Source organism: Kitasatospora sp. DSM 101779 (assembly GCF_025655475.1).
Taxonomy (GTDB): domain Bacteria; phylum Actinomycetota; class Actinomycetes; order Streptomycetales; family Streptomycetaceae; genus Kitasatospora.
In genome coordinates this window covers 6,754,180-6,855,468 of the sequence record NZ_JAHTIK010000001.1, presented here as the reverse complement: position 1 = coordinate 6,855,468, position 101,289 = coordinate 6,754,180, and the positions used below count along the sequence as shown (strand labels likewise).

The following is a 101,289-nucleotide window of genomic DNA, read 5'->3' as shown; positions in this document are numbered from 1 at the left end:
CGCGCTGCCCGCCGGGACCGGCCCGGGCTCGGCGGTCGTACGGCCGGAACCCGCCGGGCCCGCGCACCGCTCCGAGCTGCGGGAGCTGGGGGCGCACCTGGTGATCGCCCCGGTCGCGGCCACCTACGACGACCTGTGGGCGGCGGTCGGGGTCCTGCGGCCGATCCCGGACAGCCTGGTGGTGGTGGCCGCCGCCGCCGACGCCGCGCCCGTGCTGCGCGACCGGATGGGCGAGCTCGGCGACCTCGCCAGGGCCCGCGGCGCGAACGCCCTGGTGCTGGCAGCGTCCGGCCTGGCCGCGCTCGCCCCCAACGGCCGCCGCCCCGCCGAGGTGGTCGCCGCCCGGGCCGGGCTCCCGGTGATCGCCCCCGACGGCCTGGTCGAGATCACCCCCGACGGCGACCTCGACGTGCTCGCCCCGGACGACGCGTCCGGACCCGCCTCCTGGTGGTACTGCGCCCCCGACGCCGCCCCCCGCCGTGCCCGCCGGGCTGCCCTCGTGCCCACCGCGGTCCCCGCGCTCCGGTCCTCCGTCCCACCGACCGTCCGGGTGCGCAGGCTGCCCGCCGGGTACTGGCTCGCACACGTCGCGGCCCCCGCCCCCGACCCGCTGCCCGGACTCGCGATGGCCGCCGGTCCGCTCGGAAGCACCGTCCTGGTGGTCGGTACACCCGCCGCGCCCGTCCTGCTGCCCGAGGACTTCGTCGCCGCCGTCACCGCGCTGCCCGTCGCCCCCGACCGGCTGGTGGTCAGCGCCCCGTGGGCGGCCCCCGACGAACTCACCGCGCTCACCGCCGCGCTCACCACCCGGCTGGACCGGCCCGTGCGCGCCTCGATCGGGGTGCCCATGGCCGGGGCCACCGGTCCCACCTCGCGCATCCTGGACGCCCAGGGGCACCCCCGCTGGGAGCCGTTCCTGCTGCAGCTCGCCGCCGTTCCCGGCGACGCCGTCGCCCCCGTCGCCTGGCACAACGGCGGCGCCGACTGGCGCACCGAACGGCCCGCCGTCTTCGCCGCTTTCCCGCACTGGGCGCTGGAGGCAGTCCCGGCGGGCCTCTGGCTGCGCCCCGAACCGCCGCACGTGCTGACCCCGCGGTTCCGCCGGCCCGAGGCGACCCGTCCGCTGCTGATCGTCGGCGAACGCGACCGTCCGGTCGCCCCGGACGTGTTCGAGGAACTCGGCTGCCTCCTCGACCGGCTCCCCGCCGTCGGGGTGCACGGCTTCGGCCTGCTCGTCCACGGCCTGCTCGAACCGGCCGCCGTCCCCGTCGCCCGCTTCGTCGCCCGCACCCACAAGCTCGACTGGCTCGGACCCGAACAGCCCGTCGGCTCCCCGCCCCACTCCGCGCCCGTCCGCTACGGCGCCGTCGCCCCGCCGCCACCGCCCGTCCGGCACCACCGGCCCGTGCCCCCGCCGGCCACGGTCCCGCCCGCCCTGACCTCCGCGTCCGCAGCGACCGGACCCGAGGCCGTCGCACCGATCGGGCCGCCCGCCCGCACCGAGGCCTCCGGCGGCTCCCGCTTCCCCGCCCTCGGCGCCACGTCCGCGCCGGAGACCGGGAAGCTCACCGCGACCGCCTCCGCCGGCTCCCCGTCACGGCCGGCCGCCGGACCGGCCCGACCGGCCAACCCCCCGGCGGAGTCCTCGTGGACCGGAGCGCCACCGGCAGCCGCGCCCCCGCGGGCCGACGCGACGTCAATCCCTCCGCCCGACACCACCCCCGCTACTCCGCCCGACGAGCAGCCCGAGCCCGGCGCGCGGCCCGAGCCCGGCCCGGTGTCCGCGCCACCGCTCGGGGGCACCCTGGGCGCTTCCGCGGCGGGCAAGTCCGTGCCGCGCCTGCTCCGGTCCGAGGACCTCTCCGCACCCGCACCCACCGGGGTCAGCACCGTCGAGGACCGGGACGCCGTCCGGGCGCTGCTCGGCGAGCACTACCGCCGGTGCTCGGGGAGGGTGGAACAGCTTTCGACCCGGCTCCCCGGCCTGCGGTTCACCACCGGGGACGACATCACACCGGACCTGGCGGCCGTCCTGATGCACCACACCGACGCGGGCATTCCGGCCGACCGGGACGAACTGGTCGCGGCGGCCCGCTCCGGCGACCCCCGCCTCGCGCCGTTCCTGCGCTGCCTGGGCTCCGGGCTGCGTCGGCTGCCGAGCCACCACGGCGCGGTCCTGCTCACGGCTCCGCCCGGGCCGGATCGGGACGACCTGCTGGCGCAGTACCGGGTGGGGCAGCAGCTGACCGAGCCGGGCCCGGTCACCGGCCTGACCACAGCTGCCGCCGAACTGCCGGTTTCCTCAGTGGAGTTCGTGATCTGGTCGGTCACCGGCCGACGCACCTCCGCGTTCGCGGTCGGCCCGGAGGAGACCCGGGTCACCTTCCCCCCGGCCACCGCGTTCACCGTCCTCGAGGTCCTGCCGACCGCCGACCCGGCGGACGGGCCCGCACGGGTGCTGCTTCGCGAGTACGGCGGCACGGACGCCGATCCGGCCGGGCGCGACCGCGACACCCTGGCCCGTCTGCACTCCTGGCTGGACCGCCGCGACCGGCTGAGTACGGCCGAACGCCGGACGATCGAGCACCCCGGCCGCTTCCACCTCACGCCGGGAGTGGAGCTCCGCCCCGCACCGGCTCCCGAGTAACCCCGCTCCGGCTGTCGACGGCGGCCCCGGACAGCACCCGGCGACCGCCCCGGTCCGATCGGACGGACAGGCTCGGCGCCACCACGTCCGGGCCGACATCTCCGGCGATCGGCCCTGCTGACACATGCGGCGGCGGGGACGTCCAGGACCGACCCGGCCGGGCAGGATCCAGGTGCCGCGAGGGGTGCGGGCGACCGCGCGCCGTTCCTGCCCGGTGTCGGTGCCGAGCACCGTGATCCGCCACGCTCCGCTCATCCGCGGCAAGGCTGCCTCCCCGAGTCCGCGCGGGGCGGACGGTCCGGCCCCGCCACCTGCTCGACGGACCGCCGGACATCCGGGGTTCAGCCCGGCCCGGGGCGCGGGCCGGGCCGCGCGGCAGGCGCCGGCTCAGCGTGACAGCTCGGCCACCAACTCCTGGACGCCGTCCTCGCCGAAGCGGTAAACCAGCAGCGCCACCCACCGCACCGCCTCGGCCCGTTCCGGGGCTGTCCAGTGCGCGGCGGACGGGTGCTCGTCGACCACCAGTGCCTCGGCCAGCGCGTTCAGCGCGGGGGGCGCCGCCGACGGCGACCCGTCGAATCCGCGCAGGGCCAGCCGGCGGGCCGCCTCGGCGACCTCGGCACCGGTGGCGGGCGGCACCGGCAGCGCGCCCCCGCCGTCCTCGTCCGCGCAGGGTCCGGCCCCGGACGGCTCCGGGACCTCTTCCGCCGCCAGCCAGGACCCGATCAGTGCGCGCATCGTCTGCTCCCCCTCATTCCCCCAGGATGCCAGCACCACCGCCGGCCATCACCATTCCCGTCGACGAGAACGGCCGTGCCCCGTCGGGCGGTCATCCGGTGGCGAACCACCCGGGCGTTCGGCCGGCCCGCCGCCGAGGGGGACGGCCGCTCCGCCGGTGGCGAATCCGCCCCCAACAGGTCGGGTGGCCCGTCGGGCCGTCCGGGGCCAGGGGGAGGGCCTTCGCGGCCGACCGCCGCCGTCCGACAGGGAGTTCCCGATGAGTCCACCCGCCCCCACCGTCCGCGCAGCGGGGACGACGCCGCCGAGCCGGATCGACGACCACCTGCCGGCGCAGCTGCTCGCGGACGGGGCCGGAGAGCCGGTGGAACCGGTTCGCCGCCGCCACCGCGGAGTCCGGCCAAATCCCGGACCGGGGGTCCTCCGACGGCCACCATGGGGCGTATGCGTTCTCCGGCCGCTGCTGAGGTGCCCACATGACGGGCGTGACGAGGCTGGTCCCCGTGTCGCTGCGCGGGTACCGGCGGGCTTGGCTGGGCCGGGACGTGCTCGCCGGGGTGGCGCTGTCGGCGGTCGCGATCCCCGAGGTCATGGGGTACACGTCGATCGCCGGCATGCCCATCGTCACCGGCCTGTACACACTGATCCTGCCGGCGATCGCGTTCGCCCTGCTGGGCTCGTCCAAGCTGCTCGTCGTCGGCGCGGACTCCGCCACCGCGGCGATCCTCTCCGCCGGGCTGCTCGGGCTGGGCGTGGAAGGTCTCGTCCCCGGCTCTCCCCAGTGGGTCGGGCTGGCCGGGCTGACCGCCCTGCTGTCGGGCGTCATCCTGGCCGCGGCGCGCCTGCTCCGGCTCGGTTTCCTCGCCGACTTCCTGTCGGCCGCCGTCCTGATCGGCTTCCTGACGGGTGTCGGTGTCCAGGTGTCGACGGCTCAGATTCCCGAGCTGCTCGGCATCCCCAAGGGCCGCGGCAACTGGTTCCAGCAGCAGTGGTCCTGGATGTCCCGTCTCGACGAGGTCTCCTGGCACACCTTCGCCTTCGGCGCCGCCACCGTCGTGATCATCCTGGTCTTCAAACGGTTCCTGCCCAGGTTCCCCGGGTCCGTCGTGGCGGTGGTCGTGCTGATCGCCGTGTCCGCGGCGACGGACGCCTCCGACCACGGGGTCGCGGTCGTCGGCGCCGTCGAGGGGGGCTTCCCGCCGCTGGGCCTGCCGTCCGGGCTGACCCCCGGCGACGTGCCCGAGGTCTTCTCCATCGCCCTCTCCTGCTTCGTCCTGATCCTGGCCCAGAGCGCGGCCACGGCCCACAGTTTCGCGACCCGTCACGGTGACCGCGTCGACGTCGACCGCGATCTGGTCGGCCTCTCGGTCGCCAACCTCGCCGCCGGACTCAGCGGGACCTTCGTGGTCAACGGCTCCCCGACCAAGACGGAGATCCTCGACCAGCAGCGCGGCCGGACCCAGGTCGCCAACCTCACGATGGCGCTCCTCTCGCTCCTGGTCGCGCTGGTCTTCACCGATCTGCTGGCCGACATGCCGCTCGCGACGCTGGCCGCAATCGTGCTCCTGGTGGGTCTCGACCTCATCGACGTGCGCGGTCTGAGACAGATCCGCACCCGGCGCCGCAACGAGTTCGTCGTGGCCGTCGCCACCGCCCTCGCGGTGTTCGGCATCGGTGTCGAGCAGGGCGTCCTGCTGGCCCTCGCGCTGTCCCTGTTCGAGGTGATCCGGCGGGAGTACCGGCCCAAGGACTTCGTCGTCGGCGTCACCGACGAGGGCGCGCCCACGTACACCGTCGCCGAGCCCGGGATCGAGAGTGCGCCCGGCCTGATCGTCTTCCGTTTCAACGCGGAGCTCTTCTACGCGAACGCGAGCCGCTTCGCCGACCAGGTCAAGGCCCTCGTCGACAAGGCACCCCATCCGGTGCGCTGGCTGGTGCTCGACGCCGCGGGCATCGCCGACGTCGACTACTCCGCCGGGGTCCGCCTGCACAGCCTGCTCGACTTCCTCGCCACGCGCGGCGTCACGTTCGTCCTCGCGCGTCCCGACGCGGCCCTGGTGGACACCCTGAAGGTCTACGAGTTGTGGCAGCGGATCCCGCCCGAGAACGTCTTCGGCAACCTGATCGACGCCATCCGGGCGTACCTGGACGGCCGGTCCCCCGACGCGCCGCCCGAGGAGCCGCCGGCCGGATGAGACCCGGCCCGCGGGGCTGCCGTCCGGGGCGAACTCGCCCCGGCGGCCCTACGTGAGCACGTCAGGAGGCCGGCCTCCGGTTGACAGGACTCTCGACGGCGCGGCTACTTTGGGTACGGAGGAATTCACGTGTTGTGATCACCTCTGCCCGTCACCCACCGCGAGGACCCGAGCGTGACCACGGCCCCCGCCCGTCCCCCCGGATCGCCCGCCTCCGCCGCACCCACCCGCGCGCCTTCGCCGGCATCGTCGACGACGAGCCGAGGAGCCGACCTCCGATGCGCCGGGGCATCCCGTACGGCCGGAGTTCGAGCGTGAAGGGGACGACGGCCTGGGCCGCGGGCTGAGGTTCGCCCGCGAGGTCGACTTTCCGGAGCAGCAGTTCGAGCTGGTCCGGGAGCACCGGTCCGACGCCCCGAGTTCACCCCCGGAGACCCGGAGCCCCCCGCACACGCCCCCAACGGCTTCGACGAGGCCCTCGGTCACGCCTGCAAGGGCCGACGTCGGCTCGCGGACGGCACACCTCCGGCACCGCCGGCCCACAGCGCCCCGTCCGCAGGGCGGGCGCGCTCCACACCCCGACCCCCTCGATCACCACGCCGCGCCCCCTCGCCGAGGGCGAGGACCGCCCCGACAAGCCGGTCGGTTCCTGACCGCCGACCGCCCCGAGGAGACACCATGGAGAACCCCGTCATCGAAGGCACAGCCGGTGAGCGCGCCCGCTGGCAGACCTGCCGCCAGCTGGCGCGCGAGCTGCTGCTGGTCGGTCCGGACGACGAGGACCTGAAGCTCCGCTACCTCGACGTCCTGATCAAGGACGGCATCCCCGAGACGGACGAGCCCAAGGACGTGCTGATCGTCGGCGCGGGTATCGCGGGACTGGTCGCCGGAAAGCTGCTCAAGGACGCCGGACACAACGTCACCATCCTGGAGGCCAACGCCAGCCGGGTGGGCGGGCGGATCAAGACCTTCCGCTCCACCGACGACACGGCCGACGGACCGTTCCGCGACCCGGAGCAGTACGCGGAGGCCGGGGCCATGCGGCTGCCCGGCTTCCACCCGCTCACCCTCGCGCTGGTCGACAGCCTCGGCCTGCGCCGGCAGCTGTTCTTCAACGTCGACGTCGATCCGGACACCGGCAACCAGCACGCGCCCGCCCCACCGGTGGTCTACGAGTCGTTCGAGCCCGGCAAGGTCTGGAAGTACGGCGCGGACAGCCCGGACTTCCGCGAACCGGTCAAGCGCTTCAACTCCTGGATCCGCACCAACCGGGTCCAGGCCCGCCGCAAGGAGTACGCCGCCGATCCGAGCTGCGTCAACGAGGGCTTCCACCTCACCGGCGACGAGGTGCGGATCACCGCCGCCGACATGGTCAACCAGGCCCTGGAGCCGGTGCGCGACTACTACTCGGTCATCAGGGACGGCAAGCGGGTGAACAAGCCGTTCGCCGAGTGGCTGGACGGCTGGGCCCGGGTGATCCGCGACTTCGACGGGTACTCGATGGGCCGCTTCCTGCGCGAGTACGCGGGCTTCAGCGACGAGGCGATCGAGGCGATCGGCACGATCGAGAACATGACCTCGCGGCTGCACCTGGCCTTCTTCCACACCTTCCTGGGCCGCAGCGACATCAACCCGAACGCCACGTACTGGGAGATCGCCGGCGGCAGCTGGAGGCTGCCCGACGCGCTCGCCGAGGAGCTCCGGGAGGAGCTGCGGATGGGCCGGCGCATGGTCCGGATGGAGTACTGGGACCCGCGCCGGGACGGCGGGGGAGCCCGGAGCGTCGGCCCGGTCGGGCCTCAGGTCGCCGTCGAGACCGTCCCCGAGGACGACCCGGAGGCCGAACCAACCGTCTGGAAGGGCGACTTCGCGATCGTCACGGTCCCCTTCTCCGCCCTGCGGTTCGTCCAGGTGACACCGCCGTTCTCCTACAAGAAGCGCCGGGCGATCATCGAGACCCACTACGACCAGGCCACCAAGGTGCTGCTGGAGTTCTCCCGCCGGTGGTGGGAGTTCACCGAGGCGGACTGGAAGGTCGAACTCGACTCCATCGCGCCCGGCCTGTACGAGTACTACCAGCGGGCGGGCGAGGACGACGCGGAGGCGGCCGTGGCCGCCGCCCAGAACGGCCACCGCCCCCCGCGGAACCTGCCCGAGGTGCTGCTCGGCGCACACGCGAGCGTGGACGAGCGCCGGATCAGCCCGGCCCAGCGGGAGGTGTACCGGCACACCCCGCTGCTCCGGGCGACCGTGCGCCCCGCCACCAACTGCTTCGGCGGAGGCTCGACCACCGACAACCCGAACCGCTTCATGTACTACCCCTCGCACCCGGTGCCCGACGGCGACGGCGGCGGGGTGGTGTTGGCCAGCTACAGCTGGTCGGACGACGCGGTGCGCTGGGACTCCATGGAGGACCACGAGCGGTACGTCTACGCGCTGCGCAACCTCCAGTCGGTGCACGGCCGGCGGATCGAGGTGTTCTACACCGGCTACGGGAAGACCCAGAGCTGGCTGCGCGACCCGTACGCCTTCGGCGAGGCGGCGGTGTACACCCCGCACCAGATGACCAGCTTCCACCTCGACGTGGTCAAACCGGAGGGCCCGGTGCACTTCGCCGGCGAGCACGCCTCGCTGAAGCACGCCTGGATCGAGGGCGCGGTGGAGACCGCCGTCCGCGCGGCCATCGCCGTGCACGAGGCTCCGCCGCCGGCCCCGGCGGAACCGGAGACCCGGCCCGAGGTCCAGCTCCGAGGGGACAGCCGACAGGAGGCGGTGCGCGGATGAGCGGCGACGACTGGACGGTGGCCCGCTACCTGGCCACCAGACTCGAGCAGTTGGGCATCCGGTACCTGTTCGGGGTGCCCGGGGACTTCCTCGGCCCGTTCCTGACGATCATGCAGGCCACCACCGGTGTGCGGTGGATCGGCACCCCGACCGAGATGGGCGCCGGCTACGCCGCGGACGCCTACGCCCGGGTGCGGGCCGCCGACGCCGACCCGGAGGATCGCGACCAGGGGGTCGGAGCCGTCGCGGTCACCTACGGGGTGGGCGCGTTCAGCCTCCTCAACACCGTCGGCGGCGCGTACGTCGAGGACGTACCACTGATCGCGATCAACGCCGCACCGTCCTACGAGCAGTGGCTCAACCACCAGGCGGTCGGTCTGCTCACCTCGCACATGAGCCCGCGCCGGGAGAGCAACCTGGACGTCTACCGGCAGGTCACGGTGGACGCACAGGTGCTCTCCAACCCCGGGCTCGCCCCCTCGCAGATCGACGGCGCGATCACCGCGTGCCTGACCGAGCGCAAGCCGGTCTACCTGGAGGTCATGGAGGACCTCTGGCACGCACCGTGCGAGCCCCCGCAGGGCGCCCTCCGTGCCCACGAGCGGCCGTTCACCCGGCGGAACCAGGAGATGCTGGAGAAGGCCGTCTCGGCAGCGGCGGAGCTGATCGGGAAGTTCGGCACACCGATCGTCTGGGCCGGCGAGGAACTGGTCCGCCAGCGGCTGGAGGCCGAGCTGCTGGAGTTCGTGCAGACCACCCGGATGCAGTTCTGCACCACGGTCGGCGCGAAGTCCGTGGTGTCCGAACGGCACCCGCTGTTCGCCGGCGTCTACAACGGCAGGGCGAGCCTGCCGGAGATCCGGACGACCTTCAGGAACGCCGGCTGCCGGATCGGCCTGGGGACGTGGTCCACCTCCAAGAACCTTGCCGGCGAGCAGTCGATCGGCGACGACTGGATCGTGGCGGCACGCGACGGCGTCAGCGTCGGCGCCGGCTACTTCCCCGACGTCCAACTCGGCCGGTTCATGCCGGCGTTGCGCGACGCGCTGGCAGGGCAGACCTTCCCGGCCGACCACTTCGCGCTGGCGCACGCGGCCGGCCTGGACGTCCCGGCCAGCACGGCCGACTTCCTGGACTCGCTGAGCAGCGACCGGTACCCGCCCGAGCTGACCTACGACAGCTTCTTCCAGCACATCAACCACTTCCTGGAGCACCGGGCCACCGGAGGGGACCCCCAGGCCCCCTCGCCGTTCACCGTGGTCTCGGACGCGGCGTTCGCGCTGCTGGGCTCGATGAACCTGCGGATCACCGAGCGGGCCGGCTTCCTGGCGCAGAACAGCTGGCTGTCCATCGGCTACTCCGTCGGCGCGACCACGGGCGTGGCGCTGGGACGACAGCAACCGATGAAGCGCCCGCTCGTGTTCGTCGGCGACGGCTCGTTCCAGGAGATCTGCCAGGAGCTGTCCACCCACGTGCGTCACCATCTGAGGCCGGTGGTCTTCGTCCTGGACAACGAGGGCTTCTACGGCATCGAGCAGATGCTGGTCAGCCCCTGCTACTACAAGGAGAAGCCGTCCAACGGGGCCGACTTCTACAACGTGCTGCACCCGTGGCGCTACGAGAAGCTGGCCGAGGTCTTCGGCACGGACAAGGACCGGATGCACGGGTACGAGCTCACCACCCACGCCGAGCTCGAGTCGCTCCTGACGGACGTCGCCGATCCCGGCAACGACCTCAACCACGCGCCGATCCTGGCCCGCGTCCGGCTCAGCCGGCACGACTACCCGAAGGCGCTGCAGTACAAGATCGACGAGAAGTGCACCTAGGAGTCTTCAAGGGCACTGGGGTGGTCGATTCAGGGGCGCTGGAGGCTTTATGTGGCATCCGTACGCCTTTCAAGACACCTCTTAGGCCCTCGCCCACCGGCCCCCGGCCACGACGGGGGCCGGTGCGTGCTGAACGGCGCGGCCGGCGCGTCGTCCCGCCCGCCGCGCCCCTGTCCGTGTCACCCGAGCCAGTGCTGCAGCTCCAGGGCGATGCCGACCTGAAGCCCGCGTCCGGGGCGCGGTCGGGGCAGTAGGGCGTCGGCGCGGGCGATGCGGTTGAGGACCGTGTTGCGGTGGGTGTACAGCCGGCGGGCGGCGCGGCTGGCGTTGCAGTCCTCCTGCAGGTAGACCCGCAGTGTCCGGGCGAGTTCGGGGGGCGCGTCGGCCAGCGCGCCGAGCGTGGAGGCGACGAACTCGCGCGCCCGGTCCTCGTCGTGTGCCGCCATGGCGACGACCTGGACGTCCTCGTAGGCGGTGAGACGGGGCGGCTGGCGCATCCGGAACATCAGCCGCTGGGCGGTCAGCGCCTGCTGGTGGCTGAGCCGGAAACCGGTGGGACCGTCACCCGGCATCCCGGCGGCCGCATGGGCGTTGCTGCCCGTGGCGGCAAGGGCCTCGGCGAGGACCTCGGTGTCCACCCGCCCCGGAACCGCGATCCAGGCCCACAGGACCGAGATTCCCGCGGCGACGGTGAGTGGCCGCCGTGCTCCCGCCGCCTCGGCGATCGCATCGGCTGCGGACTCCAGCTCGCCCTGCTCCATCATGCCGGGTGCGTGCCACAGCACCAGGGCCAGGTGACGCCGGCTCAGGTCGTAGCCGAGCCGGGCACTTGCCCGTTCCTCGGCAATCGGCGCACCCTGGAGCAGGAGGTTGACGGTCTCCAGCCGCCGGGCGGGCATGCCGCCGACGAGCTGGTCGCGTTCGTGCTCCACGTGCTTCTGGACGCCGGCCAGGGTGCGGTCCACGAACCGGGACATGGAGCGGGCCGCCAGGTCGAGGGAGGCTGCCAGCACCTCCGGTGGGGCCGGTTCGGCGAGCGCGGCGCGCATCCAGTACCGCCACAGCAGGTTGTGCCCGCGCCAGTAGCCCTGGACCAGATAGCGCTCGTCGACGCCGCGTCGGACCATGTCGCGGGCCACGTCCAGGATCTGCGCCGTCAGGTCCGCGGGGACCGGGCGGCCGGGGTGAAGCCGGTTGGCACGTACCCAGCGGCCGACGGTGTCCCGGTTGCTCGCGGCGATCTCCTCGGCCATGACCGGGTCGGCCGGCGCCTCCGGTGTGTCGGGGGCCAGCTGCTGACCGATCTCGGCGAGGAGCCCGTCCAAGGTGCCCTGCATACGCTCCGCGGTCGCCCGGATGTGTGCCGCCACCTCGGGCGCGGGCGCCGCCCAGCCGTGCTTCATGGCCCCAGACTAGCCCGAACGGTGCTGGGCAGAATGCACATGCAGGAGCCGGAATTCTGTGCAGATGCACCTGGCCCTGCGCGGGAGCACGCTCTAGGTTGAGCGCGTCGTAGGACAAAACCGCAGCTCAGGGCCACCGAAAACCGCCATCGACCGCCTCGCGCGGCGAGGACCACCGGTGGTCCTCAGCCGGACACCCGGACACAGAGGAGAGACCGTCAGTGCAGCGCTCCGTCTACACCGAGGACCACGAGAACTTCCGGGAGATGATCCGGGACTTCATCGCCCACGAGGTCGTGCCCCACTACGACGCCTGGGAGGCCGCCGGTCACGCGCCGCGCGAGTTCTACCACAAGCTCGGCGACCTGGGGATCTTCGGCATCGAGGTCCCGGAGGAGTACGGCGGCTCGGGTGTCGGCGGCTTCAAGTACCAGGCGGTGGTCGTCGAGGAGCTGATGCGCGCCGGCGTGTCGTTCGGCGGTTCCGGCGTGCACACCGGTCTGGTGCTGCCGTACCTGCTCGAGTTCGCCGACGACGAGCAGAAGAAGCGCTGGCTGCCCGACTTCGTCTCCGGGCGGATGATGACCGCGATCGCGATGACGGAGCCCGGCACCGGCTCCGACCTGGCCGGCATCCGCACCACCGCGGTCCTGTCCGAGGACGGCACCCACTACGTCCTCAACGGCGCCAAGACCTTCATCACCGGCGGCGTCCTCGCCGATCTGATGCTGGTCGTCTGCCGCACGTCCCCCGCCCCGGCGGACAACCGCCGCGGCGGCCTGTCCATCCTGTGCGTGGACACGAAGTCCGAGGGCTATGCGGTCGGCCGCAAGCTGGAGAAGATCGGCCTGCGCAGCTCCGACACCGCCGAGCTCTCGTTCACCGACGTCAAGGTCCCGGTCGAGAACCTGCTCGGCGAGGAGGGCAACGCGTTCGCCTACCTCGCCCACAACCTGATTCCCGAGCGTCTCGGCATCGCCGTGTCCGCGGTGGCCGCCGCTGCGGCCGCGATCGACTTCGCGCTCGCCTACACCCGTGACCGCAAGGTCTTCGGGCAGCCGGTCTCGGGTTTCCAGAACACCAAGTTCGTCCTCGCCGAGTGCGCCGCCGAGGTGGCCGCCGCACAGGCCCTGTGCGACCGTGCCCTGGACCTCATCGAGCAGGGCGGACTCACCTCCGCCGACGCCGCCGCCACCAAGCTCTTCTGCACCGAGGCGGCGTCGCGGGTCATCGACAAGTGCCTGCAACTGCACGGCGGCTACGGTTACATGCTCGAGTACCCCATCGCCCGCCTCTACACGGACAACCGCGTCTTCCGTATCTACGGCGGCACCAGCGAGGTCATGAAGACGGTCATCGCCAAGTCCATGGGGCTGTGATCGCACCGGGCTTCCCGCGTCGGCACCGGGAACGGCCGCGGCGGCCCGCTCACCGTCGATCGGCAGCGCGGCGCCGACGGCCGGTGCCACGCCGGGTCGGGGCCGGGCACGCGGAGCACGAGGTCGGCGTACTGCTGTCCCAGGGCCCGGGGCGAGGGGCGCATGCGGTCCGTGTACCGGCGTGCGACGTCGGTGCCGAGTGACAGCACCGCGCGGCCGGCTGCCGGCACGTTGCGGCCCCCGAGGACACCGGCCTCGATCCCCTCGCGCACGAGCCCTGCGTGAGCTGCTCGATCCTGTGGTCGCCTGCCGGGCGAAACAACTGACATTACCAGGCAGTAATACTTACTAAGCGCTTGCTTAGTGCCTGTGGGGGCCATAGCCTCCGTCACACCGGCCGGCCGAGGCGGCCCCTCGGCCGGCCCGGCCACCACCCTCTCCGCGCCCGCCCCGCGCGCCCGAGAAGGGATCACCCATGAGTACGAACACGCTCGCGCCGCAGGCGACCACCCCCGCCCCCCTCCACCGCCGCCTCAGGGACCGCCGGCTGCCTCCTCCTTCCCGCCCGAGCCGCCCAGCGCTCATCCCACCGGGAGTGCCCTCATGAGCTTCAACCTCGCGACCATGCTCCGGGAGTCGCGCCATGCCCATCCGGACAAGCCGATGTGCCACTTCGCGGACACGTCCTTCAGCTACGCGCAGGTCGACGAGATCTCCGGCCGCGTCGCGAGCGCCCTTCGCGCCCGCGGGCTGGTGCGCGGTGACAAGGTCGCCGTCCAACTGCCCAACGTGCCACAGTTCCTGTTCACGTACTTCGGGATTCTCAAGGCGGGCCTGACGATCGTCCCGCTCAACCCGCTGCTCCGCGCCCCTGAGATCGCCTACCACCTCGAGGACTCCGACGCGAAGCTGCTCGTGACCTTCGGTTCGTTCGCCGACGAGGCGCTCAGAGGCGCACAGCGGGTGGCGGGGGTGACGACGTGCGTCGTCACTTCGCCGGCCGGCGAGGGGCTGCCGGCGGGCGCGATCCACTACGACGAGCTCTGCTCCGGTGGGGACACCGGCGAGATCGAGCCGACCGATGCGGACGACACCGCCGCGCTGCTCTACACCTCGGGCACCACCGGCCGGCCGAAGGGCGCCGAACTCACCCACTTCCAGCTCTACATGAACTGCACCGTCGCGGGGGAACTGTTCGGCTTCCGCGAGGACGACATCGCCGTGGCGGTGCTGCCGCTGTTCCACGTCTTCGGGCTGTCGAGCGTGCTGAACGCCTGCGTGCGGTTCGGCGGCACGATGGTCCTCGTACCCCGGTTCGAGCAGGAGTCGGTGCTCGACGCCGTCGAGCGGCACGGCTGCACGATCTTCTCCGGCGTCCCCACCATGTACGTCGCCCTCCTGTCGGCCGACACCTCCGGCCGGGAGCTCGGCTCGCTGCGGGTCGGTGTCTCGGGAGGAGCCGCGATCCCCGGTGAGGTGATCCGCGCCTTCGAGGAGAAGTTCCCGGGTGTCGTGATCCTGGAGGGCTACGGGCTGTCGGAGACCGCGAGCACCACGACGTTCAACATCAGCGCCGAGGCCCGGAAGGTGCTCTCGATCGGCAGGCCCATCTGGGGCGTTCAGGTACGTGTGGTCGACGAGAACGACGAACCGCTGCCACCGGGGCCCGACCACGTCGGCGAGATCGTCATCCGCGGCCACAACGTCATGAAGGGCTACTACAAGCGACCCGAAGCCACCGCCGAGGCGTTCAGGAACGGGTGGTTCCACACCGGCGATCTCGCCTACGCCGACGAGGACGGCTACCTGTTCGTCGTCGACCGCAAGAAGGACCTGATCATCCGCGGCGGCTACAACGTGTACCCGCGCGAGGTGGAGGAGGTCCTGTTCACGCATCCGGCGGTGGCCGAGGCGGCCGTCGTCGGCAGGCCCGACGAGAGGCTCGGCGAGGACGTCCTGGCCTACGTCGCGCTCAAGCCCGGCGCGTCGGCCACACCCGAGGAGATCGCCGCCCACTGCAAGGACAGGGTCGCCGCCTACAAGTACCCGCGCGAGGTGCGACTGGTCGACGCCCTGCCCAAGGGGCCGACCGGGAAGATCCTCAAGAAGGAACTCCGCGCCCGGTCCTGAACCGCCCTGCACTCCGCCGCAGTCGAGCCCGACCGCGGCGGAGCTGCGGCATGTCCTCGTGCCGCGAGAACGCTCCTCCGCGATCGCCGCCGCCGCCGGGCCGGGCGGTCCGGGCGTGTGACGTGGTCCACACCGAACCGCCGGATCGGACCTGTTGACGCCCGTGTCGCGACTACTGCAGCCTGTGGAGCTAAGCAAGCGCTTAGTCAGTGCCGAAGGGAAAGCCATGCCCGAAGCCGTCATCGTCTCCACCGCCCGCTCGCCGATTGGCCGAGCCTTCAAGGGCTCGCTGAAGGACCTCCGCCCCGACGAGCTCACCATCCGGATGGTCCGGGCCGCCCTCGCCAAGGTGCCCCAGCTCGACCCGAGGACGATCGACGACCTGGTGCTCGGCTGCGGCCAGCCGGCCGGCGAGTCCGGCTTCAACATGGCGCGCATCGTTGCCGTCCTCGCCGGACTGGACGAAGTCCCCGGCACGACGGTGAACCGCTACTGCTCGTCCAGCCTGCAGAGCACCCGGATGGCACTGCACGCCATCAAGGCCGGCGAGGGCGAGGTGTTCGTCTCCGCCGGCGTGGAGACCGTCAGCCGCTACACCAAGGGCAACGCGGACGGCCTGCCCGACACCGGGAACCCGGTCTTCGCCGAGGCGGAGGCCCGCACCGAGCGGTTCGCCGCCGGCGGCCGGACATGGGTCGACCCGCGCACGCAGGGCCTCCTGCCGGACGCGTACATCGCGATGGGCCACACGGCCGAGAACGTCGCCCAGTTCAAGGGCATCAGCCGCGCGGAACAGGACGCCTTCGGCGTGCGCAGCCAGAACCTGGCCGAAAAGGCGATCATCGACGGCTTCTGGGAGCGCGACATCACCCCGGTGACCCTGCCCGACGGCAGCCGGGTGACCAAGGACGACGGCCCGCGGCCCGGGGTCACCCTCGAGGCCGTCTCCCAGCTGCAGCCCGTCTTCCGCCCCGACGGCACCGTCACCGCCGCCAACTGCTGCCCCCTGAACGACGGCGCCGCCGCGCTCGTCATCATGTCCGACACACGGGCCAGGGAGCTCGGCATCACCCCGCTGGCCCGGATCGTGAGCACGGGCGTCTCGGCACTGTCCCCGGAGATCATGGGCCTGGGACCGGTCGAGGCCTCGAAGCAGGCGCTGGCACGTGCCGGCCTGACCATCGACGACATCGACCTGGTCGAGATCAACGAGGCGTTCGCCGCCCAGGTCATCCCGTCGGCGCGCGAGCTCGGCGTGCCGGACGAGAAGCTCAACGTCAACGGTGGCGCCATCGCCGTCGGCCACCCGTTCGGCATGACCGGCGCCCGGATCACCAGCACCCTCATCAACTCGCTGCAGTGGCATGACAAGCAGTTCGGCCTGGAGACCATGTGCGTCGGTGGCGGCCAGGGCATGGCGATGGTGCTGGAACGGCTCTCGTGACCGCGGTGGAGGCGGTGGTCTTCGACTACGGCGGCGTCCTCACCGGCCCGGTCCGGGACTCGATCGCGGCATGGCTCGAGTCCGACGGCATCCGGCCGGAGTCCTTCTCCCGGACGCTCAAGGCCTGGCTGTCCCGCGACGCCGCGGACGGCACCCCCGTCCACCGGCTGGAGACCGGCGAACTGACGATCGAGGGGTTCGACGCACTGCTCGCCGCCGAACTGAGCACGGTCGACGGCACGCCGGTCGAGCCGGTCGGCGTCCTCGCCCGGCTGTTCGCCGGGATGCGGCCCGACCCGGCGATGTTCGAGTTGGCCGGTGAGCTGCGCGCCCTCGGGATCCGGGTGGCCCTGCTGTCCAACAGCTGGGGCAACACCTACCCGCGCGAGCGGATCGACCCGCTCTTCGATCCCGTCGTGATCTCCGGCGAGGTCGGCCTGCGCAAGCCGCTGGCCCCGATCTACCGGTTCACCCTGGGCCTGCTCGAAGTGCCGCCCGAGCGGGCGCTGTTCATCGACGATGCCGAGCCCAATGTGCTCGGCGCCCGCGCGGTCGGCATGCAGGCGTTGCTCCACACCGACGCCGACACCACCCGGGCCGCGCTCGCCGACCTGATCCCCGGCCTGTCCCGACGGCCGCTCTCGGCACGCACCATCAACACCCGTGAATCCAAGAGGAGTTGACCCAATGATCAGCACCCGCACCGCCGTCGTCACCGGAGCCGCCCGTGGCATCGGCGCAGGTGTCGCGAAGCGACTGGCGGCAGACGGCCTGTCCGTCGCGGTCATCGACCTGGACGAGGCGGCCTGCAAGCCGGTCGTCGAGGAGATCGAGGCCGCCGGGGGCCGGGCACTGGCCGTCGGAGTGGACGTGGCGGACGAGCCGGGCGTGCAGGGCGCCGTGGACCGGATCGCCCAGGAGCTCGGCGAACCCACCGTCCTGGTCAACAACGCCGGCATCACCCGCGACAACCTGCTCTTCAAGATGACCGCCGCCGACTGGGACGCGGTCATGAACGTGCACCTGCGCGGCTCGTTCCTGATGAGCCGCGCCGTCCAGGGCCACATGACCAAGGCCGGCTGGGGCCGGATCATCAACCTTTCGAGCACCTCCGCACTGGGCAACCGCGGCCAGGCCAACTACTCCGCGGCCAAGGCCGGGATCCAGGGATTCACCAAGACTCTCGCCATCGAGCTCGGGAGGTTCGGCATTACAGCCAACGCGATCGCCCCCGGGTTCATCGAGACCGAGATGACGGCCGAGACCGCGCGCCGGATCGGCATGACGTTCGACGACTTCAAGGCGGCCGCGGCGACCCAGATCCCGGTCGCCCGCACCGGCAGGCCCGAGGACATCGCGCACGCGGTGTCGTTCTTCGCCGGCGAGGGCGCCGGGTTCGTCTCGGGCCAGGTTCTGTACGTCGCCGGCGGACCGCAGGACTGAGCGGAGACGGAGGAGAGAGCGCATGAAGATCTTTCAGGGCATCGAGCAGCTCGCGCAGGCCGCCGGCACCCACCTCGGGTACTCCGACTGGCACACCGTCACCCAGCGGCAGATCGACACCTTCGCGGAGGCGACCGGTGACCACCAGTGGATCCACGTCGACCCCGCGAAGGCGGCGCAGGGCCCGTTCGGCTCCACCATCGCGCACGGCTATCTGACGCTGTCGCTGGTGCCGATGCTGGTCTGGCAGGTGTACCGGGTCGAGGGGGTGCGCATGGGCGTCAACTACGGTGCCAACAAGCTCCGCTTCCCGTCCCCCGTCCCGGTGGACTCCCGAGTGCGCGCCGGGGTGGAGCTGTTGTCGGTGGTTCCCGGCGGCGGTGGCCACCAGGCGACGGTGAGGGTGACCGTCGAGTTGGAGGGCGGGGCCAAGCCGGCCTGCGTCGTCGAAACCGTCAGCATCCTGGTGCCCTGATCGCCCCGGCCGCAGCCGATCCCCGTTCCGCCGGCCGGTCGCCACGGGGGTCGTGCTGCGGTTCCGGACGGGCCCGGTGAGCGGCGATCGGGTCGCGGCACCAGGCGTACGAGGCCTTCCGTGGTCGCGGTCACCGGCGATGCGGGCGGCGTCGTTCAGCGCCGAACGGTGTCCGGCACGGTGAGGGGTGCGGTCGGGTGCGGCGGAACAGCCGGGTCACGGGGGCGAGCGCCACAGCCTCCGGGACCGCGCGGGTCCCGATGTCGCGCACGGTGGCGCGCCACCGTGCGTTGGGCATGTCGGTGCGGGTCGTCCGGCGCGACATCCACGAGACCGCCCTTACCCGTCGCCGACGCGCCGTCGAAGAGGCGCGCAGACCGGGTGCGTGGGCCGCGACCGTCACCGCGTCCTCGAGGGCCACGGCGGCGCCCTGGCCGGGGAGATCCCCGCGGCCACGTCGGTGGATTCCGGTGCCCGCTCGTGGGCGGTCGCCTGCCATCCGGCTTCGCGCGGCGCGATCGCGGAGGCGAGGCCGCCGATCCCGCCGCCGACGATCCCGGCACTGCGTCCCTGCGCCCCGGAATGCGACATGCTCTGCCCCCGTCGGCAACTCGACCACCCGAAGCCGTTGGTACTCGACGGCAACGACGCGGCGACGGGGTCGCCCAGAGCCGGTGCCAGCCACCGGGCAGCCGGACGCCGGAACCGTGCGCGCGGTGGCCGGACCGCCGCGGCTGCCGCGAATGCGCCGCACGCCGATACGATCGGCCCGTGATGGAACCAGGACGACGGCCGACGGCCCGCGAGGCGGCGATCCGGCGATGGCTGCCGATCGGACTACGGGCGGCCGCGCTCCTGCTGGTGCCGTGGATCGTGGTGCTGGGCCTGTCGGTCCGCCGTTTCGGCGCGCGCAACCTCGCCAACTCCTGGGTCTGGCTGGACGTCATGGAGGTGGCAGCGCTCCTGCTGCTCGCCGCGCTGGTGCGCCGCCGACACCGGGCCACCAGCCCCCTGGCCGCCGCCACCGCCGTCCTGCTGGCGATGGACGCCTACTTCGACATCTGGTCCGCGCACCGCGGTTCCGACTACCTGCTCGCCCAGGTCCTCGCCTACTGCGCCGAACTGCCCAGCGCGACGGTCCTCGCCGCCCTCTCCTGGTACTCGCTCCCCTGGGCGGCCCCGGAACCGGTCTCGTCGTAGCGGGGTGGACGGCGGCGACGTCGGCGAGGACTCCGGGGAAAGCCGTCATGACCGCCGTCGGATCGAGCGTCGAGAGGAACACCGAGGTGCTCGGCGCCGTCGACCGATGCCGACGCATCCGCCGGAGCGTCAGTTCTCCGCGCTCCGAATCGGACCGGCCTCGGCATCCCGGCGGTCCAGCGCCTCCGCGGTGGCGGGGTACTTGGCGCGGAGCCGGTCCCGGAGGGACTGCGACGGCGTGCCGGTCGCCGATGCCACGTCGACCTCCACCGCCGGGCCGGCGAGCACGACGCCGGGCGGACGCAACTGCGTCACCTCCGCTTCCAGCTCGGCGACACGGGCCTCGAGCAGCTGCACGTCCCGGGCCGCGTCCTTGTATCCCTCCTTGTGGCGCCTGGCGACCTGCGTGAGGGTGTCCACCCGGTCCGCGAAGGCGTCGCGTTCGGCGGCGATCGGCTCCACGACCTGGCCCGCGACGACCGACGCGATCCAGTCGACCCATGCGTTGATGAGCTCGGTGCCCGGCGCACCGATCAGCTCGGCGTCCTGCAGGCCGTTGAGCATCGCTGGTCGGATGGCATCGGCGATGCGCCGCTGCGGGCCCGGCTGCTCGGTCACAGCTGCTCCTCGATGAAACGATCTTCCCATGCGCCGGTTCGCCGGGTTCGACGCGGCAGAGCCTACCGGCCGGCCGACGCGTCCGGTGACGAGCCGACGACACCAGGGACACACGACCCGGTCGACCGGTGGCTCTCACTGCGGCCGACTCGGACGTCGCGGTGACCGGCATCGGTGCGGTGACCGGCATCGGTGCATTGGCAGCCGCCGGCCCCGCCGGACGACCATGGTGGTACACGCACGGCTGCCGCTGCCGATCAGAGGAAGTGAGTCGGATGGCCGCCATCTCCGCCCTGGTCCCGCTCGGGACACCGGCGCCGGACTTCTCGCTGCCCGCGATCGACGGCCGGGTCGTGGCCCGGGACGACTTCGCCGCCGCACCGGCCCTGCTGGTGGCCTTCCTGTGCAACCACTGCCCGTACGTACGGCACGTCGAGCAGGCTTTCGCCGAGGTGGTCGGCGAGTTCCCGGACCTCGCGGTCGTCGGGATCTGCAGCAACAGCCCGGTCGTCGCACCCGCCGACGACGCCGACGGGCTGCACGCCCAGGTCACCCGCACCGGGTGGACCTTCCCTTACCTCATCGACCTCGACCAGTCCGTCGGCCGGGCGTACCGGGCTGCCTGCACACCGGACTTCTTCCTCTACGACGCCCGTCGCGAGCTGGCCTACCGGGGTGCGATGGACGACTCGACGCCCGGCAACGGGAAGCCGGCTACCGGGAACCTGCTGCGGCACGCCGCCGACCTGGTGCTGGCCGGCCGGACCGTCCCGGAACCGCACCGGCCGAGCATGGGCTGCTCCATCAACTGGGCGTGACGGACGACCGCCGCGCGCGTCCGGGGTCTCGGGACGGCGGCAAACGGGTGACGTCGCGGCAGATCCGCCTGCCGTTCACCGTGTGTGGCCGCCCGACTCCACCATGATGGTGGCGATCAGGGGCAACAGGGCGAGGAGTGCTGAACCGATGACCGCTGGGACGGAAACGGCACCGGTGAGTGCGCAGCCACGGGGACGGGGCAGGGTTCTCGTGCAATGGCTCACCACCACGGACCACAAGAAGATCGGGACGCTCTACCTCGGAACATCGTTCGCGTTCTTCCTGGTCGCGGGTGTGATGGCCCTGGTGATGCGCGCCGAACTCGCCCGCCCCGGCAATCAGATCGTCTCGAACGAGCAGTTCAACCAGCTGTTCACCCTCCATGGCGGCGCGATGCTGCTGATGTTCGCGACCCCGCTGTTCGCGGGCTTCGCCAACTGGTTCATGCCGCTGCAGATCGGCTCACCGGACGTCGCCTTCCCCCGGCTGAACATGTTCGCCTACTGGCTCTACCTGTTCGGATCCCTGATCGTCGTCGCCAGCCTGCTGACGCCGCAGGGCGCGCCCGACTTCGGCTGGTTCTCCTACCCGCCGCTCTCCGACGAGGTGCGCTCCCCGAACATCGGCGGGGACATGTGGATCATGGGGCTGACCTTCTCCGGCTTCGGCACCATCCTCGGCTCGGTCAACTTCATCACCACCATCATCTGTATGCGCGCCCCCGGCATGACGATGTTCCGGATGTCGATCTTCTGCTGGAACGTCCTGCTCACCGCGGTGCTGGTGCTGCTGGCCTTCCCGGTGCTCGCCGCGACCTTCCTCGCACTGGAGGCCGACCGCAAGTTCGGGGCGCACGTCTTCGACCCCGCCAACGGCGGCGTCATCCTCTACCAGCACCTGTTCTGGTTCTTCGGCCACCCCGAGGTCTACATCATCGCGCTGCCGTTCTTCGGCATCGTGTCGGAGATCGTCCCGGTCTTCAGCCGCAAGCCGATGTTCGGCTACTCCGGCCTCATCGCGGCCACCATCGCGATCGCCGGCCTGTCGGTGACGGTGTGGGCGCACCACATGTTCGTCACCGGCCAGGTGCTGCTGCCGTTCTTCTCGTTCATGACCTTCCTGATCGCCATCCCGACCGGGGTGAAGTTCTTCAACTGGGTCGGCACCATGTGGCGCGGCTCGCTCAGCTTCGAGACCCCGATGCTCTGGGTGATCGGCTTCCTGGTGACCTTCCTCTTCGGCGGCCTCACCGGCGTGCTGCTGGCGGCGCCGCCGATCGACTTCCACGTCTCGGACTCGTACTTCGTCGTCGCCCACTTCCACTACGTGGTCTTCGGCACCGTCGTCTTCGCGATGTTCGCGGGCTTCCACTTCTGGTGGCCGAAGATGACCGGCAAGATGCTCGACGAACGGCTCGGCAAGATCTGCTTCTGGACGCTGTTCATCGGCTTCCACACCACCTTCCTCGTCCAGCACTGGCTCGGTGCGGAGGGCATGCCCCGCCGCTACGCCGACTACCTGGCCTCCGACGGCTTCACCACGCTGAACACCGTCTCCACCGTCGGCGCCTTCCTGCTCGGCCTGTCGATCCTGCCGTTCCTCTACAACGTCTGGAAGACCGCCAAGTACGGCGAGAAGCTCGAGGTCGACGACCCGTGGGGCTACGGCCGCTCGCTGGAGTGGGCCACCTCCTGCCCGCCGCCGCGGCACAACTTCCTCACGCTGCCGCGCATCCGCTCGGAATCCCCGGCGTTCGACCTGCACCACCCCGACATCGCCGCCCGCGACTACCTCGACCAGCACGGCGAGCCCGCCAAGCACCTCGCCGGTGTGACTCCCGTCGAGTACGACGCTCCGCAGCGACGCGGGCCCCGCCCCGGCGACGGCGCCTGACCACTGGCCCTGGCGGAGCCGACGACCGCCGGCCGAGGGAACACCGTCCCGCAGGACGGCGCAGCCTCCCCGCCCTGCTGTCCGTGAGGTTCTTCTTGATGGACGATGACACCACCGACACCATCGCCGGCAGCCTGCGGCAGCTGGAGGGCTACCTGCTGTGGCAGGCAGAGGTAGCCACGGCCCAGCGGGACGCCACCGCGTTCACCGAGCAGTTCCCCTGGCTCACGACCGGCCAGCGCGAGGAGATTGCACGGGCATACGCCCAGAAGCGTCTAGAGGTGTCCCGCCTGACCGTCACCCACATCGCGCAGCGCTGCCGGGACCTGCGCAGCGAGTACGAGGACCGGTACCGCCGTCTGCGGTTCGGGCTGGTCGCCCTGCTCCCCTGCGCCGCGGCCCTGGGAGCGGCCGCCGCCGCGGTGGCGACACGCTCCTGGCCGTGATCCACCCCCAGGACCGCCTGCCTCGAAGGTCCGTCCGGGCACCGGGTGCATCAGGCGCGCCGGCAGAAGCCACCCGAGCTGCGGGAGTCTGACGGTCTCCGCACCCGCATCGCACCTCACCCACCGGGGACGTGCGCGGGACTATGACCCGTCTCACACCGGTTGGTGACGCCGCGCCATCACCGCTGGTCGTCGGCGGCCCGCGCGGCCCCCGTGGCCGGATTCGTCAGTAAGCCGTCATTGCGGTCACTCCACGACCGGACACAGGCTGTGACGGTGCTTGAGCGACGAGTTGTTGTGGTGGTCTATCCGGGTGCGCAGGCCCTCGACATCACGGGCCCGATCGAGGTGTTCGACACCGCCAACCGGCGGCGTCCCGGGGAGGAGGGTGAGTACCGGATCGAGATCGTCTCGGCCCGTGCGCCGCGGGTGCGGACGAGCACGGGAATCGTGATCGAGGCGGAGCCGCTCCGGACGGGCGAGGGCCCGATCGACACGCTGCTCGTGCCGGGCGGCTGGAGCCTGCCCGACGCACTGGCCGACCGGGAGCTGGTGTCCTGGATCGGCCGGGCGGCCGTGCGTTCGCGGCGCGTGGTGTCCGTCTGCGGCGGCGCCTTCCTGCTCGCCGAGGCGGGGCTGCTCAACGGGCGGAGGGCCACCACCCACTGGGCGTTCTGCGACGAACTGGCCCGGCGGTACCCGGAGGTGGCCGTCGATCCGGATCCGATCTTCGTCTGGGACGGGGACTACGTGACCTCGGCCGGCGTGGCCACCGGGATCGACCTGGCCCTCGCCCTGGTCGAGGCCGATCACGGCGCCTCCTTCGCGCTGGAGGTGGCGCGCTTCCTGGTGCTGTTCTTCAAACGGAACGGCGGCCAGTCGCAGTTCAGCACGATTCTCGAGGCCCAGTTGGCCGACCGGCCGCCGATCCGGGCCGCGCAGGAATGGATCCTGGAGAACCTCGAACAGCCACTGCCCGTACCGGAGGTGGCCCAGCACGCCAACATGAGCGTCCGCAACTTCGCCCGGGTGTTCCGGCGCGAGGTCGGCACTCCACCGGCCCAGTACATCGAGCGGATGCGCATCGCCCGGGCGCGGAAACTGCTCGAGTCCACCGACCTGCCGGCCGGTCAGATCGCCCGCCGCTGCGGATTCGCCTCCGCCGAGACCTTCTTCCGTTCGTTCGGCCGGGCGCTGGAGCTCACCCCGGGCGAGTACCGCCGGCGCTTCCAGGCTCTCGCGCCGGCAGGTCTGGTCCTCGGCGCCGGACCTGCCGAAAGGAGCAGCACACCGTGACCACCGACATCCGGGAGACCCCGCCGGCGCCCGCCACCGACGCGACCGCCGGGGGCCGCGTCGTGGACCACCTGGCGACCGCGCTGACCGAGGCCGGAGTCCGGCAGGTGTTCGGTGTCGGCGGCGCGAACATCGAGGACCTGTACGACGCCCTGAACCTCGTCCGGGGCCGGCCACGCACCGTCCTGGCGAAGCACGAGTTCTCGGCCGTCACCATGGCGGACGGGTACGCCCGCACCACCGGGCGGCTCGGTGTCGTCGCGGCCACCTCCGGCGGCGGCGCGATGAACCTGATCCCGGGGCTGGCGGAGGCGTACGCCTCACGGGTGCCGGTACTGGCCCTCGTCGGGCAGCCGCCCACCGCACTGGACGGGCTCGGCGCCTTCCAGGACTCCAGCGGACGGGCCGGATCGCTCGACGCCCACCGGCTGTTCGCACAGGTCAGCCGGTTCTGCGCCCGGGTCGACCGGCCGGATGCCCTGCCACGGCTGCTCGCGGAGGCGATGGCTGCGGCCCGCTCGCACCCCCGGGGGCCCGCCGTGCTGCTGCTGCCCAAGGACGTCCAGCAGGCCGAGCTGACACCCCGTCGGCCGACACCGCCGACCCCGGCGCCCGAGCCGCGCACGCCACCGACGTGTCTGGACCGCGCGGCGGAGCGGCTGCGCGGTGCCGACCGGGTGCTGGTGATCGCCGGCGAGGGCGTCGCCGCGGCCGGGGCGAAGCAGGAACTCGCCGACCTGGTGGCAAGGTCGGGCGCATGGGTCGCGGTCACTCCGGACGCCAAGGACGTGTTCGACAACGCCGACCGGCACTTCGCCGGCGTGGCCGGGGTGATGGGGCATCCGAACGTCCTGGACTGTCTGCGGCGTGCCGAGCTCTGCCTGCTCGTCGGCACCCGCCTACCGGCGCTGGCCCGTGGCGGACTGGAACCGGCGCTGGACGCGACCCCCGTGATCTGCGTCGACCCCGAACCGCCGTTCATCCCTTCCCTCCCCGGACTCCACCTGTCCGGCGGCCTGCGCGACACCCTGCGGCAACTGACCGACCGGCTCGCCGCCGGCGTCCGTCCCGCCCCCGGGCACGCCGGACCGGTTCCACTGCCGAGCCCGCCTCCCGGCACCGACGGCCTCTCCCACACCGCAGCGGTGGCCGCGGTGGCGGATGCCCTGCCACCGGAGGCCCACGTCTTCGTGGACGCCGGGAACACCGGCGCCAGTGCGATCCACCGGCTCCCTGCCACGCGGCGGGGGCGGTTCGTGGTGGCCGTCGGCATGGCCGGCATGGGCTACACCTTCGGCGCGGGCATCGGCGCGGCCCTCGGCACCGGGAGGCGCACCTACGTGCTCGCCGGGGACGGGGCGTTCTTCATGCACGGCATGGAGGTGCACACCGCTCTGGAGTACGACGCGCCGGTCACCTTCGTGATCCTCAACAACAACGCCCACGCCATGTGCGCCACCCGCGACCAGCTGTTCCTGGGATCCCCGCACCCGGCCAACCTCTTCCGTCCTTCGGACATCGCCGCGGGCGCGGCGGGCATGTTCCCCACCCTGGCCGTGAGCCGGGCCGCCACCGCTCCGCAGCTGCGGCGGGCGCTGCTGCACGGCAACACCACGAGCGGTCCGGTCCTGGTGGCAGTGGACGTCGATCCCGCGGAGATCCCCCCGTTCCTTCCGTTCCTGACCGCCACCGGCCCGGTGCCGGCCGACCACGAGGAGAACGTTCATGAGCGCTGCACCGTCCACCCCGGCTGAACCGCCCGGCCCGACCACAGTGCCCGGCCCGACCACGGTGCCCGGCCTGACCACGGTGGAGAACACCGCCCCTGCCGTCCTGGCGGCCCGCTGCGCGGAGCTGACCCGCCCGGCCTATCCCCACCGGGAGGTCTACGGGCAGTACTGCACGATCCACGAGTACGTCGACTGCCCGCCGGACGACGCGTACACCTACCTGCGACAGGGGCACCATCTGGAGGAGTGGACGTTCAGTCTGCGGAACTTCGAGCCCGGCGGCGCCCCCGGTCTGTGGGTCGGGGACGATCTGCTGGAGGCGCGGACCAGGATCTACTGCCGGGTGGCGTCCAACGCCGAGGCCCGGACGGTGGACTTCCACTGCGCCTGGGACCAGGGCGAGCAACTCTGGATGATCTACCTGATGCGGGTCGTGCCCGCCGAACCCGTGCTGGGACGGCCCGGTTCCGTCATCACCTGGACCAACTGCCGGCACCCGTACTACGACGCCAACCCCCGCCCCGAGCTCGCACCGGGCCCGGACCGGGCCTGGGTGGGCACGTACTGGGACCTCTTCTACGCCGGCCACACCGTGGAGATGGCCAATCTCAAGGCGATCCTCGAGCACCGGCACCGCAACGCCCTGCCGGTGGGCGTGCCACCGCGTTCGGCGGGCGCAGCTGCGGCTCCGGGGGCGAAATGAGGACCGTCAGCCTCACCGACGTCTCCGGGCACCTGCCCGGGGAACCGGTGCCCGCCTCGTTCTACACCGACCACCCGGGGGCGGAGGACCGGCTCAGGGACAGCCCGATGTTCCGGGTCCCGGCGCTGCGGCACCATGTGACCGGGGAGAGCAACGTGGATCTGGTGGAGCGGGCCGTCCAGCCGCTGATCGAGCGGCACGGCCGGGCCGAGATCCGCGCGGTGGACGTGCTGCTGGTGCACAGCCAGCTGCCGGACAGTCCGATCGTCGGGGCCGGCACCGAGGTCGCACGCCGGCTCGGCCTGAACCCGCAGTGGCTGATCGACGTCGCCAACGCGGGCTGCGCCTCCTTCGTGCACATGCTGCAACTGGCCCGGCAGATCCTTCGCACCACCGAGGCGAGGAGGGCGCTGATCTGCAACGCGCAGACCGCCGCCGGGCAGCTCTTCACCCAGTCCGAGGTGCGACGGCTCGCCCAGGCCGCGATCCCCGGAGACGGCTGCGGAGTCGGCTACGTCACCACCTCGGCGGCCTCGCCGGTCCTGGCAGTGGCCGGCCGCCACATCGGCGCCCACGGCGGCGACATGACCGTCGTCCTGGAGGACGGCCGGCGTTACTGGGAACCGGGGCGGTCCCAGCTGCGGATCGGATTCACGGAGGAGAGCGTCGGTACCGTCCTCGAACGTGGCAACCGGCTGGTGCCCGACGTGGTCGCCGAGGTCTGTGCGCGGATCGGCGTCCCCACCGCGGAGATCGACGTGCTGGTCACCAACCAGCCCAACCGCACCTTCCTGGGGAACTGGCGGCGGTCGCTGGGCCTTCCGCCCGAACGGCATCCCGACACCTTCGACCGGTGCGGCAACCTCTTCGGCGCCGCGGTGCCCGTCACCCTGGACCTGGCGCTGCGGTCCGGTCGGGTCAAGGACGGCGACCTGGTGGTGCTGGGCGGTTTCGCACACGCGGGCGACTACGCGGGTGCGGCGGCCGTCCGCTGGGGCGGCGCGAGCAGCTGACGGCACCTCCGGGACGGGAGGGGCGTGCGGGCGGTGGGCCGTCTACAGCAGTCCGTGCAGACGGTGCTCGGCCCCGTCCGTACGCCGGATGGCGACGACGGCCGCGTCGTCGCCGAGCCGCCCACCGGCGTGGGCCAGCAGGTTGTGGTCCAGCGTCCGGGCGGGGTCGGGCAGCGTGGCGTGCTGGGCGGCGACGAGCCGGAAGGCGCTGGGCAACAGGGCGGACTCCCCGACGGCGGCCAGGCCCTTCCCCCGGACGTCCCCGACGATCATCCGCGCCCCGCCGTCCGCCTCGTGCGGCGCCGCCCTCGCCGGGCTCCGGGTCCGCGGGGACGCCTTCGCCTGCAACGCCGCAACGGTGCCCGTCGAGGAAGGCCCGGCGCTCCCCGCACCGTTCCGACGACATCGCCCTGCTGCTCACCGCCTGCCGCGCCGAGCGGGTCCCGCAGGTCGGCTGACCGCCGGCGGCCGGACCCACCGGCCCCGGCACGTCCCGTTGCGGCCGTCACGTCCGCCGCGGTGCTGCATCCGGTCCGCGGCGCGGCCGGTCCTGGCACGTCGGGTGATCCGCCCTCGGAGATACTGGCGATATGGACGCACCGGTGCCCGCGTTCGGCGAGGCTCCAGAGGACCCCTTCGCGGTGGCCCGTTCGGCGTGGGCCGTCCTGGACGACCGCGGCACGGTCGTCGGCTGGAGCGAGCGGGCCGAGGCCCTGCTCGGCCACCGGTCCGGCGAGGCGCTCGGCCGCGCGGCCGCCGAGTTCCTGGTCCACCCCGCCGATCGGGATGCGGTACTGAAGGCGATCGCGGAGTGTGCGCGCGAAGACGGCTGGTACGGGGTGTTGCCGGTGCTGCACCGTGACGGCCGCAGGGTGGAACTGGGCTTCCGGGCCCGTGCCGTGACCCGGGTCGACCTGCGTTCCGAGTGGTTCCTGGTCATGGCGCCGGCCGAGGAGGTGCTCCAGTGGGAGACGGACCGGTCGGTCCTGGACGGTCTCTTCCGGCGCTCCCCCATCGGCCTGGCGGTGCACGCCCCCGACCTGAGCATCCTGCGGGTCAACAGGGCGATCGCCCGGTTCAGCGAGGTCCCGGTCGAACAGCACCACGGCCGTCTGATGGGTGACTTCCTGATCGGTCCCGATGTGGAAACGATCGATGCGCTGCTGCGACAGGTCCTGGAGACGGGCGAGCCGCTGATCTTCACCGAGCAGCCCTGCCGGGTACGGCGGGATCCCGACCGTGAGCGCATGGTGGCGATCTCGGCCTTTCGGATGCAGGACCCTTCGGGCCGGGTTCTCGGGGTCACCCAGACGGTGGAGGACGTCACTGATCGTTTTCGGGCCCGGCGCCGGCTGGCGCTGCTCAATCGGGCGAGTGCCCGGATCGGCACCACCCTGGACGTGGCGCAGACCGCCCGGGAGCTGGTCGACGTCGTGGTCCCCGATCTGGCGGACGCCGTCGCGGTGGACCTCCTGGAGCCGGTGATCCGCGGCGAGGAACCCGTTCAGGGGGCATCCGGGCCGATGCGCAGAGCGGCGGTCCGGGCGGTCGAGCAGGCCGCGCTCGATGTGATGTACCCGGTCGGCGAGGTCTTCTCCCTGGATCCCCGCACGCCGCAGGCCAAGTGCCTCATCGGGCAGGCGCCGGTGCTCGAGTTCGAGCTGGAGTCCAGCCCCGGCTGGTACTTCCAGGACCCGGAGCGCTCCAGGCGCGCCGTCGCCCTGGGCGCCCACTCGCTGCTCGTGGTCCCGCTGATCGCCCGCGGTCTGCTGCTGGGCATCGTCAGCCTGTGGCGGGCCGGACGGCCCGAACCGTTCGAGCAGGACGATCTCACGCTCGCCGAGGAGCTCGCGGCCCGCGCCGCCGTCTGCATCGACAACGCGCGCCGCTTCACCCAGCAGCACCAGGCGGCGCTGACCCTGCAACGCAGCCTGCTGCCGCACACACTGGTCGAGCACCGCGCCGTCGAGGTCGCCCACCGCTACCTGCCGGCCGATCCGAGCTCGGGCATCGGCGGCGACTGGTTCGACGTGATCCCCCTCTCCGGCGCCCGCGTCGCCCTGGTCGTGGGCGACGTGGTCGGCCACGGCCTGCACGCCGCGGCCACCATGGGCCGCCTGCGCGCCGCCGTCCACGCCCTGGCCAACCTGGACCTCGCGCCGGACGAGGTGCTCGCCCACCTGGACGATCTGGTGAACCGTCTGGCCGATGAGCAGGAGGCGGCCGACGGAGGTCCACCGGGCCGGCAGATCGTCGGTGCCACCTGCCTCTACGCGGTGTACGACCCCGTCGCCGGGCAGTGCACGCTGGCGCGGGCCGGCCACGTACCACCCGCGCTGGTGACTCCGGACGGCCGCTTCAGCCTTCTGGACCTGCCCCCCGGGCCTCCGCTGGGCCTGGGCGGGCTGCCCTTCGAGGCTGCCGAACTGCACTTCGCGGAAGGCAGTCTGCTGGCGTTGTTCACCGACGGGCTCATCGAGACGCGGGACCGCGACCTCGACATCGCGCTGCAGCGGCTGCGCGAGGCACTGTGCCGGCCCGCCCGGTCGCTGGAGGAGACCTGCACGGCCGTGGAGGACGCCCTGCTTCCGAGGCCTTCCCACGACGACGTCGCACTGCTCATCGCCCGGACCCGGGTTCTCGAAGCAGAGGACGTGGCCTCCTGGGAGCTTCCCGCGGACCCCACCGCTGCCGGCCTGGCCCGCGAGTTGACCACCTCCACGCTGGCCGAGTGGGGGCTCGGGGAGCTGACCTTCACCGCCACACTGGCCGTCAGCGAGCTCGTCACCAACGCCTACCGCTACGGCGGGGCACCGGTGATCCTGCGGCTGATCCGCGACCGCTTCCTGATCATCGAGGTCTCGGACGGCAGCAGCACCTCACCCCACCTCCGCCGCGCCCGCATGACCGACGAGGGCGGCCGCGGCCTCTTCCTGGTCGCCCAGCTGACGGAACGCTGGGGTACGCGCTACGCCCGGGACGGCAAGACCGTGTGGACCGAGCTGCCGCTGCCGTAGCGAGGACCGAAGCCTCTCCGGATGCCGGCCGGGGATCGAGTGCGGGCGGGCTCGGTGGACATCGCCGACCAGGCGAACCCGACCGGGGACGAGTCGATCGATCGTGCTGCGTCATGCAGGGCGCGCTTGCGGGGCTCGCCGGGGTCCGCGAGCGAGCTCGTCATCTGCACGAGGCGCTACGGCAGGCCACCGATCAGGGGTGGTGTGCCGGGGTCAGCGGGTGATCGAGATCGCGAAGGGTGTGAATCCGCTGGAGCGGATGACGTGGGGGACGAACAGGATCGCGGCCTCCGTGGCGCGGGCGGTCCGGATCCCGCCGAGGTCGGTGATCCATTCCTGTTGCCAGCCGAGGTCGGTGAGGAGTGCGCGGACGGTCTGCTTGGCCTCGGGGTCCTCGCCGGAGAGGAACACGGTGGGCGTCTGGGTGAGCGTGGCCGGGGCGGTCATCACCGGGAAGAGCATGGTGTTGAGGGTCTTGACGACGTGTGTTTCGGGGAGTGCTTCCTGGAGTTGCTCGGCGAGGCTCGAGCCGGGGTGGAGCAGGTCGGCGGGCAGGCCGTCCGGTCCGTCGGTGGTGGCGTTGGAGACGTCGACGAGGATCTTGTCGCGCAGTTCGTCGCGCAGGGCGGCGAGCCGGTCCAGGGAGCCGTTGCCCGGGGTGGCGTTGATGACGATCCGGGCGGTGCGGGCGGCGTCGGCGGCGGCGCCCGGGGTGCGGTCCGCGACGGTCACCTCGTGTCCTGCGCGGGTGAGGGCGGCGGCCAGGTTGCCGCCGACGCGGCCGTTTCCGAGTACGGCGATCGTGGTCATGAGGTGTGGTCCCTTGTCGTGGGTGCGGGTGGGGTGGCCGGTCAGCGGGAGAGGGTGGCGACGGCCTGGGCGTGGATACCGGGCGCTGCGGCCAGGAAGCCGTCGCTCTGCGGGGTCCAGGGGCGGCCCTCGGCGTCGGAGATCCGTCCGCCGGCCTCGGTGACGAGGAGCGCGCCGGGCAGCAGGTCCGCGCGGGCGCCGGCGAACTGCCAGAAGGCGTCGATCCGGCCGGCGGCCACGTTCAGCAGGTGCAGGGTGGCGGGCACGGCGGTGCGGACGACGAGCGCGTCGAAGAGCATCGCGGTGATCGAGGCGCCGACGCGCCGCACGACGTTCTCGTCCTCGTCGGGCCGGGCCTGGCTGGTGGCCACGACGCCCAGGCCGAGGTCCGCGGTCCGGGAGACCTGCAGGGGCCGGCCGTCGAGGTGGGCGCCCGCGCCGGTGAGCGCGGTGTAGGTCTCGCCGGTCAACGGCAGGTGGACCGCGGTGAGCACCGGCTGGTTGTCGCGCACCAGGGTGGCGGTCACCGCCCACTCCGGCAGGGCGTGCAGGTGGTTGACGTTGCCCTCGGCCGGATCCACGACCCACCACTCGCCGGGCGGCAGCGCCCCGCCGTCGAGTTCGTCCTCCACCCAGCCGGCGTCCGGGCGCAGGCCCGTGAGGCGGGGGCGCAGGATGCCGAGGGCGGCGTCGTCGTTGGCGGCGAGCGCGCGCATCAGCTCTTCGCGGGTCCGGTAGCGGACCACCTCGCCGAACCGCTCGCGCAGTGCCGAACCGGCCTCACGCACGGCGGCCGCGGTCCGGTCGAGCAGGTCGGCGTCCAAGACGGCGACGTCAGTGGTTCGAAGCGTTGCGGACATGGTGGAACTCCCGTCTGAGCAAGGGGTGATGACGAGGACTTCGGGCCAGGCCGTGCGTTCCGTCCTGCGCCGTGGTGATGACGCTATCCACCCCATCCATTAACATCAAATGCATGTCAAGCACGGCTGGAATTACTCCCATGCAACTGGATCTGAATCTGCTCACCGCGCTCGACGCGCTGCTGGAGGAGGGCAGCGTGGCCGGGGCGGCCGCACGCCTGCACGTCACCGCCCCCGCGATGAGCCGGAGTCTGGGCCGGATCCGGCGCACGACCGGGGACCAGATCCTGGTGCGCACCGGTCGCACCATGACCCCGACGCCCTATGCGATCGCCGTCCGGGAACAGGTGCACGCGCTGCTGCACCAGGTCCAGGGGGTACTGGCACCGAGCCGCGAACTCGATCCGGCAACGCTGGAGCGCACCTTCACACTCCGCTGGCACGATTCCCTGGTCGCCCTCGGCGGCCCCGCGCTGCTCGCGGCCGTACGCGGACAGGCGCCGGGCGTGCGACTGCGCTTCGTCGCGGAATCGAGCACCGACACCCCCGAACTGCGACGCGGCGAGGTCGATCTGGAGGCGAACGCCAACCTCCCGAGCGCGCCCGACATCCGCGCCGAGCACGTGGGCGAGACCCGCCTCGTCGTCGCCATGAGGCACGGGCACCCCCTCACCCGTGGCGGGACGGTCACCGCGCAGCAGTACGCCGCCGCCGAACACGTCACCGTCTCGCGACGCGGAAACCTCAGCAACGCCGTCGACGACGCCCTCACTCGGCTCGGCCTCACCCGCCGCGTGGTGGCGGCCGCCCCCACCGAAGCAGCCGCGCTGCAGTTCGCGCGCGGCACCGACCTCCTGGTCACCGTCCCCGAAACCACCCTACGCACCGTGGCCGCCGACCTCGGCCTGGCCGCACTCCCCCTGCCGCTCGAACTCCCCTCGGCACCGGTATACCTGTCATGGCACCAGCGCTACGACACCGACCACGCCCACGCCTGGCTGCGCGCGCTGGCGCGAACCGCACTGGCCACCTGCGGAGCGTCGTAGCCGACGCCGCACGGCCGCTTCACCGGGACACGTCCACCCTCCGGGATCGCCTCACAGCACGGCCGGGCGGGGCCGGCCACCCGTCCTGAGCGCGCGGCACCCGGCTCCTGGCCGGCCCTGGCCCACTCGGGTTCGAGTCAGGTCCGAGAGGACGGACCTGGGTGGGCGGCCCCGATGCCGCCCAGGATGAGGTCGATGCCGGCCAGGAACTGCTCCCGGTCGTCGTGCTCGGGCAACTGCGCCGCCACCCGGTGCACGAACGGGTACCGAGCGGGATCGAGCTGGGCCCACTGCTGGGCGATCTCGCCCAGGAAGACCGTCCGATCGGTCCTGTGCGCGTGCAGGCGGGCGTTGGCGGCGTTCTGTCCGGCGACGCCGAGGACATGGATCACGAGCGTGGACGTGGCGTCGAACTGCGCCTCCTCGGGCACACCGAGTTCCTCCAGCCGACTGCCGAAACCCTCGAAGATCTGCGGAATCGCGGCCAGCCACGGCGCGCGGGAGAGCTGGGTGCCGACCCAGGGGTGCACGTCGATCGCGTCGAAGAGCCCGAGCGCGAGGGCCCGGATCGCCTCCCGCGGACGCGCGCCGCCGGCCGGGTCCGCCATGACTCGGGCGATCACGTCGTTGGTGGCCGCCGCCAGCAGGTCGTCCTTGTTGGCGACGTGCCAGTAGATCGCCCCGCTTCCGGTGGCCAGGTGGGCCGCGAGCGCGCGGAAGGTCAGCGCGCCCTCGCCGCCGGAGTCGAGGATCTCGATCGCGGCCTCCACGATCCGTTCCTTCGACAGCGCGTCCGTGCGCCGTACAGCCCGCTGCTTCTTGATGGCCATGACCAAAGTTTGACATGAATGGATCGCTGTTCCAACATGAGAATGGAACAGCGTTCCATCATGGCTTCGAAGGGAACACCATGACGACACCGGTCACGATCATCGGCGCGGGCCTGGGCGGCCTCACCCTCGCGCGCGTCCTGCACATCCACGGCATCCCCGCCACCGTCCACGAGGCCGATCCCTCCGCCGAGTCCCGCGCCCAGGGCGGGCAGCTCGACATCCACGAGGAGGACGGACAGCGTGCCCTTGCGGACGCCGGCCTCACCGACGAGTTCCGCGCGATCATCCACGAGGGCGGCGACGCCGCCCGGGTGCTCGACCGGCACGGCACGCTGCTGTTGGACGTCCCGTCGGACGGCACCGCGGCACGCCCCGAGGTGCTCCGCGGCGACCTCCGCCGGATCCTGCTCGACTCCCTGCCCGAGGGGACGGTGCGCTGGGGCAGCAAGGTCACCGGCGTCAGACCGCTCGGCGGCGGCCGCCACGAGCTGACCTTCACCGACGGCTCGACCGAGACCAGCGACATCCTGGTCGGCGCGGACGGCGCCTGGTCCAGGGTCCGGCCCCTGCTCTCCGACGCACGGCCCGTCTACACCGGCACGACGTTCGTCGAGACCTACCTGCACGACGTCGACGAGCGGCACCCCGCGACGGCCGCACTGGTCGGCCGAGGCGCCATGTACGCACTCGCCCCCGGCAAGGGGATCGTCGCCCACCGCGAGGCGGGTGGCATCCTCCACACCTACGTCGAACTGAACCGCTCGGCCGAGTGGATCGCCGCCACGGACTTCACCGACGCCGCGGCCGCGACCGCCCGGGTCGCGGCCGAGTTCGACGGGTGGACGCCGCACCTCACCGCGCTGATCACCGACGGCGAGACCATCCCGGTGGTACGCATGATCCACACCCTCCCGGACGGACACCGCTGGGACCGGGTACCCGGCGTGACACTGCTCGGTGACGCCGCGCACCTGATGCCGCCGTCCGGCGACGGCGCCAACCTGGCGATGTTCGACGGTGCCGAACTCGGCAAGGCCATCGCCCGGCACCCCGACGACGTCGAAGCGGCGCTCGCCGCCTACGAGAAGGAGCTCTTCCCACGCAGCGAGGCCTTCTACGCGGACGCCCACGAGATTCTCGACCTCTGCCTCGGCGAGCGCGCACCGCAGAGCTTGGTCGACTTCTTCAGCGGGCGCCCGGGGGAAGACGCCGAGGCGGTGGCACAGTCCTGAAAGCGACCACCGCATTCGGACGACCGGGGAAGGCGGGGCTCGTCCTCACCACGTGAACCGGCGGGAGGTCGACCCGGCGCACGGGGCGGTGCTCCCTGCGAGTCCCGACCCACGCCTCCCGGTCGCGGGGCGCACACGAGGGGACGGCTGCACCGATCCACGGCAGTCGCCGAACAGGGCCGCGCCACCCGGATGCCCCCTCTGCCGTGGCCGAAGGGTCATACATCCCCCGGGCGACGTGAGCCCAACTACTGTGGGCTGTGGGCCCGATGAGCGGCGACCAGGTCGCGGTACCAGGCGCAGGACGCCTCGGGGGTGCGCACCTGCGTGTCGGAGTCCACGTGCACCAGGCCGAGGCGCTGGTGGTGGCCCTCGGCCCGTCGAACACGCTGTCATCGTATTCGCCTGCCAGACCGGGCCAGTAGGCCAACCTCGACGAGCCGCAGGCTGCCCGAACCAGCGCGCCAGGTTCAGGAGTCATCACGCCCGAACCAGCGCGCCAGGTTCAGGAGTCATCACGCCCGAACCAGCGCGCCAGGTTCAGGAGTCATCACGCCCGAACCAGCGCGCCAGGTTCAGGAGTCATCACGCCCGAGGCGATGGCACGGACGGGCTCAGCGTCATGGGCGGGCCTGGCGTTGCTCCGAGATACGGGTGAGCGTCTCCAGCGGCCGGGTGAGCACCTCGGCGAACGCCAGTTCCGCGGCGCCGATCAGGACGGTGTCGTCGCCGAGTTCGCTGACCCGCAGCCGAAGTTTCTCCCGCACCGCGGCAAGGGCATTGGTGTTGATCTGGCTGCGCACCTGTGCGGCGGATCCGAGGAAGACGTCCCGGAGGGTGCCGCCGAGGATGACCAGGTCCGGATCGAAGAGGTTGACGACGTTCGCGATGCCGATGCCGAGCCAGTCTCCGACCCGGTGCAGGGCCTCCCGCGCGGTGACGTCGCCACGGTCGGCGGCGGTCACCACCGACCGCACGGCGTCGGCCCCGGTGAGGCGGCCGTCCCGGCCGGCGGCTTCCAGGAGGGCGCGCTCACCTGCCTCGGCTTCCAGGCAGCCGCGGGCACCGCAGCCGCACGGCCGTCCCCGGTACGGGTTGACGGTCATGTGGCCGACCTCGCCGGCGTATCCGCGTTCGCCGCGCAGGAGTTCACCGTCGATGATCACTCCGGCGCCGATGCCGATCTCGCCGTGGAGGTAGACGAGGTTCTGGCTTCCGCGGCCGATGCCGCGCCGGTGCTCGGCGAGCGCACCGAGATTGGCCTCGTTCGCGACGAGGACCGGGACGTCCAGGCCGAGCCGGTCGGCGAACGCACCGGCGAAGTCGACGCCCTTCCAGCCCATGTTGGGGGTGAGGCTGACCAATCCGTCGGGGTGGCGGACGATGCCGCGTACCGCCACGGCGACGCCGACGCACGAGCTGTCGGCCGGTGCGCGGGCCAGCATCTCGCGGGCGAATCCCGCGAGGACGGCGGCCACTCGCGCGGGGTCCTCCGGGTGCCCGTCGGGCCACGGGCACTCGCGCCGGTCCAGGAACACGCCGCCGAGTCCGATGAGGGCTGCCGCCAGGCGCTCCACGCCCAGGTCGACCGCCAGGACGTGCACACGGGTGGACTCCGGCCGGACGACCAGCGAGGGCCTCCCGGCCCGGCCGGTCTCCTGCGGCAACTCCTCGCGGACCAGGCCCGCGGCCGTCAGATCGCCGACCAGGCCCAGGATGGTGCTGCGGTTGAGACCGAGCCGGGTCGCCAGGACGGCCCGCGAGGTCGGCCCGTCGAAGTGGACGAGGCGCAGCAGGGCACCCAGGTTGTGCTGGCGGACCTCTTCCTGGGAAGGACCGGCTTTCATGGCGGGTGACCCTCATCGTCGGGCTGTGCGGCGGCGGGACATGGCGTCCACACCGGCGGCCACCAGCAGAACCGATCCCGTGACAGCGTACTTGACGCCCGAGCTGTACCCCATCAGGCCCATGCCGTTCTGGATCACCGCGACGACCAGGCCGCCCAGCACCGCGTCGACGACGCGGCCGCGACCGCCGAACAGGCTGGTGCCGCCGATGACGGCGCTGCCGACGGCGAGCAGCAGGACGTTGCTCCCGCCGGTGTTGGGGTCCACGGAGTTGCCCCGGGAGGCAGCGATGATGCCGCCGACGGCCGCCAGGCAGGAGCAGATGACGAAAGCGGCGGTGCGGATGAAGACGATGTTGATCCCGGCCCGGCGGGCGGCTTCGGCGCTGCCGCCCACGGCGTAGATGTGCAGGCCGAAGCCGGTCCGCTGCAGGGTGAACGTCCCGAGCAGGACGAGGGCCCCGATCACGGGTACGACGACGGGCACGCCGGTGAGGGAGCCGATGACGATGTTGCGGCTGCGCTCCTGGTTGAGCAGGTACACGGCCGCGCCGCCGAGCACGACGACGGCGCCGGTCCGGATGGCGAGGAGTGCCGCCGGGGTGCCGGCGAGGCCCCGGCCGCGCCGGTCGCGGCTGCGGCGCAGTTGCAGGGCGGCGTACCCGGCGACGCAGCAGGCCAGCAGGACCCAGCCGAGGGCGGGGCTGAGGTTGTCGTTCGCGATGGCCAGGACGGTGGGGTCCTTGATGGAGACGTTCGTGCCTTCCTTCAGCAGGATCAGGACGACGCCCTGGAAACCGAGGAACGCGGCCAGCGTCACCACGAAGGAGGGGATGCCGACCTTGGCGACGAGCGTGCCGATGAGCAGGCCGATGACCGCGCCGGTCAGCATGGCGGCGGCCACCGCGGCGTACCAGGGCCAGCCGTGATTGGTCAGCAGGATGGCCAGGACCGCGGCGCAGACGCCGCTGGCGTAGCCGGCGGACAGGTCGATCTCGCCGAGGAGCAGGACGAAGACCAGCCCCATGGCGATGGCTATGCTGCCCGCGCTCTGGGTGAGCAGGTTGGCGAAGTTCAGGTTGGACAGGAAGACCGGGCGCAGCAGGGAGAAGAACACGCACAGCACGACCAGGCCGGCGACGGCGGGAAGGGCGCCGAGCTCGCCCGCGCGCACCTGGTCGAGGTAGCCGCGGCCGATGTCCGCCAGGCCGGCGGTCAGGGGTCGGCCTTCCACGGAGTCGGTGGGCCGGTTCGGCCGCTCGGGCTTCTGGGGGGCGAGGGCGGAGGTCATGCGGCGGCTCCGTTGGGGGTGGTCCGGGGGCCCAGGTCGCCGCTGCGGCCCGAGGTGATCAGTTCGACGACCTGAGCGTGGGTCACGTCGGAGGCCTTGACCTGAGCGGCCATCCGTCCGAGGTACAGCGCGGCGATCCGGTCGGAGACCGCGAAGACGTCGTTCATGTTGTGCGAGATGAGTACGACGGCCAGCCCGTTGTCGGCCAGCCGGCGCACGAGTTCCAGGACCTGCGCGGTCTGGGCGACGCCCAGCGCCGCGGTGGGCTCGTCGAGGACCACGAGCTTGCTGTTCCACAGCACCGCCTTGGCGATGGCCACGGTCTGGCGCTGGCCGCCGGAGAGGCTGGAGACCTTCTGGCGAAGGGACTTGACGGTCCGTACCGAGAGCCCCCTGAGCGTCGCGGCGGCCATCTCCTCCATGGTCGAGTCGTCGAGCACCATGCCCCGGCGCTTCTCCCGCCCCAGGAACATGTTCTGCACGATGTCGAGGTTGTCGCACAGCGCGAGGTCCTGGTAGACGATCTCCACGCCGAGTGCGGCGGCGTCGCGCGGGCTGTGCACCTGGACCGGCCGGCCTTCGAAGAGGTAGTCCCCGGCGTCGAAGGGGTGGATCCCGCCGATGCACTTGACCAGCGTCGACTTGCCCGCGCCGTTGTCGCCGACGAGTGCCGTGACCTCCCCCGCGTAGGCGCTGAGCGCGACGTCGTGCAGGACCTGGACGGGGCCGAAGCTCTTGTTGATCCCGCGCAACTCGAGAGTCGGGGTTTCTGTCATGGGTAAGGCTCCTGGGAATTGGCGGAGTGGGCCCCGCCCCGCCGAGGCCGGGGCCCACTGGTAGGGCCGAGCGCCTACTTGATGCCGGCCTTCGTGCACAGCGCGTCGTAGTCGCCGGTGCACAGCTGTGCCTTGGTGACGTAGCCGTCGGTGATGACGTCCTGGATGTTGCTCTTGGTGATGGCTTCGGGGGTCAGCAGCACCGACGGCACGTCACGCTTGCCCGTCGGGTCGTTGACGGTGGCGCTGGTCTGGCTCTTCTTGCCGCCGGCCAGCTCCACCGCGAGGGCCGACGCCGCGTCGGCCTCCTTCTTCACCGCCTTGTAGACGGTCATGCACTGGTCGCCCGCCAGGATGTTCTGCAGACCCTGCACGGTGGCGTCCTGACCGGTGATCGGCACCTGCCCGTTGCGGTGGTTCTTGCGCAGCACGGCGATGGCCGAGTTCGCCAGACCGTCGTTGGCGGCGAGCACCCCGCCGACGTCCGGCCGGCTGGTGTACATCTGCTCGAAGATGGTCTGCGCCTGGGCGTTGTCCCAGTCGGGGACGGACTGGTTGGGGCCCTTGGTGTACTCCCCGGAGGCGTACTTCGGGTCCAGCACGCTGTTGTAGCCGTTGGCGAAGAGGGTGGCGTTGTTGTCCGTCGGGGAACCGTTGAGTTCGGCGACGACGGGGTTCTTGGTGCCCATCTCACTCAGGCACTTCGCCAGGCCCTGGCCTTGGAGCTTGCCGACCTGGGTGTTGTCGAAGCTGACGTAGTACTGGGCGGAGCCGCCGAGGGTGAGCCGGTCGTAGTCGATGGTGGCCACGCCCTGGGCCTTGGCCTTGTCGAGGACGGCCTTGCCGGTGCCGCTGTCCAGGTTGACGATGACCAGCACGTTCACGCCGCTGGTGATCATCTGGTCGGCGATGGTCTGGAACGCCTGCTTGTCGCCCTCGGCGTTCTGGATGTCGTAGTCCACGCCGGCGGCCTTGAAGGCCGCGGCGAGGTACGGCCGGTCCGCGGTCTCCCAGCGGACGGACGACTTGCTGTCCGGCAGGATCACGCCGATCTTCGGCTTCTTGGCGCCCGCCGAGTCGGCACCGGAGCCCGAGGAACCGCAGGCGGTGACCGTGGAGAGCAGCGCCGCCGACACGGCGGCGGTGGCGAACAGGAGTCCCTTGCGCATGGGCAGGGTCCTTTCGAGGCGTGTCCGACCTGCGCCGGACGTGCGTGGCTGATGAAGGGTGGGATGGGCACGAGCACGAAGCGGGGAAGCAGCCGGCCCCCTGTTTGTTGCCCGCGACAACATACGGCCTGCGGTGAGGCCCGCCAAGCCCTCGCGGCGACCAGCGTGCGTAACGATCGAGTCACCGGAACTTGGCCAGGGCGCCGGGTGCCCGAGGTGCGCCGAGCGCTCGACTCGGCGCACGGGCGCATGTGGAACCCGCGCCGGCCGGGCCTGCCACGGGCCTTCCGGTTCCGTGATCCCCGATCAGTCGCATTCCCCGCGGGATCACCCGGACCCCCGTCAGGTCCCTTCCGGAACCGGCGACCGTCGGTCGCGGGGCCGATCAGGCGATCGAGCTCACCGGGGTGCCGGAGGCGGTGGAACGCCGCACGACCCAGGACAGGCGCTGGCCAGGCGCGTGGAACGGCTCGGCCTTGCACGTCAGCGGCGTGATCAACAACGCCGGGTCGCCACCTTCGCCCCTTCCACGCTGCGGACCCGGCACGACCGCGCCAGGAGATCGCCGCCGGCGTGACCGTGGTGGCCGACATCAGCCGCGCCTTCATCGAACAGCTGCGCACGGCGGGGGCGCGGGGTACCGGTCAACGTGGCGCGGAGAGCGCTCGTGCTGAGCTCACCGGGCCCGTCGACGTCGTCAACACCGGGCGTCGCGCGCACCGGACCGGCTCAGCAGGTGCGGCGCCGGTACCCACCGTCCCCGGCCGGGACGACGTTCCGGTCGCGCAGGACCACCGACAGCCGCTTGCCCCACGACCTGCATGCGGCGGCGAGCCCCTCGGCCTTGTACTCGATGACGAAGACCCGGTCGTCGTACGCGTCGGCGTAGGCGCCGCACTCGTCGTACTGCCCGCATTCCTCGGCGACCGCGAAGTCGAACCCGAGGCCGCGCCCCTGCCGGGCCAGGCCCGCGGCGTTCTTCTGACCGATCGCCAGACCCCGCGCGTGGGCCCGGTCGACCAGCAACTTCCCGAAGGACAGGTCGTGGTCGGCGGTCAGGAGCCCCTCGGACCGCTCGTGGGAGTCGAGATTGTCGGCCTCGACCGCCTGGAATCCGGCTGCGGCGCAGCCGTCGATCCACTCGCCCACGATCCCGGCGAGCTGTTCGCGCTTGGCAGCCGTGGAGATGTCAAGCAGGGCCTCGTGCCAGTCCCGGTCGACGACGGGTGCGTCGCCGGAGCGGAGCAGCAGGTCGGGGTGGTGGGCCTGCCACCAGTCGGTGGCGTCCGGCTGGGCCTGGAAGGCGTTCACGTAGCAGATGTTGTACAGGCCGGGCGCGGGCTGCGCGGCGCGGTCGCGGGAAACCGCGCGCACACCGGGCGGCGGCGGGTAGGCACCGCCGATCTGGTAGTCGAAGGAGATGCCGGGCTCGGGCAGAACCACCGCACCTCCGCCCCCGGCGTTCGCGCTTGGTGCGGCAGCGGTCGACGGAGCGGCGGACGACCCGTCCGGCACAGCGGTGTCATCGCCGTCGGACGCCGCGCATCCGCTCGCGGCCGCGGCGAGCACACCGCACAGGGCCACCACCGTCAGCACGCGGTGCAGGGCTGGGCGGGCTCGGTCGGCCATGGTACTGGTCTCCTGTCGATCTACGGTCAAGCGCTCTGCCGGCGACGAAGGACAGCCGAGGACATGGGGTCGGCAGGACGCCGCCACCTGGGACGCGCCGAACGCGACGCCCGGTTCCTGCCCTGTTCGGATCTCGATGCAAGGCTGCCCGCTCATGGCGCCGAAGCCGCCGTCGATCGGAATCCGAGCGCCGGCGGTGCAGCCGGCATCGGGGCCGTCGAGGTGGACGACTCCGGCAATCTCCTCGGGTTCGGCGACCCGGCGGAACGGGGGCGGCGCCCGGAACTCCATGACGGGATCCTGTCCGCCGTGTGACCGTGGCCTCCGACAGAAGGGCCGGACGGGCCTGCCGGGTGGTCGTTCGGTGCGGCCGGAATCTCCGCCTGCCGTGATGCCGCGACAGACGGCCCAGAGCCGACCGAGTTCCCGGCAGGCGATGCCGATTGGCGTCGTCGCCCCGCCGAAAGCCTGTATTGCACATCTCTTGAAGTGCAGCCGACATATGTGTCAGTCTCATTTCGCCGCCGCGGGCGTCCAAGGCGGCACGCAGCGCGCACCGGCGATCCCCCTCCATTCATTGTGAGCGCTCACAATGAGGGACCTGCGGCATCCCTCGCGGCAGTGCCTGTGACGCAAGGAACGGCTCCGAGCTGGCTGAATGACCGCTCCATCCGGCCGATGTCGGGAGTCCGCGCGGCCGACCGCTGCCTGCGCGAACTCGCACCACCGCCGCGTCCTCCGGTGAGCCGCCCGGGCAGCATCCGAGCGGTCATTGCTCCGCACATGAGACGGATCCATCGCGCCGAGAGTGTCGTACCAATGGCGGACCTCGGCGACAGCAGGGCCCCGCCACTGGCCCGCAGTCGCCGTGCCGAACCCGCGTCCCTACCCCAAGGAGGCTCCGATGCACCACCGCACGTCCTCCCTCTCCCCCGGCTTACGCCCGGTCGGCCTGGCCGCTGTGCTGCTGCTGGTCCTCGCGACAGCGATGGCTGTCGTCGGCGGCCGGGCCGCTGCGAGCAGTCCCACCGCGGAGGCGAACTCTGCCGCGGCAGCGTCGCTGCCCTGTGACCTCTACGCGGCCGGCGGCACGCCCTGCATAGCGGCCCACGCAACCACCCGGGCGCTGTTCGCGGGCTACCACGGCCCGCTGTACCAGGTCCAGCGCGGATCCGACCGCACCTACCGCGACGTGGGCCTGCTCTCCGTCGGCGGCTACGCCGACGCGTCGGCCCAGACGTCCTTCTGCGCCGGCACCTCGTGCACCATCACCAAGATCTACGACCAGACCAGCCACCACAACGACCTGCCCGTCTCGTGGGGCGGCTACTGGAAGGGACCGGGCCCGAACGGCGCCGACGTGGGCGCGGACGCCTCGGCACTGCCCGTCATGGCGGGCGGGCACCAGGTCTTCGGCGTCAAGGTCACGCAAGGCGTGGGCTACCGCGTCGACCATGCCGACGGAGCTCCCACCGGCGCCCAGCCCGAGGGCATCTACATGGTGACCTCGTCCGAGTTCACCAACCAGTGGTGCTGCTTCGACTACGGCAGCGGCGAGAACAGCCACACCGACACCGGCAACGCCACCATGAACGCCATCTACTGGGGCAACGCCTGCTGGTTCGGAGGCTGCACCGGCACCGGCCCCTGGGTCGAGGCCGACCTGGAGAACGGGATGTTCCACACCGACACCGGCTCCAACAAGGACCCCGACAACCAGGGCATCCACTACCCCTTCGTCACCGCCCTGGAGAAGAACAACGGGACCGGCAACTTCACCCTGAAGTACGGCAACGCCGCGAGCGGCGGGCTCACCACCACCTACTCCGGTGCCCTGCCCAACGGCTACTCGCCGATGAAGACCGGCAGCTCCCTGCTGCTCGGGACCGGGGGCGACAACAGCGTCTCCGGCCAGGGCGAGTTCTTCGAGGGCGCCATCACCGCGGGCTTCCCCTCGGACACCACCGAGAACGCGGTGCAGGCGGGCATCACCGCCGTCGGCTACGGCAAGGCCGGCGGTGGCGCGGCCGCTCGGCTGCGCAGCACCAGCGCCAACCGCTGTCTGGACGTCCCGAACAGCAGCCAGAGCAACGGCGCCCAGACGCAGCTGTGGGACTGCCACACCGGCACCAACCAGCAGTGGACACAGACCGGCGCCAAGGAGCTCCGGGTCTTCGGCGGCATGTGCCTGGACGCCGAGGCCAAGGGCACCACGAACGGCACCCGGGCGATCATCTGGGACTGCAACGGTGGCACCAACCAGCAGTGGAACCTCAACGCGGACGGCACGGTCACCAGCGTCCAGTCCGGCCTGTGCCTGGACGTCAGCGCGTACGGCACCGCCAACGGCACCCTGATCCAGTTGTGGCAGTGCACCGGTGCCGGCAACCAGAAATGGGCCCGCAGTTGATGGACCCGCAGTTGAGCTGGGACGCCACCGGCGTTCCAGCCCACGCGAGAACCCGTCCCCGGCCGGCACCGTCCCGGGACGGCTCCATGAGAGGGCGGTGCTCCAGCCACACCCGCCCTGCCCACCACCATGCGAGGAGAGAGCGATTCCATGACAACCACCCGACGCAGACTCCCTGCGTTCAGCCTCACCCGCGGGGCCCTCGCCGCGGCTCTGGCCGCCGCCGGCGTCGTGGCCGCGCCCGCCGCGGTCTCGCAGGCGGCGACGATGACCACGCTGTACGTTTCGCCGACCGGCAGCGGTACCGCGTGTTCCTCCTCGATCCCCTGCTCCCTGACCCAGGCGAAGACCTCCGTCGAAGCCGTCAACGGGAGCATGACCGGTGACATCGTGGTGCAGCTCGCGGGCGGAACCTACCGGCTGACCGCGCCGCTCACGCTCGGTAGCGCGGACTCGGGCAGCAACGGCCACCGGGTGATCTGGCAAGCCGCGCCGGGCGCGAGCCCGGTGCTGTCGGGTGGGCAGCAGGTGACGGGCTGGACCCTGAAGGACTCCGCGAACACCATCTACGCGGCGCCGGTCCCGACCGGTGTCGACTCGCGGCAGCTGTACGTCGACGGGATGCTCGCGCCGCGGGCGGCGATCGCGATCTCGCGCAACGACGTGAACATCACCGCCACCGGGATGACCATCGTCAACTCGGCGCTGAACTACCTGGCCACGCTGCCGCAGCAGAACCGGATCGAGCTGGAGAGCCAGAACTCCTTCACCGACCGCTTCGCCCCGGTGCAGTCCATCAGCGGGACCACCATCACCATGCAGCAGCCGGCCTGGAACAACAACAACTGGGGGTACGACACCCTGGCCAAGCCCTTCGCCGGCGGATCGCTGCAGCTGGAGAACTCGTACGCGTTCCTGAAGTCCACCGGGCAGTGGTACCTGGACCCGCAGGCGGGCCAGCTGTACTACAAGGCCCCTGCGGGCTGGCAGGCCACGGCCCACGACATCGAACTGCCCCGGCTGAACTCCCTCCTGCGGATCGGCGGCAGCTACACCAGCCCCGCACACGACATCACCGTCCAGGGCATCGCCTTCCACCACACCACCTGGCTTCAGCCCGGCACCAATGTCGGCTACGCCGACCAGCAGAGCGGGGCGTTCCTGGCGAGCACCTCCACCCAGCCCTCGGACTTCATGACCTCCTGCCAGGCGGGGTGCCAGCTGTTCGAGGCCGCCCGCAACAGCTGGAACCAGGTGCCGGCGGCCGTGCAGGTCTCGGCGGCCTCCTCCATCACCTTCTCCGGGAACTCCTTCTCCCACCTGGGCCAGGTGGGCCTCGGCATCGGCAACGACGCCGACGCCCACGCCTCCGGCGTCGGCCTGGGAGCCTCCGGCATCACGGTCTCGGGCAACACCTTCACCGACGACTCCGGGGCGGGCATCGTCGTCGGCGGCGTGCAGCCCGACGCCCACCACCCGTCCAACACCGCGATGACCAACCAGAACATCACCATCCAGGACAACCGGATCAGCGACGTCGCCAAGGACTACAAGGACATGGCCGGGATCCTCTCGACCTACGTCACCCACGCCGTCATCACCCACAACGAGGTCTCGGACCTCGCCTACGACGGCATCGACGTCGGCTGGGGCTGGGGAGCCAACGACGCCGGCGGCAGCCAGGACTACCGCGACCGCGGCCTCTACAACTACCAGCCCGTCTACACCACGGCGACGACCCTGAAGAACACCGTCGTCAGCTACAACAAGGTGCACGGCACCAAGAAGGTGTTCCACGACGGCGGCAGCATCTACACCCTGTCCGCCAACCCGGGCACCAGCATCGACCACAACTACGTCTACGACAACAGGAACACCGTCGGCCTCTACCTCGACGAGGGCTCCCGCTCCGAGACCCTGAGCAACAACGTGGTCCAGGACTCGGGCGTGTGGGCCTTCACCAATGCGAGCAGCAGCAACAACACCAACGACAGCACCTTCTCCGACAACTGGTACAACGGCGGCGCCACCCAGGTCGCCACCGGCGCTCCGCACAACAACATCCTCACCGGAAACGTCCAGGTCAGCGGCGTCAACTGGCCGTCCGGGGCGCAGCAGGTGATCGCCCAGGCGGGCGTGACGGGCGGCAGCGGCACCACCGGAGCCGTGCACGCCGTGGGCGCGGGCAAGTGCCTGGACGTACCGAACGCGTCGACCACCCCCGGCACCCAGACCCAGATCTGGGACTGCAACGGCCAGACCAACCAGACCGTCACGCGTACCGCGAACGGCGAGTTGACGGTCTACAGCGGCTCCAGCCGACTCTGCCTGGACGCCTACGGCAAGGGCACCACCAACGGCACCAAGGTCGCCGTCTGGCCGTGCAATGGCCAGACCAACCAGCAGTGGACCTTCAACTCCAACGGCACGATCACCGGAGTCCAGTCCGGACTCTGCCTGGACGTGACCGGCGCCTCCACCGGCAACGGCGCGCTGGTCCAACTGTGGGCCTGCAACGGCCAGTCCAACCAGCAGTGGTACCTCTCCTGACGGTGCCCTCTCGCGAACTCCGTCGGCGCACCGGGGCCCAGCCCGGTGCGCCGGCATGAGGCATTCCTCCCGGGCGGGTCTGTCGATCAAACACGTTGGGACACCTCTCCGATCCCAGCCGCTTGACCCAGAGAGGTGCCGTTCTTCTTACAGACCCTCCCGGGCTCACCGCAGACCCGAGGAGCCCGGGATTTGCCGTGCGCGGCCCCGCGCGATGGTTGACGGCAGCGGCCGGCGGCGTGATGGGAAGCCGTCGGCTGAGGTCGGGATTCATGGGGGTGCGCATGGGTGGGGACGTAACGATCAGGCTCAACAGTGATGGGGCACCGGGGGTGTCGCACTGGCTGGAGCGCCTGCAGATGACGGACCTCTGCCACATGATGGACGATCCGGCGGTCTGGGCTCCGATCCACAGGATCGCCGGAACGCTGGACAAGTCGCTTGACGAGTTGTTCGCCCCGGCCTACGAGCAGCGGCTCTCGGCGGCTCGTCAGCGCCTGCTGCCTGAGGACCCGAAGGTCCGGCTGTTGCCCCGCACAACGAACGGCGTTCCCATCACGTGAGGCCGGCCGGCTCGCCGTCCTGTTCGCCGCGGCCCTGCGGCGCCCCCAGGCCCCGGCGGACCGAGTCCATGATCGTCAGGCCCTGGCCGACCAAGCCGGCGGCGATCTCGCCCAAGCCGTCGGCGCCGTTGAGAACATTGACATTGGCGCCCGCGAGCCCACCGGCCGCCTCCTTGACGATCTGCGGCAGCTGGTCGATCAGCATCCGGTCCAGCGCCACCCGGTCGTGCGAGGCCGCCGCCTCGGCCTGGATCTTCATCCGCTCCGCCTCGGCCAGTGCCAGGACCCTGATCCGCTCGGCCTCCGCCTCGGCCGGCTTCACGACCTCGGCGACCAGCTGCTGCTCGCGCAGCTCGGCCGCGCGCTGGGCCAACTCGGTCTGCGCCGTCAGCACCTCCTGCTGCGCGTGCGCCTGCGCCAGCGGGCCGGCCTGGGCTGCCTGGGCCTGGGCCCGATCCACCTCGGCGGTGTACTGCGCCTTCACGACGGCCGTCTCCCGGGCGTACTCGGCCTGCTTCCGGGCGGACTGCTGCTCCGCCTCCACCGCGGCCTGGGTGGCCTGTGCCTGGGCGATCTGGGCCTGGCGCTGGATGGCCGCCCGGTGCGGGGCCGACATCGCGGCGATGTAGCCGGTGTCACCGTCGTCGATCGACTGAATCTGGAGCGAATCGACGATCAGGCCGATCTTCGCCATCTCGGCCTTCGAGGTGTCGAGCACCTCGGTTGCGAGTTTCTGCCGCTCGGTGACGATCTCCTCGACCGTCATCGAGCCGATGATGGCACGCAGGTGCCCGGCGAAGATCCGGCCGGTCAGCACGGACATCTGGTCCTGGTCGGAGAGGAAGCGCTGGCCGGCGTTGACGATGCTCTCGGTGTCGTTGCCGACCTTGAAGGCGATCACCGCCCGCGCCGTCAGCGCGATGCCCTGCTTGGTGACGCAGGTTTCGGCAACCTCCGCCTCGCACATCGCCAGGGTCAGGAAGCGGACCTTGCGGAAGATCTGCAGGACGAACGCCCCGTGCCCGGTCACCACGCGGAACGGCGCGCCTGCAAGGCCCCGTCTTCCACCGGAGATCAGCATCGCCTGGTCGGGGGCGGGAACGCGATAACCGAACATCCTGGTTGCCTCCTCAGCAAGGTCCGTCGGGAAGGTCGGACCCCGGATCGCCGGTGGGGTCGGTCCACTCCATGACGTCGACCTGGCGAGTACCGCGAGATTCGATCACCAGGACCGGTGTTCCTTCGGGCAGAGGCTCCTCCGACCAGGCCAGGAAGGTCTCCGAACCGCCCCTGATCCTCACCAGGACCTCACCCGGGCCGGCGGCTCCCCGGGTCCCGATCACCAGCGTGCCGGGGCAGCCGATCACGGCCTCATCCGACACCATCGGCGGCCGCCCCTTTCACCTGTCGCACGTCGCGCCACCATCGTGGCAGCATCGGCCGACCGAAGCGGGCAGGCGCGCGGCCGGGTCACCGTACCGGTGCAGCCCGACTCCAAGGTGCAACCGACACTCGCGCTGCCGAAGGGGTGCGCAGGCGGGGCGTGTGCCGCCCACCATGGCCCGGATCGACCTCCCGGGGCCGCCGCAGGTCGGGCGGTACGGCGTGGACCTTGGGGTGATGGAACGCCTGGCGCCACCGTCTCTGGCGTGGAGCCCGTCCGCTCCGGCGACGAGGCGGCTCGTGCTCATCGACGAGCTCGGGCGGATGGAACTGGCCCACCCCCCGTTCCGGGACACGGGCCGGGGCCTGTTCGCGGCCGACGTCGACGTGGTCGCCACCGTGCACGCGCAGCCCGGCCCGTTCACCGACGCCCTCAAGCGCCGCACCGATGTCGAGCTCGTCCAGTCGGCCCGGGCGAATCGGGACGACCTCCCGGAGCACCTCGCGGCGCGGCTGGAGAAGCGGTGAGAAGCCGCCGCACGGGTAGGCCGAGCACGGGAGGTGGATGCGATGCCCCGCCGCAGCCGGGCCGGGGCCGCGGTCGTCCGACGACGCAACGACTGGCGCGCCCGGCTCCTGGCCGCCTCCGCCCGTTGGGCGGGGCGCTCGGGCCGGTGCGCCGATTTCAGCGAGGCGGCGGAACTGTGCGGGCCGACCGACTCGTCTTCGCAGGTGCCGGAGTCTCTGGTGGCCGGATGCGCAGAGGTGAGCCCGGATGAAGACCTTCGAGCGTGAGCTGGGCCGGTGGAGGTCCCTGCCTCCGGCCCGGCGGATCGCCGCCGTCGCTGTCAGCGGCGGCACCGTGCTGCTCGCGGCGCTGTTGGCGGTCGTGCTCACCATCGGCGGCGGGGGCTCGCCGGATCGTACGGGGGCCGGCCCGCAGCCCACTCCGACCGGTCCCGGCAGCACGGGTGCTGTGTCGCCGCTCACCGGGCTCCCGGGGAAGGTGGGCAGGATCATCGCCGTCAAGGTCGACAACGCGGCCGCTGCCCGACCGCAGACGGGCGTGAACGCGGCCGACGTGATCTACGCGATCGAGGTCGAGGGCGGTCTCTCGCGATTCCTTGCGATCTATGACTCGAACCACCTTCCCGCCGGCGACCGAATCGGCCCGGTGCGCAGCGCCCGGGAGAGCGATCTGCCGATCCTGCAGCAGTACGGGCGCGTGGACTTCGCCTACTCCGGGGCACAGACCCGGTTCCTGCCGGTGCTCGCCCAGGCCGATGTGTTCAACTGCTCGCCACAGCAGGACAATTCGTTCATGCGCGGGCAGTGGAACGTGCCGCCGTTCAACCAGTACGTGGTGCCGTCCGGGATTCTGCGCCACTTCCCGGACGCGGCGGCGGCCCGCGACGTCGGCTTCCGCTTCGGCGACGCGCCGACCGGGGGTGTGCCGACGACCTCGTTCACCGCGCGGATGCCCGCGGCCTCGTTCACCTTCACCTGGTCCGCCGCGGAGGGGAAGTATCTGGTGGCGCTGGACGGCAGGCCGGCCATGACGACGGACGCCGGGCAGATGGGTGCGCCGACGATCGTGGTGCAGAAGGTCGCCGAGACCACCTCACCCCGCAGGCTCGTCGACTCCTCCGGTGAGCTTCTGCCCTTCGCGCCGACGGTCGGCAGCGGCGAGGCGGTGTTCCTTCGGGACGGCACGGCGTACCGGGGCAGCTGGTCGCGGCCCGGCGCCGCCGGCGGCACGGAGTTCAGCTACGCGGGGCAGCGGATGGCGTTCCACCCCGGGCAGGTCTGGGTCGTCCTCGAACCCGCGTGACGTCGTCCTCGAACCCGCGTGACGCCGGCCGTCGGGCCGGGTCGCGGGCGGCCCCGCGACCACCGGCGCCCGGGGTAAGGTCGCGGGCGGGTCTCGACCGGGGTGAGCAGGACGAATCCGCGCCGTTCGGGTCGACACAGGCGGCGAAGCGGCCGACACCCCCGGCGTCCACGGGCCCATCTGCTGAAGGCCTCTGCACGGCCCTGATGAACCTGGACCCGGCTGGTCAGAGGCGCAAACGATGGACCATGCGACGGAAGCCCGCACTGAATGCCTTCGACATCGCCTCCGACGGCCGACTCTCCGTCGGCCGCCGGTAATTCACATCACCGAGATACACCGCTGGCTGTACAGAGCCGACCACTGGCGACGGCCTCCGCAACTGTCGAACACCCTGTCTTCAAGCCCTGACAGCTCGCCACAGCCTCGGGGGCACCCTACTCCGCGATGCCCATCAGCCTGGGTCGATCCTGAAGAGCAGCGCCGCATGGAATGTTCCAACTATGCCTTCTCGACCGTCTGCTGATTGGCAATCAGGTCGCGGTACCAGGCGTAGGACGCCTTGGGCGTGCGCACCTGGGTCTCGAAGTCGACGTGGACGAGGCCGAAGCGCTGGTGGTAACCCTCGGCCCACTCGAAGTTGTCGAGGAGGGACCAGGTGTAGTAGCCGCGGACGTCGACGCCTTCGGCGACCGCGGCGGCGAGCGCGTCGAGGTGGCCGGCGAGGTAGGAGATACGGTCGGGGTCGGGGACGGTGCCGTCGGGGGCTGGTGCGTCGGCGACGGAGCAGCCGTTCTCGGTGACGGTGACGGGCGGGAGGGCGGCGCCGTACCGGTCGCGCAGGCCGACGAGCAGTTCGCGCAGGCCGTCGGGGACGACCGGCCAGCCGAAGGCGGTGCGGGGGACGCCGTCGATCGGGGCCTCGGAGAAGGGGAGGCCGGGGTCGGTGGGGGCGGCGATGCGGGTGGGGTTGTAGTAGTTGACGCCGAGGCCGTCGAGGCCGGGCGCGGCGATCAGTTCGAGGTCGCCGGGCCGGACGGTGCCGCCGAGGTCCTCGTCGAGGCCGAAGGCCGACAGGTCGGGGTAGCGCCCGAGGAGGAGCGGGTCGGTGAAGAGGCGGTTGTGCAGGGCGTCGTAGGCGGTGGCGGCGGCCGCGTCGGCGGGGTCTTCGGTCGCCGGCCGGACCGGGGTGAGGTTGTTGGCGATCATCACCTGCAGGCCGCGCTCGCGCAGCACCCCGGCGGCCAGTCCGTGGCCGAGCAGTTGGTGGTGGGCGGCGGGCAGCGCGTCGAGCAGCAGGGCGCGGCCGGGGGCGTGGATGCCGAGGGCGTAGCCGTACACCATGTGCACGAAGGGCTCGTTGAGGGTGATCCAGGCGGGCACGCGGTCGCCCAGGCGGTCGGCGGCCACCGTGGCGTACTCGGCGAAGCGGTGTGCGGTGTCGCGGTTCAGCCAGCCGCCGCCGTCTTCCAGCGCCTGCGGGAGGTCCCAGTGGAAGAGGGTGGGCAGGGGGGTGATCCCGGCGGCGAGCAGGGCGTCGACCAGGCGGTCGTAGAAGTCGAGGCCGGCCGGGTTGACCGGGCCCTCGCCGGTGGGCCGGATCCGCGGCCAGGCGAGGGAGAAGCGGTAGCCGTCCAGGCCGAGGCCCTGCATCAGGGCGATGTCCTCGGGATAGCGGTGGTAGTGGTCGCAGGCCACCGCGCCGGTGTGGCCGTCGCGGACGGCGCCGGGCCGGGCGGAGAAGACGTCCCAGACGGACGGCCCGCGGCCGTCCTCGTCCACCGCACCTTCGATCTGGTACGCGGCGGTGGAGGCTCCCCAGCGGAAGTCGGACGGGAGGTCGAGTCGGTTCGGCATGCCGGACTCCCAGCTCGGACGGCGATCGGCGAGATCAGAAGAACATGAGGGGACCTCATGTTAGTCCGCAGCCACACGACGCACCAGGCACCCGGCCGCGACGACCTCCACGCGCCCGACGCCGACCGAACGGATCACGTCCGTACACCGGCGCGAGGGATCCTGGCGGCCACCGCCGCAGCCGAGGCCAGGAGGCAGACGGAGCCCGTGCAGCGGACAGCCTCCCGGCCACGGTCACCAGCGCGCGCCGCCCGGACCGTACGGCCCCGCAGGCGGAGGCGGGAGCGGTACGGCCCCTGCCGGTCGGTGCGTCCCACATCGTAGGAGGGCGTGAAGACGGCCGTCGGGATCAGCCCGAAAATTTCTGACGTGAACTCAATTCCGTTATGCAGTCGCGATTTTGACATGAACGCCAAGCCTGGTGAAGATTTCCGGATGTGCCGCCACCGATGCTCGTCCACCCCTTGTGAAATCGGCGGCGAGCGGGATTTCGCTTCGGCGCCCGACCGCCGAGGCGCACCGGATACCGACAGGTGCCGGAAGGGCGGCCGCCACCCCGCGACGGGCTGGGTGGCGGGGACGGTCACCCCGCGCGGCCCCCTCACTGTCGAGGGCGCTTCAGGCCAGTTATTAATACGACGATCCGATGAGCAGGGCGGTGGGCTCGACGGCACGGATCGGCGGACCTGTCCGACCTCCGCACTAGGGTGACCGCATGGCAGACGTCGCGGCAGCAGCGGCGCCCTCGGTCGGGGCGCTGGACGCGGTGGTGGAGCGTGCCTGCGAGCCGCCCACCGGCAAGTCCCGGGCGAAGCAACTGCGCTGGGTCGGCGGCGAGCTCCGCACCGCCCTGGAGCGCGGCGCGATCCCGTCCTCCGCCGCCGCTTCCCTCGCCGGACTCCTCGCCCCGGACACCGTCGCCGCCTACCTCGACGCGGCCGAGCGCGGCCTCCTCCGTCGCAAACCCGCCGCGCGGCCCGACCAGCCCTCCCCCGCATCCATGCGGGTGCGGGAGGACTGCCTGCAGATCATCGGCGCCCGCGCCGGGATCGCCGTCGTGCTCCCGGAGCGCGACCGGCAGGTCGAGCTCCGGCCGGTCGTCGCGGCCCGCCCGCGCAGCATCCTGCTCGGCCACCTGGAGCGGGCCGTCCGCCCGGGCCAGTCCGAGGCCCGGAGCCGGATCCTCGCGATCATCGGCACGGTGATGGACACCGGCTGCCGCGCCGGCGAGCTCTGTCACCTGCGGGTGGGCGACGTCGACACCGAGCGGGGCCGGGTCCGTGTCACCCGGCTCCCCCAGCACCGGAACCCGGAGGCCGAACCGGTCGTCGAGACCGTCGCCCTCTCGGGCCCGACCCGGGCCGCGCTGCGGAACTGGCTGAGAGCCCGCCGCCACCTGGTCGTACGCGACGCCGCGAAGCCCGCCGGCCGGAAGAACGAGACCACCGACGCCCTGTGGGTGAGCGTCTCCCCCAGCGGCCGCCCCCGGCCCGGCCTGCCGCTGCACTTCCGCGGCCTGGCCCGGGCCTACGTCCGCGAGATCCGAAGCCTCAACCTCGACATGGCCGGCGAACCCGGCTGGGAGCCGATGCCCGAGCGGATGGAGCAACTACGCCGCGCCATCGACCTGGAACCGGCCGACCTCGGCGGCGCCACGATCCTGCGCCGCACGGCCCGGCCCGCACCGACGCCGACACCGAAGCCTGCGCCGACCCGGCGCGGTGGCTCCTGACGCCCTCGGGTCTCGGCGAGCCGCCCCACCGGCATCCGGTCACGTGGCCGGCGATCGGGACGGACGTTCACTTCGCTCCCGTCGTGGTGGGCGCGTCCAGCGCCGTCAGCGACAACGGCCGCTGCCGGGGTTCGACGGGGGTGGGCGACGGCCGGCCCGCCTCGTCCTTCAGCTCCGCCGGCTCGTCCCGGATCTCCGCCGCCTGCGCGGGCGACACCAGGTACGTGAGCTCGAAGCGGTTGAAGGCGGGCAGCGGGCTCGCCACGTGCAGCGGCTCCGTGCGGACCTGCCCCGCTGCCCTGTTCGGCCGGGGCCGTCACGGGCCGGCCTTCGCTCTCCTCGGCTGCCCTCGACGTGAACACCGTCCGCCTTCTCGCTCGTCCGCTGCGGTCCGGCCGGTCACGCCCGAGCAATCACCGGCCGATGAGGGGGCAATGAGTTCTCCGGGTGTACGTGAGGAGTCTTCGCCGCGGCCTGACGGGGAGAAGCCGGTGCGCCGGGGCGGGTCCGGCCGTCGTCGGATCGGCGCAACCGGGTGTACGTCGACCCCGGGGTGTTGTGCGACGAAACCGTGATTCGCGCGTGGAATGCCCGATACGGCACAGTGATCCCATGAAGGCGCAGACGGGGACAGACCACCGGCCGCCGTCCGGGGCGGTCCGCCGGCGGCCCGTCCAGCAGCGCAGCCAGGAGCGCTACGAGCGGCTCCTGGACGCCTGCGCGGGCCTGCTCGACGAGGTCGGCCCGACGGCGTTGACCACCAAGGAGGTGGCCCATCGGGCGCAGGTGCCGATCGGGACGCTGTACCAGTTCTTCTCCGGCAAGGAGAGCCTCCTGGGCGCCCTCGCCGAGCGGAACCTGGATCGCTTCCTCGCCAGGCTGGCCGTCCGGATCGAGTCGGCCGCGCCGGTCGGCATCCCCGGTTTCGTCGACCTGGCGGTGGACGAGTTCGTCGCCATGAAGCGCAGCGTCGCCGGCTTCGGCCACCTGGACTTCGGTCTGGTCGCCGCAATTCCGGGCGGTCTGCGGGACGACGAGCACCTGCTCGACCGGGACTTGGACAACAATGCGGCAGTCGCCGAGCGGATCGGCGCACTGGGCGGCGAGCTGTTCGCCTTCCCCGGTTTCGCGCTGGCGCTGCGGGTGGCGCTGGAGTGCGCGGACGCCGTCCTCAAGGTGGCCTTCCGGGTGGACCCGGAGGGCGATCCGGCGTTGATCGGTGAGTGCAAGCGGCTGCTCCGCGGCTACCTGGCGGAGCGGCCGACCGCCTGAACCAGCGGCCGGAAAGACGGATGCCCACCTCCGGCGAGGTGGGCATCCGCTGCCAGGTCTTCGCTGTCAGGAGGCGAAGGCCTGGAGTTCGGAGAGCTGGCCGGCCGGCCAGGCGGTGTTGCCGGTCACGGTGATCCGCAGGTGGCGGGTCGCGTTGGCCGGGAGGTTGATCGTCACCGTGTTGCCGGTCGCCGGGTCGAAGGTGTAGCTGGCCGAACCCACCAGGGTGGTGAACGACGAGCCGTCGGTGGAGCCGGAGACCGCCAGGGTCTGGGTGCGGGTGTTCCACACCGAGGCCGGCGGCAGCTTCAGGGTCACCCTGCCGAGGACCACCGCACAGCCCAGGTCCACCTGCACCCACTGCGGGAAGGCGTTGTTCACGCTCTCCCAGTACGAGTTCGCGTCACCGTCCACCGCATTGCCCGCACCGTAGCTCTGATTGCTGCCGGACGCGACGGCGGGCCTGCCCTGCGCGATGTTGCCGGTACCGGGGCTGCAGCTCGGCGCGGTGGTCGGCGTCGGCGTCGGCGTCGGGGACGCCGTCTGGCCACTGCCGAGGAAGGCCTGGAGTTCGGAGAGCTGGCCGGCCGGCCAGGCGGTGTTGCCGGTCACGGTGATCCGCAGGTGGCGGGTCGCGTTGGCCGGGAGGTTGATCGTCACCGTGTTGCCGGTCGCCGGGTCGAAGGTGTAGCCGGCCGAACCCACCAGGGTGGTGAACGACGAGCCGTCGGTGGAGCCGGAGACCGCCAGGGTCTGGGTGCGGGTGTTCCACACCGAGGCCGGCGGCAGCTTCAGGGTCACCCTGCCGAGGACCACCGCACAGCCCAGGTCCACCTGCACCCACTGCGGGAAGGCGTTGTTCACGCTCTCCCAGTACGAGTTCGCGTCACCGTCCACCGCATTGCCCGCACCGTAGCTCTGATTGCTGCCGGACGCGACGGCGGGCCTGCCCTGCGCGATGTTGCCGGTACCGGTCGGGCAGGTCGGCGTCGGCGAGGCGGACGGGCCCGGCGAGGGTGAGGAGGACTGCGAGGGGCTCGGCGAGGGGCTGGAGGTGCCCGGGTTCGAGGGCACGCCGTTGTACGTCCACACCGGCGCCGGCCAGGTGCCGGTGCAGGTGGAACCGGTGAGGCCGGAGTTGCCGCCGCCGTCGGTGAGGACGAAGCCGGTGCCCACGCAGTTGTGGATCGGCGTGGCGGACTGCGCGATGGTGGCGGCCTTCACGTTGGTGAACTTCAGGGTGGCGTTGGCCTGCGCCTGGACGGCGTAGGTGCCGGCGCCGTTGATGTTCACGTTGGTGAAGTTGATGCCGTTGGCCGCACCCTCGATGGTCTGGATCGCCTCGTAGGAGCTGTCCAGGATGTCGGTGTCGGTGATGTTGATCGTCGCGCCGCTGATCGGCTCGTTGAGGCCGCTGAACCAGACCGCTCCGACGCCGAAGTTCCAGTTGTAGTCGCTGTTGCCGGTGCGGATCAGGGTGTTGCGGGCGGCGGTGATGGTGCCGGCCACGGCGGTGCCGCTGCCGGAGTTCACGCCCGGGTAGCGGTTGGCGATGTGCAGGCCGCCGCCGTTGGTGACGGTGTCCGACATGACGTTGTCGGAGATGGTGAAGTCGCGGCCGCCGTAGGTGACGATGTTGTTCGCCAGGATCGGCAGCACCACGGTGTTGTGGGTGAAGCTGTCGTTGGTGTTCGGCTTGTCCTGCGGCCAGGAGGCGAGGCCGTCGTCACCGGTGTTGCGGACGAAGGTGTTGGTGACCGTCGAGTTGGTGACGCCGGTGTGGAAGTTCACGCCGTCGGCGGTCTGGTCGAGGATGCGGCTGTTCCTGATGGTGAGGCGGTCCATCGGGCCGTCCATCCAGGCACCGACCTTGGTGTGCTGCAGCCACAGGTTGTCGACGGTGGAGTTGGACATCGCACCGCCGAGGGCGTTGACCTGGTCCTCGTCGACCCGCTCGCGGATGTCGCCGATGACCGCGAAGTCCTTGAGGGTGACGTTCGAGCTGCCGCCCTGATTCGCCCACTTGCCGTAGATGCCGGCCGCGTTGGCCCGGTTGTTCGGGTCGCGGCCGCCGAGCACCGAGTACCAGGGGCCGGCGCCGACCAGGGTGACCTTGTCCACGACCACGTGGCTGTACAGGGTGAAGTTGCCCTGCGGGATGTACACCGTCCTGCCCTGCGCCGCGCCCGCGTCGACCGCGGCCTGGAACTTGGCGGTGGAGTCGGTGGCACCGGTCGGGTCGGCCCCGAAGTCGGCGACCACGTCGAGGGCTCCGGCCGGCCTGCCGGCCGGCCCGGCGACGTTCTCGAAGTCCGCGAGGTCGATGGTGAAGGTGGGAGACTGCGCGGTCGAGGCGACCTGCAGCCGGATCTTGGTGCCGGCCGGGTAGGTCTGGCCGAGCAGCGTGCGGGCCTCGTCGTAGAAGTGGTGCGGGTTGGAGTCGCCCGGGTTGTTGTTGAACGGGTAACCACCGTAGTACCAGCTGTACTTCGAGGTGACGGGGACGCTCTTCAGCTTGGCGCCGTCGACCAGCAGGTCGATCGAGGCGTCGCGGCCCTTGCCGTCCGCCGAGTCCGGCAGGCTGTAGCGGAAGTCGATCGAGTTGGCCGGCTGGGACAGCGTGAACTCGACGTACTGGCCGGTGCCGTTGAGCGCGACGGCCTGCCGGCCGGACGCCTCGGACGGCAGCGAGCCGTACGTGCGGTCCGGGCCGATCACGGTGCCGTTGGTGGCGGCGTACTCCGCCTCCTGCTCGACGAACGGCACGGTCGCTCCGCGGCCCGGGACGTTCAGCGGGGAGAGGGCGGGCACGCCGGCGGCGTGCGCGGCGCCGGCGTTCGCCAGGACGGCGGTGAGCAGGCCGACCGTGCCGAGGGCGGTGGCGGTCAGGGCCGCGACGGTGCGCCTGCCGTGCCGGGTGGGGGGTGGTTGCTGCATCTGCGGCTGCACATCCTTGCCGATCGTGGGGGTGGTCCGGATGAGGGCAAGTGCCCGGCTGCCGCGCCGCACTGACGCCCTGTCGACGACGCGCCGGTGCAGCCCGCGGCTTCCCGCCGGGCGTGGCGAGACTATGAGCAGCGACTGCACGAAGTCCATACCCGTGCGCAAAAAGCCGATCGGGGACTGCAATTTGGGTGTGATGATGCAGCAAAGATGTGATCATCAGCGGGGCTGGGGAGGTTCTGTCCGATCTGCCCCCATTGCGTACGCCGGGACCGCGCCGCAGAGTGGAAGCACAGTTCAGCGTCGACAGCCACCGAGGAGCATGATCATGCAAGCCATTGTGGGCGACCAGCTCCACATCCACAGCAGGTCCGTCGGCATGGTGGACCGCAAGGGCGAGATCATCGAGGTCCGCGGAACCGACGGCGAGCCCCCGTACCTGGTCCGCTTCGAGGACGGCCACGACGGCCTGGTCTACCCGGGCCCCGACTGCGTCATCGAGCACCAGCAGGAACACCGCTAAGGGATTGACCCCGCCCCCGCTGCCGGGCCCGCTGGCCCACCTGGCCCCACTGCTGGACGACTACGGCTATCTGGCAGTGGGCCTGCTCGTGCTGCTCGACAACTGCGGCATCCCGGTGCCCGGCCAGACCGTCCTGGTGCTGGCCGCCGTCTACGCGGGCACCGGCCGGATGTCCATCGCGGGCGTGGTCGCGGTGGCGTTCACCGCCGCCGTGGTCGGCAACAGCCTCGGCTACCTGATCGGCCGCACCGGCGGCCACGCCTTCGTCCACCGCTGGGGCCGGTACGTCTGGCTCACCCCGGCCCGGATGGCCCACGCCGAGGGCTTCTTCCGGCGCAACGGCGTCAAGGTCGTCGTCGTCGCCCGGTTCGTCGACGTCCTGCGCCAGACCAACGGCATCATCGCCGGCACCACCGACATGGCCTGGCGGCGCTTCCTGCCCGCCAACGTGGTCGGCGCCGCGCTCTGGGTGGGCGTCTGGGCCGCGCTCGGCTACGCCCTCGGCACCGACATCGGCACCCTGTACGAGCAGGCGCTGCGCTACCAGATCTACCTGCTGGCCGGGATCGGCGTGCTGGCCGCCGCCATCGGGCTCCGCACCTACCTGCGGCGCCGCCGCCGGGCCGCCGCCGGGACCACAGCCGACGCGGACACGACAGCCTCCGGCGGAACCGCGGAGGGCGGGGACGCGCCGGCGGAGGACGGGCCCGCGGAAGAGCCGGAGGACGGGCCCGGGGCGCAGCCCGGCCCGCCCCCGCGGGGGAGCGGCGGGGGCCGGCCGGGGACGGGCGGGACCGGCGCGGGCGGTTCCGGCCCGGGCGGAGCGAGCGGTCAGCCCAGCAGGATGACCTCGAACGGCGACGCGTAGCGGGTGCCGAGCCGCTCACCGGCCATCGCCCCGAAGGTCTCGAGCGTGCCGCGGGCGTCCGCCATGTCGGCCCCGAGTCCGTCCAGGTACGCGCGGTGCGCCTCCAGCGAGGCGACACCGCGGTCGAAGGACTCGGTGGTGTCCACCGCGTGGCCGGAGTCCGGCGAGGCCGCGGCCCACAGCTGCCGGACGCCGTTCCACGGCTCGTGGCCCTCGTCCAGCAGGTCGCGGAAGACCCAGCGGTTGCTGGCGTCCCGGACGGCGTCCAGGGTGGCGCGGCCGACGGCGATGTGGTCCGCCTGGTTGGGCCACGTCCCCCCGTAGGTCTCGCGGAAGTTGGTGGTGATCACGATCTCCGGGCGGTGCCGCCGGATCGTCCGGGCGATGTCCTTGCGCAGCGGCAGCCCGTACTCGACGACGCCGTCCGGGTGGCCGAGGAACTCCACCACGTCGACGCCGACGAGAGCGGCGGAGGCGATCTGCTCCTCCTCGCGGACGCGGCGGCAGGTCTCCGGGTCCATCGAGTCGATGCCCGCCTCGCCGCTGGTGGCCATCGCGTAGACGACGCGCTTGCCCTGGGAGGTCCAGCGGGCGACGGCGGCCGCGGCGCCGTACTCCATGTCGTCCGGGTGCGCGACGACGGCGAGGGCGGTCTGCCAGTCCTCGGTGACCGGCCGGTACGGGGGTGGTGCCTGGTCCGTCATGGTCAGTCGGCGCTCCTGATCGAGTAGTTGAAGTCGGTGTGGCCGAAGTGGCCCATCAGCCTGAGCCAGAACGGCATCAGCATCTCGGTGCCGCGGGCCGCACTGATCCCGCCGAGGTCGATGACGTCCTCGCCGGGCCAGCCGAACTGCTCCAGCACACCGCGGACCAGGGCCTTCGCCTCGGGGTCCTCCCCCGCGACGAACAGCTGGTGCGGGCCGGGCACCCGGCCCGGGTCCACCATCAGCGGGGCGGACAGCGTGTTGAGCGCCTTGACCACCCGGGCCTCGGGGAACTCCCGCTGGATCTGCTCGCCGACGCTGTCGGTGTTGACCGGCTCCAGGCTGACCTCGCCGGTCGGCGAGAAGACCAGCGGGTTGGAGACGTCGATCAGCACCTTGCCGGCGAGCCGCTCCGCGCCGGCGAGCCGCAGCGCGGGGAGGGACACCGTGCCGGCCGTGGCGTTGATCACGACCTCGCCGAACTCGGCGGCGTCGGCGAAGGTGCCGGCGTGGCCGTTCGGGCCGGACTGCTCCGCCCAGGAGACGGCCGCCGTGTTGTCCTTGGTGCGCGAGCCGAGGGTGACCTCGTGGCCCAGCGCGACGAGCTTGGCCGCCAGGGTGCGGCCCACCGTGCCCGTACCGATGATCCCGAATCGCATCGCAAGTCTCCCGAGTGTGGGGTCCCGTTCAAGGGTCGCTTCGTTGGGCGAGGACGCAGAACTCATTGCCTTCCGGGTCTGCGAGGACGACCCAGGGTGCCCCGTCCTGTCCGACGTCGGCCCGGCGGGCGCCGAGGGCGAGCAGCCGCTCGACCTCGGCCGCCTGGTCGTCGGGACGGAAGTCCAGGTGGAGGCGGTTCTTCAGCTGCTTGCGCTCGGGCACCGGGACGAAGACCAGGCCGGGCAGCCGGTCCGCGGACGGGCGGATCTCGAACTCGTCCGGCGCGTCGTTGACCACCGTCCACCCGAGGGCGGACACCCACCAGCGGCCGAGGGCCACCGGATCGGCGGAGTCGACGACGACCTGCTCCCACTCCAGTGCCATGGTCGCACCATAGTCCACCCGGACTGACGGAGCATCACCCCCCGCCGCCCGCCGCCCGGTCCGCCTCCGACCAGCGGTGACGCAGTCGGTCCGCCTCGTCACGCAGGGCTGCCAACAGGGCCCTGGCGTTGGCGGAGTCACTGGTGCGCAGCGCGGCGACGCCGATCCGCCGGGCCAGTTGCGGACCGTCGACCGGCCGCACCACGAGGTCCTCCCGGTGCGGGCCGAGGCCGAGCCGCGGCAGCAGCGCCACACCGACCCCGGCGGCGACGAACCCCTGCAGCACGCCGTAGTCGTCGGTGCGCAGCACCGGCACCGGTTCGAAGCCGTCCTCCGCGCAGGCCCGGAACAGCACCCGGTCCACCGGGTCGGCGTCGCTGACGCCGAGGATCCAGCCGTCCTCGCGCAGCGCGGCCAGCGGCACCCGGTCGCGGACGGCCTGCGGGTGGTCGGCCGGCAGGACGAGCTGCAGCGGGTCCTCCAGCAGCGGGTGGACGACGAAGTCCTCGCCGAGGTCCAGGCCGCCGTCCGGACGGGAGTAGACCAGGGCGACCTGCAACTGTCGGCTGCGCAGCCCGGCCAGCAGGGCTGGCAGCTCGCCCTCGGTGAGGGCCAGGTGGACGCCCGCGCGGTACAGGGTGCGGACCGCGGGCGGCAGCAGCAGCGCGCCCGCGGTCGGGAAGGTCCCGACGCGGAGGGTGGCGGCACCGCGATCCACCAGGTCGGCGATCTCGCGCTCGGCGACCCGGACCCGGTCGAGCACCGCCTCGGCGTGCGGCAGCAGGGCGAGGCCCGCCTCGGTGAGGACGGCGCCGCGGGCGCCGCGGTGCACCAGCGGGGTGCGGAAGTGCGCCTCCAGGGTGGCCAGGTGGTGGCTCACGGTCGGCTGGCTGTGCCGCAGGGAGCGGCCGGCGGCGGCCAGCGAGCCCTCACGGGCGATGGCGCGGAGCACCTGCAGGTGGCGGAGATCGAGCACGGGCGGGGCCTCGGTTGTCGGTGGTCCGGTCGGCGGCCGGGGTGGGGCCATCGATGTTTTCTGGAGATGTCCAGAAAAGTACCGGGTTCCTCGATGGGCGGCGCGGTGCGACGGTCGGGAGGTGAGCACCATGACCCTCTCCTCCCCCGTCCCCGCCGCCGCCGACCCGGCCCAGCAGCGCGCCCCGTACGCCGAGGCCGTGCGGGCGAGCGCGGACCGCGACTGGCTGCGGCTCAACGTGCCCGGGCACGCCGCCGACCCGGACCGCTTCGCCGGACTGGCCGGGCACGTCGGCGAGGCGGTGCTGCGGCGCGACGTGCCGCCGCTGCTGGAGGGCATCGACCTGGGCCCGGACAACCCGATGGAGCAGGCCCTGCAGCTGGCCGCCGACGCCTGGGGCGCCCGGCGGACCTGGTTCCTCACCAACGGCGCCTCCCAGGGCAACCGGATCGCCGCACTGGTCGCGCAGTCGCTCGGACGGACCCTCGTCGTCCAGCGCAGCGTGCACTCCAGCGTGGTCGACGGCCTGGTGCTGTCCGGCCTGGGCGCCGCGTTCGTCCAGCCGACCGTGGACGCCCGGACGGGCATCGCGCACGGCGTCACCGCCGGGGACCTCGCCGTCGCACTCGCCCGGAACCCGGACGCGGCGGCCGCGTACGTCGTCACCCCCAGCTACTTCGGTGCGGTGGCCGACGTCGCCGCACTCGCGCGGGTCGCGCACGCCGCCGGGGTCCCGCTGATCGTCGACGAGGCCTGGGGCTCGCACTTCGGCTTCCACCCCGCCCTGCCCGCGAACGCGCTCGCGCTCGGCGCCGACCTGGTGGTCTCCAGCACCCACAAGCTCGGCGGGGCACTCACCCAGGCCGCCATGCTGCACCTCGGCAACGGGCCCTTCGCGGACCGGCTGGAACCTCTCGTCGAACGGGTCCACCACCTCACGCAGTCGACCAGCGCCAGCTCGCTGCTGCTGGCCTCGCTGGACGAGGCCCGGCGGACGCTGGTCACCGGCCACCGGGCGATCACGGAGTCGCTGGCCGCCGCCGACGCGATGCGGGCCGCGGTGCGGGCCGGCGGGCGGTTCCGGGTGGTCAGCGACGGCTTCGGACGCTTCCGGGACATCGTGGCCAGCGACCCGCTGCGGGTCTCGGTGGACGTGCGGGCCGGGGGCATCTCCGGGCACGAGGCGCGGCGACGGCTGATGCAGGAACACGGCGTGCTGGTGGAGGTCGCGACCGACGCCGCCGTGGTGGCCGTGGTCGGCGCGGGTGCCGGGCCGGACGCGGAGCGGTTCGCGGCGGCGCTGCACGCCCTGCCGGTGGTGCCGGGAGTCGCCGACGGCACCCCGGGGCTGGAGCTCCCCGAGCCGGGACCCGTCCGGATGACGCCGCGGGAGGCGTTCCTGGCGCCGGGGCGGTCGGTGCCCGCAGCGGAGGCCGTGGGACGGATCTCCGCGGACACGCTGTCCGCCTACCCGCCCGGCATACCGAACGTCCTGCCCGGCGAGGAGATCACCGCCGAACTCGTCGCCTTCCTCCGGAAGGTGGCCGCCGCCCCCACCGGGCACGTCCGCGGAGCCGTCGACCCGGCCGTCACCACGCTACGGATCGTCGCGGACCACTGGACACCTGCGCCGATCACGGATCGGCGACTTGCCTGACGGAGTGTCAGTCATGCTGGGACGCTGCCCGGCATGTCCCACGATGAAATCCCGGACCCTGCCCTCGCGGTGCCGTCCGTGGCGCATCCGCCCCTGTCGGAGCCACCGGTTGAACCGCCTTCTTCCACCAGGTCGGCGTGGCTGCTCCCGGGCGTCGCCGCCACAGCAGGGCTCCTGGTGGGAGCGGGCGTCGTCGGCATTGCGTGGGCAGCATCGGGCTCTTCGGTGACGAAGCCGGCCACCTCGCCGTCGGCGTCCGCGGCGACGTTCAACCTGACCGGGACGATGGAGTTGAACCAGGCCGGCTTCGGCAGCGGCTCGTGCACGGGAACGGGCGGCTACGGCGACATCGGAGAGGGCTCCGCGGTCACGGTCTACGACGCCACGGGACAGGTCATCGCCACAGGTCACCTCAACACCGGCGCGCGGTCCGGCCTGACCTGCCGGTTCCCGGTCTGGGTGAGCAACGTTCCGGACGGCCCGAAGTTCTACCAGGTGGAGATCAGTCACCGCGGGAAGATCACGTTGTCGGCCGACGATGCCAAGGCCGGCCGTTTCGCCGCGTCTCTCGGCTAGACAGGCCGGTCCGCAGCGCCGGCGGGCCGGACGGCGGGACGGGGAGCCGTCCCGCCGTCCGGCCGGCCGCGTGCGGCTACTCGACGGTGACGGACTTGGCGAGGTTGCGCGGCTTGTCGACGTCGCGGCCGAGGGCGACCGCGGCGTGGTAGGCCAGCAGCTGCAGCGGGATGTTGAGGAGCAGCGGGTCGAGCTCGGGCTCGCTCTTGGGGACGACGATGCAGTGGTCGGCGAGCTTGGTCTCGGGAGCACGGTGGGCGATCGCGAGGACGCGGCCGGAGCGGGCCTTGATCTCGCCGAGGGTGGTGAGGTTCTTGTCGAGCAGCTCGTCGTCGGGGACGAGGGCGACGGTGGGGAGTTCGGGGCTGATCAGCGCGAGCGGGCCGTGCTTGAGCTCGCTCGCGGGGTACGCCTCGGCGTGGACGTAGCTGATCTCCTTGAGCTTCTGGGCGCCCTCGCGGGCGACCGGGTAGCCGCGGACCCGGCCGATGAACATCATTCCGGCGTTGTCGGCGTACTCGGCGGCGAGCTTGGCGATCTCGTCCTGCTGGTCGAGGATCTGCCGGATGTGGCCGGGCAGGGCCTTGAGCGCGGCGACGATGCGGCGGCCGTCGGCGGGCGAGAGGTCGTGGATGCGGCCGAAGTGCAGGGCGAGCAGTGCGAAGGCGATCACCGTGGAGGTGAAGGCCTTGGTGGAGGCGACCGAGATCTCCGGGCCGGCGTGCAGGTAGATGCCGCCGTCGCACTCGCGGGCGATGGCGCTGCCGACGGTGTTGACGACGCCGAGGACGCGGCCGCCCTTGCGCTTGATCTCCTGGACGGCGGCGAGGGTGTCGTAGGTCTCGCCGGACTGGCTGACGGCCACGTACAGGGTGTCTGCCTCGATGACGGGGTTGCGGTAGCGGAACTCGGAGGCCGGCTCGCTGTGGGCGGGGATCCGGGCGAGCTCCTCGATGAGCTGGGCGCCCATCTCGCCGGCGTAGTAGGCGGAGCCGCAGCCGAGGATCTTCACCCGGCGGATCTCGCGCAGTTCGCGGGCGTCGAGGTTGAGGCCGCCGAGGTGGGCGGTGGCGAAGCGCTCGTCGAGGCGGCCGGAGAGGGTGCGCTCGACGGCGGCGGGCTGCTCGTGGATCTCCTTGAGCAGGTAGTGCTCGTAGCCGCCGGTGTCGTAGGAGCCGACCTCCCAGTCGACGGTGGACGGCTGGCGGGTGACGGTGCGGGCGTCCTCGGTGAAGGTGCGGAAGCCGTCGGCGCGGACGACGGCGAGTTCGCCGTCCTCCAGATGGACGACCTGGCGGGTGTAGCGGACGAGCGCGGCGACGTCGGAGGCGGCGAACATCTCCTTCTCGCCGAGGCCGAGCACGATCGGGCTGCCGTTGCGGGCGACGACGATGCGGTCGGGCTGGCGGGCGTCGACGACGGCGATGCCGTAGGTGCCGACGACGTGCTTGAGGGCGGCGCGGACGGCGTCCTCCAGCTCGGTGCCCTCGCCGCCGTGCGCGGCGACCAGGTGGGCGAGCACCTCGGTGTCGGTCTCGGAGGTGAAGACGGCGCCCTCGGCGGTGAGCTTGGCGCGCAGCTCGTCGGCGTTCTCGATGATGCCGTTGTGCACGACGGCGATGTGCTCGGCGTTGTCGACGTGCGGGTGGGCGTTGGCGTCGCTGGGCTCGCCGTGGGTGGCCCAGCGGGTGTGGCCGATGCCGGTGGTGCCCTTGAAGCGGGCGGGGACGGCGGCGGCGAGGTCGGCGACCCGGCCCTTCGTCTTGCAGACCTTCAGGGTGCCGGTCTTGCCGGTGACGGCGACGCCGGCCGAGTCGTAGCCGCGGTACTCCAGTCGCTGCAGGCCTTCCAGCAGGAAGGTGGTCGCGTCCTTGGGGCCGATGTAGGCCACGATTCCGCACATGGGTGGGACTCCTTCGGTTCAGCGGTCGGGCGGCTCACCCGTACACGATGCGGCGCAGCTGGCGGGTGGACAGCTCGGGCGCCGCGACTCGCCGGGACGCCAGTTCGGCGCCGAGGCGGGCGAAGATCCGCTCGTTGGTCAGGCCGCGTGCCTGCAGCTCACCGTGGCGGCGGCGGACGTACTCCTCGGTGGTCTCGGAGAAGTACGCGATCACCTCCGCGACGACCCGCGCCGCCTCGCCCGGCCCGAGCGGGCTGGTGCGGGTGAGGTGGGCGAGGAGGTCTTCGTGAGGGTGGGGTGAGGCGGGCACGGTCGAGGACTCTATGCGCCCGCTCGCCGGATACCCAAGATTTCTGCCCGAAATCGGGCAGACATTCCTTGGTTCACCCCTCTCGAACACACTTGCAGTGCCCGAACGCCTCCGCGTAGCGTGCTGATCCGTACACGCCAAAGACAGCTGCGGAGGCGGCATGTGCGGAATCGCGGGGTGGGTGGCGTTCGACCGGGACCTCACCCGGGAGCGCGCGGCGCTGGAGGCGATGACGGCCACCATGGCCTGTCGCGGCCCGGACGGCGGCGGGCTGCACCTCACCCGGCACGCCGCGCTCGGCCACCGGCGGCTCGCGGTGATCGACCCGGCCGGCGGCGCCCAGCCGATGGCCGCCGAACAGGGCGGGCACTCCCCCGCCGTCCTCAGCTACAGCGGCGAGGTCTTCAACCACCGCGAGCTGCGCACCGCCCTGCAGCACGCCGGGCACCGCTTCCGCACCCGCAGCGACACCGAGGTCGTACTGCGCGCCTACCTGCAGTGGGGCGCGCGCTTCGTCGACCGGCTGAACGGCATGTACGCCTTCGCCCTGTGGGACGCCCGCCGCGAGGAGCTGCTGCTCGTCCGCGACCGGATGGGTGTCAAACCGCTGCACTACCACCGCACCGACGGCGGCGTGCTGTTCGGCTCCGAACCCAAGGCCCTGTTCGCCCACCCGGCGCTGCGCCCCGCGGTCGACCTCGACGGGCTGCGCGAACTGCTCAGCACCGCCCGCACCCCCGGGCACGCCGTCTACCGGGGCCTGACCGAGGTGCAGCCCGGCCAGGTGGTCACCGTCCGGCGCTCCGGGCTGACCACCCGCCGGTACTGGGCGCTGGAGGCCCGGGAGCACACCGACGACGGCCCGGCCACCACCGCGACCGTCCGTGAGCTGCTCGCCGACACCGTACGGCGGCAGCTGGACTCCGACGTGCCGCTGTGCGCCCTGCTCTCCGGCGGGCTCGACTCCAGTGCGATCACCGCGCTCGCCGCGCAGGCGCTGCGGCGGCGTGGCGCGGGCCCCGTCCGCACCTTCGCCGTCGACTACGCCGGGCAGACCGCGCGCTTCCGCCCCGACGCGATGCGCGGCACCCCGGACGGACCCTACGCCCGGCTGCTCGCCGAGCACGTCGGCACCGACCACCGCACCGTCGAGCTGGACAGCGACGCCCTGAGCGACCCGGTGCACCGGACGGCGGTGCTGCGCGCCCGCGATCTGCCGTGGGAGTTCGGCGACATGGACACCTCGATGCTGCTGCTCTTCCGCGCGGTGCGCCGGGACTCGACGGTGGCGCTGTCCGGCGAGGCCGCGGACGAGCTGTTCGGCGGCTACCCCTGGTTCCACGACCCGGCGCTGATCGCGGCCGAGACCTTCCCCTGGGCGGCCCTGCTGGCCCGCACCGCCGGGCTCGGCGCCGGCCCGCGGGAGGGCCTGCTCGACCCGGGCCTGCTGACCGGGCTGAACCTGGACGCCTACCGCGCCGACCGCTACCGCGAGGCGATCTCCGCCGTACCGCAGCTGCCCGGCACCGACCCGGTGGAGCGCCGGATGCGCGAACTCACCCACCTGAGCCTGACCCGGTTCGTCCGCATCCTGCTGGATCGCAAGGACCGGCTGTCGATGGCCTGCGGCCTGGAGGTGCGGGTGCCGTTCTGCGACCACCGGCTGGTCCAGTACGTCTTCAACACGCCGTGGCGGATCAAGTCCGCCGACGGCCGGGAGAAGAGCCTGCTGCGGGCCGCCGTCCGCGACCTGCTGCCGGCCGCGGTCGCCGACCGGGCGAAGAGCCCCTACCCGTCGATCCAGGACCTGCGCTACCCGCGCTCCCTGCAGGCGGCCCTCGGCCGGCTCGCCGCCGACCGGGACTCCCCCGCCGCGGCCCTGCTGGACCGCGGGGCCGTCGCCGCGGCGCTGGCCCCCGGCGCCGACCCGCAGTACGCCCGGGCCGCCACCGAAGTCGTGCTCGGCATCGACGACTGGCTGCGAACGTACGACGTGTCACTCGTGATGTGAGACGGTGGACGTGAGGTGTCGACAGGGGGGCCTGTTGCGCCGTCCGGGGGAAACCGCTCCCCCGGGGGTGCCGACACTTCACCGTTCGGCGGCGGCCGATCCGTGCAATCGGTGCCGCCGACGTCAGGATGGGTGTGCCGCCCGTCCGTCGTCGACCACCGGGGGAATCAGCACCATGCATCCGCGGATCTTCGCGATCGTCACCGCAGTCCTGCTCGGCGTGCTCGGGATCGGCGCGGTCTCGGTGACCCCCTGGACGCCCGAGACGGCCCCGGTGGCGGCCGGCGGTCCCGCCACCACGCAGGCCGCACCCGGCGGTGCCACCCAGGCGTCCGCCACACCGACCGGTGACCCGGCGGTGTGGACCCGCTCCACCCTGCGGAACAAGCTGGTGGCCGAGATGGACGCCACCGACCCCGGCGTGGCGCTGGCCGACCTCGACAAGATCACCAAGGAGAAGCCGTACACCGTGCGGTTCTGCCACCCGATCGCGCACGAGCTCGGCCACACGGCGGTGAAGCGGTACCACGAGGACTTCCAGAAGGTGATCTCCTTCCCGCACGAGACCTGCGCGGCCGGCTACCTGCACGGCGCGGTCGAGGAGATGCTCGCGGCCTCCAAGAACCCGCAGCAGGACATCCTCACACTGTGCGCGCCCGCCAACACCGGCCCGTGCATCCACGGCGTCGGCCACGGGATCATGTTCGTCACCCAGCAGGACATCCCGTCCGCCCGCGACCTGTGCAGCAAGTTCCCCACCACCAGCCGGCGGATCACCTGCTCCGAGGGCCTGTTCATGCAGCTCTTCGCACCCGACGAGGAGGACGAGAAGGCCAAGGCGAACCTGCCCGCCGACAAGCTCGCCGCCGAACCGCTCTACCCCTGCCCCGAACAGCCGGCCCTCTTCCAGTCCGCCTGCTTCTTCTACGCACCGACCCTCTACCTCAGCTCGCACGACTACGCCAACCACCCCGAGGCCTTCGCCGGGGCACTGAAGTGGTGCCTCAACGCGCAGGCCAGCGGCGGCGCCAACGACTGCAGCCGCGGGGTCGGCTCGCGCACCATGAAGTACAACCTGGACCGCGCCGACTGGGCCGCCCAGCAGTGCGCCACCGCCGCCGACACCTGGCAGCGCAAGGCCTGCACCCAGGGCCTGGTCAGCTACTGGACGGTCAACTACACCGAGTCCGGCGCCGCCGCCAAGCTGTGCAAGCAGATCACCGACAAGGAGATCGCCGGCTACTGCCGCTCCGCGGGCGGGCTGTCCAGCACCCTGGACTGAGCCCGACCGCAGGGCCGCGGGGGCACCTCCCGCCGAAGGGCGGGCGTCGTGACAGCACGGGCCGAGCCGAATGTGCACGGCCGCCACCCCTGGATTGCGCAGTTCCCCGCGCCCCTGGGGGTGCACCCAGGTGCTCCTGCTCACCAGCAGGTGCAAGGAGCGTACGATCGGCACGCGGGTGCGCCGAGGAAGCCGCGCCATTGCTTCCCCCGGCCCCCGTTCGCTGGAGCGCACCCACCATGACCTCCGAAGACTTCCGCAGCGCGGCGCACGCCGCGGCCGACCTGGTCGCCGACTACCTGGAGGGCCTGGCCGGGCGGCCGGTCTGGCAGCCGATGGCGGAGGCCGACCGGCAGGCCCTGCTGGACCTGCCGCTGCCCGAGACCGGCACCGGCCTGGACGGGCTGCTCAAGACCGTCGCCGAGCAGGTCCTGCCGGCGCCGATGGGCAACGGCAACCCGCGGTTCTTCGGCTGGGTGAACTCCGCCCCGCAGCCCGCCGGCGTGCTCGCCACCCTGGTGGCCTCCGCGATGAACCCCAGCTCGGCCGGCGGCGACCACGCCGACGTCCACCTGGAGCGGGCCGTCGTCCGCTGGATCGCCGAGCTGGTCGGCTTCCCGCACCCGCCCGGCGGCGGCCTGCTCACCTCGGGCACCTCGATGGCCACCATCGTCTGCCTGGCCGCCGCCCGGAACCGGGCCGCACTGCGCGCCGGCGTGGACGTCCGCGAGGAGGGGCTGGCCGCGCTGCCGCCGCTGGTCGGCTACGTCACCGGCGAGACGCACTCCTGCGTCCGCAAGGCGGCCGAACTGCTCGGCCTCGGCAGCCGTCACCTGCGCACCGTCGCCACCGACGCCGAGGGCCGGCTGGACACCGCCGCCCTGGCGTCCGCGATCGCCGAGGACCGGGCGGCCGGCCGGCTGCCCTTCCTGGTGGCCGCCTCGGCCGGCACCGTCGGCACCGGCGCCGTCGACCCCTTCCACCCGATCGCCGACATCGCCGAGCGCGAGGGCCTGTGGCTGCACGTGGACGGCGCGTACGGTGCCTTCGGCGTGCTCGACCCGGTGATCGCCCACCGCTACGCGGGCATGGACCGCGCCGACTCGCTCGCCCTCGACCCGCACAAGTGGCTGGGCGTGCCGGTGGACTGCGGCTGCGCGCTCGTCCGCGACACCGACGCGCTGCGCGGCACCTTCAGCCTGGTGCCGTCCTACCTGCGCGACGAGGCGGCCGGATCACTCGGCTGGTTCTCGGAGTACGGCACCGAGCAGACCCGGCCGTTCCGCTCGCTCAAGGTGTGGGCGTCCGTCGCGCACCGCGGCCGCGAGGGCGTCGCCGCCGACATCGCGCACACCACCGCACTGGCCCGCCGGCTCGGCGAGCTCGTCGAGGCCGACCCGGCGCTGGAGCTGCTCGCCCCGGTGGAGACCTCGATCGTGGCCTTCCGCTACCGGGCCGCCGGGCTGGACGCGGAGACCCTGGACCGGCTCAACCGGGAGCTGCCCGCGGCGATCCAGCTGCGCGGCCGGGTGTTCGTCACCGGCGCCGTGCTCGGCGGCCGCGAAATGCTCCGTGCCTGCCTGCTCAACGCCACCACCACCGAGGCCGACGTCCGGCTGCTCGTGGACGAAGTGCACACCGCCGCAGCCGCGCTGACGGCCCGTCCGGACACCGACGGCCCCGCCTGACGTGCACCGATCACGGCGAGGGGCCGGCCGCGGAGACATTTACCGTCAGGTCACGGGGGATTCGTGATCGTGAAACACCGGCGCGACACGATACCTGCATGGACACTCGTGAACCCGTCACCACCGCCGCCCCCTCGCGCGCCCAGCGGCGCGCCGCCCGGACCCACCGCTGGCGCAGAGAGACCGTCGAACTCGCCGCCGTCTTCCTCGCCGTCGCCACCGCCGACCTGGTCTCCAACGTGGTCGTGCACGGCCACGACGGCCCGGTGCTGCTCGTCGTGTCGGCCGTCGCCCTGCTCGCCACGGCCGTCTTCCACGGCTGGTGGGCGCACCGGCGGCCGCACGGACCGCCCGCGCCGGACACCCATGCGCCGCCCGGGGAGGCCGCGGTGGGCGGCCCCCTGGGTGCCCTGGAGGAGACCGTGCTGTGGCGGGTCCGCACCACGGTCGAGGACTCCCCCGGCAGCCTGGCCCGGGTCTGCACGGCCCTGGCCGAGCGCCGGGTCAACATCGTCTCGATGCAGTCGCACCCGCTGGCCGCCGGCACCGTCGACGAGTTCTTCCTGCGCGCCCCGGCCGACCTGGACCGGGCCGACCTGACCGCGGCGGTCGCCGCGGCCGGCGGCACCGACATCTGGACGGACCGCGCCGACGCGCACGAGCTGGTCGACGCGCCCACGCACGTGCTCGCCCTAGCCACCCGCACCGCGCTGGACGCCGCCGAGCTGCCGGTCGCGCTGCGGCAGCTGTTCGGCCGGTGCACGATCCGGCAGTATCCGGACCGCGGCCGGTCCACCCCGGCCGGGGTGGACGGCCACACCATGCGGCTGCCCGTCCCCGGCGGCGACCTCATCGAGCTGACCCGGCCGCACCTGCCGTTCACCCCGACCGAGTTCGCCCGCGGCCAGGCCCTGGTGGAGCTCGACAGCCTGCTCGGCCCGCGGGTGCCCAAGGTCGAGGCCAGGCTCGCCCGGCCGGCCGGCGCCGACCTGACCGTCCGCCGCGCCGAGCCCGGCGACAAGCAGGCCGCGCTGGAGATGCACGGGCGCTGCTCGGCCGACACCCTGCGCAAGCGCTACCACGGCCCGGTCAAGGACGCCGACCGCTACCTCGACCACCTGCTCGACCCGCGGCACGGGCAGACCCTCGCGGTCGAGGAGGCGGACGGCCGGATCGTCGCCCTCGCCCACCTCATGTGGGACGACGACGGTGCCGAGGTCGCCCTGCTGGTCGAGGACGACTGGCAGCGGCAGGGCCTCGGCGTCGACCTGCTGCGCCGGATGGCCGCACTCGCCCTGGAGGCCGGGGTGGCGACCGTCTACGCGGTGACCCACTCCTCCAACACCGGGTTGATCTCCACCATGCGCCGGCTCTCGGCCCCGCTCGACTACCAGGTCGAGGACGGCACGCTGGTGATCACCGCGCACCTCGCGGAGGCCGCCGACAAGCTGCCCACCCCCTGGCCCACCCGCCCGCGCCGCTGAGGCGCCGGCACCCGCAGTACCCCGAGCGGACCCGACCACGCTCCGAACGGACTCCGGCCCGGCCGCACCCCGCGGCCGGGCCGGAGTACCGTCCGCTCCGCCGGCTGGAGGGGCGCGGGCGGGGTACGGGCCCCGTACGCCCCCCTGACACCCCCTCAGAGCCGGTATGTCCCTTTCTCACCCTGCCGGGCACCGGGTCCGGTGTCCGAGCCACGCACGCAGGGGTGCGCGACGGCCAGGACTGCCGCCCGTCCGCGCCCTGCGGACCTGCCGCGAGATCCTGCGCGAGATCCTGATCGGCACGGCCGCGGACGGCCCGGCCGCCGTACTGCGCGGCACCGTGACGCAGACCGCAGCGGTACCGGCAGCAGCCACTCCTGAGGGGGTGTCCGCCGGACCGGCGAGACCGGTGCGCGCGGCCCGACGGCCGGGGCGGGCGGGATGGTCCGCACACCTGCCCGAGCCCCCAAAGGCCCCCTTCGCGGGCTGCGGGTCGCAGGCCGTCCGGGCGGTCCCGGCAGGCCGCACGGGGTCCGCCGCTCAAAGCCCGCCGCCGGAGTGGGTAGGCTGACCCCCGTCCCTGCCGTCCGACGGTCACGCACGACCGGGGCGGCGCCGCAGCAAGGAGGAACCACTGAGCATGCCAGGCACCGGTCCGGAAGCCGCACGCGACGCCTCGCTGCCCGCCCGCGCCAAGATCGCCGTGACGGCCGGCAAGATGGCCGCCGCCCTCTCGCAGAAGGCCGGCCGCGGCAGTGGCTCGGTGATCGGCGGCAAGATCGCACTCAAGCTCGACCCCGATCTGCTCGCGACCCTGGCCGAGCACCTCGACGTGGTGCTGGTCAGCGCGACCAACGGCAAGACCACCACCACCCGGCTGATCGCCGAGGCCCTGCGCGCCGCCGGCCCGGTGGTCTCCAACGCGCTGGGCGCCAACATGCCGGCCGGCATCACGGCCGCACTGGCCGGCGGCTCGGAGGCGCGCTTCGGCGTGATCGAGGTGGACGAGAAGTACCTGGCCACGGTCGCCCGGGACACCCGTCCCAAGGCCATAGCGCTGCTGAACCTCTCCCGCGACCAGCTGGACCGCGCCGCCGAGACCCGCATGATGGCGGAGAAGTGGCGCGAGGGCCTGAAGGACTCGGACGCGGTGATCATCGCCAACGCCGACGACCCGCTGGTGACCTGGGCCGCCTCCTCCTGCAAGAAGGTGGTCTGGGTTGCCGCCGGGCAGGCGTGGAAGGAGGACGCCTGGTCCTGCCCGTCCTGCGGCGGCGTGATGCAGCGCCCCGGCGAGGACTGGTTCTGCTCACAGTGCGGCTTCCGCCGCCCGAACCCGCACTGGGCGCTGCAGGGCACCCACGTCATCGACCCGCACCGCGGCGCCTGGCCGATCCAGCTGCAGCTGCCCGGCCGCGCCAACCTGGCGAACGCCACCAGCTCGGCGGCGGTCGCGGCGGTCTTCGGCGTGGCCCCGCAGGTCGCGCTGCAGCGGATGCAGACGGTCGCCGCGGTGGCCGGCCGCTACGACGTGGTGCAGTACCAGGGCCGGGACGTCCGGCTCCTGCTGGCGAAGAACCCGGCCGGCTGGCTGGAGACCTTCACGCTGATCGACCAGCCGCCGGCGCCGGTGGTGCTGTCGGTGAACGCGCTGGACGCGGACGGCACCGACACCTCCTGGCTGTGGGACGTCGACTACGAGCGCCTGGCCGGCCACCCGATCTTCGTGATGGGCCAGCGCAAGCTCGACCTGGCGGTCCGTCTGGAGGTCGCCGGGCTGCAGTTCCAGGTGGTGGACACGCTGGAGCAGGCCGTCCGGCTGGCCCCGCCCGGCCGGATCGAGGCGATCGCCAACTACACCGCCTTCCAGCAGCTGCGCAAGGCGGTGGCGGTCTGATGTCGTACCCTGCCGACCCGCAGTTCCAGCAGCCTCAGCAGCAGCAGTACGGAAGGCCTTCGAGGATGAACGAGAGCAGCCTGCGCCTCGTCTGGGTGTACCCGGACCTGCTCAGCACGTACGGCGACCGCGGCAACGCGCTGGTCGTCGAGCGGCGGGCGCGGCAGCGCGGCCTCGGGGTGACCCGGATCGACGTGCGCTCCGACCAGGCCGTGCCGACCAGCGGCGACATCTACCTGATCGGCGGCGGTGAGGACCGCCCGCAGCGGCTCGCCGCGGAGCGGCTGCGCAACGACGGCGGTCTGGTCCGCGCCGCCGAGAACGGTGCGATCATCTTCTCGGTCTGCGCCGGCTACCAGATCCTCGGCCGCGAGTTCATCAACGACCTCGGCGAGCGCGAGCCGGGCCTCGGTCTGCTCGACGTGTGGACGACCCGCGGCGAGGGTGCCCGGTGCGTCGGCGACGTGCTCGCCGACGTCGACCCGCAGCTCGGCCTGCCGCAGCTCACCGGTTTCGAGAACCACCAGGGCGTCACGCACCTCGGCGAAGGCGTCAAGCCCCTGGCCAGCGTGCGGACGGGCCGCGGCAACGGCACCGGCGACGGCACCGAGGGCGCGTACCGCGAGACCGTGTTCGGCACCTACCTGCACGGACCGGTGATGGCCCGCAACCCTGCCGTCGCCGACATGCTGATCAAGCTGGCGCTGGACGTCAGCGCGCTGCCGCCGGCGGACACGACCTGGTACGACGCGCTGCGCGCGGAGCGCATCGCGGCCACCAGCCAGCCCGCCTGAGCCCGACGAGGGTGTCCGATTGACCGCATTGCGGTCAATCGGTGCCCCGTGGGCGGGATGCATAAGAGAATAGGGATCGCTGGACGCAACCCTCCTCGGCGTCCGGCTGCAGATTGCGCGGACGCGTCGACGATGCCGCTCCCGCTCGGCTCCTGCCCGGCCGGACGCAGGAACCGTATGCTGTGCCATGGTCGCCCGGTTGAAGACGCCCGGGCGCGACATGTCCGCGGTGGCGACACCGAGGTGGTAGTCCGGCCTCCGGTTCTTCCCCCCAGCCTGGCGGCTGGGAGGTGCCCCCAGGGGAGTTGCAAAGCAATGCGTATTGGTGTCCTGACCAGCGGCGGTGACTGCCCCGGACTGAACGCCGTGATCCGTTCCGTGGTCCACCGGGGGGTGGTCGACCACGGCGACGAGATCATCGGTTTCCAGGACGGCTGGCGCGGCCTCCTCGAAGGCGTCCACCGTCCGCTCACCCTCGAGTCGGTGAGCGGCATCCTCGCCCAGGGCGGCACGATCCTCGGATCCTCCCGGGTCCAGCCGAGCCACCTGCGGGACGGCGTGGAGCGCGCCAAGCAGCACTGCAAGGACCTCGGGATCGATGCGGTCATCCCGATCGGCGGCGAGGGCACCCTGAAGGCCGCGAAGCTGATGAGCGACGCGGGCCTGCCGGTGGTCGGCGTGCCGAAGACGATCGACAACGACATCGCCTGCACCGACGTCACCTTCGGCTTCGACACCGCCGTCTCGGTGGCGACCGACGCGCTGGACCGGCTCAAGACCACCGCCGAGTCGCACCAGCGGGTCATGGTCGTCGAGGTGATGGGCCGTCACACCGGCTGGATCGCCCTGAACGCGGGCATGGCCGCCGGCGCCCACGCGATCGTGGTGCCCGAGCGCCCCTTCCACATCGACAAGCTGACCGACGTGGTGCGCGAGCGCTTCGACCGGCACAAGAAGTTCGCGATCGTGGTCTGCGCCGAGGGCGCGAAGCCCGAGCCCGGCACCATGCCGTGGGAGGAGGGCACCAAGGACATGTACGGCCACGAGCGGTTCACCGGCATCGCCACCCAGCTCTCCCGCGAGCTGGAGCACCGGCTCGGCAAGGAGGCCCGTCCGGTCATCCTCGGCCACACCCAGCGCGGCGGCACCCCGACCGCCTACGACCGGGTGCTCGCCACCCGCTTCGGCTGGCACGCGGTGGAGGCGGCGCACAAGGGCGCCTTCGGCCACATCACCGCGCTGCAGGGCACCGACATCCGCCTGGTGCCGCTCGCCGAGGCGGTCGCCGAGCTGAAGACCGTGCCGCAGGAGCGCTACACCGAGGCCGAGACGGTCATCTGACCGGCTGCCCGCACCTCCCTGGAGCCCCGTCCGCCGTCCTGGCGGGCGGGGCCCTTGTTTTCTGCCAAGGTTTCTTGACCGATCGATCCAGATAGCGCTATGGTCTTCCCATGGCAAGGACCAAGGAGTTCGACCCGGACGCGGCGCTGCAGGCGGCGCTGGAGCTGTTCTGGGAGCGCGGGTACGAGGCGACCTCGGTGGCCGACCTCACCGGGCACCTGGGCATCGGCCGCGCGAGCCTGTACGCCACCTTCGGCGGCAAGCACGAGCTGTTCCTCAAGGCACTCGACCGCTACCGGGAGAACACCGACGCCAAGCTCCTCGCCGAGTTGTCGCAGCCCGGCGCGGCCCTGCCCACGGTCCGCGCCGTGGTGCGGCGCTTCGCCGACGAGGCGGTCCGCGAGCAGCGGCACCGCGGCTGCCTGATCACCAACACCGCCACCGAACTCGCCGCCCGCGACCCGGACGCGGCCCGCCGCGTGCGGGCCAGCTGGGACACCCTGGAGACACTCACCGCCGGTGCACTGGCCCGGGCCCAGGCCCAGGGCGAGCTGGCACCGGAGAAGGACCCGCGGGCGCTCGCCCGACTGCTGCTCACCGTGATGCAGGGCATGCGCGTGATCGGCAAGGCCGGCGACGACCCGCGGCGGGTCACCGACGCGGCGGACCTCGCCCTGTCACTGCTCGACTGAGCCCCGGGCGCCGGGGCCGACGGCTCCACCGGCCGCCCCTCGGCGGCCCTCCGCATGGCCTTATATTGGACCGAACGGTACAGAAAGAGGGGGAGACCATGGCTGCCACGGCCATCACTCCGACGTCCACCGGCGCACCGGCGCCACGCACCGCACCCGGCTTCGCCCTGCTCGGCACCGTCCAGGCGACGCTGATCTTCACCCTGATGGCGATCTCCGTGCCGCTGCCCGACATCGGCCGCGAGTTCGGCCTCGACCACAGCCGGCTGGTCCTGCTCAACGCCGCCTACGGGCTCTCCTTCGCCGCCCTGCTGCTGCTCGGCGGCCGCCTCACCGACCGCTACGGCGGCCGGCGGATGCTCACCACCGGCCTGGTGGTGCTCGGCCTCGCCTCGATCGCCGCCCCGGCCGCCCCCGGCTACACCGCCCTCCTGCTGCTCCGCTTCCTCCAGGGCGCCGCGGCAGCCCTGGTCGCCCCCGCCGGGATGGCCGTCCTCAGGACGCTGCTGCCCGGCCCGGCGGCCTACGGCCGGGCGATGGCCACCTGGGGCGGGCTCTCGGTGCTCGGCGCCACCACCGGCAACCTGGCCTCCGGGGCCGTCGCGAGCTGGCTCTCCTGGCGCTGGATGTTCGCCGTCCCGGTGGTCGTCGCCGCCGGTGCCCTCGCCCTCGCCCCCGCACTGCTGCCCCGTGACCCGGCCCGCGACCGGCGCCCCGCCCTCGACCTGCCCGGAGCCGTCCTCGCCACCGCCGGAACGGTGCTGGTCAGCTACGGCCTCGTCCTCACCGAGACCGGCGGCTGGCAGCTGCCGCTCACCCTCGGCCTGCTGGTGCTCGTCGCCTTCGTGCTCCGCGAGCGGCGCGCCGCGCAGCCGCTGCTGCCGCTCGGCTTCCTGCGCGGCGGACGCCGCCTGCTCGGCCTCGCCGCCACCCTGCTGAGCGCCGGCGGCACCGCGACCCTGTTCCTGCTGCTCACCCTGCACCTCCAGCAGGACCTGGGCTGGACCCCGCTCGCCACCTCCGGCGCCTTCCTCCCGTACGCCGCGGCACTGCTGCTCGGCGGCCGGGCCGCCGGCCCGCTGGTCGGCCGGATCGGGCCGAAGGCCGTCACCGGCATCGGTCTCGCCACCGGCGCGGCCGGCCTGTTCGCCCTCGCCCACCTCGGAGCCGGCTCCGGCTACCTGCCGCTTGTCCCCGGCCTGGTGCTGCTGCCCTTCGGCGCGGCCCTCGCCTTCGCCGGCGCGGCGGTGCTCGCCACCGACGGTGTCCCCGAGGAGCAGATCGGCCTGGCCGGTGGCGTGCTCAACACGGCGATGGAGCTCGGTCCGACCGTGCTGCTGACGGCGCTCCTCACGGTCGGCTCCTCCGGCGCCGCGCTGGCCGCCGCGGGCGTGCTCTTCGCCCTGACCGCCCTCGCCGGCACCCTCACCGGCCGCCGCGGCTGACCGGCCCGCGGGGCAGCGCCTCAGGGGCGCGGGGAACTGCGCAATTCGGATGCGGTCGTCACCACAGCATCGGGCCGAGCCCTGATCTGAACGACGTGCCGCACCCGGACTGCACAGCTCCCCGCGCCCCTGTCCGTGCACCCGATGCCGTAACGGTGTACCCGTTGCGGTCCGACGCGCCTTCGGGGGCGATCGGCCCATGCCCGGGGTCCGGGGCACACCATAGGTTGGGAGAGCGACCGCAGGGCCCGCGAGCGAGCAGGAGGAGCAACACGATGGAGATCCTCGCCTACGGCGTGCAGACCGACGAGCGGCCGCTGCTCGAAGCCGCGTTCGCCGGCCGGCACCCGCTGCGCATGCTGGACGTCTTCCTCACCCGGGACACCGCCCCGCTCGCCGAAGGCTTCCCGGTGGTGTCCAGCAGCGTCAACGACGAGCTGGACGGCGAGGTGCTGGCCCGGCTCGCCGCCGGCGGCACCAAGCTGGTCACCCAGCGCTCCACCGGCTTCAACAACATCGATCTGGCGGCCGCCCGCGACCTCGGCCTCACCGTGGCCCGGGTCTCCTACTACTCCCCCTACGCGGTCGCCGAGCACGCCTGGGCGATGGCCCTCGCGGTCAACCGGCGGCTGGTGCGTGCGGTCAGCCGTACCCGCGAGTTCGACTTCCGGCTGGACGGCCTGCTCGGCCGGGACGTCCACGGGATGACCGTCGGCGTCATCGGCACCGGCAAGATCGGCGAGTGCTTCGCCCGGATCGCGCACGGCTTCGGCACCGAACTGCTCGGCTGGGACCTCGCGCCGAACCCCGCCTGCGTCGACCTCGGCATGGCCTACGTCGACAAGGAGGAGCTGCTGGCCCGCAGCGACCTGGTCAGCCTGCACGTCCCGCTGGTGCCGGACACCCGTCATCTGATCGACGCCGCGGCACTCGCCCTGATGAAGGACGACGCCATCCTGGTGAACTCCAGCCGCGGCGGACTGATCGACAGCACGGCCCTCGTGGAGGAGCTGAAGGCAGGCCGGTTCCACGGAGTGGCACTGGACGTGTACGAGGAGGAGACCGGGGTGTTCTTCACCGACCGGTCCGTCCAGGGCGTGACCGACGACGTCCTGGCCCGGCTGATGACCCTCCCGCGCGTGCTGGTCACCTCGCACCAGGCGTACTTCACCCGTACCGCGGTCGACCAGATCATCGCCGCCACCGTGCAGAACGTGGCGGACTTCGCGGCCGGGCGCACCGGCGAGAACACCCTCGTACCGGCCACGGGCTGACCCCGGCGCGCCCGTCGCCGCGGCGGACCGGGCCGTCCGGGCCGGGGGGCCGGGTTCGGACGGTTCGTAAGCGCCGCCTAGGCTGTGCCGGAAGCAAAACGGACGAACCGGACCGGCCCTCGGGCGGGTGCGGTCGGCACCAGCGAAGGCAGGACGCGCCGATGGGCGACGGCATGGCAGGGATGCACCACCACGGTGGAATGGGGACGCTGGGCCCGTACACCCCGTCCAGCGCGCTCGGCTGGTCGCCGGACTGGCCCTTCCTGATCGGCGCACTGCTCGCCCTCGGCCTGTACACGGCGGCCGCCGTCCGGCTGTGGCGGCGCGGCGACAAGTGGCCGGTCGGCCGGCTGATCGCCTGGACGGCGGGCACCGCCACGGTCGTCCTGGTCACCTGCACCGGCCTGAACGACTACGGCATGGTGCTGTTCAGCGCCCACATGATCCAGCACATGGTGCTGTCCATGCTCTCCCCCATCCTGCTGCTGCTCGGCGCCCCGATCACGCTGGCCCTGCGCGCCCTGCGCCCGGCCCGCAAGGGCAGCGGCCGCGGCCCGCGGGAGCTGCTGGTGGCGCTGCTGCACAGCCGGTACGTCCGGGTGGTCTCGCACCCCGGCGCCACCATCCCGCTGTTCATCGCCAGCCTGTACGCGCTGTACTTCTCGCCGCTGTTCGACTTCCTGATGCAGTACCGCCTCGGGCACATCGCGATGATGGTCCACTTCCTGGCGATCGGCATGCTCTTCTTCTGGCCGATCATGGGCGTGGACCCGGGCCCGCACCGGCCGGGCTACGTCATGCGCATCCTGGAGCTCTTCATGGGGATGCCGTTCCACGCCTTCTTCGGCGTGGCGGTGATGATGGCGACCCACCCGCTGGTGACCACCTTCACCGACGCCGCCGCCCCGCCCGGCACCAAGGTGCTGGTCGACCAGGAGCTGGCCGGCGGCATCACCTGGGCGTTCGGCGAGATCCCGACCGCGATCGTGCTGATCGCCCTCACCCTGCAGTGGGCGCGCTCCGAGGAGCGGCAGGCCCGCCGCCGCGACCGCGCCGCGGACCGGGACGGCGACGCCGAGCTCGCCGCCTACAACGCCTACCTGGCCTCGCTGGACCGGCGCGGCCGCGCCGCCGACGCGGGCTGAGCCCGCCGCCCCACCGCACGTCACCACGAGCCCCGCCCGGTACCGCACCGGGTGGGGCTCACGGCTTCCCGGGCAGACGCCCGGGCCTGGGTTCAGTCCTCCAGGAGGTCCAGGTCGAGCCGGGCCAGGCGCTCCGGGTCGGCCAGGATGTCGATCGCGACGATCAACCCGTCGGCGACCACGAAGTCCATCACCGAGACCGGCCGGCCGTCGACCACGGTGACCGTGCCGGCCCCGCCGTTGACCAGTGCCGGCCGCGAGAACGGCGCGAGGTGCCGGAACCGGAACGCCTGCGAGGCCACCTCGCGGGCACCCCGCACCACGATCAGCGGCGCGGCCGGGCCGTCGTCGGCGCGCAGCACCACGTCCGGGTGGAGCACGGCGACCAGTGCCGCGAAGTCGCCGCCGCGGGAGGCGGCGAGGAAGGCGTCCACCACCTCGCGGCGGCGCACCGGGTCCGGGTCCGGCGCCGGCGCGGCCCCCTGGACGCGGCGCCGGGCTCGGCTGGCCAGCTGCCGGGCGGCGGCCGGGGTGCGGTCCACGATCGGCGCGATCTCGTCGAACGGCAGGCCGAACATGTCGTGCAGCACGAAGGCGAGCCGCTCCGCCGGGGCGAGCTGCTCCAGCACCACCAGCAGGGCGAGCCCGACCGAGTCGGCGAGCAGCGCCTGCTGCTCGGGGTCGGCGCCGTCGGCGTTCGCCACCACGGGGTCGGGCAGGCGCTCGCCGATCGGCTCCTCGCGGCGGGTCCGGCGGGTGCGGAGCATGTCCAGGCAGACCCGGCCGACCACGGTGGTGAGCCAGCCGCCCAGGTTCTCCACCTCGTCGGCGTCGGTGCGGCTCAGCTTCAGCCAGGCCTCCTGCACGGCGTCGTCGGCCTCGCCGAGCGACCCCAGCATCCGGTACGCCACCGACCGCAGATGGCTGCGGTGGCTCTCGAAGCGCTCGGCCAGCCAGTCGTTCCGGTCCATCGCGGCCCCTCCTCGTCGGTGTGCTCTCACCTTCCTGACGTTCGAGGGGCCCCGGAGGTGACGGATCGGGCCGGACCGTTCCGGCCGCCGTCGGACGCGAGCAGTCGGCGCAGGGCGAGGGCGTCCGGTGCGAGGGCGGTGAGCAGGGTGGCGGGCGGGCCGTCGGCGGGGCCGGGCAGGGTGAGCAGGGCGGCGTCGGTGCCGGCCGGGGGCGGGGGCGGGGCGGGCAGGCCGACGGTGAGCAGCTGTCCGGTGGTGCGGTGCGGGCCGAGGACGGCGGGTCCGTCCCAGCCGGGGGCGCCCGGGCCGAGGTCGGTCTGCTGGTCCAGCAGGATGCGGCCGGTCGGGGTGCGGCCGGTCGGGGTGCGGTCGGCCAGGTGGACGGTGAGCCGGGCGGTGATCCGCCCGGGCGGTGCGCCGCGGGCGTGGTCGTGCAGGCGGCCGAGCACCTGTTCCTCGCGCAGCCGCAGCCGGGCTCCGGGGGCGAGGTGGACGACGGTGGTGAGCAGCAGGTGACTGCCGGTGGCGGCGATGACGGGCTCGGGGCGCCAGTCGAGTTCGGCGTCCTCGCCGACGGTCAGGTGCAGGTCGTAGCGGGCGGGGGCGGCGGTGCGGCCGGGGAGGCTGACGGTGGCGGCGGCGCTGGTGACGGTGAGGGCGGCGCCGGGCCGGACGTCGGCGTGCAGGGCGAGCCGGTCGCCGCCCAGCGGGGCGGCCATCGACCCGATGACGCAGACGTGCGCGGTGCCCGGGGCGCCGCGGGTGCGGCGCAGGGCGAGCGGCCCGGCGCCGGCGAGGACGGGCAGGGCGGTGCCGCCGCGGCCGTCGGGGGCGGCGGTGATCCGGGCGGTGGCGTCGACGGCGGCCGGGTGCGGGGCGGTGGTGGTCACCGTTCGGCGAGCCGGGCGCGGACCCACGCGGCGACCGGGGCGATGCCGTCCGGGGCGGTGAGGGCGGTGAAGACGGTGGGCAGGCCGCCGCGCTGGGCCTCGGCGTCGCGGGCCATCACCGAGAGGTCGGCGCCGACCAGCGGGGCGAGGTCGGTCTTGTTGACGACGAGCAGGTCGGACGTGGAGACGCCGGGGCCGCCCTTGCGGGGGATCTTGTCGCCGCCGGAGACGTCGATGACGAAGATCTGGTGGTCGACCAGGCCGCGGCTGAAGGTGGCGGTGAGGTTGTCGCCGCCGGACTCGACGAGCACCAGGTCGAGCGGGCCGACGGACTCCTCCAGTTCCTCGACGGCCTCCAGGTTGGCGGAGATGTCGTCGCGGATCGCGGTGTGCGGGCAGCACCCTGTTTCGACGGCGGCGATCCGCTCGGGCGGCAGGACGGCGTTGCGCAGCAGGAACTCGGCGTCCTCGGTGGTGTAGATGTCGTTGGTGACGACGGCGAGGGAGATCTCGTCGCGCAGGTCACGGCAGAGGGCGGCGACGGTGGCGGTCTTGCCGGAGCCGACGGGGCCGCCGAGGCCGATCCGCAGGGCGCGGCGGGTGCGGGCGCGGGTCTGCTCGGCGTAGGTGTGGCGGGCGGGGGCGTCGTGGGGGTCGACGTGGTCACGATGCAAAGAGGCGGACCTTCCAGGAGCGGTGCTGTTCGGCGTGGACGTCGAGCAGCGGGGCGGAGGCGGCGGGCAGGGTGCCGCGGGCGGCGGCGTCCGCGGCTCCGGCGGCCACCGTGTCGAGGTCGGGCGCGAGCCGGGCGAGCACGGCGGCGACCTCGTACGGGTCGAGGCCGAGCAGCCGGACGCAGGCGGTGGCGGGGCCGTTGACGCTCTCGTAGGCGGCGAGGGCGGCGGCATCCGCGGGGGTGAGGCCGGCGGCCCGGGCGGTGGTGCCGAGCGCGACGGGGTGGTGGGGGCCTCGCGGGTGGACGGTGTGCAGTGCGTCGAGTGCGGGGTGCGGCCAGGCGGCGTGGGCAGCGCGCAGGAGTTGGCGGCCGAGGCGGCGGCTGGTGTCGCGCAGGGCGGGCGAGGGGGTGCGGGCCTCGGCGGCGGCGTCGAGGTCCGCGGGGTCGGCGTCCTCGGCGGCGGCGGCCGCGGCGAGGGCGGCGGCGGTGAGGCCGGTGGTGTGCAGGCGTCCGGTGAGGAAGGCCGCGAGGCTGTCGGCGTCGTGGATCCGGCCGGCCCGGACGGCGGCCTCGGCGCCACCGGAGTGGGCGTGGCCGCCGGCCGGGAAGCGGCCGTCGGCGAGGATCAGCAGGGCGGCGTGCACCTGGGCCTGCTCAGAAGAGGAAGTACCGCTGGGCGAGCGGAAGTTCGGTGGCGGGGGCGGGGGTGACCGGCTCGCCGTCGATGGTGACGGTGAAGGTGTCGGGGTCGACCCGGACGTCGGGGCGGGCGGTGTTGTTCACCATGTCGTCCTTGGTGACGCCCCGGGTGGACCGGATCGCGGTGAACCGCTTGCGCACGCCGAGCTGTTCGCCGAGCCGTTCGGGCAGGCGGTCGTCGATCGCGGCCTGCGCGGTGAAGTTGAGGGAGTTGGCGGCGGGGGCTCGGCCGGTGGCGCCGAACTGCGGCCGGGGCAGCACGGGTTGCGGGGTGGGGATGGAGGCGTTGGCGTCGCCCATTTGCGCCCAGGCGATCTGGCCGCCCTTGATCACCAGGTCGGGTTTGACGCCGAAGAACGCCGGTGTCCAGAGCACCAGGTCGGCGAGCTTGCCGGGTTCGACGGAGCCGATCTCGTGGTCGACGCCCTGGGCGGCGGCCGGGTTGATGGTGTACTTGGCGACGTAGCGGCGGGCCCGGTGGTTGTCGGCGCGGCCGTCGCCGGCCAGGGCGCCGCGGCGGACCTTCATGACGTGCGCGGTCTGCCAGGTGCGGAGCACGACCTCGCCGATCCGGCCCATCGCCTGGGAGTCGGAGCTGATGATGGAGATCGCGCCGAGGTCGTGCAGGACGTCCTCGGCGGCGATGGTGGACGGGCGGATCCGGGACTCGGCGAAGGCGAGGTCCTCGGGGACGTGCGGGCTGAGGTGGTGGCAGACCATCAGCATGTCGAGGTGCTCGTCGACGGTGTTGACGGTGTGCGGGCGGGTCGGATTGGTGGAGCTGGGCAGCACGTTGGGCTGCGAGACGACGGTGATGATGTCGGGGGCATGGCCGCCGCCGGCGCCCTCGGTGTGGTACGCGTGGATACCGCGTCCGGCGATCGCGGCCAGGGTGTCGGCGACGAACCCGGCCTCGTTCAGGGTGTCGGTGTGGATCGCGAGTTGGGCGCCGGTCGCGTCGCAGACGCGCAGGCAGGCGTCGATGGCCGCGGGGGTGGCGCCCCAGTCCTCGTGGATCTTGAAGCCGAGTGCACCCGCTCTCAGCTGGTCGTGCATGGCGGTGCTGTTGACGGTGTTGCCCTTGCCGAGCAGGCCGATGTTGAGCGGCAGGTCGTCCATCGCGGCGAACATCCGGGCGAGGTGCCACCCGCCGGGGGTGATGGTGGTGGCCTTGGTGCCCTCGGCCGGGCCGGTGCCGCCGCCGATCAGCGTGGTGATGCCGGAGGCGAGGGCTTCGTCGGCGAGTTGCGGGCAGATGAAGTGGACGTGGGCGTCGATCGCGCCGGCGGTGAGGATCTTCCCGTTGCCGGCGATCACCTCGGTCTCCGGGCCGATCACGAGGTCGGGGTGGACGCCGTCCATGGTCTCCGGGTTGCCGGCCTTGCCGAGGGCGGTGATCCGGCCGTCCCGGATGCCGATGTCGGCCTTGACGACGCCCCAGTGGTCGAGCACGACCGCGCCGGTGATCACGGTGTCGGGGGCGCCCTCGGCACGGCTCGTCCGGGCCTGCCCCATCGACTCGCGGATGACCTTGCCGCCGCCGAAGACCGCCTCGTCGCCGCCTCGGCAGCGGTCCTCCTCGACCTCGATCAGCAGGGCCGTGTCGGCGAGCCGGATCCGGTCGCCGGTGGTCGGCCCGTACAGGTCGGCGTAGCGCTCGCGGCTCAGCCGCAGTGCGTGGTCGGTCGGGGATCCGTCCCGGTCAGTCATCGAGGGCACCTCCGGTCTCGCCGCGCAGGCCGTGCACCTCGCGGCGGCCGCCGATCGGCACGAGTTCGATCTCCACCGGGATGCCCGGCTCGAAGCGGACGGCGGTGCCGGCCGGGATGTTGAGCCGCTGCCCGCGGGCGGCCGCCCGGTCGAACTCCAGTCCCGGGTTGGCCTCGGCGAAGTGGTAGTGCGAGCCGACCTGGATCGGCCGGTCGGCGGCGTTCACGGCGGTCAGCCGGGTGACCGGCCGCCCGGCGTTGAGGCCGATCTCCCCCTCGCCGTACAGGATCTCGCCCGGGGCGCCGCCGTACAGGATCTCGCCCGGGGCGCCGCCGGGCAGGGCCGACCGCGGCGCGCTCACTGGATCGGCCCGTGGACGGTGACGAGCTTGGTGCCGTCCGGGAAGGTGCACTCCACCTGGACGTCCGGGATCATCTCGGCGATCCCCTCCATCACGTCCTTGCGGGTGAGCACCTGCCTCCCGGACTCCATGAGTTCGGCGACACTGCGGCCGTCCCGGGCACCCTCCAGCACGTGCGAGGTGATCAGCGCCACCGCCTCGGGGTGATTCAGCAGCAGACCGCGGGCCCGGCGCGAACGGGCGACGTCGGCGGCGACGTGGACGAGCAGGCGCTCCTGCTCACGGGGGGTCAACTTCATCTGTACGCACCTCGGGGTGGGAGGTCGGACGGTGAGGAGGAGGCCATTCGATCCGCCCTTTGTTGTGCACCGGTTACGCCCTACTTTCCGAGGCGTAACCGCCCAGCCCGTACGAGGGTTACGGGACCTCCACCAGGGGCGCGGGTCGACCACCGGGGGCGCGGGGCACTGCGAAGTCCGAGAGCGGGTCACGGACGAACCAGGTCCGACCCCGAACAGCTTTGGGACCCGCTCCCCCACTGCCCAGTTCCGCCCCCGGCCTTCGGCCGGGAGGTGCCCCCAGCGCCCCTGACGGCCTCCGGATCAGAGCCGGATCCGGGCCGCCACCGGCAGGTGGTCGCTGCCGGTCCGGGGAAGTGTCCAGGTGCGGACGGGCGTCGCGCCGCGGCACAGCACCTGGTCGATCCGCGCCAGCGGGAACCCCGCCGGCCAGCTCAAGTCGAAGCCGCCCCGGGCGGGCGTCAGCCGGGACGTGACCGGCGCGAGTCCGCGGTCGTCCAGGGTGCTGTTGAAGTCGCCCATGACGAGCAGCCGCTGCAGCGGCTCGGCGTCGACCGCCGCGGCCAGCAACCGGGCGCTCTCGTCCCGCCGCGCCGAGGTGAACCCCGCCGTCGGCGAGATCCGCACCGAGGGCAGGTGCGCCACGTACACCGCCAGGTCGCCCTGCGGTGTCCTGGCGGTGGCCCGTACCCCGCGCTTCCAGTACTCGTGCACGTCGGCGGGCTTCAGGTCCACCGGTCGGACGTCCGCCAGCGGGAAGCGGGACCAGAGGCCGACCGTCCCGGAGCGCGCCCGGTACGGGTAGACGCCGCCGAGGATCCGCTCGTACACGCCGGTGGCCGGTTCCATCAGTTCCTCGACCGCGAGCAGGTCGGCGCCCGTCCCGGCGAGCCGGGTGGCGGTGCCCTCCGGGTCGGTGTTCTCGGCCGCGACGTTGTGCTGCACCACCGTCAGGTCGAAGTGCCCGCCGCCGTCGCCCGACAGCAGTCGGCCGCCTAACAGCCCGGCCCAGGCGACGGCGGGCAGCAGCACCGCGACGAGGGCGAGCCGTGAGCGGAGCAGCAGCGCGGCGGCCAGCAGCAGCGGCACCGCCAGGCCGACCCACGGCAGGAAGGCCTCCAGCAGGCTGCCGAGCCGCCACACCCGGTTCGGCACCAGCCGGTGGCCGACCAGCAGCAGTGCGGTGAGGACCGCGAGGGCCGCCGTGGCCCGGCCGCGGCGGCCTGGAGCCGGCCGGGCGGGCGCCTCCGGTACCGTCCGCTCCCCCACCGCCGTGCTGTCGCGCCGTGCCACTCGTGGTTCCTCCGTCCTCGGCGGTGTCGCCGTCCGCTGCGAGGACGCCGTACCCGGTCGGCCGGGTTCCGCATCGCCGTCCACCCGGAGGGAGGAGTGCAGTGCCCGCGTGCGGCGGGTCGGGTGATCGTCCGTAGGATGTCGCGGCCCCGCCGGCCGGTCCTGGGCAGGGCGCGGAACGTAGGAGCGGACAGGGTGGCGCGGAGACGGCGGACGCCGGTGCGGGTGGCGGTCGGCATGCTGGTGGCGGGGCTGGTGTGGGGTGCGCCCGCCGGGACGGTGCCGGCGACCCGGTACCGGGTCCATGTCGTCCGCGGTGCCGCGATGGCGCCCACACTGCGGCCGGGCTCCGTGGTGCTCGGCGAGCCGGTGCCGACGAGTGCCCTGCGGCACGGCGACCTGCTCCTGCTGGAGGCGCCGGACGGCGGTGCGCCGGGCCCGGTGGTGCTGCGCCTGCTCGGCGTCGGAGGGGACCGGGTGGCCTGCTGCGGCCCGGACGGTCTGCGGCGCAACGGCGCGCTGGTCGCGGAACCCTACACGGTGGGCGGCGGACGGGACTTCGGTGTCCAGGTGAATCCGCACCGGCTGTTCGTGCTCGGCGACGACCGGGACGGGGCGCTGGACTCGCGGGTTCCCGAACCCTTCGGCCAGGGCGACGGGACACTCGCCGAGGGTGCCGTCCTCGGCCGGGTGGCGTGGGCCTCCGGGGGCACGTCCTCCGCGCCGGGGAGCGGTGCGGCGACTGCCCTGGTCGACGTCACCGCCGCCGGCGTCGTGCTGTTCCTGCTGGGCCTTCTCGGGCTCCCGGTCGCCCTGCTCGCCACCCGCCGTCGTTCCTGGGCGGCGCAGCCGCTCGGACAGGCGTTCGGCGGCGGTTGGCAGGTGGTTCGTTCCCGGTTCACCGCGTGGTGCGCACCGGCCGCCTAGGGTGCCGCTCATCGACCCGAACCCTTGGCAGGGAGGCCAGATGACGCAGCGTCCGATCGGCGGGCGATCCTCACGTCGCACGTTCCTGCGGGCGACCGGGGCGGCCGGCCTCGGTGCGGCCGCGCTGACCGCGGCGGGGGCGGCCCCCGCGTCCGCCGCCGACGACGAGCAGGCGGGCGGCCGGGCCGACGCGCAGCGGTCCGCGGGGACCCGCCCGCCCGTCCGCACGGGCACCGGCCTGGACCGGCTGCCGCACCCGCTGGTGGTGGCGCACCGCGGCGCGAGCGGCTACCGGCCGGAGCACACCCTCGGCAGCTACGAGCTGGCGCTGGAGCTCGGCGCGGACGTCATCGAGCAGGACCTCGTCCCGACGAAGGACGGCCACCTGGTCGTCCGCCACGAGAACAACATCGCGGAGACGACGGACGTCGCCGACCGTCCGGAGTTCGCCGCGCGGCGGACCACGAAGACGGTCGACGGCACGGCGCTGACCGGCTGGTTCACCGAGGACTTCACCCTGGCCGAGCTGCGCACCCTGCGGGCGAAGGAGCGCCTGCCGCAGCAGCGCCAGCGCAACACCCTGTACGACGGCCGCTGGCCGGTGCCGACCTTCCGCGAGGTGGTGGAGTTCGCGAACAGGCGCTCCCGCACCCTGGGCCGCCCGGTCTGGCTGTACGTCGAGACCAAGCACCCCAGCTACTTCCGCTCGATCGGCCTGCCGCTGGAGGAACGGCTGGCGGACGAGCTGCGCCGCGGCGGGCTGGCCGGGCGGAACGGTCGGGCGATCCTGCAGTCCTTCGAGCCGAGCAGCCTGCAGCGGCTGGCGAAGCTGGTCGGCAACCCGCGGATCCAGCTGTTGAGCGGTCCGACCACGCAGCCGTACGACTTCGTGCTGGCCGGCGACCGGCGGACGGTCGCGGACCTGGTCACGCCGGGCGGGCTGTGCTGGCTGGCGTCGTTCTCGCACGGCATCGGCCCGACCACGCAGCTGATCGCGCCGGTGGACGCCGCGGGCAGGCTGCTGCCGCCGACCACCCTGGTGGCGGACGCGCACGCGGCCGGCCTGGTGCTGCACCCGTGGACGGTGCGCAACGAGAACTCCTTCCTGCCGGTCGACTTCCGCCGGGGCACCGACCCGACTGCGTACGGCGACGCGATCGGCTGGGCCCGCCGGCTGTACGACCTGGGTGTGGACGGCTTCTTCACCGACAACACGGACACCTCCGTGCTCGCCCGCGGCGACTTCTGGGCGTCCCGCGGGGTGGACTGACGGTCGGTCAGCCGCGGCGGCCGGGTCGGGTTCGGGGCACCCGGCCCGGCCGCCGCGTGTCCCGCACCCATCCGAGTACCGATCGGTAGCACTGTTTCGGACGAGTTCACCGAATGCTCGCCCGATGTCTTGCACGCCGTGCGGGCGCCGAAGTTGGATGCACAACATCCCGCCACCCGACGGGTTCACGACACACCCTCACGGAGCTTCGATGCCCCTGTCGTCCGTCCGCCGCGCCACCAGAACGGCCGCCGCGGCCTGCGTCGCCGCCGCCGTGCTCGGCACGCTCGCCGCCACCCCAGCGGCGGCCGCCACCGGCGCCGCGGCCGAGAGCGCGCCGGTCACCGCACCCGCGCTCGACGTCCTCACGTACAACGTGTTCCTGATGAGCAAGTCGCTCTACCCGAACTGGGGCCAGGACCACCGCGCGCAGGCGATCGCCTCGGCGGACTTCTTCCAGGGCCACGACGTGGTGGTCCTGCAGGAGGCGTTCGACAACGCCGCCTCCGACGCGCTGACCGCCCGCGCCTCGGCCGCGTACCCGTACCACACGCCGGTGGTCGGCCGCTCCACCGCCGGCTGGGACGCCACCTCCGGCAGCTACAGCTCCACCACCCCCGAGGACGGCGGGGTGACGCTGCTCAGCAAGTGGCCGATCCTGCGCAAGGAGCAGTACGTCTTCAAGGACGCCTGCGGCGCCGACTGGTGGTCCAACAAGGGCTTCGTGTACGCCGTGCTGAACGTCAACGGCCTGCGCACCCACGTGGTCGGCACCCACCTGCAGTCCACCGACACGGGGTGCTCCAGCGGCGAGCCGGCCGCCGTCCGGGCCAAGCAGCTGCTCGCGATGCGCGCCTTCCTCGACGCCAAGCAGATCCCGGCGAGCGAGCCGATCGTGCTCGCCGGCGACCTCAACGTCGACTCGCACGGCTCCGAGTACCGGGCGCTGCTCGACAACGGCAACCTGGCCCCGGCCTCGGAGCGCACCGGCTGGCCGTACTCCTTCGACACGGTCGACAACTCCATCGCCGCCTACCGCTACCCGGGCGAGCCCAAGGAGGACCTGGACTACGTGCTGTACCGGGCCGACCACGCCCGGCCGCAGCAGTACACCAACCAGGTCGTGCGCTTCCACAGCACGCCGTGGACGGTGAGCAGCTGGGGTAAGAGCTACACGTACACCGACCTCTCCGACCACTACCCGCTCGCCGCGCACTGATCGTCCGGCACGGTGAGCACGCCGCGGCGGAAGCCCGCACCCGGGCAGCCGCCGCGGCAAGCGCCCCGCCCCGATCGGGGGGAGGGTGGATCCGACCGGGGCCCGAACGGCACCCGTGTGCCCGAACCGAGGAGTGAGCCGCCATGCCCATCGCCACCGTCAACCCGGCCACCGGGGAGACCGTCGAGACCTTCACCCCGTACGACGCCGCCGCGGTCGAGCAGCGGCTCGGCCTGGCCGCCGAGACCTACCGGTCCTGGCGGACGACCGGCTTCGACGAGCGGGCGGCGCTGCTGAAGCGCGCGGCGGACCTGCTCGACGCCGAGCGCGAGGAGATCGCCCGGACGATGACGGTGGAGATGGGCAAGCCGGTCGTCGCGGCCCGCGCCGAGGTCGCCAAGTGCGCGAAGTCGATGCGCTGGTACGCCGACCGGGCGCCCGAGCTGCTCGCCGACGAGCACCCGTCCGAAGCCGACGTGGCCGACTCCGGCGGCGCCTCGGTGCACGTGCGCTACCGCCCGATCGGGGTGGTGCTCGCCGTGATGCCGTGGAACTTCCCGCTCTGGCAGGTGGTGCGGTTCGCCGCGCCGGCCCTGATGGCGGGCAACGTGGGCCTGCTCAAGCACGCCTCGAACGTGCCGCGCACCGCGCTCGCCCTGGAGCGGGTCCTGCTGGAGGCGGGCTTCCCGCAGGGCTGCTTCCAGACCCTGCTGATCGGCTCCGCCGCGGTGGAGGGCGTGATCCGCGACCCGCGGGTCGCCGCGGTGACCCTGACCGGCAGCGAGCTCGCCGGCCGCTCGGTCGCCTCGATCGCCGGCGACGAGGTGAAGAAGTCCGTGCTGGAGCTCGGCGGCAGCGACCCCTTCCTGGTGCTGCCCTCCGCCGATCTGGCCGGTGCCGTGCAGTGGGCGGTCACCGCCCGCACCCAGAACAACGGGCAGTCCTGCATCGCCGCCAAGCGCTTCATCGTGCACGCCGAGGTCTACGAGGCGTTCACCAGGGCGTTCACCGACCGGATGAAGGCCCTGAAGATCGGCGACCCGCTGGCCGAGGAGACCGAGATCGGGCCGCTCGCCACCGACCAGGGCCGGGCCGACCTGGAGGAACTGGTCGACGACGCGGTCGCCGCCGGGGCCGTCGCCACATGCGGCGGCGCCCGCCCGGACGGCCTGCCGAAGGAGCTGGACGGCGGCTGGTACTACCTGCCGACCGTGCTCACCGGCATCACCCCGAAGATGCGCATCCACCACGAGGAGGCCTTCGGCCCGGTCGCCACCGTGTACCGGGTGGAGAGCCTGGACGAGGCGATCGCGCTGGCCAACGACACCCCGTTCGGCCTCAGCTCCAACGTGTGGACGACCGACCCCGAGGAGCAGGAGCGCTGCGCCCGGGACATCGAGGCGGGGGGCGTGTTCTTCAACGGCATGACGGCCTCGCACCCGGCCTTCCCGTTCGGCGGAGTCAAGCGCTCCGGCTACGGGCGGGAGCTGTCCGGACACGGCATCCGCGAGTTCTGCAACATCACCACCGTCTGGCGCGGCCGCTGACCGGCCCGGGCACGGCAGGGGCGGGGCGCGCACGCCGCGTGCCCCGCCCCTCCGTGCCCGCGGAGGGTGCGGTTCAGGCCATCTGCACCCTGCCGACCGGCGCCTGGTCGCCGCCGCGGTGGCCGAGGAACCAGCCGATCAGCGCGAGGAAGGTGATCGCCCAGACGAGTGAGCAGAAGGCCGTCATCCAGTTGGAGTCCACCTGCACCTCGACCATGATCAGGCCGACGGTCAGCGAGAGCAGGAAGACCACCGCCGAGCTGCTCACCCCCAGGAACATGTCGCGCAGCCGCGCCGACAGCTTCGGCTTCTCACGGAAGATCGGCTCCATCGGGAAGTGCGGCTCCGCCGCGGCCTGCACCGCGCCCCGTGCGGGGACTGCGGGCTGCGTGCTGCCGGACATCGGTTGCTGGTCCATCGGCGTGCTCCTTCCAGCTGCCGGCCCCCCGCAGTCCACTGTCCCACTGGGCCGTCCCGGCGGCAGGGCGGCCGGAACGGTTTCCGTCCGACCGACCCCCGGGTACCTGCGCAGACGTGCCGATCCGTCCCATGCTCGCCGCGCCGAGCAACCGCCGCGTCTTCGACGGCGGCTGGCTGCTGGAACGCAAGCTGGACGGCGTCCGGGCGATCGCCGAACGGGACGGCGACACCGTCCGGCTGGTCTCCCGCACCGGTAAGCCGATGGCAGCGGGCTACCCGGAGCTGGTGGCGGCGCTCGCCGCGCAGCCCGTCCCCCGGTTCACCGTGGACGGCGAGATCGTCGCGTTCGACCGGGAGGGCCGGACCAGTTTCGCCCGGCTGCAGCGACGGATGCAGCTGCGCGACCCTTTCCGGGCGGCCGCCGCCGGGGTGCGGGTCTCGTACTTCCTGTTCGACCTGACCGCACTGATGGGGCACGACACCACCGGGCTGCCGCTGCTGGACCGCAAACAACTGCTGCGCGAGACCCTGGACTTCGCCGATCCGCTGTACTTCACCGAGCACGTGCGCGCGGACGGCCCGGTGCCGCTCGCCGAGGCCTGCGCCCGCGGCTGGGAGGGGCTGGTCGCCAAGCGCGCCGACAGCCGGTACGTACCGCGCCGCTCCCCTGACTGGCTGAAACTGCCGTGCACCGTCGGCCAGGAGCTGGTGGTCGGCGGCTTCACCGAGCCGGCCGGCCGCCGCACCGGTTTCGGCGCCCTGCTGGTCGGGCACTACGAGGGCGCCGTGCTGCGCTACGCGGGCAAGGTCGGCACCGGCTTCGACACCGCCCTGCTGCACCGTCTGCGGGTCGAGCTCGACACCCTCGTCCGCCCCGACCCGCCGTTCGCCGACCCGCCCGCCGGGGAGCGCCGGGTGCACTGGGTCGAGCCCCGGCTGGTCGCCCGGGTCGCCTTCACCGAGTGGACCCGTGACGGGCGGCTGCGCGCACCACGCTTCGAGGGGCTGCGAACGGACAAGCGCCCCGAGGACGTGGTCCGCGAAACGCCTTCTGACGGCCCTGAACAGCACGATTGATCCTTACCGACGGCTCCTCACCGGGCCGTTGTCGCGCAGTGAGATGGATCACAGCCGCCGGCGGGCCGGCGGCACGACCCGACTGCTCGCGGTCAAGAATTCCCAGGCCGCGGCGGGTTCTCCCAGGAAACGTCCAGCTTGGGACCGTTCACATCAACCATCAACTTGAAGTCTGTTAATTTTTACAGAATTGCCATGCGTTGACTGGTATTCATATGAGCCAGCACGCTTCGGCGCCATGAAGAGACCCCTTCTGAGCAGCTCGCTCACCCTCGCGGTCAGCACCCTCGTCATAGCCGGCGCCGGTGTCCCCGCCGTGGCCGCCGCCCCCGGCCCGCAGCCCCAGGCCTCCCACAGCAAGGCCGTGCAGGACGCCAGCGCCCAGGTCGCCGCCCACCCCGACGCGGTGAAGGCCGGCGCCGACGACCGCTTCGTCGTCACCAACGTGCAGGTCGACGCGGACGGCACCCGCCACGTCCACTTCAACCGGACCTACCGCGGCCTCCCCGTCCGCGGCGGCGACGTCGTCGTCCACTCCGCCCCGAACGGCACCCTCGACTCCACCAGCCTGACCCAGGCCGCGCCGCTCTCGCTCTCGGTGACCCCCTCCGTCACCGATCAGCAGGCGATCGCCAAGGCCGCCAAGCTCTTCCGCGGCACCCGCGGCAGCAGCACCGCCGTCCTCAGCGTGGACGTCACCGGCACCTCGCCGAAGCTGGTCTGGGAGGTCGTCCTCAACGGCACCGGCGCCGACCGCGCCCCCAGCCACCTCCACGTCCTGGTCGACGCCGTCACCGGCGCCACCGGCGAGAGCTGGGACAGCTTCTCCGCGTTCCTGCCGGACGGCACCAAGCGCACCAAGACCAAGGCGGCCCCCACCGCCGTGTCCGCGCCCGCCGCCCCCGCCGCCCTGGCCGCCGCGGCCTCCACCGGCACCGGCAAGGGCTACCAGGTCGGCAACGTCAGCGTCAGCACCACGCAGAACTCCACCACCAGCTACACCCTCAAGGACCCGGTCCGCGGCAACGGCGAGACCCGCGACGCGCAGAACCAGACCGCCACCAACGACTCCCCGCCGGCCGGCTGGGGCGTCGCCTTCAACGACTCCGACAACGTCTGGGGCAACAACGCCCTGACCGACCGCGCCACGGTCGCCGTCGACGCCCACTACGGCATCCAGGCCACCTGGGACTTCTACAAGAACGTCCTCGGCCGCAACGGCATCAAGAACGACGGAGTCGGCGCCCGCTCCTTCGTCCACTACGGCACCAACTACGACAACGCCGGCTGGGACGACGCGAGCTTCGCGATGATCTACGGCGACGGCGCGGTCGGCTCCAAGCCGTTCACCGAGATCGACGTCGCCGGTCACGAGATGAGCCACGGCGTCACCGCCGCCACCGCCGGCCTGATCTACAGCGGCGACGCGGGCGGCCTCAACGAGGCCACCTCGGACATCATGGGCACGATGGTCGAGTTCAACGCCAACAGCCCGGCCGACGCGCCGGACTACCTCATCGGCGAGAAGATCGACATCAACGGCAACGGCACCCCGCTGCGCTGGATGGACGACCCGAGCAAGGACGGAAAGTCCGTCAAGTGCTGGTCCAGCACCACCAAGAACCTCAACCCGCACTACTCGTCCGGCGTCGGCAACCACTTCTTCTACCTGCTCGCCGTCGGCTCCGGCCAGTCCCAGTGGGGCAACAGCCCGACCTGCGACGGCTCCACCGTCGCCGGCATCGGCAACGACGCGTCCACCAAGATCTGGTACCGCGCGCTGTCGGTCTACATGACCTCCAACACCGACTACCCTGGCGCCCGCACCGCCACCGTCAAGGCCGCCAAGGACCTGTACGGCGCCGGCAGCACCCAGTGCGCCGCGGTGGAGAAGGCGTGGAGCGCGGTCTCCGTCGCCCCGACCGCCACCACCTGCGGCGGCACCACCCCGCCGCCGACCGGCGACAACCTGCTGCTCAACCCGGGCTTCGAGTCCGGCGCGACCTCGTGGACGGGCTCCTCCGGCGTCGTCACCAACGACGCGGGCGCGGCCCCCCGCACCGGCTCGTACTACGCCTGGCTGGACGGCTACGGCTCCACGCACACCGACACGCTCTCCCAGTCGGTGAGCATCCCGGCGACGGCCACCGCGCCCAAGCTGACCTTCTGGAACCGGATCACCACCGCCGAGACCGGCAGCACCGCGTACGACACCCTGAAGGTCCAGGTCGTCAACGGCACCACGACGACCACGCTGGCCACCTACTCGAACGCCGACGCCACCTCCGGCTACGTCCAGCGCACGCTCGACCTGTCGGCCTTCAAGGGCAAGACCGTCACGATCAAGTTCACCGGCACGGAGGACTCCTCCCTCCAGACCAGCTTCCTGATCGACGACACCTCGGTGACCGCCGGCTGATCCCGGCCCCCCCCCGACCGGTGGACCCGGGCGGTCGACCCACGACGTCCCGCCCGGGTCCACCGCACGAACGCCCCCCGGCCCGCCGGGCGCACATGCTGCGCCCGCCGGGCCGGGTCCGTTCGTGGGCCGCTCGCCGGACCGGGATCAGGGAAGCCCGGGCCAGTACGGGTTGACCGGCAGCGGATAGCCCGGATCGACCTTGTCCGCCGCGATGTCGTACCGCACGTACTCCGAACCCCGGAAGAAGTACGCCTTGCCGTTGTTCCAGACCACACCACCGGTCAGATCCGCGGGCCAGAGGCCGGGCCAGTACGGGGAGATCGGCAGCGGATAGCCCGGGTCGACCCGGTCGGCCGCGATGTCGTACCGCATGTACTCCGAGCCGCGGAAGAAGTACGCCTTGCCGTTGGGCCACACCACGGCCGCGTCGATGCCGTCCGGCCAGAGGCCGGGCCAGTACGGGGAGATCGGCAGCGGATAGCCCGGATCGACCCGGTCGGCCGCGATGTCGTACCGCACGTACTCCGGACCGCGGAAGAAGTACGCCTTGCCGTTGGGCCACACCACCCCGGCGTCCACCCGGTCCGCGAACAGGCCGGTCCAGTTCGGCGCGATCGGCAGCGGGTAGCCCGGGTCGACCTTGTCGGTCGCGACGTCGTAGCGGTAGTACTTGCCGGCGACGAAGAAGTAGGCCTTCCCGTTGTTCCACAACACGGGGGCCGTGACCATCAGTTCGGAGACTTCCTCCGCGAAGTACTCGTGGTTGTCGGCGTTCCGGACAGCGTCCGCCGGCTTCGTCGACGCGAGCGCGCGGGCGTTGGTCTGCCCGTAGGCGAGGTCGTCGGTGCTCGAGACGGCGTGGCTCAACTCGTGCACCAGCGTGCCGAACTTGGAGTCCGTGCCGGTCACCCCGGCATTCCAGAAGGCGGAGCAGAGCCAGACCTTGCGCGTCCCCTTGTAGGTGTAGGCGTACCAACCCGGCTGGCAGCCCGAGCCGGTGAGGTCGTAGGTGATCGTCTGACCGGCCAGCACCGAGCAGATGTCGTTGAAGTGCGTGGAGACGGTCGAGTACCGCGCCGCGTCGTAGGCGCCGAACCACTCGGTGGACGCGGCGTTGCCGGCGCCGGGCGTCCAGGCCAGGTGGTGCCTCGACTCCTCGCCGAAGGCGCCCGCGTTCTCGTGCGCGGCACGCACCTCCGCCTGCTGCGCGGCCGTCCCGCCGATGAGGGTCGGCGGCAGGACACTGATCTTGGCAGCCGCCAGGGCGGTCTTGGGTGCCTGCGGCGGCCCGAGTTCGCGGCGCACGTTCTCCGCGACGGTGGGGCGGGGCTCGCCGTCCTCGGCCACCTCGAACGTCGCCGAGAGCGGATCGAGTTGGAAGCCCTCGTGGTTGACGCTCAGCCGCAGCGCCGGCGCACCGGCCTCCTGCGGGATGGCGTCGAGGATCTCCGCGTCCAGCGTCACGGTGTATGTGCCGGGTTCGGAGATGGGGAACGACGTGGTGAGGTCGACCTGCTGGGTCACCGACTCGCCGGCGCGGACCAGCCGGTACGACGACTCCTCCGGCTCGCCGCGCTTGACGAAGCGGCCGTCGTAGGGAATGGTCACGCCGTCGCGGCGGACCTGGAAGTACTGGAACACCTCTTCGCCCTCGAGCGGCGTGTTCCAGACCAGGAGGCGGACGTCCTGGCTGCTGATGTTGGTCAGTTCGAAGGTCACGAGGATCGGCTCGCCGAGCCGGTAGCGGGGCTCGGCTCGCAGGGAAACGCGGAAGTAGTCCTTCATGGGGCTCTTGCTCCTCCGGGTGCCGGCGCCATCCGCAGTCCGGCACCGGTGCGCTCGGCCGTTCGGCCTCGTCGACCCGCTCGGGTCCCGCACCGGTGCGCGGGAGGATGTTCGTCCGGCACGGAGTGGAACAACCGAAGTGTTCCGTCGGATGTGCGGAAGTGATCCGGGACCGGTGCGGAGGGCTCTGCGCGGTATCGCGTTGCCGCACCGTCTCCGGGGGCGCCGGGACCAAGTCGTCCTCCCCGGCACCATATGGGGGGTGAGGTCCCCCTCAGGCCCCCACCATCGTGGGCCTGCGAACAGTGCCGCGCAACCGCGGGCAGCCGGTAACTCCTTGTGTGCAAGGCCAGTTCGGGTTCCCGGCTCGCACACCGTCACCGGGCATCCGCCGCAGCCCGTCACACTCCGCGCAACGACCACGGCGAATGCCGGGGCCGGCCCCGGCGGGGACCGCGGAGAGTAGCGGGCCACCGCGGCACGAGCCCCACCGCGAGAGCAGAGCCGGGGATCGGGACGGCGACCACGACGGCCCGTTCGGCGGGCCTGCCCGCCGGGTACATCCGGAACCCGTCCGGCGCGCCCACCCGAACGCCTCGGTCGGCATGCGGCACAAGGGAATCGTTCCTACGGTGCCCGGAGAGGGGGATCCCCGTCGAGAGGTGAACACTGACATGGCAGGCAAGTTCGAGCTGTACGTCGACGAGTCGGGCAACCACCGCTTCCGCCTGAAGGCCAGCAACGGCTCGGTCGTCGTCACCGGCGACCCGGAGGAGTCGCGGGAGCAGTGCCTGAAGAGCATCGAGTCGCTGCGCAAGCTGGCACCGTACGCCCAGGTGCTGGAGGTCGCCGGCTCGTAGCCGCCGACCGGCCGGAC

General features: G+C 72.5%; 83 protein-coding genes and 3 pseudogenes. 51 read left to right on the top strand and 35 right to left on the bottom strand.

Annotated elements, in window-relative coordinates; all coding sequences use genetic code 11:
* The coding region (locus KSNIM_RS31210; protein ID WP_263106472.1) for a hypothetical protein at positions 1 to 2,647 on the top strand (2,647 nt) is incomplete at its 5' end.
* A 387-nt stretch (positions 2,648 to 3,034) separates the two neighbouring features.
* Here KSNIM_RS31210 and KSNIM_RS31205 read toward each other — a convergent pair.
* On the bottom strand, positions 3,035 to 3,385 hold the full coding sequence (locus KSNIM_RS31205) for a hypothetical protein (protein ID WP_263106471.1): 351 nt from the start codon (positions 3,383 to 3,385) through the stop codon (positions 3,035 to 3,037).
* Between the two features lie 476 nt (positions 3,386 to 3,861).
* Here KSNIM_RS31205 and KSNIM_RS31200 point away from each other — a divergent pair, with 476 nt between their 5' ends.
* From KSNIM_RS31200 to KSNIM_RS31190, 3 genes are all read left to right on the top strand, one after another.
* Entirely contained in the window at positions 3,862 to 5,580 is a 1,719-nt protein-coding gene (locus KSNIM_RS31200; protein WP_263106470.1) for a SulP family inorganic anion transporter, read from the top strand.
* A gap of 678 nt (positions 5,581 to 6,258) precedes the next feature.
* A complete protein-coding gene (locus KSNIM_RS31195; protein WP_263106469.1) occupies positions 6,259 to 8,364 on the top strand; it encodes a flavin monoamine oxidase family protein in 2,106 nt (701 codons plus the stop codon).
* A complete protein-coding gene (locus KSNIM_RS31190; protein WP_263106468.1) occupies positions 8,361 to 10,190 on the top strand; it encodes an alpha-keto acid decarboxylase family protein in 1,830 nt (609 codons plus the stop codon). The genes KSNIM_RS31195 and KSNIM_RS31190 overlap by 4 nt, the downstream gene beginning before the upstream one ends.
* A 179-nt stretch (positions 10,191 to 10,369) precedes the next feature.
* Here KSNIM_RS31190 and KSNIM_RS31185 read toward each other — a convergent pair whose 3' ends face one another.
* Positions 10,370 to 11,593, bottom strand: coding sequence for a PucR family transcriptional regulator (locus tag KSNIM_RS31185; protein ID WP_263106467.1), 1,224 nt, complete (start codon positions 11,591 to 11,593; stop codon positions 10,370 to 10,372).
* A 221-nt stretch (positions 11,594 to 11,814) separates the two neighbouring features.
* Between KSNIM_RS31185 and KSNIM_RS31180 the strand changes: the two genes are divergently transcribed.
* From KSNIM_RS31180 to KSNIM_RS31150, 7 genes are all read left to right on the top strand, one after another.
* Positions 11,815 to 12,972, top strand: coding sequence for an acyl-CoA dehydrogenase family protein (locus KSNIM_RS31180; protein ID WP_263106466.1), 1,158 nt, complete (start codon positions 11,815 to 11,817; stop codon positions 12,970 to 12,972).
* 603 nt (positions 12,973 to 13,575) lie between these two features.
* Positions 13,576 to 15,102, top strand: a complete 1,527-nt coding sequence (locus KSNIM_RS31175; RefSeq protein ID WP_263106465.1) for a long-chain-fatty-acid--CoA ligase — start codon at positions 13,576 to 13,578, stop codon at positions 15,100 to 15,102.
* Between the two features lie 226 nt (positions 15,103 to 15,328).
* Positions 15,329 to 16,546 (top strand): acetyl-CoA C-acetyltransferase, encoded by a 1,218-nt coding sequence (locus tag KSNIM_RS31170; RefSeq protein WP_263106464.1) that lies wholly within the window; start codon positions 15,329 to 15,331, stop codon positions 16,544 to 16,546.
* On the top strand, positions 16,543 to 17,229 hold the full coding sequence (locus KSNIM_RS31165) for an HAD family hydrolase (protein ID WP_263106463.1): 687 nt from the start codon (positions 16,543 to 16,545) through the stop codon (positions 17,227 to 17,229). The genes KSNIM_RS31170 and KSNIM_RS31165 overlap by 4 nt, the downstream gene beginning before the upstream one ends.
* Positions 17,230 to 17,233: 4 nt before the next feature.
* Entirely contained in the window at positions 17,234 to 17,989 is a 756-nt protein-coding gene (gene fabG / locus KSNIM_RS31160) for a 3-oxoacyl-ACP reductase FabG (RefSeq protein ID WP_263106462.1), read from the top strand.
* 22 nt (positions 17,990 to 18,011) lie between these two features.
* Positions 18,012 to 18,464 carry a MaoC family dehydratase gene (locus tag KSNIM_RS31155; RefSeq protein WP_263106461.1) on the top strand — a complete coding sequence of 151 codons (453 nt, stop codon included), beginning with the start codon at positions 18,012 to 18,014 and terminating at the stop codon, positions 18,462 to 18,464.
* Positions 18,465 to 19,235: 771 nt separating this feature from the next.
* Entirely contained in the window at positions 19,236 to 19,664 is a 429-nt protein-coding gene (locus tag KSNIM_RS31150; protein WP_263106460.1) for a hypothetical protein, read from the top strand.
* A 129-nt stretch (positions 19,665 to 19,793) separates the two neighbouring features.
* Here KSNIM_RS31150 and KSNIM_RS31145 read toward each other — a convergent pair whose 3' ends face one another.
* Positions 19,794 to 20,282 carry a hypothetical protein gene (locus KSNIM_RS31145; RefSeq protein WP_263106459.1) on the bottom strand — a complete coding sequence of 163 codons (489 nt, stop codon included), beginning with the start codon at positions 20,280 to 20,282 and terminating at the stop codon, positions 19,794 to 19,796.
* A gap of 275 nt (positions 20,283 to 20,557) precedes the next feature.
* On the opposite strand from KSNIM_RS31145, the gene KSNIM_RS31140 reads away from it, so the two are divergent.
* The 7 genes from KSNIM_RS31140 (at position 20,558) to KSNIM_RS31110 (ending at position 28,182) form a co-directional block, all read left to right on the top strand.
* Complete coding sequence (locus KSNIM_RS31140; RefSeq protein WP_263106458.1) at positions 20,558 to 21,100, top strand: thioredoxin family protein; 543 nt, start codon at positions 20,558 to 20,560, stop codon at positions 21,098 to 21,100.
* Positions 21,101 to 21,248: 148 nt separating this feature from the next.
* Entirely contained in the window at positions 21,249 to 22,994 is a 1,746-nt protein-coding gene (ctaD, locus tag KSNIM_RS31135; protein WP_263106457.1) for a cytochrome c oxidase subunit I, read from the top strand.
* A gap of 98 nt (positions 22,995 to 23,092) precedes the next feature.
* A complete protein-coding gene (locus tag KSNIM_RS31130; protein WP_263106456.1) occupies positions 23,093 to 23,440 on the top strand; it encodes a hypothetical protein in 348 nt (115 codons plus the stop codon).
* Between the two features lie 276 nt (positions 23,441 to 23,716).
* Positions 23,717 to 24,736, top strand: a complete 1,020-nt coding sequence (locus KSNIM_RS31125; protein ID WP_263106454.1) for a GlxA family transcriptional regulator — start codon at positions 23,717 to 23,719, stop codon at positions 24,734 to 24,736.
* Positions 24,733 to 26,490, top strand: coding sequence for a thiamine pyrophosphate-binding protein (locus KSNIM_RS31120; protein WP_263106453.1), 1,758 nt, complete (start codon positions 24,733 to 24,735; stop codon positions 26,488 to 26,490). The genes KSNIM_RS31125 and KSNIM_RS31120 overlap by 4 nt, the downstream gene beginning before the upstream one ends.
* Positions 26,462 to 27,169 carry an SRPBCC family protein gene (locus KSNIM_RS31115; protein WP_263106452.1) on the top strand — a complete coding sequence of 236 codons (708 nt, stop codon included), beginning with the start codon at positions 26,462 to 26,464 and terminating at the stop codon, positions 27,167 to 27,169. Before KSNIM_RS31120 ends, KSNIM_RS31115 begins: the two co-directional genes overlap by 29 nt.
* A complete protein-coding gene (locus KSNIM_RS31110; protein ID WP_263106451.1) occupies positions 27,166 to 28,182 on the top strand; it encodes a 3-oxoacyl-ACP synthase III family protein in 1,017 nt (338 codons plus the stop codon). Before KSNIM_RS31115 ends, KSNIM_RS31110 begins: the two co-directional genes overlap by 4 nt.
* Positions 28,183 to 28,224: 42 nt before the next feature.
* On the opposite strand, the gene KSNIM_RS31105 is transcribed toward KSNIM_RS31110, so the two are convergent.
* The gene (locus tag KSNIM_RS31105) at positions 28,225 to 28,455 is read right to left on the bottom strand and encodes a hypothetical protein (RefSeq protein WP_317634077.1); all 231 of its coding nucleotides are present in this window, start codon (positions 28,453 to 28,455) and stop codon (positions 28,225 to 28,227) included.
* A 317-nt stretch (positions 28,456 to 28,772) separates the two neighbouring features.
* Here KSNIM_RS31105 and KSNIM_RS31100 point away from each other — a divergent pair, with 317 nt between their 5' ends.
* Positions 28,773 to 31,199 carry a SpoIIE family protein phosphatase gene (locus KSNIM_RS31100; RefSeq protein ID WP_263106449.1) on the top strand — a complete coding sequence of 809 codons (2,427 nt, stop codon included), beginning with the start codon at positions 28,773 to 28,775 and terminating at the stop codon, positions 31,197 to 31,199.
* A 213-nt stretch (positions 31,200 to 31,412) separates the two neighbouring features.
* On the opposite strand, the gene KSNIM_RS31095 is transcribed toward KSNIM_RS31100, so the two are convergent.
* Positions 31,413 to 32,009, bottom strand: coding sequence for an NADPH-dependent F420 reductase (locus KSNIM_RS31095; RefSeq protein ID WP_263106448.1), 597 nt, complete (start codon positions 32,007 to 32,009; stop codon positions 31,413 to 31,415).
* Positions 32,010 to 32,050: 41 nt separating this feature from the next.
* Entirely contained in the window at positions 32,051 to 32,869 is an 819-nt protein-coding gene (locus KSNIM_RS31090; RefSeq protein ID WP_263106447.1) for an inositol monophosphatase family protein, read from the bottom strand.
* A 140-nt stretch (positions 32,870 to 33,009) separates the two neighbouring features.
* On the opposite strand from KSNIM_RS31090, the gene KSNIM_RS31085 reads away from it, so the two are divergent.
* Positions 33,010 to 33,915 (top strand): LysR family transcriptional regulator, encoded by a 906-nt coding sequence (locus tag KSNIM_RS31085; protein ID WP_263106446.1) that lies wholly within the window; start codon positions 33,010 to 33,012, stop codon positions 33,913 to 33,915.
* Between the two features lie 137 nt (positions 33,916 to 34,052).
* Here KSNIM_RS31085 and KSNIM_RS31080 read toward each other — a convergent pair whose 3' ends face one another.
* Entirely contained in the window at positions 34,053 to 34,745 is a 693-nt protein-coding gene (locus KSNIM_RS31080; protein ID WP_263106445.1) for a TetR/AcrR family transcriptional regulator, read from the bottom strand.
* An 80-nt stretch (positions 34,746 to 34,825) separates the two neighbouring features.
* On the opposite strand from KSNIM_RS31080, the gene KSNIM_RS31075 reads away from it, so the two are divergent.
* Positions 34,826 to 35,980 (top strand): FAD-dependent oxidoreductase, encoded by a 1,155-nt coding sequence (locus KSNIM_RS31075; RefSeq protein WP_263106444.1) that lies wholly within the window; start codon positions 34,826 to 34,828, stop codon positions 35,978 to 35,980.
* A gap of 248 nt (positions 35,981 to 36,228) precedes the next feature.
* Here KSNIM_RS31075 and KSNIM_RS31070 read toward each other — a convergent pair.
* From KSNIM_RS31070 to KSNIM_RS31045, 6 genes and pseudogenes are all read right to left on the bottom strand, one after another.
* Positions 36,229 to 36,348 (bottom strand): annotated as a pseudogene (locus KSNIM_RS31070) (family 1 glycosylhydrolase); the annotation flags it as partial.
* A gap of 252 nt (positions 36,349 to 36,600) precedes the next feature.
* On the bottom strand, positions 36,601 to 37,827 hold the full coding sequence (locus KSNIM_RS31065) for an ROK family protein (protein WP_263106443.1): 1,227 nt from the start codon (positions 37,825 to 37,827) through the stop codon (positions 36,601 to 36,603).
* 12 nt (positions 37,828 to 37,839) lie between these two features.
* Positions 37,840 to 39,117, bottom strand: a complete 1,278-nt coding sequence (locus tag KSNIM_RS31060; protein WP_263106442.1) for a sugar ABC transporter permease — start codon at positions 39,115 to 39,117, stop codon at positions 37,840 to 37,842.
* A complete protein-coding gene (locus KSNIM_RS31055; protein WP_263106441.1) occupies positions 39,114 to 39,893 on the bottom strand; it encodes an ATP-binding cassette domain-containing protein in 780 nt (259 codons plus the stop codon). The genes KSNIM_RS31060 and KSNIM_RS31055 overlap by 4 nt, the downstream gene beginning before the upstream one ends.
* A 74-nt stretch (positions 39,894 to 39,967) precedes the next feature.
* On the bottom strand, positions 39,968 to 41,062 hold the full coding sequence (locus tag KSNIM_RS31050; RefSeq protein ID WP_263106440.1) for a sugar ABC transporter substrate-binding protein: 1,095 nt from the start codon (positions 41,060 to 41,062) through the stop codon (positions 39,968 to 39,970).
* A gap of 729 nt (positions 41,063 to 41,791) precedes the next feature.
* The gene (locus KSNIM_RS31045) at positions 41,792 to 42,691 is read right to left on the bottom strand and encodes an endo alpha-1,4 polygalactosaminidase (RefSeq protein WP_263106439.1); all 900 of its coding nucleotides are present in this window, start codon (positions 42,689 to 42,691) and stop codon (positions 41,792 to 41,794) included.
* A 63-nt stretch (positions 42,692 to 42,754) separates the two neighbouring features.
* Here KSNIM_RS31045 and KSNIM_RS31040 point away from each other — a divergent pair, with 63 nt between their 5' ends.
* The 4 genes from KSNIM_RS31040 to KSNIM_RS31025 all read left to right on the top strand — a co-directional run bounded on the left by KSNIM_RS31040 (position 42,755) and on the right by KSNIM_RS31025 (position 48,214).
* Positions 42,755 to 43,006, top strand: coding sequence for a hypothetical protein (locus KSNIM_RS31040; protein WP_263106438.1), 252 nt, complete (start codon positions 42,755 to 42,757; stop codon positions 43,004 to 43,006).
* A 589-nt stretch (positions 43,007 to 43,595) separates the two neighbouring features.
* On the top strand, positions 43,596 to 45,101 hold the full coding sequence (locus tag KSNIM_RS31035) for an arabinofuranosidase catalytic domain-containing protein (protein ID WP_263106437.1): 1,506 nt from the start codon (positions 43,596 to 43,598) through the stop codon (positions 45,099 to 45,101).
* Positions 45,102 to 45,251: 150 nt separating this feature from the next.
* A complete protein-coding gene (locus KSNIM_RS31030; protein ID WP_263106436.1) occupies positions 45,252 to 47,651 on the top strand; it encodes a ricin-type beta-trefoil lectin domain protein in 2,400 nt (799 codons plus the stop codon).
* A gap of 272 nt (positions 47,652 to 47,923) precedes the next feature.
* Positions 47,924 to 48,214 carry a hypothetical protein gene (locus KSNIM_RS31025; protein ID WP_263106435.1) on the top strand — a complete coding sequence of 97 codons (291 nt, stop codon included), beginning with the start codon at positions 47,924 to 47,926 and terminating at the stop codon, positions 48,212 to 48,214.
* Here KSNIM_RS31025 and KSNIM_RS31020 read toward each other — a convergent pair.
* Both KSNIM_RS31020 and KSNIM_RS31015 read right to left on the bottom strand, forming a co-directional pair.
* Positions 48,207 to 49,331 carry a flotillin family protein gene (locus KSNIM_RS31020; protein ID WP_263106434.1) on the bottom strand — a complete coding sequence of 375 codons (1,125 nt, stop codon included), beginning with the start codon at positions 49,329 to 49,331 and terminating at the stop codon, positions 48,207 to 48,209. The genes KSNIM_RS31025 and KSNIM_RS31020 overlap by 8 nt on opposite strands.
* 13 nt (positions 49,332 to 49,344) lie before the next feature.
* Complete coding sequence (locus tag KSNIM_RS31015; protein WP_263106433.1) at positions 49,345 to 49,599, bottom strand: hypothetical protein; 255 nt, start codon at positions 49,597 to 49,599, stop codon at positions 49,345 to 49,347.
* Positions 49,600 to 49,771: 172 nt separating this feature from the next.
* Here KSNIM_RS31015 and KSNIM_RS31010 point away from each other — a divergent pair, with 172 nt between their 5' ends.
* Together KSNIM_RS31010 and KSNIM_RS31005 are read left to right on the top strand one after the other, a co-directional pair.
* Entirely contained in the window at positions 49,772 to 50,125 is a 354-nt protein-coding gene (locus tag KSNIM_RS31010) for a nucleoside-triphosphatase (protein WP_263108193.1), read from the top strand.
* 247 nt (positions 50,126 to 50,372) lie between these two features.
* The gene (locus KSNIM_RS31005; RefSeq protein ID WP_263106432.1) at positions 50,373 to 51,428 is read left to right on the top strand and encodes a DUF3048 domain-containing protein; all 1,056 of its coding nucleotides are present in this window, start codon (positions 50,373 to 50,375) and stop codon (positions 51,426 to 51,428) included.
* A 501-nt stretch (positions 51,429 to 51,929) separates the two neighbouring features.
* On the opposite strand, the gene KSNIM_RS31000 is transcribed toward KSNIM_RS31005, so the two are convergent.
* Positions 51,930 to 53,285, bottom strand: coding sequence for a GH1 family beta-glucosidase (locus tag KSNIM_RS31000; protein ID WP_263106431.1), 1,356 nt, complete (start codon positions 53,283 to 53,285; stop codon positions 51,930 to 51,932).
* 715 nt (positions 53,286 to 54,000) lie between these two features.
* Here KSNIM_RS31000 and KSNIM_RS30995 point away from each other — a divergent pair.
* Positions 54,001 to 55,017, top strand: coding sequence for a site-specific integrase (locus tag KSNIM_RS30995; RefSeq protein WP_263106430.1), 1,017 nt, complete (start codon positions 54,001 to 54,003; stop codon positions 55,015 to 55,017).
* Positions 55,018 to 55,084: 67 nt separating this feature from the next.
* Here the strand turns inward: KSNIM_RS30995 and KSNIM_RS39490 are convergent, their stop codons facing one another.
* The gene (locus KSNIM_RS39490) at positions 55,085 to 55,282 is read right to left on the bottom strand and encodes a hypothetical protein (protein WP_411543804.1); all 198 of its coding nucleotides are present in this window, start codon (positions 55,280 to 55,282) and stop codon (positions 55,085 to 55,087) included.
* A gap of 347 nt (positions 55,283 to 55,629) precedes the next feature.
* Between KSNIM_RS39490 and KSNIM_RS30985 the strand changes: the two genes are divergently transcribed.
* Entirely contained in the window at positions 55,630 to 56,289 is a 660-nt protein-coding gene (locus KSNIM_RS30985) for a TetR/AcrR family transcriptional regulator (RefSeq protein WP_263106429.1), read from the top strand.
* 66 nt (positions 56,290 to 56,355) lie between these two features.
* Here KSNIM_RS30985 and KSNIM_RS30980 read toward each other — a convergent pair.
* Both KSNIM_RS30980 and KSNIM_RS30975 read right to left on the bottom strand, forming a co-directional pair.
* Positions 56,356 to 56,733: pseudogene (locus KSNIM_RS30980) on the bottom strand (discoidin domain-containing protein); the annotation flags it as partial.
* A 114-nt stretch (positions 56,734 to 56,847) separates the two neighbouring features.
* Positions 56,848 to 59,226: pseudogene (locus KSNIM_RS30975) on the bottom strand (discoidin domain-containing protein); the annotation flags it as partial.
* 334 nt (positions 59,227 to 59,560) lie between these two features.
* Between KSNIM_RS30975 and KSNIM_RS30970 the strand changes: the two are divergent.
* Both KSNIM_RS30970 and KSNIM_RS30965 read left to right on the top strand, forming a co-directional pair.
* Positions 59,561 to 59,755 (top strand): DUF1918 domain-containing protein, encoded by a 195-nt coding sequence (locus tag KSNIM_RS30970; protein WP_263106428.1) that lies wholly within the window; start codon positions 59,561 to 59,563, stop codon positions 59,753 to 59,755.
* Positions 59,756 to 59,759: 4 nt separating this feature from the next.
* Positions 59,760 to 60,623: a DedA family protein gene (locus KSNIM_RS30965; RefSeq protein ID WP_317634076.1), complete on the top strand. Its 864-nt coding sequence runs from the start codon at positions 59,760 to 59,762 to the stop codon at positions 60,621 to 60,623.
* Here KSNIM_RS30965 and KSNIM_RS30960 read toward each other — a convergent pair.
* From KSNIM_RS30960 to KSNIM_RS30945, 4 genes are read right to left on the bottom strand one after another with little or no spacing between them, the layout of a single operon-like run.
* A complete protein-coding gene (locus KSNIM_RS30960) occupies positions 60,587 to 61,327 on the bottom strand; it encodes a PIG-L deacetylase family protein (protein ID WP_263106427.1) in 741 nt (246 codons plus the stop codon). The genes KSNIM_RS30965 and KSNIM_RS30960 overlap by 37 nt on opposite strands.
* A 2-nt stretch (positions 61,328 to 61,329) precedes the next feature.
* Complete coding sequence (locus tag KSNIM_RS30955; protein ID WP_263106426.1) at positions 61,330 to 61,986, bottom strand: NADPH-dependent F420 reductase; 657 nt, start codon at positions 61,984 to 61,986, stop codon at positions 61,330 to 61,332.
* A gap of 28 nt (positions 61,987 to 62,014) precedes the next feature.
* Complete coding sequence (locus KSNIM_RS30950; RefSeq protein WP_030276915.1) at positions 62,015 to 62,371, bottom strand: VOC family protein; 357 nt, start codon at positions 62,369 to 62,371, stop codon at positions 62,015 to 62,017.
* Between the two features lie 34 nt (positions 62,372 to 62,405).
* Positions 62,406 to 63,347, bottom strand: coding sequence for a LysR family transcriptional regulator (locus tag KSNIM_RS30945; protein WP_263106425.1), 942 nt, complete (start codon positions 63,345 to 63,347; stop codon positions 62,406 to 62,408).
* Positions 63,348 to 63,477: 130 nt separating this feature from the next.
* Between KSNIM_RS30945 and KSNIM_RS30940 the strand changes: the two genes are divergently transcribed.
* On the top strand, positions 63,478 to 65,004 hold the full coding sequence (locus tag KSNIM_RS30940) for an aminotransferase class I/II-fold pyridoxal phosphate-dependent enzyme (RefSeq protein ID WP_263108191.1): 1,527 nt from the start codon (positions 63,478 to 63,480) through the stop codon (positions 65,002 to 65,004).
* A gap of 33 nt (positions 65,005 to 65,037) precedes the next feature.
* Positions 65,038 to 65,580 (top strand): hypothetical protein, encoded by a 543-nt coding sequence (locus KSNIM_RS30935; RefSeq protein WP_263106424.1) that lies wholly within the window; start codon positions 65,038 to 65,040, stop codon positions 65,578 to 65,580.
* 76 nt (positions 65,581 to 65,656) lie between these two features.
* Here KSNIM_RS30935 and glmS read toward each other — a convergent pair whose 3' ends face one another.
* Together glmS and KSNIM_RS30925 are read right to left on the bottom strand one after the other, a co-directional pair.
* On the bottom strand, positions 65,657 to 67,483 hold the full coding sequence (gene glmS / locus KSNIM_RS30930) for a glutamine--fructose-6-phosphate transaminase (isomerizing) (RefSeq protein WP_263106423.1): 1,827 nt from the start codon (positions 67,481 to 67,483) through the stop codon (positions 65,657 to 65,659).
* 34 nt (positions 67,484 to 67,517) lie between these two features.
* Entirely contained in the window at positions 67,518 to 67,793 is a 276-nt protein-coding gene (locus tag KSNIM_RS30925; protein ID WP_030269292.1) for a hypothetical protein, read from the bottom strand.
* 160 nt (positions 67,794 to 67,953) lie between these two features.
* Here KSNIM_RS30925 and asnB point away from each other — a divergent pair, with 160 nt between their 5' ends.
* From asnB to KSNIM_RS30870, 11 genes are all read left to right on the top strand, one after another.
* On the top strand, positions 67,954 to 69,804 hold the full coding sequence (gene asnB, locus KSNIM_RS30920) for an asparagine synthase (glutamine-hydrolyzing) (protein WP_263106422.1): 1,851 nt from the start codon (positions 67,954 to 67,956) through the stop codon (positions 69,802 to 69,804).
* Between the two features lie 175 nt (positions 69,805 to 69,979).
* The gene (locus tag KSNIM_RS30915) at positions 69,980 to 71,086 is read left to right on the top strand and encodes a hypothetical protein (RefSeq protein ID WP_263106421.1); all 1,107 of its coding nucleotides are present in this window, start codon (positions 69,980 to 69,982) and stop codon (positions 71,084 to 71,086) included.
* A gap of 239 nt (positions 71,087 to 71,325) precedes the next feature.
* Positions 71,326 to 72,774: a pyridoxal phosphate-dependent decarboxylase family protein gene (locus tag KSNIM_RS30910; RefSeq protein ID WP_263106420.1), complete on the top strand. Its 1,449-nt coding sequence runs from the start codon at positions 71,326 to 71,328 to the stop codon at positions 72,772 to 72,774.
* A gap of 98 nt (positions 72,775 to 72,872) precedes the next feature.
* Positions 72,873 to 74,258, top strand: coding sequence for a GNAT family N-acetyltransferase (locus KSNIM_RS30905; RefSeq protein ID WP_263106419.1), 1,386 nt, complete (start codon positions 72,873 to 72,875; stop codon positions 74,256 to 74,258).
* A 640-nt stretch (positions 74,259 to 74,898) separates the two neighbouring features.
* Positions 74,899 to 76,155, top strand: a complete 1,257-nt coding sequence (locus KSNIM_RS30900; protein WP_263106418.1) for a Mur ligase family protein — start codon at positions 74,899 to 74,901, stop codon at positions 76,153 to 76,155.
* A gap of 65 nt (positions 76,156 to 76,220) precedes the next feature.
* Positions 76,221 to 76,949: a type 1 glutamine amidotransferase gene (locus tag KSNIM_RS30895; protein ID WP_263108190.1), complete on the top strand. Its 729-nt coding sequence runs from the start codon at positions 76,221 to 76,223 to the stop codon at positions 76,947 to 76,949.
* Positions 76,950 to 77,264: 315 nt separating this feature from the next.
* Positions 77,265 to 78,290: a 6-phosphofructokinase gene (locus tag KSNIM_RS30890; RefSeq protein ID WP_030269331.1), complete on the top strand. Its 1,026-nt coding sequence runs from the start codon at positions 77,265 to 77,267 to the stop codon at positions 78,288 to 78,290.
* Between the two features lie 110 nt (positions 78,291 to 78,400).
* Entirely contained in the window at positions 78,401 to 78,982 is a 582-nt protein-coding gene (locus KSNIM_RS30885; protein ID WP_263106417.1) for a TetR/AcrR family transcriptional regulator, read from the top strand.
* Positions 78,983 to 79,080: 98 nt separating this feature from the next.
* Positions 79,081 to 80,427 carry an MFS transporter gene (locus tag KSNIM_RS30880; RefSeq protein WP_263106416.1) on the top strand — a complete coding sequence of 449 codons (1,347 nt, stop codon included), beginning with the start codon at positions 79,081 to 79,083 and terminating at the stop codon, positions 80,425 to 80,427.
* Between the two features lie 275 nt (positions 80,428 to 80,702).
* On the top strand, positions 80,703 to 81,701 hold the full coding sequence (locus KSNIM_RS30875) for a 2-hydroxyacid dehydrogenase (RefSeq protein WP_263106415.1): 999 nt from the start codon (positions 80,703 to 80,705) through the stop codon (positions 81,699 to 81,701).
* 182 nt (positions 81,702 to 81,883) lie between these two features.
* The gene (locus tag KSNIM_RS30870) at positions 81,884 to 82,846 is read left to right on the top strand and encodes a cytochrome c oxidase assembly protein (protein WP_263108189.1); all 963 of its coding nucleotides are present in this window, start codon (positions 81,884 to 81,886) and stop codon (positions 82,844 to 82,846) included.
* Between the two features lie 92 nt (positions 82,847 to 82,938).
* On the opposite strand, the gene sigJ is transcribed toward KSNIM_RS30870, so the two are convergent.
* The 8 genes from sigJ to KSNIM_RS30830 form a co-directional block, all read right to left on the bottom strand.
* Positions 82,939 to 83,817 carry an RNA polymerase sigma factor SigJ gene (sigJ, locus tag KSNIM_RS30865; protein WP_263106414.1) on the bottom strand — a complete coding sequence of 293 codons (879 nt, stop codon included), beginning with the start codon at positions 83,815 to 83,817 and terminating at the stop codon, positions 82,939 to 82,941.
* 26 nt (positions 83,818 to 83,843) lie between these two features.
* Positions 83,844 to 84,707: an urease accessory protein UreD gene (locus tag KSNIM_RS30860; protein ID WP_263106413.1), complete on the bottom strand. Its 864-nt coding sequence runs from the start codon at positions 84,705 to 84,707 to the stop codon at positions 83,844 to 83,846.
* Entirely contained in the window at positions 84,704 to 85,381 is a 678-nt protein-coding gene (gene ureG / locus KSNIM_RS30855) for an urease accessory protein UreG (protein WP_263106412.1), read from the bottom strand. Before ureG ends, KSNIM_RS30860 begins: the two co-directional genes overlap by 4 nt.
* Positions 85,371 to 86,027 carry an urease accessory protein UreF gene (locus KSNIM_RS30850; protein WP_263106411.1) on the bottom strand — a complete coding sequence of 219 codons (657 nt, stop codon included), beginning with the start codon at positions 86,025 to 86,027 and terminating at the stop codon, positions 85,371 to 85,373. Before KSNIM_RS30850 ends, ureG begins: the two co-directional genes overlap by 11 nt.
* Before the next feature lie 10 nt (positions 86,028 to 86,037).
* The gene (locus tag KSNIM_RS30845) at positions 86,038 to 87,792 is read right to left on the bottom strand and encodes an urease subunit alpha (protein ID WP_263106410.1); all 1,755 of its coding nucleotides are present in this window, start codon (positions 87,790 to 87,792) and stop codon (positions 86,038 to 86,040) included.
* On the bottom strand, positions 87,785 to 88,105 hold the full coding sequence (locus tag KSNIM_RS30840; RefSeq protein WP_263108188.1) for an urease subunit beta: 321 nt from the start codon (positions 88,103 to 88,105) through the stop codon (positions 87,785 to 87,787). Before KSNIM_RS30840 ends, KSNIM_RS30845 begins: the two co-directional genes overlap by 8 nt.
* A gap of 44 nt (positions 88,106 to 88,149) precedes the next feature.
* Positions 88,150 to 88,452, bottom strand: coding sequence for an urease subunit gamma (locus tag KSNIM_RS30835; protein ID WP_263106408.1), 303 nt, complete (start codon positions 88,450 to 88,452; stop codon positions 88,150 to 88,152).
* A gap of 303 nt (positions 88,453 to 88,755) precedes the next feature.
* Complete coding sequence (locus KSNIM_RS30830) at positions 88,756 to 89,745, bottom strand: endonuclease/exonuclease/phosphatase family protein (protein WP_411543803.1); 990 nt, start codon at positions 89,743 to 89,745, stop codon at positions 88,756 to 88,758.
* A 195-nt stretch (positions 89,746 to 89,940) separates the two neighbouring features.
* On the opposite strand from KSNIM_RS30830, the gene lepB reads away from it, so the two are divergent.
* The 4 genes from lepB to KSNIM_RS30810 all read left to right on the top strand — a co-directional run bounded on the left by lepB (position 89,941) and on the right by KSNIM_RS30810 (position 94,708).
* On the top strand, positions 89,941 to 90,672 hold the full coding sequence (gene lepB / locus KSNIM_RS30825; RefSeq protein WP_263106407.1) for a signal peptidase I: 732 nt from the start codon (positions 89,941 to 89,943) through the stop codon (positions 90,670 to 90,672).
* Positions 90,673 to 90,712: 40 nt separating this feature from the next.
* The gene (locus KSNIM_RS30820; RefSeq protein WP_263106406.1) at positions 90,713 to 91,942 is read left to right on the top strand and encodes a glycerophosphodiester phosphodiesterase; all 1,230 of its coding nucleotides are present in this window, start codon (positions 90,713 to 90,715) and stop codon (positions 91,940 to 91,942) included.
* 211 nt (positions 91,943 to 92,153) lie between these two features.
* Positions 92,154 to 93,161 (top strand): sphingomyelin phosphodiesterase, encoded by a 1,008-nt coding sequence (gene sph, locus KSNIM_RS30815; protein WP_263106405.1) that lies wholly within the window; start codon positions 92,154 to 92,156, stop codon positions 93,159 to 93,161.
* Positions 93,162 to 93,304: 143 nt separating this feature from the next.
* Complete coding sequence (locus KSNIM_RS30810; RefSeq protein ID WP_263106404.1) at positions 93,305 to 94,708, top strand: NADP-dependent succinic semialdehyde dehydrogenase; 1,404 nt, start codon at positions 93,305 to 93,307, stop codon at positions 94,706 to 94,708.
* A gap of 73 nt (positions 94,709 to 94,781) precedes the next feature.
* On the opposite strand, the gene KSNIM_RS30805 is transcribed toward KSNIM_RS30810, so the two are convergent.
* On the bottom strand, positions 94,782 to 95,126 hold the full coding sequence (locus KSNIM_RS30805) for a hypothetical protein (protein WP_263106403.1): 345 nt from the start codon (positions 95,124 to 95,126) through the stop codon (positions 94,782 to 94,784).
* Positions 95,127 to 95,242: 116 nt separating this feature from the next.
* Here KSNIM_RS30805 and ligD point away from each other — a divergent pair, with 116 nt between their 5' ends.
* Both ligD and KSNIM_RS30795 read left to right on the top strand, forming a co-directional pair.
* Complete coding sequence (ligD, locus tag KSNIM_RS30800) at positions 95,243 to 96,205, top strand: non-homologous end-joining DNA ligase (protein WP_263106401.1); 963 nt, start codon at positions 95,243 to 95,245, stop codon at positions 96,203 to 96,205.
* Positions 96,206 to 96,443: 238 nt separating this feature from the next.
* Entirely contained in the window at positions 96,444 to 98,624 is a 2,181-nt protein-coding gene (locus KSNIM_RS30795; protein ID WP_263106400.1) for a M4 family metallopeptidase, read from the top strand.
* A 147-nt stretch (positions 98,625 to 98,771) separates the two neighbouring features.
* Here the strand turns inward: KSNIM_RS30795 and KSNIM_RS30790 are convergent, their stop codons facing one another.
* Positions 98,772 to 100,412 carry a hemopexin repeat-containing protein gene (locus tag KSNIM_RS30790; RefSeq protein WP_263106399.1) on the bottom strand — a complete coding sequence of 547 codons (1,641 nt, stop codon included), beginning with the start codon at positions 100,410 to 100,412 and terminating at the stop codon, positions 98,772 to 98,774.
* 674 nt (positions 100,413 to 101,086) lie between these two features.
* Between KSNIM_RS30790 and KSNIM_RS30785 the strand changes: the two genes are divergently transcribed.
* Positions 101,087 to 101,272 carry a YegP family protein gene (locus KSNIM_RS30785; RefSeq protein WP_263106398.1) on the top strand — a complete coding sequence of 62 codons (186 nt, stop codon included), beginning with the start codon at positions 101,087 to 101,089 and terminating at the stop codon, positions 101,270 to 101,272.
* The last annotated feature ends 17 nt before the right edge of the window (positions 101,273 to 101,289 follow it).

Excerpts from the sequence above, each read along its gene's own strand:
- KSNIM_RS30995 (WP_263106430.1), top strand. The coding sequence starts at position 54,001 with ATGGCAGACGTCGCGGCAGCAGCGGCGCCCTCGGTCGGGGCGCTGGAC.
- KSNIM_RS30905 (WP_263106419.1), top strand. The coding sequence starts at position 72,873 with ATGGACACTCGTGAACCCGTCACCACCGCCGCCCCCTCGCGCGCCCAG.
- KSNIM_RS31010 (WP_263108193.1), top strand. The coding sequence starts at position 49,772 with ATGGCCCGGATCGACCTCCCGGGGCCGCCGCAGGTCGGGCGGTACGGC.
- KSNIM_RS30970 (WP_263106428.1), top strand. The coding sequence starts at position 59,561 with ATGCAAGCCATTGTGGGCGACCAGCTCCACATCCACAGCAGGTCCGTC.
- KSNIM_RS30895 (WP_263108190.1), top strand. The coding sequence starts at position 76,221 with ATGAACGAGAGCAGCCTGCGCCTCGTCTGGGTGTACCCGGACCTGCTC.
- KSNIM_RS31190 (WP_263106468.1), top strand. The coding sequence starts at position 8,361 with ATGAGCGGCGACGACTGGACGGTGGCCCGCTACCTGGCCACCAGACTC.
- KSNIM_RS30790 (WP_263106399.1), bottom strand. The coding sequence starts at position 100,412 with ATGAAGGACTACTTCCGCGTTTCCCTGCGAGCCGAGCCCCGCTACCGG.
- KSNIM_RS31110 (WP_263106451.1), top strand. The coding sequence starts at position 27,166 with ATGAGGACCGTCAGCCTCACCGACGTCTCCGGGCACCTGCCCGGGGAA.
- KSNIM_RS30805 (WP_263106403.1), bottom strand. The coding sequence starts at position 95,126 with ATGGACCAGCAACCGATGTCCGGCAGCACGCAGCCCGCAGTCCCCGCA.
- KSNIM_RS31020 (WP_263106434.1), bottom strand. The coding sequence starts at position 49,331 with ATGTTCGGTTATCGCGTTCCCGCCCCCGACCAGGCGATGCTGATCTCC.
- KSNIM_RS31095 (WP_263106448.1), bottom strand. The coding sequence starts at position 32,009 with ATGACCACGATCGCCGTACTCGGAAACGGCCGCGTCGGCGGCAACCTG.
- KSNIM_RS31175 (WP_263106465.1), top strand. The coding sequence starts at position 13,576 with ATGAGCTTCAACCTCGCGACCATGCTCCGGGAGTCGCGCCATGCCCAT.
- KSNIM_RS31205 (WP_263106471.1), bottom strand. The coding sequence starts at position 3,385 with ATGCGCGCACTGATCGGGTCCTGGCTGGCGGCGGAAGAGGTCCCGGAG.
- KSNIM_RS31090 (WP_263106447.1), bottom strand. The coding sequence starts at position 32,869 with ATGTCCGCAACGCTTCGAACCACTGACGTCGCCGTCTTGGACGCCGAC.
- KSNIM_RS30810 (WP_263106404.1), top strand. The coding sequence starts at position 93,305 with ATGCCCATCGCCACCGTCAACCCGGCCACCGGGGAGACCGTCGAGACC.
- KSNIM_RS30785 (WP_263106398.1), top strand. The coding sequence starts at position 101,087 with ATGGCAGGCAAGTTCGAGCTGTACGTCGACGAGTCGGGCAACCACCGC.
- sigJ (WP_263106414.1), bottom strand. The coding sequence starts at position 83,817 with ATGGACCGGAACGACTGGCTGGCCGAGCGCTTCGAGAGCCACCGCAGC.
- ctaD (WP_263106457.1), top strand. The coding sequence starts at position 21,249 with ATGACCGCTGGGACGGAAACGGCACCGGTGAGTGCGCAGCCACGGGGA.
- KSNIM_RS30835 (WP_263106408.1), bottom strand. The coding sequence starts at position 88,452 with ATGAAGTTGACCCCCCGTGAGCAGGAGCGCCTGCTCGTCCACGTCGCC.
- KSNIM_RS30950 (WP_030276915.1), bottom strand. The coding sequence starts at position 62,371 with ATGGCACTGGAGTGGGAGCAGGTCGTCGTCGACTCCGCCGATCCGGTG.
- KSNIM_RS31185 (WP_263106467.1), bottom strand. The coding sequence starts at position 11,593 with ATGAAGCACGGCTGGGCGGCGCCCGCGCCCGAGGTGGCGGCACACATC.
- KSNIM_RS31080 (WP_263106445.1), bottom strand. The coding sequence starts at position 34,745 with ATGGCCATCAAGAAGCAGCGGGCTGTACGGCGCACGGACGCGCTGTCG.
- KSNIM_RS30985 (WP_263106429.1), top strand. The coding sequence starts at position 55,630 with ATGAAGGCGCAGACGGGGACAGACCACCGGCCGCCGTCCGGGGCGGTC.
- KSNIM_RS30890 (WP_030269331.1), top strand. The coding sequence starts at position 77,265 with ATGCGTATTGGTGTCCTGACCAGCGGCGGTGACTGCCCCGGACTGAAC.
- KSNIM_RS30880 (WP_263106416.1), top strand. The coding sequence starts at position 79,081 with ATGGCTGCCACGGCCATCACTCCGACGTCCACCGGCGCACCGGCGCCA.
- KSNIM_RS31130 (WP_263106456.1), top strand. The coding sequence starts at position 23,093 with ATGGACGATGACACCACCGACACCATCGCCGGCAGCCTGCGGCAGCTG.
- KSNIM_RS30915 (WP_263106421.1), top strand. The coding sequence starts at position 69,980 with ATGCATCCGCGGATCTTCGCGATCGTCACCGCAGTCCTGCTCGGCGTG.
- glmS (WP_263106423.1), bottom strand. The coding sequence starts at position 67,483 with ATGTGCGGAATCGTGGCCTACATCGGCCCCAAGGACGCGACCACCTTC.
- KSNIM_RS31015 (WP_263106433.1), bottom strand. The coding sequence starts at position 49,599 with ATGGTGTCGGATGAGGCCGTGATCGGCTGCCCCGGCACGCTGGTGATC.
- KSNIM_RS31100 (WP_263106449.1), top strand. The coding sequence starts at position 28,773 with ATGGACGCACCGGTGCCCGCGTTCGGCGAGGCTCCAGAGGACCCCTTC.
- KSNIM_RS31105 (WP_317634077.1), bottom strand. The coding sequence starts at position 28,455 with ATGATCGTCGGGGACGTCCGGGGGAAGGGCCTGGCCGCCGTCGGGGAG.
- KSNIM_RS30845 (WP_263106410.1), bottom strand. The coding sequence starts at position 87,792 with ATGACTGACCGGGACGGATCCCCGACCGACCACGCACTGCGGCTGAGC.
- KSNIM_RS31075 (WP_263106444.1), top strand. The coding sequence starts at position 34,826 with ATGACGACACCGGTCACGATCATCGGCGCGGGCCTGGGCGGCCTCACC.
- KSNIM_RS30875 (WP_263106415.1), top strand. The coding sequence starts at position 80,703 with ATGGAGATCCTCGCCTACGGCGTGCAGACCGACGAGCGGCCGCTGCTC.
- KSNIM_RS31030 (WP_263106436.1), top strand. The coding sequence starts at position 45,252 with ATGACAACCACCCGACGCAGACTCCCTGCGTTCAGCCTCACCCGCGGG.
- KSNIM_RS30820 (WP_263106406.1), top strand. The coding sequence starts at position 90,713 with ATGACGCAGCGTCCGATCGGCGGGCGATCCTCACGTCGCACGTTCCTG.
- fabG (WP_263106462.1), top strand. The coding sequence starts at position 17,234 with ATGATCAGCACCCGCACCGCCGTCGTCACCGGAGCCGCCCGTGGCATC.
- KSNIM_RS31045 (WP_263106439.1), bottom strand. The coding sequence starts at position 42,691 with ATGGCCGACCGAGCCCGCCCAGCCCTGCACCGCGTGCTGACGGTGGTG.
- KSNIM_RS31170 (WP_263106464.1), top strand. The coding sequence starts at position 15,329 with ATGCCCGAAGCCGTCATCGTCTCCACCGCCCGCTCGCCGATTGGCCGA.
- KSNIM_RS31115 (WP_263106452.1), top strand. The coding sequence starts at position 26,462 with ATGAGCGCTGCACCGTCCACCCCGGCTGAACCGCCCGGCCCGACCACA.
- KSNIM_RS31140 (WP_263106458.1), top strand. The coding sequence starts at position 20,558 with ATGGCCGCCATCTCCGCCCTGGTCCCGCTCGGGACACCGGCGCCGGAC.
- KSNIM_RS31085 (WP_263106446.1), top strand. The coding sequence starts at position 33,010 with ATGCAACTGGATCTGAATCTGCTCACCGCGCTCGACGCGCTGCTGGAG.
- KSNIM_RS31005 (WP_263106432.1), top strand. The coding sequence starts at position 50,373 with ATGAAGACCTTCGAGCGTGAGCTGGGCCGGTGGAGGTCCCTGCCTCCG.
- KSNIM_RS30935 (WP_263106424.1), top strand. The coding sequence starts at position 65,038 with ATGTCCCACGATGAAATCCCGGACCCTGCCCTCGCGGTGCCGTCCGTG.
- KSNIM_RS31060 (WP_263106442.1), bottom strand. The coding sequence starts at position 39,117 with ATGACCTCCGCCCTCGCCCCCCAGAAGCCCGAGCGGCCGAACCGGCCC.
- KSNIM_RS31050 (WP_263106440.1), bottom strand. The coding sequence starts at position 41,062 with ATGCGCAAGGGACTCCTGTTCGCCACCGCCGCCGTGTCGGCGGCGCTG.
- KSNIM_RS31035 (WP_263106437.1), top strand. The coding sequence starts at position 43,596 with ATGCACCACCGCACGTCCTCCCTCTCCCCCGGCTTACGCCCGGTCGGC.
- KSNIM_RS31155 (WP_263106461.1), top strand. The coding sequence starts at position 18,012 with ATGAAGATCTTTCAGGGCATCGAGCAGCTCGCGCAGGCCGCCGGCACC.
- sph (WP_263106405.1), top strand. The coding sequence starts at position 92,154 with ATGCCCCTGTCGTCCGTCCGCCGCGCCACCAGAACGGCCGCCGCGGCC.
- KSNIM_RS31195 (WP_263106469.1), top strand. The coding sequence starts at position 6,259 with ATGGAGAACCCCGTCATCGAAGGCACAGCCGGTGAGCGCGCCCGCTGG.
- KSNIM_RS30955 (WP_263106426.1), bottom strand. The coding sequence starts at position 61,986 with ATGCGATTCGGGATCATCGGTACGGGCACGGTGGGCCGCACCCTGGCG.
- KSNIM_RS30960 (WP_263106427.1), bottom strand. The coding sequence starts at position 61,327 with ATGACGGACCAGGCACCACCCCCGTACCGGCCGGTCACCGAGGACTGG.
- KSNIM_RS31065 (WP_263106443.1), bottom strand. The coding sequence starts at position 37,827 with ATGAAAGCCGGTCCTTCCCAGGAAGAGGTCCGCCAGCACAACCTGGGT.
- KSNIM_RS30900 (WP_263106418.1), top strand. The coding sequence starts at position 74,899 with ATGCCAGGCACCGGTCCGGAAGCCGCACGCGACGCCTCGCTGCCCGCC.
- asnB (WP_263106422.1), top strand. The coding sequence starts at position 67,954 with ATGTGCGGAATCGCGGGGTGGGTGGCGTTCGACCGGGACCTCACCCGG.
- KSNIM_RS30870 (WP_263108189.1), top strand. The coding sequence starts at position 81,884 with ATGCACCACCACGGTGGAATGGGGACGCTGGGCCCGTACACCCCGTCC.
- KSNIM_RS31000 (WP_263106431.1), bottom strand. The coding sequence starts at position 53,285 with ATGCCGAACCGACTCGACCTCCCGTCCGACTTCCGCTGGGGAGCCTCC.
- KSNIM_RS30795 (WP_263106400.1), top strand. The coding sequence starts at position 96,444 with ATGAAGAGACCCCTTCTGAGCAGCTCGCTCACCCTCGCGGTCAGCACC.
- KSNIM_RS31200 (WP_263106470.1), top strand. The coding sequence starts at position 3,862 with ATGACGGGCGTGACGAGGCTGGTCCCCGTGTCGCTGCGCGGGTACCGG.
- KSNIM_RS30910 (WP_263106420.1), top strand. The coding sequence starts at position 71,326 with ATGACCTCCGAAGACTTCCGCAGCGCGGCGCACGCCGCGGCCGACCTG.
- KSNIM_RS31025 (WP_263106435.1), top strand. The coding sequence starts at position 47,924 with ATGGGGGTGCGCATGGGTGGGGACGTAACGATCAGGCTCAACAGTGAT.
- KSNIM_RS30940 (WP_263108191.1), top strand. The coding sequence starts at position 63,478 with ATGACCCTCTCCTCCCCCGTCCCCGCCGCCGCCGACCCGGCCCAGCAG.
- KSNIM_RS31040 (WP_263106438.1), top strand. The coding sequence starts at position 42,755 with ATGGGGTCGGCAGGACGCCGCCACCTGGGACGCGCCGAACGCGACGCC.
- KSNIM_RS30885 (WP_263106417.1), top strand. The coding sequence starts at position 78,401 with ATGGCAAGGACCAAGGAGTTCGACCCGGACGCGGCGCTGCAGGCGGCG.
- KSNIM_RS31055 (WP_263106441.1), bottom strand. The coding sequence starts at position 39,893 with ATGACAGAAACCCCGACTCTCGAGTTGCGCGGGATCAACAAGAGCTTC.